The organism is Flavobacterium sp. DG2-3 (genome assembly GCF_030730925.1).
In the GTDB taxonomy this organism is placed as follows: domain Bacteria; phylum Bacteroidota; class Bacteroidia; order Flavobacteriales; family Flavobacteriaceae; genus Flavobacterium.
In genome coordinates this window covers 1-84,117 of record NZ_JAVAMB010000022.1, presented here as the reverse complement: position 1 = coordinate 84,117, position 84,117 = coordinate 1, and the positions used below count along the sequence as shown (strand labels likewise).

Genomic DNA, 84,117 nt, shown 5'->3' with positions numbered 1-84,117 from the left:
AAATCTAAAATCTAAAATCTAAAATCTAAAATCTAAAATCTAAAATCTAAAATCTAAAATCTAAAATCTAAAATCTATCCCGAGGCTTCGGGACTAAAATCTATGTACAAAACTACGTAGTTAACTACATATATGCAACAAAAAAACTGCTGAAGACAGCAGTTTTAAGTGTTTTTTATGATTTCAAACGATTTCTTCGGTAAGAAATTTATTCTTTTACTAATACAATAACAGCTTTGTATCCCGTACCAACATTCCATTCGCTTGACGAAATAACTTGGCCTTTGTCGTCATACACTTTAAATTCGGCAGTGTTTGGAGAAGCAAAACCTTCGTTTAAAGCTTCGATGTCAATTTTATTAATTCCTTTTACTAAATTGATTTTTACGCTTTTAAAGTCGCCGTTTAATAAAACTTCAGGCTCAATTACTTTATCGTTTAAATATACTTTTACTTTATCGCCGTCTACAAAAGCAGCATCGCGATACATAACTGTAGAAGTCGTGGCTGTGGTGTTGATATTTCCTAAAAACTGATTTCTTCTATAGAAAATGCCTTCAACATTGGCCTCTGGTTTATAGAGATTCGTGTCTTTAAATAATTCGTCTGGATTAACCTGAAGCGGTGCTGGTTTTTCTATAGGCGCAGGCGGATTTTCCTTTGGAGCTTCTTCTTTTGGCGGAATAGTTTCTTTTACTGCTGGCTCTTTGGTGGGAATTTTTTTGAATTTATTATCCAATTCCTGAGCAAAACTGTGCAGTGAAAAAGAAGTAAAGGCAAGTATAAAAAATATTTTTTTCATGTTTTCTTTTAAATTAATCTTGAGGGTATTGTTATAAAGATTAGATGCATCATAATCTTTTATATATAAACATTTTATAAAACTAATTATTGTCTTGTAAGGTGTTATTTTTTTCTAAAAATTAACTAGTTGGGTGTAAGTAAGCATGTTGAAACAACAGATAAAGAAGTTTCAAATTTTTTATAAAGTAAAGAATCCGAAGGATTCAAATATTTATAGCATATAATTCCCGCCGCAGCTATGCGACCCCGAAGGGGTCGTACTCAAGATGTGGCATAAAATCTATAAACATTTGAATCCTTCGGATTCTTTGATGAAAATAACTTGGTTATAAAGATGTTTTAAAATAGAGATAAATATTTTTAAAATACTGAAAATCAATATTGTATATTTGTATTTGAACCAAAACAAATAAAATATGACCAAATTGATTTTAGCCTTTCTGTTTTTGGCAATTGGCGTTTTTGGGCAAGAAAATAAAACAGATTTAGGCATTAGAAAACAGATTGAAGAATATAACACTTCTTTTGCTACCGCTTTTACAGAAGAAAATAAAAACGCCTTACTAAAAGCCTATACAGAGCAATCCATTTTGATGCCCGAACACAGCAGACAGCGAACGGGTAAAAAGGAAATCGAAGCATTTTACGAACAATGGCTCTCTCAAGCCGAAATTGCTTCGTACGAAAAAATGATTCTGGAATTACAGGATTTTGGAAATTACGTTCTCGAAATTGGAAATTTTACCGAAAATCTGATCGTTAAAACTTTGGAACCCTTTTCTTATTCTGGAAAATATGCTGTTTTATGGAAAAAGTCGTCGAAAAATAAACTGCTTACTATTGCCGCAGAAATTTGGGGTTCTACAAGTTATTTCGACGATAAAAACATTCCTGAAATAGACGATGCTGGAATTTCGCCAACTAAAGAATATATTTCTTCGGATAAATTAACTTTAGAATTAAAAAAAAGAAATAATACGATTAAAAAACTGGTTCAGAATAGGCAAGGAGCAGAGCATGCAAAATTGTTTATGCCAGACGCGATGTATTTAACCTATTATACTCCAATTCTTTCTGGAAAAAAAGAGATTACAGCATATTTTACCGAACATGAAAAACCAGGATCGCTGGTTATAGAAAAAATTTCGATTCAAACTTCCGGAATTATTAATGCGAATAAAGCCATTATAGAATTTGGATTTTATAATGTTGATTGGCGTGACGGTGACAGTAACGGAAACGTAAAAGGAAAAAGTATAAATGTTTGGAAAAGAGATAAAACAGGTAAATTAATGCTCTTTCGTCAAATCGTAAATCATGATTGATAATTATAATAAGGATATCACAAACTAAGATATTAATGTGAGGGAAGATATGTCTACTAAATACTATATTTGTATAGTAATTCTATAGGATTTGTATATATGGTGTTAAAAGGCATATTGAAAGCGGTTTTCTTTTTGTTTGTAATTATTATAGCTGATAATGCAAATGCACAGGAAAATGGCAGTTTATCGCAGCAGTTTCAAATGAATATAGAAATACGTCCGAGAGCAGAATACACTTCCAATTATATACTTCCGCCAAACGATTCTATTGATCCTTATTTTTATATCACGCAGCGAAACAGAATTTCCATGTTATATGAGCGTGAAAAATGGCTTATGAAATCTGATGTACAAGAAATTCATTTGTGGGACGAAGCAAACTCCAGTTCTAAAGTCGGAAGTGTCAATTTTTACCAGTTGTTTTTAGAAACAAAATTCAAGTCAATCAACTTTCGTTTAGGAAGACAAAACGTTTTATTGGATAATGGCAGATTATTTTCGGATGCGCCGTGGGCTCAGCAAGGAAGAGCACACGAAGGAATTCGAATTATGAAATATGGTAAGCATTTTGCCAACGATTTATTCTTTCTTTTTACCAGAAAATACAATACCAGTTTTGAAAGTGCCTATTCTCCAGTTGCTTCCAATAAATACAAATACATGCTGGTGTATAATTTTAGTTATAATTCGAAAGAAAATTTTTCCTTTAACTCTATAAATACTGTTGATTTTTTAGAAAAGACAAATTCAGAAACACTGTATACTCGCGCAACGACTGGAGGAAGAATTGAATTTAGAAAGAGACAATGGTACTATACTTTAAATAGTTATTTTCAATTTGGTCAAAATCAAAAAGGACAGCATTTGTTTGCCTATTATTTCCAACCAGAAATAAAATGGTCTTTGCAAAAATCTACTTTGCGTTTAGGAGCAGAAATCATTAGCGGAAGCACCCCTAATTTAAGTGTAGAAAATTCGGGAGACTTTGATGTTTTGTATGGAGTTACTTGGAAATTTAATGGTAATATGAATGTTTTTACCCGATTTCCTGCCGATGTTGGCGGTAAAGGTCTTGTAAATCCTTATTTATTTTATTTGTTTCAGATAAATTCAAAATTATCACTTCGTTCCGATTTTCATCTTTTTTATACGCAGTATCCTTTGGAGAACGATTTAAATCAAGAAATGTCAAGATTTTTAGGATTTGAAAATGATATTTCAATGAAATATGTTCCTATTAAAGAGCTGGAAATTAATGTGGCATTTTCATTTTACAAAGCAACAGATTCCATGATAAATCTTCCAAAAATACAAGATGTAAACCAATTATCATATTGGAGCTATTTGATGGTTTCTTACTCCTTTAATGCGGTCAATTTTAGAAGAAACAAAAAAATATAGCCTTTAAAATCTTTCCAATTTACATTTATAAAAGATAATTATATCTTTGCGCCAGATTTTGGTCTGCTTTTTCAATTCAGAAAAAGCAGTTAAAAGGGAATCAGGTGCAAATCCTGAACAGACCCGCTACTGTAAGTTCTATACAAGTCTTTAAATAGTACTAATGCCATTGTTCGCCGCGGCGAATGAGAAGGCCGTTTAAAGATGGAACAAGTCAGGAGACCTGCCACGATCACATAGTTTAAAACTTTCGTGGTATGAAGTTGATGACAAGATAATGACCTGCTATTTAGGATAGTAGTCCTATTTCTATGTTTTTGTAATTACGGCATCACGCAAAGTTTATTTAATAAAATCGTGATGTATAATTTGAAGAAAACTTTACTTTCTATTTTTTTACTAATTGTTCCTTTTTTGCTTCATTCTCAAGCAGTGACTGATAGTTCGCGGGTTTTAAAAGAAGTTATTTTAAAGGGAAAACCGTATCAGGAAGTGATTCCTGTGCAAAGTCTTTCGGGCGTTCTGCTCGAGAATCTGTCAGCTCATAATGTTGCCGATGCACTTCGCTATTTTGCAGGAACTCAAATTAAAGATTATGGCGGTGTCGGCGGACTCAAAACGGTTGATGTCCGTAATATGGGGACGCATCATGTCGGCGTTTTTTATGACGGAATTCAGTTGGGTAATGCGCAAAATGGCGTAACCGATCTAGGAAAATATTCGCTTGACGACATGGAATCGCTGACGATGTATAACGGTCAGAAAAGTGAAATTTTTCAGTCAGCTAAAGACTTTGCGTCGGCTTCTACAATCTATTTACGAACCAAACGTCCTACTTTTTCCAATAATAAGAAAACCAATCTGCTGGTTCGCTACAAAACCATGTCGATCGATTATCATGATCCTTCTTTCAGATGGGAACAAAAACTGAGCGACAAAGTCAGTATGAGTGTCAGTTCAGAATACATCAAATCAAACGGTCAGTATAAATTTCGATACAAAAGAAAAAATCAGGACGGCAGCGTTGCTTACGACACCACAGCAACGCGATGGAATAGCGATATTGAAGCTTTCCGATTGGAATCGGGTGTTTTTGGCAAAATAAATAAAGGCGTTTGGGATGCCAAAGTATATTATTACGATTCTGAAAGAGGTGCTCCCGGCGCTATTGTCGAAAATAAGTTTCGTGATGGTTTTCGCCAATTCGACAAGAATTTTTTCTCTCAGGCATCTTTAATAAAAGACGTTTCGGATAAGTATAAATTGCAGCTAAAAGGAAAATTTGCTTACGACTACACACATTATATCGCTCGAGATACCACCAATGTTTTAGGAGAAACCCTAACCGAAGGTGCGCAATCTGACGATAGTTATTATCAGAAGGAAGCCTATTTTTCGGCAGTGAATATGTACAGCATTTTACCCACTTGGGATGTTTCGCTTTCAACCGATTTTCAATACAATAAATTAAACGCGACGAGAAGAGGAATTCAAACGCAATTTTCTTTCCCTCAACGTTACACTGCTCTTGTTTCTCTTGCGACTTCTTATCGGTACGAAGGTTTTAAAGTTTTAGGAAATGTACTCGCAACCCGTGTTATCGAAGAGGTAAAATACAATGCTAAAGCGCCAAACAAAACTGAATTTACTCCCGCTTTGTTTTTGGGTTATACTCCTTTCAAAAAATACGATTTCAATTTAAGAGCATTCGCCAAACGCATTTTCAGAATGCCAACTTTCAACGATTTGTATTATACCATGATCGGTTCAAGCACTTTAAGGCCAGAATATATGAATCAGTACGATGTTGGTTTTACGTATAATTTCCCCGTAAAGGAAAGCTTTTTCGATAAATTTTCTCTTCAGGCAGATGCTTATTATACCAATACAAAAGACAAAATTGTGGCTGCGCCGACAGGAAATTTGTTTCGCTGGATGATGACGAATATTGGTCAAGTAAAAGGAAAAGGAATTGAAACGGTTTTGAATATGGCTACTCATATTGACAAAGTAAACCTAACCGCAAATCTGACATATACGTATTCTCAAAGTCAGGATTTTACAAAGTTTGTTGGTTTAGAAATGTCGTCTTACGGCGATCAGATTCCGTACACGCCTTGGCACAGCGGATCTGGAATTTTGAATGCTGGTTATGAATCTTGGAACTTCAACTACAGCTTTATTTATGTTGGAAAACGCTATAACGGAAATGTCAATAATATTAAAGTGAATGAAGTCCAGCCTTGGTACACGCACGATTTGGCGGTTCAGAAATCTTTCGCATTCAAAAATTACAAATTGAACGGCGCAGTTGAAGTCAATAATGCTTTTAATCAGCAGTACGAAGTGATTTACAATTATCCGATGCCGGGAAGAACATTCAAATTTATAATCAGTTTTGAGTTATGAAAAAGGCGATTTTAAAAATAGTATTGGGTTTGAGCATAGCCATTTCTTTGGTTTCCTGTCGTGAAGACGAAACAATATTTCTTTCTTCAGATGTTAGCGTTGCGGCACCGAGAAGTGACGGAAAGATTGAAGGATTTTATCTGCTGAACGAAGGAAATATGGGAATGAACCGAGCGAGTCTGGACGTTTTTAATTACAGAACAGGAAATTATACGACAGATGTTTATTCCGAACGAAATCCTTCTGTTGTCAAGGAATTGGGAGATGTTGGAAACGATATTAAAATCTACGGGAATAAAGTATATGCGGTCATTAACTGTTCGAATAAAGTGGAAGTTTTAGAAAAATGGACGGCAAAACGCATCAAAAAAATCGATATTCCGAACTGCCGTTATGTGGCTTTTTACAAAGATAAAGCGTATGTGAGTTCGTATTCTGGACCCGTTGCCATCAATCCAAATGCAGAAATTGGTTTTGTTGCCGAAATTGACACGACTTCTTTAGAAATCAAAAGAAAAGTAACCGTTGGCTATCAGCCAGAGCAAATGGTAATTCATAACGGAAAATTGTATGTTGCCAATTCTGGAGGTTACCGAGTTCCGAATTACGACAGAACGGTTTCGGTAATTGATTTGGAGACTTTTACAGAAATCAAAAAAATAGATGTTGGCATTAATTTGTACAGCATGCAGATTGACAGCCGAGGCGATATTTATGTGAGTTCTCGTGGCGATTACTACAACACGCCGTCTAATCTTTTTGTGATTGATACGCAGACAGATGAAAAGAAAATGCAACTCGATATTCCTGTTTCTGGAACTTGTCTGGTTGATGATTTATTGTATTTCTACAGTGTTTCTTGGAGTTATCTGACGGGTTCCAATAAAGTGAGTTACGGAATTTTGGATACCAAAACCAAAAAGGTAATTACAAACCAGATTATTACCGACGGGACAGACAAAAAAATCATGATTCCGTACGGACTTCAAGTGAATCCAGAAAGCAAAGAAATCTACATTACTGACGCTCAAAACTATGTTGTAACCGGTTATATCTACTGTTTTACGCCCGATGGAAAATTAAAATGGAAAACGACCGCTGGGAATATTCCAGCTCATATTGCTTTTATCACTAAAAAATAAACATTAAAAACAATGAATAAAAACCTTTTAAAAATTGCTTTGTCTCTAATTCTATTTTTAGGATTGGCAGCCTGCAGTAAAGATAACGATGAAGGAGATTTGCTTCCCGCAGAGGTGCTGAAAGAATCGTATACAATTGACCGTTTTAAAGTGCTGAATATTGCGACGGCTCTTCCAAGCACGGCAAAACTGACTTGGAGTATAAAAGATTCGATTATTTCAGATAATGTAGAATTGGATTTTATTAGTCCGTACCAGAAAAATTATCCATTGACTTTAAAAGTAGAAATTAATGGAGAAACTAAAGTGTACAATTCGTCCATTAATGTTGTAAAAGAAACGGGAACGTACAGTAAATATATTTCTAATGTATTTGATTTTCGTCCTGCTGTCGGACAGTTTACCAACGGAATTCCAGAATATAAGGAAGGAAATACCGAGGCCAATATGATTTCTGCAGCTAAAAAAGCGATTGCGGGATCTAATACGACTATGATTTCATTAGGAGGTTTTGGCGGTTATGTAGTTTTTGGTTTTGATCACACGATTCCGAATATGGAAGGTCGTGATTTTAAAATTTTAGGAAATGCTTTTTGGGGAAATGAAGCCAACGAAGCGCGTGCAGGATCTTGCGAAGCAGGAATTATTATGGTCGCGTACGACAAAAACAAAAACGGAAAACCAGACGAAGACGAATGGTACGAAATCGCAGGCAGTGAATATTTTAAAAACACGACTATAAAAAACTACGAAATCACCTATTTCAAGCCTGATGCTAATAAATCTCCAGTCGCTGGAACTGAATTTTGGCAGGTTGATAACGAGTACATTAAATGGCAGGATAATGCTGGAAAATCAGGTTTTAAAGTCCAAAATGTATTTCACGACCAGAATTATTATCCACTTTGGATTGCCAATTCTTCTTATACTTTAAAAGGAACTAGAATAGCTGATAATTTCTACGACCAAAGCGGAGAAGGCTCGTACTGGGTCGGCAAATCGTTTGAATTTGGTTACGCCGATAATGCTCCAAATAATGATGAAGCTTCGAATATTGATATTTCGTGGGCGGTTGATAAAAACGGAAAATATGTGAAACTTCCAGGAATCGACTTTGTAAAAGTTTACACCGCAATTAATCAAGAAGCGGGCTGGTTGGGCGAAGTTTCTACGGAGGTTTCTGGAGCTTATGATTTGCATCTTAATTAATTTTTTAAAACACATAGAAACATAGATTTTGAAACTTAATAAAAGGCGTTTCACTTTGCTTGAAAACACATAGTAGATACACGCTTAAACTTTGTCAAAGTTTGAAACTTTGACAAAGTTGTAGTGAAAACATAAACACTATGTTTCTATGTGTTTAAAAAAAAATAAAAACACATTAACACAACATTTTAAACAAATAAATTATGAAGAAAAACTACTTAATAATACTCATGCTATTTTTTGCGTTTGTAACCAATGCGCAGACAACAGTACAAGGAGTTCCTAGAAACGATCTGAAATTAAAAGCGGTAACGCAAAAACAATTAAAAGCACAAACAGCCAACGCAACCACTTTTGACGATATTCAATATTGGGTTGGAACAGGCGCGAATCAAGCGGCATTTGTAGTGCAATGGAATGACAATAAAACTTCTGATGCTTTGGTTTGGGGATTTAAATGGGATGGAACAGCAACGGGCGAAGATATGATTAAAGCCATTGCAAAAGCAGATCCTCGTTTTTTTACGTTACTTTATCAAGGAACTCAATTCGGATCTGCGATTGGAGGTTTTGGCTTCGATTTGGACGGAGCAGGCACAAACGGACTCTATAAAGGCATTGATAAAACCTTTCCTTTTTATCCTTTTGATGGTATAATTAATACGTCTGCTTACGATTTTGATTCTTATACGGTTATCGATACCAATGATCACTGGCAGTCAGGATGGACCACTGGATATTGGTCGTATTGGGTTAAAGATCCAACTGATAGCGATTTTGGCTATTCTGGTTTAGGAGCTTCTTCTCGCGAATTGCAAAACGGTTCTTGGGATGTCTGGAATTTTAATCCAGAAATGCAACCAGTTGATCTTGCCACAACTTTTACCCCAGTTACTCCTTATTCTAAAACTATAGATTTTACTAAAGGCTACTTTATGGTCAATGAAGATTGGTTCGGACATGTGAATGGATCTGTAAATTTTATTGATGCTAACGGAAACGTTCATTACAGAGTATATAGTGAAGCTAATGACAATCATACTTTTGGTGCGACTACACCATACGGAACTATTTATGGAGATAAATTTTATTTTGTTTCTAAGCAAGAAAAAGATGGCGGAGATACGCAGTACATTCCAGGTGGAAGATTGGTTGTTGCCGATGCAAAAACGATGAAAAAAATCGCTTCATTTGAAACTATTGGAGGAGGAGACGGACGCTCTTTTGTGGGTATAGACGAAAAAACGGGTTATATAGGTGCTTCAAATGGTGTTTATCTTTTTGATATTGAAAACATGAAAGTAGGAAGTCAGATACCAACAACAGGCGGAGGAAGCCAATATGCGGGACAAATTGGAAATATGATTCGTACTTCGCAATATGTTTTTGCTGTAAAACAAAGTGCAGGAATTTTAGTTATTGATCCTAAAACAAATACGGTTATAAAAACCATTTCTGGCGCGTTTCATTCGGTTACACAGGCCAAAGACGGAAGTATTTGGGGAATTCAAGAACAGAAATTGATCAATATTAATCCACTGACTTTTGACACAACAGTTTATGCTATTCCAACAACTAAATATTTAGGTTCTTGGGGCGCTTGGAATGCGGGAAGTTTTACTTACAGCAATACAGAAAATGCTTTGTATTGGAATAATAACGTAAGCAGTTTTGTGGCAGGCACAAAGATTATACGATTTGATATTGCAACAAAAACATTCAACGAAAACTTTGCTACACTTCCTGGACAAACAGGAACTTACAAGCAAATTTTGTATGGTGCAGGATTACGAATTGATCCAGTTTCGGGGAATTTAATTGTAAACACAACAGAAAGCGGATTTAGTTTTCATTATCAGAAAAACTGGATTCATACTTATGATACCACGGGGAAATTAATCGACACAAAAGTCTTAAACGATTATTACTGGTTTCCAGCAATGGCAGTATTTCCAGATAATGCAGCGCCAGTTGTCAATTCAATTTTGCCTTCGCAAGTTTCAACAGGAAGTCCGACCATTATTGATTTAAAAACAGTGGTTTCAGATGAAGACAATTTATCGGCAGCGATCGTAAAAACAATAAAATCAAATAGTGATGCGAATATTGTTTCAGCAGAAATTAATGCGAACGAAGAATTAATTCTAACGCCAAAAAATGGTGGAACTGCAACCGTTGTAATTAGTTTTAATTCGAATGGAAAGATAGTCGAGAAATCTATTTCGGTTGATACTTCTGTTTTAGGCAGAGATGAATTCACGAAAGTGCAATTATCAATTTATCCAAATCCAGTATCAGATTATCTGAACATCAATACAGAAGACGAAATCAAAAATGTTGTGATCTATGATGTGACAGGAAGAACGATCAATACGCAATTAAACAACAGCCAAATCGACGTAAGCAATTTTGCGAAAGGTTTTTATATCATTAACATTGTGACCGATAAAGCGACTTATACTCAGAAGTTTATTAAAAATTAGAAAATTAGAAAATTAGAAAATTAGAAAATTAGAAAATTAGAAAATTAGAAAATTAGAAAATTTTTAAACTAAACCTCTTTGCTTCTGTAGTAAAGAGGTTTTTTTGCTTTTACTTTTCCAATAATATTTAGAATAAAAGATAATCTGCAAGATCTGCAAAATCTGCGGGAGAAAAATTACTCTCGCAGATCTAGCAGATTTTGGAGATCATAACTATCAGCAACTTCTATTAAAAATTATTTCAAACAAAGCCTTATATTTACTATTAATAAATCCTTTATTATGAAAGCATTGGTAATTGGAGCGACAGGCGCAACGGGAAAAGAACTGGTTAATCTGCTTTTAGAAAGCAATGATTACGAGGCGGTTTCCATCTTTGTACGACGTTCAACAGGAAAATCGCATCCAAAACTCACAGAACACGTTGTAGATTTTTCAGATGTGAATTCGTTTCAAGATTTAATTACAGGAGATGTTCTTTTTTCATGTATCGGAACAACTTTAAAAGATGCAGGTTCAAAAGAAAAACAATGGAAAATCGATTTTGATATTCCAGCTGAATTTGCCTCTGCTGCCAAACAAAACAACGTGCATTCTTTGGTTTTGGTTTCTTCTTATGGCGCTTCCGTGAAAAGCAGTGTGTTTTATTCGATGATGAAAGGAAAACTAGAAGATTATCTTCAAGAGCTCCATTTTCCTCAATATATTGTTTTTAGACCAGGTCCGCTTATTCGAGAGAATACAGATCGCTGGGGCGAAAAGATTTCTATAAGCATCATTAAAATACTAAACGCAATCGGACTTTTTAAGAGTCTAAAACCCATTACTACAGCATTTTTAGCAGAAAAATTAGTAAAAGCGCCCAAAGTACTTTCAGATGGAAATACAACGCTAGAACTTAAGAGGATTTTGGAGTTGTGAGTTTTCTAAGTGCTAATTGTTAATATACTGCTGTAAATATTGCGCAATATAGTCTCGGTATTCTTTTTCAACATTTAGCAGGAGAAAAATTTTCTCTTCGTTTTTTGTTTCTACAAAAAGTTCAGTTGTATTAAAAATGCCAGTTGGAATTACTACTTGTTTTAAATCACACTTGTATAAAGTTTCAAACTCTAAAGGTTTGCTGTAAAAATGATACAGATCTAAAGTTTTTAGCTTTCCAAAATGCTTTTGTTTTCTAAAAAGTATTTCATCTTGATATACTATCAATATAGGAAATTTAGAAATGTTTTTGCGTAAATAAACCGATGCATAAATCAAAAAAGCACCTATACCAGCTATTAACGTCAGAAGATCTATTTTTAGCATCAACAGCCAAATTACCGCTTTTATGCTTATTAGCATTATGATGATGCCAAATATCAAAAGCTTTTTAGAAATTTTCCTAATTGTTTCTGGATTAGAACTAAAGATTCTATCAGCATTTCGGTACTTTTCTTTTATTTTAGGATCAATTTCAAATTGAAAAGCGCCATTATAATTTGGATTATAATTCATTTTGTTTTTTTGGTTTAGGTTGAGGCGAATATATAAAAATGCTTTTGAATATATGTACTTTTACCAAACAGCTTTTTTTATCATAAAAACGCGGTCAAGCAAGAGTTTTAGACTAATTTTGCCTTATCTTTATGCACTTTACCGCCTTAAAAATGAATAAGAATTACCCCATTCCAGAAAACGAACTTCAACGTTTAGCTGCCCTGAAACGTTATAACATACTAGACACACTTCCTGATGATGCTTTTGATGATGCCACAAGACTAGTTTCATATATCTGTGGTGTGCCAATTGCCCATATTTCTTTTATTGATGAAGACAGACAGTGGTTTAAATCGGAGATTGGAATAGGCGTTTCTGAAGTACCTCGAGAAATCACTTTTTGCAATTACACTATTTTAGATACCAAAATCGTAGAGATAAACGACACGCATTTAAACGATCGTTTTAAAGACGATCCCAATGTTACTGGTGGTTTCAATGTCCGTTTTTATGCAGGAGTGCCGCTTACAACTCCAGACGGTTATAATATTGGGACTTTATGTGCGATTGATCATGTGGTGAAAGAACTGAATGACAATCAGCGCAATGCACTTTCTATCATCGCTAAACACGTTATTGCACAGCTGGAATTAGGCACAAAAAACAATCAGCTCTATGTTCAGAGAAAAATTGCAGAACGCGCTGTTTTAGCAAGAGACAGTTTTTTGGCCAATATGAGTCACGAAATCAGAACGCCTTTAAATGCGATTACTGGTTTTACAGATTTACTTGCGCAGACAGAACTCGATGATACACAGCGAGATTATATTGAAAGTGTTCAGATTGCAAGCGAAAATTTACTTCTGATTGTAAATGATATCTTGGATCTTTCTAAAATGGAATCAGGAAATTTAGCTATTGAGAGCGAGCGTTTTAATCTGAAGAAAACCCTCAAACACGTTTACAATTTACTGAAAGTAAAAGCACAGAAAGATGTAGAATTTAATCTGTTTTTGGATGCCGAAATGCCCGATATGGTAATTGGCGATCAAGGGAGGTTGAATCAGATATTGGTAAACCTTATTGGCAATTCGCTTAAATTTACAAGTGAAGGCGAAGTAACCGTTTCTGTAAAGAAAATTGATGAAACGGAAGAAGATTATTCGCTTAAATTCTCCGTAAAAGATACTGGAATCGGAATTCCGAAAGACAAACTCGAAACGATTTTTGAACGTTTTACGCAAGGCGAAGAAAGTACAACTCGAAAATTTGGCGGTACAGGACTCGGTCTAAACATTGTAAAACAGCTTGTCGAGCTTCAAAAAGGAGAAGTTCATGTCAAAAGTACTTTAAACCGAGGTTCTGAGTTTTACTTTATTCTTTCGTATAGAAAAACTGATTCTGAAGAAACAGCAGTAAAAATAGTTTCTAAAAATGATCTAGGAAACCTTAAAATTTTGCTTTGCGAAGACAATGTTTTAAACCAAAAGCTCGCAAAAAGCGTAATTAATAATTTTGGGTTTGATCTCGATATTGCGCAAAATGGAGAAGAAGGCATCGAACTTTTATCAAAAAACAAATATGATCTGGTTTTAATGGACTTGCAAATGCCTATTAAAGATGGTTACCAAACCACAGAATACATCAGAAATGAGATGAATTCGAATATTCCGATTATTGCGATGACGGCGCATTCTCTAGTTGGAGAGCAGGAGCGTTGCTACAAAGTTGGAATGAATGCTTATGTGCCAAAACCGTTTAAACAGTCGGTTCTTTTAAAAGCTATAAAAACCGTAATGACGCCAGACAGCGATGCGCACCAGAAAAGAATTTTGGATATGTCATTTTTAGACGAAATGGCTTGCGGAGATCCTGAATTTAAAAAAGATATGATCGATCTTTTTGTTGAAAAAATTCCGAATCAGTCGGCGCATTTAGCTGAAGCTTTTAAAAATACCGATTATGAAAATGTCAAAAAACTGGCGCATAATATGAAATCAAGCATGGATATTTTTATGCTAAATGATTTGAGCGACTGTCTTACCATTATTGAAGAGGAAGCTTTAAAAGGAAAATTTACAGCCGAAACATTAGATAAAATGAATATTTTCAGCTGTGGAATTGATGAAGTCGTTAAAATTTTAAAAGAGCTATGATATAAGGGAAATAAGCAATAGCTTTACAATATATGACGTTATAATTTTAAATGTCCCCAGATAAAAAAATAAAAAATGAGAATTATTGTAGCCGAAGATAATGATATCCTACGCAAATCATTATCTTTTTTCTTAGAGTCGAAAGGATTTAATGTTGACCAGTTTTCTGACGGAAAAGAAGCTCTTGAAGCAATCGAAAAAGAAAACTATGATTTGATCTTAACCGATATAAACATGCCAGGTGTAAGCGGAATGGAAATTACGCAACATGTCAGAGAGAATCTTAAATCTGATATTCCTGTCATTATCCTGACTTCTTCGGGCGTTGAGCAGACCGAGCTGGATTCTTTTGACATTGGAGCAAACGAATTCATTGCCAAGCCTGTGAGTCCGGCCGTACTTTTAGTAAGAATCAATAAACTGCTAAAAACCCGAATCTGATGAAGTTTATCTATTATTCTATTTTTCTGCTATTTGTTTCTTCCGTTGCTATTGGACAAGAAATCAATATTGACGAAACTTTGGCAAACGTAAAACGCGAAGTTGAAAAAGGAAATTACGATAAAGCCTTGTCGCTTATCGAACCTCTGCGTGCCAAATATCCAGAAAATGAAGATATACAAACGTATGCCGGACGCATTTACAGCTGGAAAAAAGATTATAAAACAGCTATAAAAATACTGTCGCCAATGGCAGATCGCAACAATCCGAATCCAGAAGCTTTACAAGCACTTGTAAACATTTATTTTTGGACAGAAGATTATGATAAATGTATCAATTACTGCGACAAATATCTTGCTATTGATCCAAAATCGGTTGATGTTTTAAGGATTAAAGCGACTTGTCTGGAAAAACTAAACCGAGATCAGGAAGCGTTAGATTTAATAGAAAAATCAGCTTATATCGATAATAGCACACAGGCTTTCAGAGGAATCCGCACGCTTATTGGGCGTAAGGCAAAAAATGCTGTTTCAGCTTCTTACCTCAATATTTCGACCTCAGATCCTGGACAATCTCCGTTTCATTATGGTTATGTGGAGTATTCGCATAAATTCAGCAAATCGGCAATTGTCGGAAGGGCAAATATTGGAAATATCAGTAACGAAACCCAAATGTTATTCGAAACCGATTTTTATCAGACCTTTTCAAACAAAAGCTATCTGTATGCCAATGCGGGAGTTTCAACAGGAGAAACCATTTTTCCTGTAGCCAAAGCAGGTTTAGAATACTATTTTGCTCCGCAGAAAAAGTTCGATTTTTCGCTTGGAGGAAGATTCATGCATTTTGAAACTGGCGATATTACCTTGCTTACCGGTCAAGTTGCCTACAACGCCGGCATTTATAGTTTTGCCTACAGACCGTATTACGATATTTCAAACGAATTGTTTTCTCATGTTTTAAGCGTACAACGTGTAAACGAAGAAAAAGAACGCCTTATAAGGCTAGAATTGCAATACGGAAACGTTCCTTATCTGTATCTGTACAATAGCTTTACACAACCTTTAAAAGCCTATCGAGCAGGAATTCAATACCAGCACCGTTTTGGTGATTCATTTTTTGTGCGCCCAATTTTTCTTTATGAATACGAAGAATATATACCTGGGGAATACAGAAATAGATTTAATGTACAGTTTATTGTAACGAAACGTTTTTAAGATGACAGAAATCTGGGAACTATACAAAAGCGGTGGTTGGGAAGTGCCTTTTCTCACTTTCTCCATTTATCTGTTTGTAGCAGCGTCATTCATCCTATATCTTATTATTGTTGCCAGCAGAAACAGCAAAATAAAAAAAGAACGGTTGAGAAAAGAATACAGTGAAATGATTGACAAAGTAATGTCGGCTGTTATTTTTGAAGATGTTTCGTTTTCTAAAATCAAAGAAGATAAAAATTTTCTCGTGCTTTTTGATACTTCTTTTTTTAGAGAAGTTTTAACCGAATCGTTAATCAATTTGCATAAAAATTACGAAGGTGTTTATGCTCAGAAATTAGAACAGTTTTATAAAGATTCTCATTTGATAAAAGTTTCCTTTAGAAAACTTAAAAGCTTGAAATGGGAAGTAAAATGCCAAGGAATTACCGAGTTGGCAGAGTTTAATATTAAAGAAGCATTTGTTCCAATTATAGCCTGTTCTAAAGCCAGAAAAAAGACATTAAAAATTGTTGCACTAAATGCTGCTATAAAACTAGAAGGAACTCGGAGTGTCAGATATTTAGTAGAACATTCCGATCCTATTGACGATTGGATGCAGCTGAATATTATTGGCGCTTTCAAAAAACACGATGTTGGCGATACCGAAGGAATAGAACATTTATTGGAGTCACAAAATACCACTGTAATTACGCTTGGATTAAAGCTTATAAAAGAGCTTAAATTATCGCAGAAAGTGCCTCATGTCGCACAATTGGCAGCTCAGACCACTAATACAGTTATAAAGTACGAAGCGCAGAGCATTTTGCAGACCTTAACAGCTTAAATTTAAGAAAATGACATTTTTTAATCCTGAAATAACATGGTTTTTGGATGTATATATACTCCTAATACTTGGTTACGCCATACTAATCATGTCTTCTTATTTAATTTTGGCTTATCTTTCTACAAAAGAGCTTAGAAGATATCTCAAACGCAACAGTTTTGTTGATTATGAAGTGCTTTTAACGAGCGAATATGCTCCAAAATTGTCACTTATTGCGCCTGCTTACAATGAAGGTTTGACAATCGAAGAAAATGTAAAATCGCTGCTTTCGCTGAATTACAATAACTATCAGGTAATTGTGGTAAATGATGGAAGCAAAGACAATTCGATGGAAATCCTGACCAAAACATACGATCTTGTTTTAACCGATTTGGATTTTCATCCAAAAATTGAAACCAAAAAGATTAGAGGAATTTACACTTCAAAAAACGCTGCATTCAAAAAACTGATTGTTGTTGACAAAGAAAATGGAGGTAAAGCCGATGCGCTAAACGTTGGACTTAATATTGCTCAAAATCCGTATGTGGTTTGCATTGATGTTGATTGTATTTTGGATAAAGATTCGCTTTTAAAACTGGCAAAACCATTTTTAGAATCCTACGGAAACCGCATTATCGCAACTGGCGGAGTGGTTCGAATTGCCAATCAATGTGTAATAAAAAATGGTCGTTTGGTTGAAGTGAATGTTCCAGATGTAATGCTGTCGAGAATTCAGGTTTTAGAATATCTGAGAGCTTTTCTTTTAGGAAGAATGGCTTGGGGAAAATTGGACGGATTATTACTTATAAGTGGTGCTTTTGGTGCTTTTGATAAAGAAATAGCTATACTTTCTGGTGGTTACAGCACTAAAACCGTTGGCGAAGATATGGAACTCATTGTGAGAATGCGCCGTTATATGCTGGACAACAAACTGCCTTATTCGGTAAGTTATATTCCAGATCCGCTTTGTTGGACAGAAGCACCAGAAGATTTCAAGATATTCAAAAAACAGCGCTCCCGCTGGATGCGAGGAACCATAGAAACCTTAAGCATTCATCGCAGAATGTTCCTGAATCCGAAATACAAATTGTTAGGAATGTTGAGTGTGCCGTATTGGACCTTGTTCGAGTTTCTAGCACCTGGAATCGAATTTATTGGCCTTCTCATAACGGTCGTTTTTATCGTTTTCGGATTGCTGAACTGGCATTTTTTCTTTTTACTGTTGTTTTTTGTGTATTCCTTTGCGGTTTTCTTTTCGGTTATTGCGCTTTACAGCGAAGAAAAAACGTACCACAAATACCCCAAACAAGCTGACTTTTTCAAACTTTTAATGGCGGCTTTTATAGAACCTTTCTATTTCCATCCGCTTACGGTTTACGCGGCTATAATTGGCTACAAAGAAAAAATTATGGGAACCAAAGGTTGGGGAGAAATGACTAGAAAGGGGTTTACTAAGAAGGAATAATTAGTCAATTAGAGAATTGGTCAATTAGATAATTTGAAAATTGAAATTCTATAAAATTGGTTTCACGCAGATTTTACAGATTAGAGCAGATTATTTTAAATCTAAAAAATCTAAAAAAATCTTTGTAGATCTGCATAAATCTTTTTTAATCTGCGTGAAACAAACTTTGCGCCCTTCGACTCCGCTCAGGGTGACAAAAAAGGAGAAAATCTTTGCAACTTTGCTTCCGATAGCTATCGGGATTGCGCGACTATATTACAAACGTTAGACGCACTGCAGTACGTCTCTACATCCAATCTATGAGAAAAAACTTTGCGCCTCAGCGTCTTTGCGAGAAACAAAAAACATCTTGCGCTCTTTCTCATCAAGCAAAGCTCTTTAAAAAAACCTTCGCGAACTTTGCGGTAAAAAAACAAACGATAAAATCTTTATTTTCGTAATATGAAAATCGAACTGAAAAAATCTTCTTTTCTTGAAAAGGAAATCAACGAACCTTATTACTACATTATAATGTTTGATGGAGAAGCCGTTTTTTCTGTTGATCTCACGGAATACGAATGCAAAGGAAAATGTCTTTTGTTTTTAACGCCGTATCAGTTATTGCAATGGAAAAGTTCTACAGCACCTTTCATTAATTCTTTAAATTTTCATGGAGATTTTTACTGCATCGAATACCATAAAAAAGAAGTTGCCTGTAACGGAATTTTGTTCAACGATATCTATAGCGAACCTTTTGTAACCGTTTCTGATTTTATTTTCGAAGAAATCACCAGCATTATAGAAAGAATGAAAAGAGTAGAAGACTCTGAACTCGATTATGACAATTCGATATTGAAATCGTATTTGCAAGTTGTTTTGGCATTAAGCAGCAAAGAAAAACAGCTGAAAATGTCGCCACAGGTTCAGGAATCTATTGGAAATGCTGATATTCTGAAGTTTCAGCATTTGTTAGACACGCATTTTCTACAATCCAAAGAAGTTGCTTTTTATGCTTCTAAATACAATTTAAGCGTGAACACTTTCAGCAAAAGAATCAAAAAACATTTCGGAAAATCGCCTTCACAGCTTATTCAAGATCGGATTGTTTTGGAAGCCAAGAAACAGCTGCATTTGACCACTAAGACCATAAAAGAAATCGCAGATGATCTTAATTATGAAGACGAATTCTATTTCAGCAGATATTTCAAGAAAAGCGTTGGCATTTCGCCAAAAGAATTCAGAAAAGAAGTCGGTATTTCTATCGTGGCAAAATAGTCCATGAAAACTCCTTTAAGTCCATTTTTATCCAGACAGTGTTAAAGTAATTTTGGTATGTATTTAAAACATAATCAAAATGGAAAAATTTATAAGATTTATAGCTGGTGGACAAAACAATTTTATTCACTTTTTAAGAATTGCCATATTCGTTGTAATGGCATGGATTGGCGGACTAAAAGCCTTCAAATATGAAGCAGACGGGATTGTTCCGCTTGTCGCGAATAGTCCGTTTATGAGTTTCTTTTATAAAGATGCTAATACGAAAGTCGTTAACGAAGACGGAAAAACAGTAAAAGCATATACACTTTACAAAAATCTAGAAGGCAAAACGGTAGAGAAAAACATCAAATGGCACGAAGCCAACGGGACTTATATTTTTTCTTATGCTTTAGGAACTGCAATTGTAACAATAGGATTATTGGTTCTTTTAGGAATTTGGTTTCCGAAAGCAGGTTTTTTAGGCGGAATTCTAACATTCATAATGGCATTAGTAACCTTATCATTTTTAATTACAACACCAGAAGTTTACGTTCCAAATCTGGGCGGAGATTTCCCAACACCGCAATTTGGTTTTCCTTATCTTTCTGTTGGCGGGCGTTTGGTTCTCAAAGACATAATCATGATGAGCGGCGGATTGATTGTAGCTTCAGACAATGCAAAAGAAATTTTGAAAAGATTTTATGCTTAATTAAAATAAAAAAAAGCTGTGCAAGGGTTCAGACTTGCACAGCTTTTTGCAAAAACTCAAAACTAATTATTCGTATTTTAAATATTTTAAAACATCTACTTTGGTTACTTGGTAAGCCTTTGCTAAAACAATGGTCAGCGTTAGAAATAACAATGACACAAAAGCAACTAAAAAGGGCAGGAGCGGAATATCAATTCGAGAAGCAAAGTTTTCAAGCCATCTTTGCATCAATAAATAAGCAGGAATAATTCCGATTAAGAAACCAATTATGCAAAAAACTACGTACTGTTTAGACAATTCTTTCAGTAAAGTATTTGTTTCTGCTCCAAGCGTTTTTCTGATGGCAATTTCGCGTAATCTTCTTTCCATAGAATAAGAAGCGAGAGCAAACAATCCGAAAACGGCAATTAAGATGACGACAACATTCAGTAAAGCAAATAAGTTTCTTTGATCTTCGTATTTTTTATAAGTGCGAGCAAAGTTTTTATTTACAAAATCAAACTCAAACGGATATTCCTGATCGACTTTGGCTTTCCAGAATTTGTCAATTGCCGCAATAGTTTCGGGCATGTTTTCTGGTGATATTTTGACAGAAATAAATCGCATGTAATTTTCCATCCATGATACCGATTTAATGTGAAAGAAAATCATTGGTGCCACATTATATTCGATTCCGATATAATGGAAATTTTTGACTATTCCCACCACTTTATATTTCTGACCGCCAAAAGTGATTTCCTTATTTACAGGATCTTTTTCCATAAGCGTTTTCGCAGCAGTCTCATTCAATAAAGCGCTCGAAATAGTGTCTGTTGCCAGTTTAGGGTTTAAATCTCTTCCTTTCAATATTTTGATTCCCAATAGATCGAGTTCGCCAAAATCAACTCCCATTTGTTGCGTAATGATTTCTTTATTTGATTTGTAATGAAGTCCTTGCCAAGAGTTTTCATTGCTTCCGATAGAAAATAATCCCGCCGAAACCGCTTCAACACCTTTGATTTTTGAAAGTTCCTGTTTGATGGTTTTATATCTGTCATACTGATTTTTTCCTTTTATAGGCCTGAAAACGATATCCATAACTTGTGAACCATTGAAACCTAAATCTTTGTCAATCATGTAATTTACCTGTTTGTGAACAATAAACGACCCTATTATAAAAAGCGTGGCAATCGAGAATTGTAAAACTAGCATTCCGTTTCTAAGCCAAACCCCGCTTTTGCTTCGCGAGAAATTGCCTTTCAATACTTTAAGCGTTTCGAAATTGGAAATATATACCGCTGGAAAAACTCCTGAAACGACAATTACAAAGAAGAAAATTAAAATGAGCTGCAGGTAAAACTGAGTTCCAATAAGTGTAAGATCTTTGTTTAAAAATGCATTATAAAACGGCAGTGAAAGCTCGACGATAACTAAGGCTAACAATACAGCAAATAAAGTCATCAGAGTAGTTTCAAAAACAAATTGTGCAATAATCTGGTTTTTTGAAGCGCCCACTATTTTACGCACGCCCACTTCTTTTGCTCTTTTTACTGCATTTGCCGTTGCCATATTAATATAGTTGACAATTGACAATAGTAAGATCAGGATTGATAATCCCATTATTATTTTTAAGAACTGTAAATTGGCATTTTTTTCTGGAAAAGCATAATTTCCTTGATAAAGTCTTGACTTTGTTAGTGGCAAAAGTCTCGCTTTTATTGGGTCGCCATATTGTTTGATGAATTCATCCAGCGGAAGTCCAACTTCTTTAGCCTGTACTTTATAATTTTTTTCAAGAAAAATATGATCTAGATTTTTGATTACGGCAGTAGTATCGTTCTGTTTTTTAAGCTTAAACATTAATCCGTAGCTAAAGCCCCAATTATCTTTATCCTTTTCTAATTCATCTTCAATTACGGGAGTAACAAGAGCTGGTTTTACAGACGATCTATCTGGTATTTTATATACTCCGCGAACCACAAAAATCTGATCAGCATATTTTACTTGTTTGCCCATCGGATTTTCATTCTTAAAAATCTTAGCAGCGGTCTCTTCTGAAAGTACCATGCTGTTTCGATCATGAAAAGCTGTTTTAGCATTTCCTTTAATAAATTCAAACGGAAAAAAAGAAAAGAAGCTGCGTTGGGCTGAAAAGATTTTGTCAATTAATTCAATTTTTCCGTTATACTGAATAGTTTCTGTTGTATAATTGGTTCTGAAATAGCAATATTTGTCCAAATAAGAAGTAGACGCATTTAGCGTCGGACCCGTAATAGGAGAGTTTGTTGTCCAGATATTTCCTCCTCCAAAATCATTCATTACAATAAAAACTTTATCTTTCTCAGGATTCCATTTGTCATAAGAATGTTCGTCGTTCCAGTATAGAATCGCAAAAATTAAACCTGCAATTCCGATACTTAAGCCTAATATGTTTAGCACGGTAAAGAATTTGTTATTCTTTATGTGATAAATAAATATGTTTGTCCAGTTTTTAAACATGATTTTAGTACTTAGAATTTACCAAAACATCTACATTTTTATGATTTACTTTTTCAGACAGAATAGCACCGTCTTTCATAAAAATGGTTTTTTGAGAAAAAGACGCATCATAATCGGAGTGCGTTACCATTAGGATCGTCGATCCGCTGGCATGAAGATCGGTTAGTAATTCCATTACTTCATTACCATTTTTGCTGTCCAGATTTCCTGTTGGCTCATCGGCCAAAATAATTTTCGGATTATTGATTAAAGCTCTTGCTACGGCCACACGCTGCTGCTGTCCACCCGAAAGCTGCTGCGGAAAATGTTTCAATCGATGTGCGATTCCTAAAATTTTAGCCATTTCGTTTACACGAGATTTTCTTTCGGCAGAAGGAACATTATTATAAATCAAAGGCAGTTCGATATTATCAAAAACAGATAATTCATCAATTAAATTGAAATTCTGGAAGATGAATCCGATGTTTTCTTTTCTAGCCTGAGATTTTTGTTTCTCTTTCAAACCAACCATTTCTTGGCCAAGAAGTTTGTAACTTCCGTTCGAAGCACTATCAAGAAGTCCGATAATATTCAATAAAGTCGATTTTCCGCTTCCTGATGGTCCCATAATAGAAACAAAATCGCCTTGATTGATAGTTAGTGAAATTTTGCTTAAGGCGCTGGTTTCTAATTCCTCAGTTCTAAATACTTTTGAAAGTTTTGTAATGGTAATCATAATTGACTGTTTTAATTTTTGATTGATTTTCTTTTAAAATTTTTATGCCTTCGGAAAATGCAAGAAACAAGTCTGAAAATTAAGATAAATTATTTTCAATTATTGTTATTTATTTTTGTTATTTGTACTTCCGAAAGCTGTTAATTATTAATGATTTACAAGTTTTAATGTGATTTTCGTGCCAATAAAATTAAACCTTCTAAACGCCTTGTTTTTAAGGGTTTGTTTTTCGAAATAAAATTGAACTGTCCATTAATGGACACCTTTCGTCCAAAACTGAACAATAATGAAAAAGACCAACGCCTCTATTTTAATCATCGACGATCAGGAAGACATACTTTTTGCCTCAAAAGTCTATCTGAAAAAGTATTTTGAAAACATTTATACGCTCAATAATCCGAAAAATATTGTCGAATTATTGTCGAAAAATGCCATCGATGTTGTTTTATTAGACATGAATTATAGACTGGGTTTTGAAGATGGGAGAGAAGGTTTGTATCTGTTAAAAGAAATCAAAACGCTTTCGCCAAAAACAGTTGTGATTTTAATGACGGCTTTTGGAAAAGTAGAAACGGCTGTCGAAGGCTTAAAATCGGGCGCTTTTGATTATATTTTGAAACCTTGGGAAAATAAAAAATTGTTGGAATCGGTTAAGCAAGCCGTGGATAAAGCCAGAAAAGAACAGAAGAAAACCAAAGAAGTCGAAATAAAAGACGAATTTTTTATTGGTAATTCTGAAATAATAAAAAAAGCCTATTCTCTGGCAGATAAAGTAGCAAAAACCGATGCGAATGTTTTGATTTTAGGCGAAAATGGTACAGGAAAATTTGTTCTGGCGCATCATATTCATACACAATCGGAAAGGAAAAATCAGCCTTTTGTTGCGGTGGACTTAGGTTCTTTAAATTCTAATATTTTCGAAAGTGAATTGTTTGGTTACGCCAAAGGTGCTTTTACCGATGCCAAAAGCGATACGGCCGGACGTTTTGAAATGGCGCAGAATGGCACAATTTTCTTAGACGAAATAGGAAATGTTCCGCTTCATCTGCAATCGAAACTGCTTCAAGTTATTCAAACCAAAACGGTGACACGATTGGGAGAAACGAAAGTAAGACCTCTGAATGTGCGCATTATTACGGCAACCAATTTGAATCTTAAACTAGAGGTTGCAGATAAAAACTTCCGCGAAGACTTGTATTATCGCATAAATACGATGGAAATTATTTTGCCTCCGCTAAGGGAAAGACATGGAGATAAAATTCCGCTTGCCGAATATCTTCTAGATAAAATGATTGAAAAATACGGCCGAGAGGAAATCACTTTCGATAAAAAAGTTTTAGAACAAATTGAAAAACATGCTTGGAATGGAAACATTCGAGAAATGGGAAATAAGATCGAACGCGCCGTTATTCTTTGCGAAAACAATACTATCACCGTTTCTGATTTGGATTTGGAAATCATAACGCCTTATGACGAAAACGCAGATGATATTCAGCTTTCTTCTGTTGAAAAAGCTGCGGTGGAAAAAGCACTTCTCAAAAACAATAATAATATTAGTAAAACTGCCGAAGAATTAGGCTTATCAAGAGGTGCGCTGTACAGACGTTTAGAGAAATTTAATATCAATATTGGCTAGTATGTTGAGGACTTTACAAACTTATAAACTTCTTTTTCTGCGATTAATTTTTATCGTTATCGGCATTGAATTGTCGCTTTATTTCTTCCGAATCGGTTTGCTGTTTACGGGAATATTTGGTCTTTGCATGGTTTTTCTGCTCGCGCGCGAAATGTATTTTTATGTTCGCAATCTGGTTTTGGTTTACAATAAAACCATTTCTTCGATTTTGCAGGATGATTTTAGTTCCGATTTTTCCAAACATAAATTTAATAGTACATACAATGATTTGTTCACTTTGTACGAAACAATGAAAAGTAAACAAAATGAACAGGTTACGAGAGATATTATTTACCGTTCGATTTTAAACAATATCGAATCGGGCGTTATTATTTTGCAGAAACAGGAAGCCGATTGGAGTATTTTTTTAATGAATGATTATTTTTCGAGTCATTTTAATGTGTCGAAAGTTTCGAAATGGAAATATTTGAAAAATCAGCTGCCCGCTTTATGCGAAATTATTGAAGAAGATGATTTTCATGAAATAAAAACATCAATTGAAATTAGTATTGATGAACAGAGCAAACAGACTTTTGTTTTGCAAGCATCGCGAACCGAAATTTTTGGACAGGATTATTTTATTGTTCTGTTAGATTCCATTCAGAATGTCGTAGAGAAAAAAGAGAAAGATGCGTGGATTAATTTGATGAAAGTGATTTCGCATGAATTGCTCAATTCTATAACGCCAATTCGTTCTATTTGCCAAAATCTCGAAGATTTAGTAGAACAAGATTCGCTTTCGACAGAAGATTTAGAAGATATCAAACACAGTGTGCAAACCATGCTAAGACGAAGCGATCATTTGCAGAAATTTGTCGAAGGCTATCGAAAATTGGCGATGCTTCCGTCTCCTAAAAAAGAAAAAGCAGATCTACAGCAACTGATTGAAAACGGTATTCAAATTATGAGTCCGCTGTTTAAGAAAAATAATATTGAAGTAAGCAATACGGTTGCTCAAAATTATTGGATAAATGTCGACTCGCAGCAGACAGAACAAGTGCTGATTAATTTATTGACGAATTCGATTTATGCGGTAGAAAACAATGCTTTAAAGCAAATTTTGATTTCGGCGGAAGCCAAAAACAATCGCATTTTTATTCGAATTACCGACAACGGAAAAGGGATTGAAAAAGAAATTGAAGATAAAATTTTCCTTCCTTTTTTCACCACGCGAACAGAAGGCGCGGGAATTGGCCTGACTTTATCTAAAAATATCATAGAAGCGCACGGCGGATATATTTCGCATAAAAATGAAAATGGAAAAACAACTTTTGAGATTTGTTTGATTGAGGATTGATAGAAATTCTATTAAAAAAACGTTTTTATGGACAGCTATTATTTTTTTTTTAAATTTGTGAAGAGGAGCTGCCAATTAAACGCTCCTAAAATAACGATATTACAACCATGATTACAGATTCAACTTCTACAATAGCTTCTACTTTTCTTCAAGATTTAAAAACACAAACGGCTGATTCTCATAAGAAATTAGAAGAACTTCCAGTATCTAAATCGATTATGTCGCCAGAGATGAAGATCGAAGATTACACTTATTATTTGAGTTTAATGCACGATGTTCACAACGATACAGAAGGACTTATTTTTCCTTTCTTTTCTAACCGTTTAGAAGATTTAGAGCAACGAAGAAAGAAACATCTTATAGAAGAAGATCTTATTTTTCTGAATGCACAAAAAACGAATTCTGAGAAAGTTTTTCAAAAAGAAATAACTTCAGTGCCTTTTGCTTTAGGCGTTTTATATGTAGTTGAAGGTTCTACGCTAGGCGGAAGATTTATTTTAAAGAATGTATCTAAATTTCCTGAATTGTCTGGAGAACAAGGAGTTTCTTATTTTAATGGCTATGGCGACAAAACGGGAAGCTTCTGGAAATCTTTCTTGAGTTTCTTGGCAGATTATGAGCAAGAACACAATTGTGGAGAAGAAATTATCGAAGGAGCAATTTTTGCATTTGACAGCATTTATAATCATTTTGCAGCGAAGTAATACAATGAAGATTAAAGATATAGTTAACAGGGATCTTGTTACTTTAGACAATTGTGAAAACGAGCCCATACATATACCTGGAAAAATTCAGCCTCATGGCTTTTTGTTGGGAATTACCTCAGGATGGATTATTGATTTTTGTACAGAAAATATTTCCTCCTTTTTTGATTTGGTTCACACGCAGGTTTTAGGCAAGCCTTTTGCAGCCATTTTTAGTACAACTTGTCAGGAAGAAATCTCAGACTATATCAATGGCGATGAAATTAAAGATGCTTTTCCTCTTGAAATAGATTTGCTCGGAAAGCTATTTCAAATCAACATACATAAAAGCGGCGAAACGTACATTTTAGAAGCCGAAGCTCTTTTTCCCGATAAAGAAAAACTAGCCGATGTGTACAAACAGACGATTCAGTTTGTTAGCCAAATGAACAAAACTGAATCGCTAAAAGAGTTGTGCGCACTTGTAGCACAGGGAACACGAGAAATAACGGGTTATGACCGTGTAATGATTTATCGTTTTGACGAACAATATAACGGAGAAGTTTTTGCAGAAGATTGCAGAGAAGATTTAGAGCCGTTTTTAGGACTTCATTACCCACATACCGATATTCCGGCGCAGGCCAGAGAATTATATATCAAAAACGAGCTTAGGCTTATTGTAGATATCAATTATGAGCCAGTACCGATTTTTACTGTAGATGATAAAGAAGGGAAAAATTTAGATTTAAGTCTTTCTATCCTCAGAAGTACATCACCAATTCATGTGGAGTATTTAAAAAATATGGGCGTTGGTGCCACACTTACAATCTCGCTAATCCATCACGGAAAATTGTGGGGATTGATAGCCTGTCATCATTATTCTGAAAAAAATATTTCGCCAGAAATTCGATTAGCTGCAAAATTGCAGGGTCAGTTTATCACTTCTCAAATTGATATTAGACAATCGAATGATGAGAATGTTAGTGCCCAAAAAACAATTCTGGCACTGGAACATATAACGGCAAAAGATTTTGAAATTTCGCAACAGGCATTAGAAACCATTGTTAAAGTACCCCAACTATTGGAGCTATGTAATGCGGCGGGTGTATCTATTGTTTCCAGAGACAAAATTTATAAAAATGGATTAGTGCCTTCAGATGAGCAGATTATCAATCTGTTAGAAGAGATTCAGGCTCTTAATAATGAGACTTTTTCTACCAATAAACTCATTGATTTTTTTCCTGAAATAGCTAATAATTCGTCGGTTGCAGGGATAATTTATCATTCTGTTGGAAATAATGATCATATTATCTGGTACAGACCCGAAACCATTTCAGAAATTAATTGGGGAGGCGATCCTGAAAAAAGTATTATTAAAGATGCTAATGGACTTCATCCAAGAAATTCTTTTGACATTTGGAAACAGATTGTAAAAAATCAAAGCAGTCCGTGGAAACCGTACGAAATTAATGCTGCGGTTCAATATGCCCATACTTTACACAATCAGCTTATTTTGATTATGTTGAGTGAAGAAGAGGAAAAATACCGCAACCAGAGCGAAATATTAAAAGAAACAAATTCTGAACTCGAAAACATTAACTGGATTAGTACGCACGATTTGCAGGAACCATTGCGCAAAATACAGCTGATTACATCAAAAATGCTGACAGAACTGGATGTGATTTCTACAGAATCAATTTCGAATTCTTTGCAGCGCGTTTCTAAATCTGCCAGCAGAATGAGCGGTTTATTAGAAGATATTTTAAAATATACGCGCATAAAAAATACGAGAGACACATTGCAGCCAGTAGATTTAAATAAAATCTTGAAATCTACTGTTAAAGAGATGCATGAAAACATTTCTGAGAGCAATGTTTTAATTGAACATGAAAACCTTCCAGAAGTTCATGCTATTGGTTTTTTAATGCGTCAGCTTTTTATTAACATTCTGCAGAATTCCATAAAATATGCTTCTGCCGAAAGACAGTTAAAAATTCAAATTACAGCTTCTCAAGAACCAGTTATAATACACGATAGATATAAAGTGTATTGCCACTGGGTTTGTTTTTCTGATAACGGAATCGGTTTTGAACAGCAATATGCAGAATCTATTTTTAAAGTTTTTACCAGACTTCACACACAGGAGCATTACACTGGTTCAGGTATTGGTTTGGCACTTTGCAAAAAAATTATGCAGACTATTGGAGGAGATATTCGCGCAGAAGGAAAACCAGATCAAGGTACCAATATCATAATTTATTTTCCTTGTGATTCTGAGGATACACTTTTGCCAATTTAAAGATTTTAAAGAAACTCTATCAAGACAAACATTGATGGGGTTTTTTATTTTATGAAAATAGAGAATAGATTTTTTAAACACATAGAAACATAGATTTTTTCTCTCTCAGAAAGGGAATTGAAAGAAACTAGTTTCTAACACATAGCTGTAGTTGGCGATACGTTAGAACTTTGTCAAAGTTTCAACCTTTGACAAAGTTTACACATACCGCATAGAATATAGCCCAAAGTTAACTTTGGGAGACTTTAGTAGGTCCAGTAAACTATGTTTCTATGTGTTTAAAAATGATTAAAAATCTAATTTTATCTGCTGAAATCTTTTTAATCCCGATAGCTATCGGGAGCGTGAAACAATTTCTAAACAAATCAATTTTTTACTCAACAGTTTTAATCTTTCGGTTTTTAAAATTCACTTCTGAAATAATAGTTGCCGAAAAAATCAAAGTTCCGCCCAAAAGCAAGCGCCACGAAAGATTTTCTCCCAAAATAAAAAAAGCCCCAATTGCACCAAAAACAGGCTCAAACAAATAGATAACCGCTACACGTTCTGCTGATAAATAACGTTGCGAAATATTGGAAACCGTATACATAAAAGCCGTAGAAAACAAAGCGCAATAAACGGCACCAAGCCAAAACGTATCGTTTTTAGGGAACCAAACAGCTTGCGAATCAGTCAGCGCGATACAAAAAGTAAATAAAGCGCAAAACGCAAACATAGGAACAATAGAATACAACAGATTCTTGGCAGCCGAGTGTTTTTCTACCGAAATTAAATAAACGGCAAAAGCAAAAGCGCCAGAGATTGTAAATAAATCGCCAATATTGATGGTAAATTTATCTGTTATAGCAATAATAAATAATCCTGTTAAAGCAGTCAGAGCTGCAATCCAGATTTTTAAAGGCGTATTAGTTCTGTAAACCGCTAATTTCAGCATCGGAATAATAATTACCGTCAATCCCGCGATGAAAGAACATTGTGAAGCATCAGTGTATTTGAGTGCCGTAGTCTGTAACTGAATCCCTAAAAACATAGGAACAGCAAGCACAAAACCTGTCTTAATCGCTTCTCGATTGATGTCTTTAACGTATTTCCAAAAAACAATGCTTAATACCACTACAGCTAGAAGGAAACGGTAAAATAAAAAAATGTTAAGCGAATAATCGCCTATAGCCATTTTGGTAACCGAGTAAGAAACTCCCCAAAATGCTGTGCCAAGAATTAGTAAAAACAATAAAAGCTGTCTTCTTTCCATTTTAAATCAATACTTTTTTCATCATTAAATCGGTTTGCTCGTCGTCTCCTAATCTAAAAATATGCGTGTCAAATTGCACAAAACCATTTTTAGTATAAAAACTAACCGCTCTGAAATTCTTTTCCCAAACGCCTAGCCACATGTATGAAGCTTTTATTTCTGTAGCGATTTTTTCTGCTTTTGCATACAAAGCCTGCGCGACTTTTTTGCCGTGAAATTCTTTGGCTACATAAATACGTTCAATTTCTAAGGCGTTTAAATCTTCCTTTTCTGTTTGTGCGTTTCCAGTATTCAATTTCAAATATCCCACTACTTTTTCGTCTAAAATAGCAAGATAAAAGTAGGAAGATGTATTCTTCAATTCAGCAGTTAGTTTTGCTGTAGCGAAGCTTTCATCCAAATATTTATTCATGTTTTCTTCGCTGTTTACATCAGCAAAGGTTTCAGAAAAAGTTTGTTTGCCAATTGATTGAAGTTTTAAAACGTCATCAATTGTTGCTTTGGTTATTTTTAGAGTATTCATCGTTTTATTTTTAGTTACGAAAGCTGACAGGTTTTTAAAACCTGTCAGCTTTAATAGATTGCTATGTTTTTTAAAATAAGTGAAACGCCTTTCTGCATCTTCAATATCCTATGATTCTATGTGTTAAAACAATTAAGTTTTAATGCATTAAAAGCTATTTTTTATTCTCAATAAATGCGTAAATTGCATCAATGGATTTACAGCAGATAAAATATTTTTTGGCGTTGTCGCGAGAACTTCATTTCTGGAATACAGCCGGAAAAATGAATATTACACAATCAGCACTCAGCCGTCAGATTCAGTCTTTGGAGAATCAGCTTGGTGTGCAACTTTTTGAACGCAATAAACGCAATGTCAAACTTACGGCAGCTGGTCAATTCTTAAAAGAAAAATGGGAGGTAGAATTGAGTAAATTAGAATTTATTCATCAATCTGCCCGCCAGATTCAGTTAGGGGAGAGCGGTACCATTACCATTTCTCATCCCGATTCGATTTCGGCTTCGCTTATGCCTGATATTATATCTCGTATTTCTGATGCTTTTCCAAAACTTAAAATCAAATTGGTTCAAGTGCTTTACGAAAACCAGCAGGATTTCCTTCGCAATTATAAAATAGATCTGGCCATAACCAGAGATATTAATAATGCCAAAGATATTCAGTCTCAAAAAATCTATACCGATCATTTGGCCATTGTGGTTCCCGAAAATCATTCGTATCAAACTCCAGAAGATCTGACGAAAGAAACGCTTGGTTCTCAAAAGTTTATTTTGCCAACAAATGATGAAGGAAGCAGTTACAGCGATCTCATCAGAAGATTGTTCCATTCTCTAGAAAATGCTCCAGAAGTATATCTTCATTCTGAATTTGGCTCTTCTATTATTGCTTTAGTTCGAAAAGGGCTCGGAATAGCGATTTTACCCGATTCGTATCTTTTTCATGAAATTCCCGGAATCCGATTTATCAAACTGCCTTTAGAAACCGATTTATATATTAATTGGAGAACCGAAGATCATAATCCTGTATTGGCCAATGTTTTGAAACTGATTATTCCGTAAACTTATGCCCGCAGCATTTCGATATGCGGAATTCCGTCTTCATCGTAAACATCGCCTTGTTCAGCAAAGCCAAGCGATTGGTAAAATGAAGACAAATGATATTGCGCACTGATTCTAATTGGCGCTTTTCCAAATTTTTCTTCGCAGCCAGCAATAGAAGCTTCCATTAGCTTTTTGCCTAAACCCAGTCCGCGATGTGTTTTTTCAATTGTAACTCTTCCGATCGAAATTTCATCATATGAAATTCCAACAGGAAGCAAACGTGTTACGCCTGCCAATTCGTTATCGACGTAATATAATAAGTGAAAACTTTTCTGGTCTTTATTGTCTAAGTCAAGATAGGGACAGTTTTGTTCTACAACAAAAACATCGCATCTTAAACGAAGCATATTGTACAATTCGTGATTGGTTAATTCGTCAAAAGATTTAATGGAATGGCTGAATGTCATTTTTTAATGTATGCTTTAATTTTTGACAAAGATAAAGCAGAGAATAATGTGGTAAAATGCTATTTTTTTATCAGGTGATGCTGAAAATGCATTAGTTTTTTAATTAGATAATTGGGGTAATTAGGAAATTAGATAATTTGAAAATTGTGTAATTTGAAAATAGAAAATAGAAAATAGAAATGTAATTATACTCCCAATTTTTAAACATAGCCCAAGGTTTCAACCTTGGGTACACAATGTATTAACCCACAATATTTTATAATCGTAACGTAACCAAGGTTGGAACGTTGGGCTATGTTCTATATGAGGTGCGTAAACTTTGTCAAAGTTCGTCAATCTTTGTCGAATCGCGCGTGAGATTCCTCGTTCCTCGGAATGACAAGATTGGGATGTTGAGCGTGTATACCTATGTGTTAGAAACTAGTTTCTTTCAATTTCCTTTTTTTGGAGAGAATAATCTATGTTTCTATGTGTTTAAAAACAAAAAAACTTTGTCAAAGTTCGAAACTTTGACAAAGTTGAATGTAACGATTTTAAAAGTTTCAAGTTAAGTTGAGTAACGTGAAACTTGAAACCTGAAACAAAAATATATTTTTAGTGCGAAACTGCTTTTAAACCAACAATTGAACCAACTAGTGTCGCTAAGAAGAACAATCTCCAGAAAGCAGCAGGTTCTTTAAAAACAAAGATTCCGACCAATACAGTTCCGACTGCTCCAATTCCGGTCCAGACCGCGTAGGCAGTTCCAAGCGGAAGCGTTTCTGTAGCTTTCATTAACAGTAGCATACTTACCGTTAATGAGATGAAGAAACCAATATACCAATAGTACATTTCGGTTCCTGTAGTTGCTTTTGCTTTTCCGAGACATGAGGCGAAGGCTACTTCAAACAAGCCTGCAATGATTAAGATAATCCAGTTCATATAGTTAAATTTTATGCTGCAAAGTTCTTTTATGGAAAGCAGAAATAATTTAACAAATGATAAAAAATGAAATTATTTTAATCAGTTTCGATCAATAGCAAAATCCAATTAAATCTGCTAAAATCTTTTATTCCCGATAGCTATCTGGAGCGTGAAATATTTTTTGCATATAGATGTTTCACGCAGATTTACACAGATTAAAGCAGATTTGCTAAGATTTAAATAAATTTGTAAGGTAGATTGAAGGAAGATTTCTTAATTGGTTATTTTAACTCTGCCCGAATTCTGCTCAAGCTGACTTGTGTAATGCCTAAATAAGAAGCGATATGTCCCAATTGTACTCTTTGGAGCAGTACAGGATGGTCTTTCATTAATTCTAAATAGCGTTCGGAGGCATTTTTGAATTGTTTGGAGATCAAACGTTCTTCGGTTTTGATTAATTCTTTTTCTGCAAATTTTCTTCCCCAATTGGCAATATGAACATCTTCCTTAAAGAGCTTTCTTAGGTTTTCGGTTTTGAGTTCGTACAATTCGCAATCTTCCAAAAGTTCAATGTTTTCATAACCAGGCTGGTCTTCGACGTAACTTTTCATCGAAATAATAGTTTCTCCTTCTTTTCCAAACCAAAAAGTGACTTCATTGTCTCGTTCTACATACGCTCTTACCAATCCTTTTTTTATAAAATAAATATTCGATTCTATTTTGTTGGCTTTTAGTAAAATATGCCCTTTCGGGAAAGCAATTTCGGAGACATTGTTTTGCAGCGCCAATTTGGACTCTTCAGGAAGTTCGTAAATGAGATCAAGAATTTTGGAAATATCCATTTTCAGTTTTTTTAATAAAGATAATAGTTGTTAAGTGTAACCGAAAAAAATCGATAAAAAAACAATAGCTTTTCTGTTGAATGGCATAAAAATTAACGCAAAGTTCGCAAAGATATTTTTGTTCTGAGACTAATCCTAATCGATATTTTAAGTTCGCAAAGCTTTGTGCAGACAGAGCCTTGCGAACTTTTTCATTGTTATGATTAAAAAAAACTTTGCGTACTTTGCGGTAAAATATTAGGCTTTTATTTATTTGTTAAAAATAATTTAATCCTAGGGGTTATTATTTATATAAAAAAATCCCATTTCGATTAAGAAATGGGATATAAAACAGCCTCTGCGATGAGCTATTATAAACAGAAGCAATTTTTGACCAACATATAAACTAATTTATTCCTCCGCCTAAAGCTTTGTAAAGCAATACTTGAGAGTTTGCATTTCGAAGCTGGATATCGACAAAGTCCAATTCAGCCTGCAATTTATTTTTTTGTGCATTAATGATTTCCAGATAATTGGCATAACCGCTCAAATAGAGGTCATTTGAGACATTTACGGCAATTTCGAGATGGTCAATTTCATTCAATTTATATTTTAAAACATCTTCATACGCTTGATTTCTATGCAGTAAAGCACTTAACTCGTTGAAAGCTGTTGTAACGGTATTTTGATATTGTAGAAATGAAATTTCCTGTCTTCTATTCGAAACATAAAATTCCTGTTTAATCTGACCTTTATTGAAAACAGGAGCTGTCAGTCCGCCCAATAATTGCCAAGCAAAAGAACCCGCATCAAAGAAAGTACTGAATGAAAACGAATTAAAACCTGCATATCCGCCCAAATTCACAGTAGGAAAGAATGCCGCACGAGCCGATTTAGCGTCAGCATTACTAGCCAGTAATTCGAAATAAGCTTCAGATACGTCTGGCCTTTTGTGAATGATAGAATCTACGCTTATTTTTTGGTTTAAAACCTCCAAATGTCCAGACAAGAAATCGCTGCTTCTATCAATTTTTCCGCCATATTCACCTAAAAGGGTCAATAAAGCTTTTTCAGTCTGATCGATGCTTAATTTTAATTCTGAAGCTTCTGCGTGAATATTACTGTTTTGCGCATTAAATTGCTGAACAGCCAATTCAGTTGCTTTTCCAACCGATCTTTGCGCCGAAACGATATCTAATGCTCTTTCTTGTGTTTTTAAGTTGTCATCATAAATGGCAGCTTGTTTGTCTAATGCGATAAGTTTGAAGTACAAATCGGCAACATCTCCTAAAAGTCGTGTTTGCAGCAAACGCATTCCTTGCTGTGAGGCGAAAAATCGCTGTTGTGCCGCTTTTTTACGATTGCTCAGTTTTCCCCAAATATCAGCTTCCCAAGAAACTTTAGCTCCTAAAAATAGGTTTGGCGTAAGATCTTCGTTGATTCTTTGTTTTTCGGTAATATTCTGAGAAAAGTTAGTATCGTAGTTACCAACTCCATCCATCGTATATTTTCCGTAATGCGTTCCAGAAGCATCTGCTACAAGATCTAAAGAGGGAAGAAGCGCCAGTTTAGCGACTTTTAAATGCGAATTGGCAATTAAAATTCGCTCCTGCATGATTAAATAATCAGGATTTTTAGCAACCGCTTTTTTTAGTAATTCGTCTAATTTCGGATCTTTAAAAAAGGTTCCTGTTTTTAACGGAATAAAAGGCGTCTCGCTTGAAGCTTCTTTTGTTTTTGTATCAAAATTCTCTGGAAGCTTTGCAGCGTCTAGTTTGTTACTGACTTTTGGCGCAGAACAAGCGGTCAAAAGTAAAATTCCGGTTATTATAACGGCACTTTTGGTTGTCCTTATCACATCAGTATTTTTATATTGATTTAATATGTTTTTCATTTTTTCGATTTATTTGTTTTGTCTGCTAAATTTTTTTGAAACACATAGAAACATAGATTTTTTCATCTCAAAAAGAGTTTAGAAAGAAACTCGTTTCTAACACATAGCTTTGTGTGGATACCAACTTTGTCAAAGTTTTAAACTTTGACAAAGTTTAGCTATGTTTATTTAAACTAAGTGAAACGCCTTTCTGCGGTTCGCATGTCTATGTTTCTATGTGTTTAAATAAAAAAATTAAGATTTACTCATTCGTTTTTCCAATTTTGCAAACAGTATATAAAGTCCAGGAATAATCAAAAGACCAAATACTGTCCCGATTAACATTCCGCCTGCAGCAGCTGTTCCGATAGAACGGTTACCAATTGCACCCGCACCAGAAGCAATACACAGCGGAATCAATCCTGAAATAAAAGCGAATGAAGTCATCAAAATTGGACGGAAACGAAGTCTGGCTCCTTCAATCGCAGCTTCGACGATATCGCGTCCGAGTTTGTTCTGCGCCATGGCAAATTCGACAATCAGAATGGCGTTCTTGGCGAGCAGACCAATCAACATGACGAGTGCTACTTGGGCGTAAATATTATTGTCTAATCCAACCATTACAAGTGCGATATAAGAACCGAAAACTCCAACAGGAAGACTTAATAATACTGGGAACGGAAGCAATAAACTTTCGTATTGCGCGGCCAATAATAAGTATACGAAAAGTATACACAGTCCAAAAATGTATATCGTTTGGTTACCCGAAAGAATTTCTTCACGCGTCATACCAGACCATTCCAATTCAAAACGGCTTGGCAATTTTTCTGCAGCGATTCTTTCCACGGCAGCAATGGCATCTCCAGAACTGTAACCTTCAGCAGGTTCACCGTTAATCATTGCCGACATATACATGTTGTAACGCGTCAAAACCTCTGGACCATACACTCTTTCTAATTTGATGAAAGTAGAAAACGGAACCATTTCGCCAGCCTCATTTTTCAAATACATATCCAAAATGCTTTCTGGATTTTGACGAAACTGCGGACTTGCCTGAACCATTACTTTATACATCTGAGAGAAACGGATAAAATTGGTTGCATAAAATGAGCCTAACATGGTCTGTAAAGTACTCATGGCATTGTCAACAGAAATTCCTTTTTTAGCCGCCAAATCATAATCAATATGAATTAAATATTGCGGGAAAGTAGCGTCAAAACTCGAAAATGAGTTCTGAATTTCTGGCGAAGCATTTAATTCTTTGATAAATTCTTTCGTTACTTTATCAGTATTGGTAATGCTTCCTCCGGATTTATCAAGCAAACGAAGCTCAAAACCACTGGTGTTACCAAAACCAGGAACTGTTGGCGGTGCAAAAATCTCGATTTGAGCATCAGTAATGTTTTTAGTTTTTTCGGTAAGTTCCGCCATAAAATCGGTAACCGAGATATCACGTTCGCTCCAGTCTTTCAAGTTGATCATTCCCATTCCGTACGAAGCTCCAGCGATTTCAGTTACAATACTATAACCAGCAAGAGTTGTAACATTATCAACGCCTTTAATTCCTTGCGCAATTTTAGTTACTTCATCCAACGCTTTTTCGGTACGTTCTACCGTTGCTCCTTGCGGAGTAGTAACACTCACGTAAACCATTCCCTGATCTTCCGTCGGGATAAATCCTGATGCTAAAAATCTTGTAGTTCCCCAAGTTAAGATGCAGAAAAGCACTAATAAACCAACGGTGACCGTATTACGATCAGCAAATTTCACTAATACTTTGATGTATTTTGAAGTAATATTGTCAAACCAGTGATTGAATCTGTTGAAGAAACGATCTAAAAGTGATTTTTTCTCTTTATTCGGATCGTGCGCTTTCAACATAATAGCACAAAGGGCAGGGGTAAGCGTAAGTGCGTTAATACCCGAAATCACAATACTAATCGCCATTGTTAAAGAGAACTGTCGGTAGAAAACTCCAACGGGACCACTCAAGAAAGCAACCGGAATAAATACCGCAGCCATTACAATCGTAATCGCAATAACGGCACCTGTAATTTCTTTCATCGCACTAATGGTCGCTTCCATAGGCGCCATATGTTCTTCCGATATTTTTACGTGAACAGCTTCGACAACAACAATCGCGTTATCTACTACAATTCCGATCGAAAGTACCAAGGCGAAAAGCGTCAGTAAGTTGATCGAGAATCCCATCATCGACATAAAGGTAAACGCACCAATAAGCGCGACAGGAACAGCCAGTACCGGAATCAACGTCGATCTCCAATCTTGAAGGAAAAGGAAAACGACAAATGCCACTAAAATAAAGGCTTCGACCAATGTTCTTAATACTTCATGAATCGAAGCGTCTAGGAAACGAGAGACGTCATACGCAATGTTGAATTCCATTCCAGGAGGGAAAGAAGACCCTTTCAGCTCTTCCATTTTTTCTTTTACGCTCGCAATTACTTCAGAAGCGTTCGAACCTGGTCGCTGTTTTAGCATGATCGATGCAGAAGGCTTTCCGTCAGTTTTAGAAACCATTCCGTAGCTCATCGCGCCGAATTCAATTTTCGAAATGTCTTTTAATCGTAAAATAGTTCCGTCTGAATTGGCTCTTAACGGAATTTCTTCATATTGCTTCGGTTCAAAGAATTTTCCGCCATACTTAATTACATATTGCAACTGATTGTTCATTTGACCTGAACCTTCACCCACTTTACCTGGCGCAGCAGAAATGTTTTGTTTTTGAAGCGAATTAATCACTTCATTGGCTGATATATTATACGAAAGCATCTTTTCTGGATCTAGCCAGACACGCATCGAATATTCTTTCTGACCCATGATTTCGGCACGTCCGACACCATCAATACGTTTTAATTCCTGAAGAATATTAATATCCGTAAAGTTGAAGATAAACTGCTCATCCTGAGTTTTGTCGGTACTTGTAATATTCAAGTACATCAGCATACTGTTTACCTCTTTTTCGGTTGTAACTCCGGCGCGAATTACCTCTTCTGGAAGTTCATCCAAAATTGTCGTAACCCTATTCTGCACGTTTACTGCGGCAAGATCGGGATCGGTTCCTACTTCAAAGAAAACCTGAATTAAAGTCAGACCATCATTGGAAGTTACGGTCGACATATACGTCATTCCCGGAACTCCATTTATGGCTCTCTCTAGCGGAAGGGCGACAGCATTGGCCGAAACCTCTGCATTTGCTCCTGTATATTTTGCTGTAACGGTTACAGACGGTGGTACAATATCTGGGAATTGGGTAATGGGAAGCTGAAACAACGCCAGCAATCCCAGAAGGACTATCATAACCGAGATGATTAATGACAATATTTTCCTTCTGATAAATAGCTCTATCATTTTGAATTTTTTAGATAAATAATTAAATAACTGTTTTACAAGTCGATAAACCTATATTTGTTTCATATTGATTTTATCGCCGTCTCTTAATGATTGTGTTCCTTCTTGTACAATCAGGTCGTCGCTTTTTAGACCGTCATTTAAGATATACACATCATCTAGAGTGGTTTCAATTGTAACATTCGTCATTTTAACTACTCCATCTTTGTTCACGCGAAAAACGTATTGTTTGTCCTGAATAGAAAAAACAGCTTTCTGCGGAATTAAAATTGCATTGGTTTTCGGCTCTGAAATAATCAGTTTTCCAGAAGTTCCGTGTTTAATAAACCCTTGCGGATTGTGAAATTTTGCTTTGTATTGAATAGAACCTGTCTGTCTATCTATTTCTCCGTCAGCAGTTCTTAATTCTCCTTTTTGGTCGTAAACTTGTCCGTTTGGCAATACCAATTTAATATCGCCTTGTGTGTTTAAGGTTTTATCCTCCATCATTTGGAAATACGTGTTCTCAGGGATAGAGAAATAGGCGTACACATCATCCAATTGAGAAACGGTTGTCAATAAAGAACCATTTTCAACCAAACTTCCTTCTTTAAACGGAATTCTATCTACAGTTCCGTCAAATGGCGCGCGGATAGTCGTAAAACTAATCTGCTGGTTGATCGCTTTCCTTTCTGCGGCTGCGTGAGCTAATTTCGCGGAAGCGGCATCATTTTTTGCTTTAGACAATTCTAATTCTTTATCTGCAATTACTTTTTTATTGAAAAGCGTCTGTGCCTGTTCTAGTTCAACAGTTGCAATTCTTAAGTCGGCTTTAGCACTTTTGTAAACCGCTTCGGCTTTCAACAATTGAATCTGAAGCTCCACATCGCTTATTTTGAAAAGAAGTTGTCCTTTTTTTACTTTTTGTCCTTCGCTAACGTATACTTTGTCTAATAAACCCGGAATACGAACGTGAATTTCTACATTGTTTTTAGCATGTACATCGGCAACAAATTTGCTCGAAACTATAGTGTCTTTTAAAGTAACCTTGTAAACAGGTACCGTTTTTATGTTGTTAGAATCTTTTTTTGATTTATCTCCGCACGAGACTAAAACGAATAAAGCCAAAGTGCATAAAAGAAATGGATTTTTATAAATGCTCATCATTAGGTGTATTTTTTGAATAAATAGATTTTCTCCCTTGCTAAGTGAATACAGGGAGTACGAATTTGGATTTAGAAATAAATGGATTACGAATACTTGTTTTTGGAAAAAGTACCGCAATAAAAATGTTTTTATAGCAATAATAGCCCAATTGCATAAGCAAATGAGGTATTGTTTCTGAACTTAGAAATATAAAAACGACTAAATCCTACAGCCTAGAAAAGCTGATACAAATGAAGATGAGGATGTCTTTCGATATGGTATATTGAAGCTATACCATAAATTAAGCTCTTTTTATAAAGCTTGAAGTTGACTAAATTGCTAAAATACGGAGCCTTGATCGTACTTTGTTCTAAAGTAGTGGCTCTTGATTTGATTTTCTTTTTGAGTTTGTAATGAACTTCTAAATTTTTAGAAGAAGAAAAGTCAGAAGAAAAAATCTGCGTATCGTCTGCAGTAACGCTATCTAAGGTAATACAGTTGTTCGTATGATAAATCGGATGATACGTTTCGGTGCCTCTAAAAAAGCAGAGCAGCGAAAGTAAAACGATATATATGAACTTTGTGGGTTTCATTTACGTACGGCTTATAAAATTTGTCCTTAGAAAAAGAGATTAATATTGTTTAAAGTGCGCCAAATATAGTAATTTGAAAAGTAAGGTTTCTTAAAATTATTTTAAAAACCATTAAAATTAAAAATTTGATAATAATTGAAGTTGGTTTTTACTGTTTTGATTTTTTACCGACTTTGTAATTAATAAGTTAGTATTGCTATCTTAGTAGAATAATTAAAAAACTACAAAATGGCAGACCAATTTCAAGAAGTAATAAAAAAAGCGTACAATGCTTTTAACGAAAGAAATATCGATAATTGTTTAGCTACAATGCAGGAAGATGTGCAATGGTCTAAAGCTTGGGAAGGCGGTTATATTGTCGGACATGACGAAATCAGACAATATTGGACAAGGCAATGGTCGGAGATTAATCCGAAAGTGGAGCCAGTTGGTTTTGGCGAAAGAGAAAATGGCAGCCTTGAAGTTAAAGTCCACCAAAATGTAAAAGACTTGCAAGGCAATTTGATGTTTGACGGATTGGTAAAACATGTTTATACTTTTCAAGAAGGCTTGATAAAAACCATGGATATTGAGTTGGTTGAGAATTAAATTGATACATAATAATATTAGAAATAGTTTTTTGTTAAAGCCTTATCTTTGCGTTTTAAGAATGCAAGGAAACGAACTTTGTTTCCTGTAATAAAAGAATACCACGTGAATTATTTAAAGCTTTTCGGAACAAAACTACTGCTAATGATATCTATTATTAGTTATGGACAAAATCTAGACAAAATCATAAAAGAAAATATCGGAAAAAGGGCGGATACTTTGGTGCAGTTCAAAACAAACTCGCCTTATAATTATATGCCCGTAACGATTATTTCAGGAAAAGAAAAAGGGCCTGTTTTTACCATTATTGCTGGCATACATGGTTATGAATATCCGCCAATTTCAGCCGTGCAGGAATTACTTAAAGAAATTGATCCGAAAAAATTAAAAGGAACTTTGGTTGTAGTTCCAATTGCCAATATAGGTTCGTTTTATAAAAGAACACCATTTGTAAATCCGCTTGACGGGAAAAACTTAAATAATACTTTTCCAGGTTCAGAAACAGGAACAATTACAGAACAGATTGCCAATTATATTGCGAAAGAGATTATTCCGCAATCGGATGTTTTTCTAGACATTCATGGAGGCGATGCCAATGAAGATTTGCTTCCGTTTGTCTGTTATTACAATAATACAGCAGAAGAAAAGAAAACGCTTTTAAGCGCTAAACTTTCAGAGATTTCGGGAATCAATCATATCGTTTCTTACCCATACACGATTACCAAAACTGAGCCTGCCAAATATGCTTTTAAACAAGCTTCTCAAAATGGAAAAACTGCTTTAAGCATCGAAGCTGGAAAACTAGGCAATGTGCAGACAGAATCGGTTCATTTAATAAAAAAAGCAGTTTATAATATGCTCAATTATATGGAAATGTACAGCAACGGAACAGCTTCTGTAAAAAATCCGTCAGCTGTTTATTTAAACAATCAGGAATATGTAAAAGCTGAAGTTGCTGGAATTTTTCATAGTACTTTAAAAAGCGGTGATTACATTAAAAAAGGCGATAAAATTGGTTTTGTTTCTAACGAATTTGGAAAGGTTTTAATGGAAGTAAAATCACCAGCAACTGGTCTTATTTTGTACAAAATTGGCACACCGCCTGTGAATATGGGGGAGACTGTTTTTTGTATTGGGTATTGAGATAATAATTTTTAAACTAAACAAAAAGCGCGAGATTGTCTCGCGCTTTTTTGTTTACAAGCTTTTTTTACCAACAACACTTAAATTTAGTGGCTTTTTATTATATCCACTACATTAACAACATATTAAAATTAAAAAAAAATAGTTAAAATGTGGAAAGCCGTAAAAAATATCTCTATAAAATTTATTTATTTGCTTTAACTAAAATTTAACAATGGTTTAATCTTAGAGTTTTAATTGCTTAATTTGAAAATGCGTAACAAATTGAAGGACTGACCCTTTATTTGATTGAAAAAGGTAAACAAATCATTTCTCCCTTAAAATAAAATAAAGCATCAAACAAGATAATGAAAACTTTAAAAAAGCCTTTTTTTAATTATATCAACAATCTAGAAACAAAAAATAAATAACTAATGCGCGCTTTCATCAAAATAATATATGTTGCAATAGCAGTTAAGAGTTTTTCTCTTTCTGCTCAAACGAATTTTCCTTACGGAGTTAATTTGGAGAATGGTACAAATTTAAACTTTATAGCTCCAGCTAGTTTGCAGGTAGATGCTGGAGACATTGTTTTTTCAAAATATAACAATGTTGAAATGGCTCGAATAAGATCTGAATATAATTATGCCAACGATGCTGCATCAATTGTTTTTTCAACGACATCAGCAATTAAAGACACGTTTATTTTTACTTCATTAGGAAATCTAGGAATTGGCACAACAAATCCAATGGCAAAGCTACAAGTTGACAACGGAAATATACTAGTAAGAAATTATGCAAATGTTGATAATGAATCAGCTATTATGATTGCGCATTCTATTAATATAACTAATTATGATACTTACGGGACTTCAATTCGAACGATTACCCAAAGTGCTGGAAATAACACTTATGGTTTACAGTTTTTTACTCAAGAATCGTATTTAAAGCCTCAGACGGAAAAGTTAAGAATCCTTGGGAATGGAAATGTAGGTATTGGAATTGCAAACCCCAATAACAAATTAGACGTAAACGGCACAATCCATTCCAAAGAAGTAAAAGTCGATATGACAGGCTGGTCCGATTTTGTGTTTAAAAAGGAGTATAATTTGCCAACACTTCAAGAAGTTGAAAAACACATTGCTGAAAAAGGACATTTAGAGAATATTCCAAGTGAGGAAGAGGTTTTAAAAAATGGAATAAATCTGGGAGAAATGAATTCAAAACTGCTTCAGAAAATAGAAGAACTGACTTTGTATATGATTGAAATGAAAAAGGAAAATGCTGAGATGAAAAAAGAAAATGAGAAACAAAATGAAGAAATAAAAAAGCTTAAAAGCGAAAGATGTTCTAAAAAGTAAAATTAGTAACTATCAAAACAATAGATATGAAAATAATATTTGCAATGTTTTTTCTTTTATTTGGAAAATGGGCAGTTTTAGCCCAAAATGATTTGTCACCCTCAGATAATGTAACGATAGGTATCAAAAGTGGGTATGTAGGTAATTCGTTAATATTTAATGGATGGGGGGAAAATCATTTGATTAGGACTGAATCTATAGGTAATATAGCGAATGGACATTCGCGTCTTAGGGTATATTTAGCTGATGATTGGACCTATGATCAGGGGTTTGAAATTATAGCACAAAGATATGACGGACCTTTACGCACCCTGCTTTATATACCGGGAGATGGTAGTCAAACCAATTTTTTTAGTGGTGCTTCATTTGGAGGTAATGTTGGCATTGGTACTATAAACCCAACCAACAAACTAGACGTCAACGGTACCATCCATTCCAAAGAAGTAAAAGTAGATATGACAGGCTGGTCCGATTTTGTGTTTAAAAAGGAATATAATCTGCCGACACTTGAAGAAGTTGAAAAGCATATTGTAGAAAACGGTCATTTAGAAAACATTCCGAATGAAGAAGAAGTTTTGAAAAATGGAATTAATCTAGGAGAAATGAATTCAAAACTGCTTCAGAAAATTGAAGAATTGACTCTTTATATGATTGAAATGAAAAAGGAAAATATTCAGATGAAAAAAGAAAATTTGAGTATAAAAACAAATCAGATAGAACTAGAAAAACAAATCAAAACTTTAAAAAACAAGTAAATTATGACAAAATGCTTTTTACTCTTGTTGCTTTTTACCTTCCATTTAAATTTTGCTCAAAATACATTTCCTTCGACAGGTAATGTGGGTATAGGAACTTTAAGTCCTGTCAATAGTTTAGATGTTAATGGAAGTATCCAGATATCAAATTCTTTAATTCCAATGGGGTTAATCACAGAGTTGGGAGGAACTGTTTCTCCATTACTCAATTTGAGCTTAAATTTTAGAGAATATAATAAAAATATACTTTATATAGGAGGGGGGTTTAGGATTGATTCAAGAGAAGATATGCCACTTTTTCAATGGTTAAGAAGAAAACCTAATATGGATAGTGAAGATGTGTTAATGGCTATTATGAGAGACGGAAATGTTGGCATTGGAATTTTGCAACCCAATAACAAATTAGACGTAAACGGCACAATCCATTCCAAAGAAGTAAAAGTAGATATGACAGGCTGGTCCGATTTTGTTTTCAAAAAGGAATATGATCTGCCAACACTTCAAGAAGTTGAACAGCATATTGCCGAGAAAGGCCATTTAGAAAACATTCCGAATGAAGAAGAAGTTTTGAAAAATGGAATTGATCTGGGAGAAATGAACTCAAAACTGCTTCAGAAAATTGAGGAGCTAACACTTTATATAATCGAACAGGATAAGAAAACAGAAAGATTAGGAGACATGATATCTCAACAGAATAAAATTATTTCAGAGCAGAACAAACGTTTAGACAAACTTGAAAATAAACCATGAAAAAATTAATCACACTTTTATTGTTTGGATTCTGCGCTTTTTCGAATGCCCAGCAGAAAATCACTTTCAGCTATGATTCGGCAGGAAACCAGATAGTCAGGAATTTATGCCTTTCCGGCTGCAATCCTACAGGGAAATCTACAGAAGAAGTTAAAGAGATTGAAGCTGTTACCGATGAAGATCTGCTTAAATTCTCAAAAGAAGATGTCATTTCCTATTACCCCAATCCGGTAAAAGAGCAACTTTATATAAAATGGGAGCTGATAAACGACAACAAGGTTTCTTCCATTACAGTTTATGGAATATCAGGCCAGGTGCTGCAGAATTTCTCCAGAACAGAAAATGCAGACAGCCAGATTATTTCCTTTGGGGAATATTCCAGAGGGGTTTATCTGGTAGTGCTTAATTATAAAGACGGAGACCAGAAAACAATCAAAATCATCAAGCAATAAATTTGAATATGAAGCAAATATACTATTTCATTATTTTTTTATTTTCAGTTTCTTCCTTTTCGCAGAATTTTGCCGATACAAAAGGGGAACTTCAGATTTCATCATCAGGAACGGCAGTCTATACGCTTCCTATTGCCGTGCCGCCAAGCATTAAAAGCGTTGCTCCGGCAATAAACCTGGTCTACAGCAGCGGAGTAAGAGGCGGGATAGCCGGACAGGGATGGAGCATCAACAGCATTTCTGCGATAAGCCGAATTGCCACAAGACGCGATATAGACGGATTTGTTGACGGTGTTGATTTTGACGACAACGACAAATTGGCTCTTGACGGACAGCGCCTTCTGATAAAATCAGGCACATACTGGGCGCCCGGCTCCACATATGAAACGGAATACAAAAGCAATACCAGAATAGAGCTTAAAGTTGAAGGAACAACAACTTATTTTGTAGTTACGGCTCCAGACGGCTCCAGAAGCTGGTATGGCTCTAAGGGATCAGGAAGCCTGCAGAATTCGGTTTCTCTTAGTTCTTGGTATATTGTCCATTATGAGGATACAAACGGGAACTTTATAGACTACAATTATAAAACTATAACTTATAACAGCACAAACCAGCTGTACATAGACACAATCACATTCAGCGGAAACACAGCTGCGGGAATAGCAGCTCAGAATAAAATTTCATTTTTTTACGATAATGCCAAACGCATTGAAAGAGATTATATGAAAGGTCAGGCGGTTTATGCCACACAGATACTAAAAAGTATTCAGGTGCATGCAAATAATAACCTTTTTAGAACTTATCAGATTCAGCATGATGTGGATAATGGATTAGGCTATGAGAGAATAAAAAGCATTCAGGAAATCAACGGACAGATGGAAGCATCTAATCCCGTAACATTTACTTATGCTTCAAGCCCTTCAAATCAGGAAAGAACAGAAAAGACTTACACTAACACCTTGGCTTTCGATAAAACAGATCTGGCAGGCGATTTTGACGGTGACGGAAGATTGGATTTTGTTTCGGATAATAAGATGTTTACAAAACTGTTTGATGGCACTTCAGGGAATGCACCGATTAGTTTTCCTTACACACTTCCCAAACCTTTGATATTTTCTGCTACTTTAATTAAGAATTATAGTAAACTAAGCCAATATCAGTCAGTTGTAGCTCCTCAAGAAACCAATGCAAACGTAAAGTTTAATGCATTTGAATTATCAGGAGGAACTTTAACGAGTGTTCTTGTTAAAAATGTTCCTTTTAATAATAATGTATATATTGATCCATCTTATATGGATGAAGATGAAAGTTATGTGCCTACAATTCCCTTTCCGCAACAAACAAGAAACAATACTTATCTTGAAGGTGATTTTAATGGCGATGGAATTTCAGAAGTATTGGTCTTGTCGACAGATCAAAGATATATTTGGACTGAATATATAAATCCAAGTGGCTATTCTGAAGGTTTTTATTGGAAATATAGCGAGAATACTGGGAATTATAGAGAAGCGAGATTAATTGATCTTAATCCTAATGCTTCTAGTTCAGATAATTCGAAAGGAAACGTTGTATTAGATAACAATTCTTATTACATGCTTTTAAAAGGGCAAAGATTTGTTGCAGATATGAATGGTGATGGAAAGGCAGATATAATTCATATTGGGCCAACAGGAAATTATTCGATAATAGAAATTCAAGGAGTAAATTCAGCTCCATGGTATAATGTAGCAAGAATAGGATATGGGACTCTGACGAATTATAATGACACAAAACAAGTTTTGTTTGGTGATTTTAATGGTGATGGAAAAACAGATATGATGCTTGCGAGTGGTTCTGGCGGACCAGGACAAACAGGGTGGGATATTTATTATAGTAATCCTAATCCTGCTGGAGGATCATTTTTTGTAAAGGAATCTCATAATAATGTTGTAGAATACTGGCCAGATACTGGCTCAACATATAATACACAGAGACATTTTAGCAATTATTATGCGATAGACATCAATAAAGATGGAAAGTCAGATCTGGTGCGTGTCTGGAGAAAATATTTTAAAGACAGCTGGACAATCAATAACCATGATACAGAATGGCAGGTAACCGGTTTTGTAAATAATATAGGAAAAGTGGGGACTGCAGGCTTTACACCAGGGTATGATTCTGGGGTTCAGTTTTCAAATTCGCCTGATATTCCAATTCCGATTACATCCAATTATAGATATAATGGAGGTGATACCGATTTAGTTGTGGTAAGAGGGCATTACAATAAGATTGAATATTATCAGTTCAACAAGAATGTCAATACTGAAAACAGGCTGATAACTGTCACCGAAGCTAATGGGAATATTAAACAGACAATTGATTATAAACCAATGGAAGCTGCTGATGGTGGTTTAGGTGTAAGATCTGTAGATTTCTATTCTTCAAACAATGAAGAAAATTACCCTAATATCGAAATCATTAGAAATTCTGACAATTATCTGGTTTCAAAATTGACAGCAACCATCAATGGAATTTCTAAATACCAGGATTTTAGGTATAGAGGATTTGTGTCGAACTTTAATTATGGAACTGTAGGATTCAAAAAAACAACAAGAAGCAGCTGGTATTTGTCAGATTCCGATCAAAAGATATGGACCACTCAATACAATAATCCTTATTATAGAGGTGCAAATGCCGTTACTTGGACAAACACTATAGCATCTACCGTATTTGATGATGTTCCAAGTAATTTATTGACTACTAAAATAAATTTTTTTGATACATTTAAATACGCAGAAGTTGACCAAGTTTATTCGGCGCCTATTCAAGATGAGCTTGATATTTATGAAGATGTTATAACAGGTCAGACTTTTAAAGCAGGCAGTTTAATAACGGCGTCTTCTATAATAGGAGAAGGCTTAGCAGTAAATTATACCGCGCCACAGATTATTCTGCAGCCAGGTTTTACAGCCAGTGCAAGTAACGACAATGCTAAATTTATTGCATCTCCTACATCTGCATCTACGCCAAATGCGGGAGCGCCAGATTCAAATAAAGGTATTTTTAATCTGCTTTTGAGCAGACAGTCAATTCAAGACCATCTTTCAGGAGTAAGGACAGAAACTATTTACTCTTACGATGGCGGAGTGGACAGCGGCAACTATTATGGGCTGCAGGTGAGAAGCGTAACAAACCATTACACGGGCTCTTCACTTCAGGGCAGCACTGCCGTTGATACCGAGTACGACAACAACCCGACAGGTGCAGGGGCGTCCTACTATATCGGAAGGCCGAAGAGAGTGGTCTCTACAGCCCGCAATATGGCTTCGGGTGATACCAGAACCTCAGAGGAAACCTATGCCTATTCAGGCTCCAATTTAGTGCGAACAGAGAAGAAAGGGCATAACACCTATGCGATTGCAGAAGACATGGCCTACGATGCTCTGGGTAACCTTCTGACCAAAACCGTTTCGGCTCCGACGGCTTCTCCAGTGCCGGCACCGCGAACGATCAAAGACGAGTACGATTCGACCAAGCGTTTTGTAATCAAGAAGACAGACCATCAGGGATTTGTTACTAATTTTGCCTACAATAATCTGGGGCAGATGACCCAGTCCACAGATTATATGGGGGTAACCAGCGATTTTACTTATGACGGCTGGGGCAAGCTGACCTATTCGACCGTGACAGGCTCGTCAGCCATTCCGATCACAACCACAAATGTGTACGCCAAACTGAGTTCAGGAGGCTACACCGTAACCACAACGAACAGTCTGGATGCGAAAACAGTAACGGAATATGATGTTCTGGGCAGGGTGGTTAAAAACTCGGCTAAAGGATTTGCTGTCAATACCATGGTAACCATGCAGATTGTTTATGATAATTTAGGAAGAAAAGAAAAGGAAAGCGAACCGTATTTTTCTACACCGAGCCTTTGGACGAGCTATGAATACGATTTTCTGATGAGGCCGACCAAAATAACCTCTCCGACAGGAAAGATACAGACTTTTTCGTACTCTGGAGTGACCACGACAAGCAGCGATGACGGCAAAATAACCACTGCCACGGCAGATGCTATGGGCAACAAGATCCAGACCACAGATCCGGGAGGAACAATCAACTTCACCTATTTTGCAGGCGGACAGCTGAAAGAATCCGACTATCAGGGCAATAAGGTCCAGATCGTAATTGACGGCTGGGGCAATAAAATAAAGCTGACCGATCCAAGCGCTGGAGTGTATACCTACAGCTATGATGCTTTTGGGCAGCTGCTGACAGAATCCACACCGAACGGCACCACTTCGTTTGTATATGATGCTGCAGGAAAGCCGACTGAAAAGACAATCTCAGGCACCAATACAAACAGCAAGACGACTTATGCCTATAATTCGTTAAACCAGATTACAGGCACCACTTTTGTGGACAATGCAGAGGGTAAAACAACGTCAAACGTTTACGAATACGACAGCCTGAAAAGGCTGTACAAAACAACAGAAACCACGCCTTATGCGGTTTTTGTGAAAGAGATGTCATTTGATACGCAGGGAAGAGTTCTGAAGGAGGCATCAACAGCCACCGCATCAGGAAAAACAAGCTCAAAAACGGTAAAAAACATCTACCAGAACGGTTTTCCGTGGCAGATTGTGGACGATGCCACCCAGCAGGTCTTATGGCAGACCAGTTCATTAAATGAAAGGGCGCAGCTTACGGAAGGGACATTCGGTAACGGCATTGCCGTTACCAACACCTATGACCAGTACGGCTATGTGAGGCAGATGAGGCACGCTAAGACAAGCCCGTCAGTAGTGAACATAATGACGCTCAACACTGATTTTGAGATTAAGAGAGGCAATCTGAACAGCAGAAGCAACAGTCTGTTCGGCAGAAGCGAAACCTTCAAATACGACGGACTGGACCGCCTGACCGAATACACCAATGCAGCAGGAATCCAGGAAGCGCAGGTTTATGACGATAAGGGAAGAATCACCCAGAACAGCGTGGGGACTTACGAGTATGACGGAGCCAAAACCTACCAGAACAAAGCCATAGTGCCGACCGCGGAGGCGCTGAGCTACTATACGGCTAAACCGAATCTGACGGTAAGCTACAATGTATTCAAAAGCCCAGTGCAGATAGAAGAGGCTGGAGTGGACAAAATAAGCTTCACTTATAATGAAGGAAACGACAGAAGCTCGATGTTTTACGGCAGTCTGGCTAACGACAAGCTGCAGAGGACTTACCGCAAGCACTACTCTGCAGACGGGACTATGGAGGTCAAGCATAATATTGCGACTGGTGAAATCGAATTTGTGACCTACATAGGCGGTGACGGCTACAGTGCGCCTGTCGTGCTGAAAAGCAATGGAACTGCGCAGAATTACCTATATTTGCACAGGGACTATCAGGGAACCATTGTTGCCATAAGCGATCAGAACGGTGCTGTTGTAGAGAAACGATTATTTGATGCTTGGGGCAGCATTGTAAAGGTTCAGGACGGGGCAGGCAATGCTCTTGCCGGATTGACGGTTTTAGACCGAGGCTATACAGGACACGAGCATCTGCAGAGCGTGGGCATCATCCATATGAACGGGCGTCTGTACGACCCGAAGCTGCACCGATTCCTACAGCCTGACAATTACGTTCAGGAGCCTTACAATACTCAGAATTACAACAAATATGCTTATGTTCTGAATAATCCGCTGAAGTATACGGATCCTAGCGGAGAAGAAATAGTCTTTGGAGTAGCAGTAGCTATTGGAGCAGCTATAGCGGCATTGACTTATACCATTACAGCATTGGTTGCAGATGTTCCTTTCACAGTTGGAGGACTGGTTAAGGCAACCTTTATCGGAGCAGCAAGCTCTGCGGTGACTTTTGGAATAGGTAGTGCGGCCACTAACCTGTTCACTAATTTTTATTCGCAGGCAGCATTCAGTGCAGCGGCGCATGGAACTTTCCAAGGAGGAATGACTGCAATTTCTGGCGGGAAATTCTGGAGCGGTTTTGCAGCAGGAGCGTTAAGCAGCATTGCTTCCAGCGTTTGGAGCGGTGGCTCGAGTATGGATGGCTATGGTAAAAATGCACACGCTATTGCCGGAACAGGAATGAAAGGTATAGGTGCAGGCACAGGCAGTTTAGGCATGATTGCTTTTGGTACTGTTTCTGGAGGTGCAGGAGCAGCTATGACTGGGGGTAATTTTTGGCAGGGAGCTGTTACTGGACTTGTTGTTAGTGGTTTGAATCATTTTGCTCACAGACTTTTTCAGGAAGAACCTAATGCAAGGGATGCAAGAGAAATAGCACGTAGATATGGGTATGATTACAAAGAAGTTAAAGAATTTTTAGACAAACATCCTTTTGTGCAAACTCATAAGGGAATAACAATGGAAGGAACAGGGGTGGAAATTTTAAGTTCAAAAAAAATAGATGATCCACAGACAATAGGGCAATATGCTCAAAGTAATTTAGAATCTACTATGTTGGATAAAGTAAAGGAGTATTATTTTCCTAGAACTATGAAAATTGTGGGTCATGCAACCAATTTATTGTCCACAACTGATTTTAAAATGCAAGATACTGAAGCAGCTCGTAATATGAGATTGCAAGAAGCAAAACAAAAAATAATTAGATACTTTTTTGAAAAACCTATGTCATTAAGTCCTCTTAAATTTGGTGGTTTTGAATATCATTCTAGTAGATTTGATATTATGAAGTTTAGATATTATTAAATTTAATAAATATGTTGATATATATATTATATATAGTGCTATGTGCGTTATTTGGTTTTCTTGACTTTTACTTTAAATCAAGAGGAATGATATCTATAATATTTGATATTATAATTTCAGTTTGTATTTTTTTCTTTTCAATTAAGGACAGAAAAATTTTCAAGTTTGGATTTCAAGGTTATTATATATTTTTTAGCTTACTGATTGTAGTTTCATTTCTAATTTGTCAGATTTTAATAACTGATTTTTTTTATGGTTATTATGAGAAAAGTATGGAAATTGATGGTTTGTTTATGATTTCTATTTTAATAAAATCATTGACTGAAGAAGTAGTTTTTAGAGGTTTTTTTCTAGATAAATTTTTAAAAAAATATAAAGAGACAATATCAATCATTATTGTTTCAATTGGATTTGCTTTACTGCATGTTTTTTCACGGAGTAATGTTTTATTAGCATTTATCAGTAGCATCATAATATCGGTCATTTTTATTAAAAGAAGATCTATTATTGATTGTTTTGTAATTCATTTATCAATCAATTTATTCAGTATTTTTTTATTGCCTGAGATATCTAATTACTTTCAAACAGTAAACAGAATTTATTTACCGACTTATTTTTTTATAATTTTTGTTGTTTTTCTTGTGTCTTTATTTTTTTTCATAAAAAAATTGAGAATTAAAACTTTTGAATAATTATTTAGGAAGTAATAAAAGAGAAAAATGATATAAATTAAAGTTAGGTGATTCATTGTTTTAAATATCATAAAAACTAAAATTACCCCAAACACTAGACGTAGACTGACTTTGTAACGAGTTTCATACTCCACGCTTTACAAAGAGTTCTAGATTTGAATTGAAAATTTGCGCAAATGTCTCTGACTTTGCGCAAATTTTTTGCTCATTTTGAATCTTAAAATATTTCGAAAAGTATCTGACTGTATGGATTAGTTTTTTTAATCATATTTTTGAAGTTTTATTTTAAGTCAGAGACTTTTATAATTTTCGAATTATATTTATTTAAAAAGCACAAGGCTAGAGACATAATCGTAACGACTTTGACTTAACACTTTATAGAGTAGAGGGAGATAATTTTTAAAACTTCGTTTTTTTCTAGTTATTCGAAGAAATTATAAGTTTATTAATGTTGAGCTATTTTGGAAAATCTTGCCTATAAATTTTTCTTCTTAGATATATTTCAAGCCTACTAACTTTTTTCTATTTTAAATATTAAACAAAAGTTAATATTTTTTACGGGAAACCGTAAAAAATATTGCTACTATTAATTTACTTTTGCCACATTATAGTAAATAATTTTAATTTTTAAGTGCTTATGCCGAAAACTTTACCTATTGCTTCTTTTATGTTTTTATCATTTACAGTTATTTTTTATTGAGTAAATACCGTAAAATAATACACAATGTTGTTTTAAAAGAAAGAAAAATCTTATTTTCGTTTGTTTTATACCTGTTCCTTTATGTTTTAATACACTTTTGCAAGGCGGAAGAGCATTTCTTTGTTTTTACATTCTCAATCCGAATTTTAATTTGATATAAACTAAAAAATATGAAAATGAAATTAGTTATAATATTGTTTCTATTTGTAACAACTATCAATGCTCAAATATATACGCCAGCAGGAAGTATTCAGGGAGCGTCTGGAACTGGTTATGTTGGAATTGTTATTAATTAAAGATATAAAAAATGAAAAAAAATAATATTTGCCATCGTGGGTGTATTTGTTGGACTTAATGCACATTGTCAAACTTTAAACCCAACTTCCAGTATTTCTTCTCCAGGAAGTGCTGATAATTTTAAAGGAGGCTACACTTTTGCCTACACTGCATCTGGTACGCCTTGGAATGGCTCATTAATCAGTTATGGTGGATTCGAAAATTCTTATGATACACAAATTAGCTCTGACTATATAAGAAATCGCATTTCTTTTAGAACTAAAAATGGAGATTACACTTATTGGAATCCATGGATTGAATTGGCAACCCGATCAGGCAACGATTTTTATGGAGATCAAAAGATTTCTGGTTCTGTAGGCATTGCCACTACTGCATTAACGTCTCCATTGACAGTTGGTGAGTTTCACGGAGTGAAATTATCCGTAGGAGGGACGGGATGGGCAAATAAATATATTCTTCAAACCAGCTGGATATCGGGAATTGGCGATTTTACAGAATTAAATGTTATTGGTAAAATACCAAATAACGCTTTTATAAGGCTAATAGAAAATGGAAATGTTGGCATAGGTGCTCCCAACCCAGACTCAAAGCTTACTGTGGCGGGAAACATCCATGCTAGGGAAGTAAAATTCACTGTTAATGCTGGAGCAGTTCCTGACTATGTTTTTACCAATGATTATAAATTGAAATCGCTATATGAAGTAGAAGACTACATAAAAAAATTAATCATTTGCCTGAAATCGCTTCTGCAAAAGAAATAGAAAAGAATGGATTAATGATGGCAGAAATGAATATGGCGCTACTAAAGAAAATAGAAGAATTGACTCTTTACATGATTGAAATGAAGAAAGAAAATGAGGAGATGAAAAAGAGAATCGAAAAAATCGAAAAAAAATAATGTTATGAAAAATATTTTTTTACTATCGTTAGTATTTACCGCACAAATAGCTATTTCTCAAGAGAAGACCTATTCTGTTGGCGAATTTGACATTATTAATGATGGAGTTCATAATACAACTTTTAACAGTAATGGAGTATCACAAATGCATATGGGATTTGATGGTACAACAGGATATGTAAAATTTGGAGCCCATACAGGAAATGGTTTTCGAAACGATATACTTTATATGAGGGGAAGTGACGGAAATGTAGGTATTGGTACAGCAGATCCTATCAGTAAACTAACAGCCAATGGCTCTTTTACTATAAATGGAGGACTAAGCAATATTTCTTCTAGACCGCCTATTTCAGCAGGTACTCTTACAAATGGAGAAATAAGGGCTTACAGCAATGCTTGGAATGCTGCTGATGATGGATTTTTAAGGTTATCTGCTGGTGGAGGTACAAATCCTATCAAAACTTTTATTGATTTGTCTGGTTATTCAACTATACCTGACATGGCTGGAAATATTGTTTTTGGAACCTATGGTTATGAGAGAATGCGCTTGAATTTAACAGGGAATTTGGGAATTGGAACAAATAATCCACAACAAAAGTTAGTGGTTTCTAATAACAATGCTGAAGGATTTGAAGTTTATTTAGACCCTGCGGTCAGCGTTGTCGGGTTACAGTCTTATAATAGAACTTTAAGTGCTTACTCTAAAATGCAATTAGACGCTAGTCAATTTGCATTTATGTATGGTAAAGTAGGTATAGGAAAGTTAAACCCTAGTAACGATTTAGATGTAAACGGAACAATCCACTCCAAAGAAGTAAAAATAGACTTAAATTTCCCAGCTCCTGATTATGTTTTTAAAGATGATTACAATTTGAGACCCCTTCAAGAGGTTGAAAACTACATTAAGGAAAACAGTCACTTACCTGAAATTCCTTCTGCAAAAGAGTTTGAGGAAAATGGAATAAATGTTTCTGAAATGAATATGGCTCTGCTTAAAAAAATTGAAGAATTGACTCTTTATATGATTGAAATGAAAAAGGAAAATGAAAAGCAAAACAGAGAAATAAACGATCTTAAAACAGTTATCAGGTTACAAAACAAATGATTATGAAAAAAAACAGTGACTACATTTCTCTTTTTTTTTTTTACAGTTTTTTCAGTAGGACAACAAATTGCAGATGGTTTTGCATCAGGGTTAAGTATTAATGATTTTAATCAGCCCTTAAAATCAGGAGTATATGAAGTTAATTCTTTAAGCATCATTCCTGATATTAGTTATTCTTGGCAACATGTTTTTGTGATGAGGCACTCTAATTACTCTAATAATTTTCAATTACAATTTTCATCTTCATTTAATCAAAATGACAGAGTGTTTTTTAGAAAAATTGCTAATTCCCCAGATTCTCCTTGGATTGAACTGGCTACTAGAGCCCAAAATACTTTTTCAGGAAACCAAATAATTAATGGAAATATTGGAATAGGAACTAATGCTCCAGAAACATTATTGAATGTGAATGTTGGTTCAGGTGGTTCAAACGGAATTGCGGGAATAAGAGTTGGAGGATTAAATAATTATTCAAGTCTAGAATTAGGAATTGATGGGGACTATGACGGAATGATTAGGAGTTATGGTAATAATATAAATTATTATGCTGGACATTGGAAAACAAAAGGTTCTGTTGCTTCTGAAAATCATAGTCATAATTGGTATACTTCAAAAAATGGATCTTCTGATTGGTCTAATGTTAAAATGATTTTAAACGAAAATGGCAATTTGGGTATTGGAGTCGTAAATCCAACAAGCAAATTAGATGTCAACGGCACAATCCACTCCAAAGAAGTAAAAGTAGACTTAAATTTTCCAGCTCCTGACTATGTTTTCAAAAATAATTACAATTTGAGGCCTCTTCAAGAGGTTGAAAACTACATTAAAGAAAACAGTCACTTACCGGAAATTCCTTCAGCAAAAGAGCTTGAGAAAAATGGAATAAATGTTTCTGAAATGAACATGGCTCTACTTAAGAAAATAGAGGAATTGACTCTTTATATGATTGAAATGAAAAAGGAAATAGAAAGGGTTAAAAGTGAGAATTTGAAAATGAAGAAAGATATTTTAAGATTGAACTAGTAAAATAGTAAAAAAAAATGAAAACATTTAATCTAATAGGTTTATTATTTGTGTTTAGTACTGCATTTTCACATAATAATGTACCAAGTACAGGCACGGTAAATTTTGATACGAATTTAAAAATCGGTAATCAAGTATCTACTGTTGGTGAAGGTGAGATTAATCGTCTGTCATTACAACCCTACAAGCATACTGGAGGGCCTTGGAATTTTAAATCTAGAGATAATATTAGTACGGCTTTTTTAGACATAGATTATGGAGCCACAGGTACAGTTTTTACGATTACAAGTCAAAAAAATGTAGGCATTGGTACAACAATTCCAACTCAAAAGCTTGACGTAGTAGGTAATGGAATGTTTCAAGGTATTATTATGAGTTCTATTTCAGATGTTATAGGAGGCCAAATTCAATTAAGAAATCCGTCTAAAACTTCTAATGAAGCAGCAAGTGTCTGGACAATCTATAACATGTCTGGTGGGTATGGAAATAGTTTGCAATTCTGGGCTTATGATAATTTGAGTTGTGGGAAAGGTCTTTGTGCTAATCGTTTCACTATTATGGATAATGGGAATGTAGGTATAGGAATGCTTAATCCGCAAAATAAACTAGACGTAAACGGCACAATCCATTCCAAAGAAGTAAAAGTAGATATGACAGGCTGGTCCGATTTTGTGTTTAAAAAAGAATATAATTTGCCAACGCTTCAAGAAGTTGAAAAACACATTGCAGAAAAAGGCCATTTGGAAAACATTCCAAGTGAGGAAGAAGTTTTGAAAAATGGAATCAATTTAGGAGAAATGAATGCTAAGCTTTTGCAAAAAATTGAGGAAATGACTTTATACATGATTGAAATGAAAAAAGAAATTGAGATGCAAAATAAAGAGATTGAACTTTTGAAAGCTAAGTAATAATTTTATACATAATAAACTATGAAACTAAAAGTAACTCTTATTCTAATTTTTATAAATATACTTTTAACGTATTCTCAGCAAATAGGAAATGGATATGCAACGCATTTAGTAGATTTTACGACTCCTTTATTTTCAGGAGTATATGGAGGTCCTAATGCTGTAGGGAAGGCACCAGATAATAGCCATGATTGGCAACATTTATTTGTTATAAGACATGCAAATTCTGAAAACAATTATCAATTGCAATTATCTTCTACTTATAGTGAAAATGATAAATTGTTTTTTAGAAAAGTAGATAATTCAACAAACTCAAAATGGTATGAGTTAGCAACTAGAGGAGCAAATACTTTTGCAGGAAATCAAACTGTTGTTGGAGTTATGCAATTATGGGATACCAATGAAAGCCGACCGAATGGACAAAATGTAGAAAGTAAATCAGTTTTAAAGTTTTCGCGATCTGGAAGTAATGGTTATAGTTGGAATGAACAGGCAGAATTTAGAATTGGTCACGGAGGAGGAGGCACTACAGGAAGTAAGTTAGATCTATATATAAATGGGAGTGAAAATACCACATCAACGCCTGATCAACAAGTAATGACTTGGAATTATAATGGAAATGTTGGAATTGGGACAACAAATCCCCAAAACAAACTAGAAGTAAACGGCACAATCCATTCCAAAGAAGTAAAAGTCGATATGACAGGCTGGTCTGATTTTGTTTTTAAAAAAGAATACAATCTTCCGACACTTGAAGAAGTTGAAAAACACATTGCAGAAAAAGGACATTTGGAAAATATTCCAAGTGAAGAAGAAGTTTTGAAAAATGCAATCAATTTAGGAGAAATGAATGCTAAACTTTTGCAGAAAATTGAAGAGTTGACTCTGTATGTAATCGAAATAAAGAAAGAGAATAAGGTGATGAAAAACAAACAAAAGGAACTAGAAAACGTAATTTTAAAGCTTTCACATAATGAGGATTAGTAACATAAAGTTTATTGCTATAATAACTATTAGCATTTTTTGTGTAACAAGTATTAATGCACAATCTATAGGAGAAATACAGGCACAAAATGCAAGAGCAACAGGCTATGCAATTGTTGCGGCAAGAAATCCAGGCAGGAGCTTCTCGATTTATATGATAAAATGGGATGGTGTAAATAGTTTAGAATATAATGCAAATACTCAAATTAATCCTGGATGGCATCCTCAAGCAGCGATTAAAGGTAACTATTTTGATCAAACATTTGTTAATAGTAGCTTTACTGGTTACAGTTCTGTAGTAATTAGCCAATCTGAATTTGATGCTTACAAGTCTACTGGTTCAGATTGGTGGATTGTTTGTTCCACCTTACCATCTTTTAGTAATTCTAGTGCAGAGCCTCTTAAAAATCTAAAAGTAGAAAGTCCAATAGATACTTTTTCAGCTCATTTTAGCGGTAATGGTTTAACGAATGGAGTTGCGATAGGCACGTCTGCTGATAATGTTGGTATTGTTCAAGGATATTCTAAGAATTTTAACACTTTAACCAATATGGCTTTTCAACCTTACGGAGGAAATGTGGGAATAGGAATTACAAAACCAACGAATAAATTAGACGTAAACGGCACAATTCATTCCAAAGAAGTAAAAGTAGATATGACAGGCTGGTCCGATTTTGTTTTTAAAAAGGACTATAATTTGCCAACACTTCAAGAAGTTGAAAAGCACATTGCTGAGAAAGGTCATTTACAAAATATTCCAAGTGAGGAAGAGGTGCTAAAAAATGGAATCAATTTGGGAGAAATGGATTCTAAGCTTCTGCGAAAAATTGAAGAACTGACTTTGTATATAATTGAACAGAATAAATCAATTGAAGACTTGAAACAGGAAATAAAAAATATTAAATCAAAAGACAAGTAATTTATTATGAAGAAATTTTACACACTAGGTTTTCTTTTATTTACAATTATTTCAATTTCCCAAATTAATTCACCTAATGGAAATAACATTTTTTACTACAATGGATTGGCCGATGTTATTTTTAAATTCCCTGAAAGAGGTTCAGGAGGAAGAGCCATGGTGCATGATACGTGGAATGTTTTATCTTTAAATTATGGAGGGGATTTTACAGGAGGTACTCGAATCGGTACTGACGTTTTTTTTAAGGATGGCGGAAATTCATTTATTTATTCTGGGAATTTTGGAATTGGAACTAACAATCCGCTAGCAAAATTCGAAATAAATCGTGGCGATATTTTAGTGAAAAATTTGATCAATGTTGATAATAGTTCAGCAATTATGATTGGACATTCGATTGTAGATGGAAATCTTACAACTTTTGGAACTTCTATTCGAACGATTACTCAAAATGGTGGTGCGAATGTATATGGAATGCAATTTTTTACTCAGGAATCTCATGTGACAAATCAAACTGAAAAAGTGCGAATTCAAGGTAATGGTAATGTAGGTATTGGAACAATAAATCCACAGAACAAGTTAGACGTAAATGGTACAATCCACTCCAAAGAAGTAAAAGTAGATATGACAGGCTGGTCTGATTTTGTATTTAAAAAGAATTATAATCTGCCTACTCTTGAAGAAGTTGAAAAGCACATAGCAGAAAAAGGACATTTGGAAAATATTCCAAATGAAAAAGAGGTTTTAAAAAACGGGATTAATTTGGGAGAAATGAATTCAAAGCTACTTCAAAAAATTGAAGAGATGACATTGTACATTATTGAACAAAATAAAATAAATAACAAACAGCTTGACCAGATAAGTAATCTTAAAGATCAAGTTGATTCACTAAAAAAGCAAAATGAAGCTTTGGATTTGATTTTAGAAAGGCTATCTCAATTGGAACAAAGATTAAATTAATTTGAAATGAAAAAAATAATATTTCTAATAACATCGATTGTATTTCAGTCCTTTATTTATAGCCAGACATTTGATGGGAACCTAGGTTCAAATAGTCTGAAATGGTCTACAGAGCAAAAAGATTTTAATAGCACTCCTAGATCTAATATTACGCCAATGTCTTTAAAACTTTGGGACAATTATGGGGGACTAAATGCTCCGTCTGACTATGGTTCTGTGCTAGAGATCTACGGAAAATATGCACATCTTGTTTCTCAGCTTTATTTTAACAATAACTGGCAAGGTGGACAAATTATGTACAGGAGCGCATTTTACAATGAAAATACATGGGGAGAATGGAGAACATTGCTAGATTCAAAAAGCGATGTAATTTCATCTGGAAACTTAAAAATAAGCGGAGTCAACGATAATTACATTTTGAAAAGTAATTTAGGTATCGGAACAGCTAATCCCTCCAATGTACAAGGTTGGCAGAGAGTTTTGGATGTTTGCGGTTTGGATAACTCAAAAATTATAGCAACTTCCTCTAATTCTTCTAATCGTGTTGGTGTCTTTTCTCATACTACCTGGAATGGTGGAGGAGGTTTTGTTGGCACAGAAACAAACCATCCCCTCCATTTTATCACTAATTATAGTCCGAGAATGACTATTTCAAATACTGGAAATGTTGGAATCGACATTGTTAATCCTAAAAATAAACTAGACGTAAACGGTACAATCCATTCCAAAGAAGTAAAAGTAGATTTGACAGGCTGGTCCGATTTTGTGTTTAAAAAGGAATATAATCTGCCGACACTTGAAGAAGTTGAAAAGCATATTGTAGAAAAAGGTCATTTAGAAAATATTCCGAATGAAGAAGAAGTTTTGAAAAATGGAATTAATCTGGGAGAAATGAACTCAAAATTGCTTCAGAAAATCGAGGAGATGACCCTTTATATGATTGAGATGAAAAAAGATATTTCAGCTCTTAAGTGCGAAAATGAAGCACTGAGATCATTGCTAGTTACTAAATAAAGGTAAATCTAAATTTAAAAATGATGAATTTCAAACTAATTTTTTTCGTTTTAATTACCGGTAGTTTTTGTCATTCCCAACAACTAGGGAGTGGATATGCGCCTTATATAAATGATTTTTCCGTTCCTCTTTTATCCGGTTTTTATGGCGGACCTAATCCAACTGGTAAGACGCCTGACAGTAGCGCCGAATGGCAGCATTTATTAACAGTACGACACGGAAATCCGGAAAACAATAACCAGCTTCAGATCGGTTCTTCCTTTTCTTCCAATGACAGATTGTTTTTCAGGAAAATATCGGCAGCACTGACACCTCATAACCCCGACTGGATAGAACTGGCAACCCGTGGCAGTAATTCTTTCACAGGGAATCAGTTTGTAAACGGGGCGATTCTGAGTTCTATTTCAAATGATACCGGTGGCCATATACAGCTGATTAATCCTACGAAAAACGGTAATGGGATTGCAAGTACCTGGATGATATACAATATGACGGGGGGATATGGAAACAGCCTGCAATTTTGGGCTTACGATAATTTAAGTTGCGGAGGGGGTATGTGTACGAACCGCTTCACCATTATGGACAATGGGAATGTTGGGATTGGAACGCTGAACCCTGATGCAAAATTAGCTGTAAATGGCCAAATTCATACTAAAGAAGTAAAAGTAGATATGACAGGCTGGTCCGATTTTGTCTTCAAAAAAGAATATAATCTGCCAACGCTAGAAGAAGTTGAAAAGCATATTGCAGAAAAAGGGTATTTAGAAAATATTCCAAGTGAAGAAGAGGTTTTAAAAAATGGGATTAATTTGGGAGAAATGGATTCTAAGCTTTTACAAAAGATTGAAGAACTGACTTTGTATGTGATTGAGATCAAAAAGGAAAACGCAGACTTGAAAAAAAGAGTTGAGAAAATTGAAAAAAAATAATGAAATGAAAAATATTTATCTATTAATTATTGTATTTATCACACAAACAAGTTTTGCGCAAAATACTTATCCCTTCCCTGCTAGTGGTAATGTTGGTATTGGAACCAATAATCCTGCTTTTAATTTAGATGTTAATGGAAGTATAGGGGTCGGAAGTCACAGTGTTAATGCAAACTCAACAAAAATTTTTCTTAGAAATCCTGCTGGAAGAACTTGGGCTATAAGCTCTGGAGCTAATATGGTAACTGAATCAAGCTTTTCAATATATAATTGGTCTGTGAATCAAACTGTTCCTGTTTTTAATATTGGTGATAATGGGAATGTCAGTATTGGTACCTACGCTGAAGGATTCCAAAGTAAATTGATGGTAAAAGAAAATGGAAGCTCAGATAACATTTGGCGCGGAAGAATTGTTGCATCAGGTGATTTAAATGCCATTGTTATGGGAGAGTATGGAGGAAAAGCATGGTTGGGAGCGCATAATTCCTATTTAAGTGCGTGGAGCGATTTAATTATTCAGGGAGGTGGCGGTAATGTTGGTATAGGTATGACCAACCCTACAAACAAACTAGATGTTAACGGTACCATACATTCAAAAGAAGTAAAAGTGGATATGACAGGCTGGTCTGATTTTGTGTTTAAAAAGGAATATAATCTGCCAACACTTGACCAAGTTGAAAAACACATTTCAGAAAATGGACATTTAGAGAACATTCCAAGTGAGGAAGAAGTTTTAAAAAACGGAATTAATCTCGGAGAAATGAATTCAAAACTGCTTCAGAAAATTGAGGAGCTTACTTTGTACATTATCGAGCAAAACAAGAAAATTTCTTCTCAAGAAATTAAAATTGAAGAGTTAGAAAAAGAAAAAACTGCTTTTAAATCTTTGTCTGAAAGGCTTGCAAAAATTGAACAACAATTAAAATAAATAGCATATTTATGAAAAAAAATATTGTTTTGCCACTTTTAACGTTCTGTATTTCTAATTTATTTTATTCCCAAAATTCAACATCATTAATAATAAATGATACAAGAGCAGTTAATGATGCTCCTAATTTTAGTGAACATTCTGTTAGGGCTGATTTTAAAGAGAGAAACACAATAGGTGTGCCTGGGAGTGGAATATATTCAACTAATTTAACTATTGCTCAATGGGAAGACACAGACAACTCTGGAGGTGCTAACCATCAATTAAACTTTAATAATGCAGGTGTTTTTTATAGAAATGCATACCCCTTAGATCCTCAATGGGGAGGATGGAAACAATTATTAATGACAGATGAAAGCGGGAATGTTGGAATAGGAACTATTTATTCTACAAGTAGCTTAACTATTAGAAAAATTCCTGAAATGAAAAATTCTCATATTTATTTTGGGGATCCTGAGGCCGTTTCAGGACAGCCTTCTTCAAAACTTTGCTTTGGAGGATTTGGAATTCAAAATGCTGGATTTACATGGATTCCTAATAGCTCAATAGATCAAGGAAAGTTATTATTAAGTTTTGGAGGTTCAGATAATACAATGGAGAATGAAGTAAAAATGACTTTTAAATCTAATGGGAACGTAGGTATTGGCACAACAAATCCAAATAACAAATTAGACGTAAACGGTACAATCCATTCCAAAGAAGTAAAAGTAGATATGACAGGCTGGTCAGATTTTGTTTTCAAAAAGAATTATAATCTGCCTACTCTTGAAAAGGTTGAAAAACACATTGCAGAAAAAGGTCATTTAGAAAACATTCCAAGTGAAGAAGAGGTTTTGAAAAATGGAATCAATCTTGGCGAAATGAATTCAAAACTGCTTCAAAAAATAGAAGAATTGACACTTTATATAATTGAACAAGATAAAAAAACAGAAAAATTAAAAACTATTATATCAGAACAAAACAAACGTTTAGACAAACTCGAAAATAAACCATGAAAAAACTAATCACACTTTTATTATTTGGCTTCTGTGCTTTTTCGAATGCCCAGCAGAAAATCACCTTCAGCTATGATTCTGCCGGAAACCAGATAGTCAGGAATTTATGCCTTTCCGGCTGCAATCCTACAGGGAAATCTACAGAAGAAGTTAAAGAGATTGAAGCTGTTACCGATGAAGATCTGCTTAAATTCTCAAAAGAAGATGTCATTTCCTATTACCCCAATCCGGTAAAAGAGCAGCTTTATATAAAATGGGAGCTGATAAACGACAACAAGGTTTCTTCCATTACAGTTTATGGAATATCAGGCCAGGTGCTGCAGAATTTCTCCAGAACAGAAAATACAGACAATCAGATTATTTCTTTTGGGGAATATTCCAGAGGGGTTTATCTGGTAGTACTTAATTATAAAGACGGAGACCAGAAAACCATTAAAATCATCAAGCAATAAATTTGAATATGAAGCAATTATACTATTTCATTATTTTTTTATTTTCAGTTTCTTCCTTTTCGCAGAATTTTGCCGATACAAAAGGGGAACTTCAGATTTCATCATCAGGAACGGCAGTCTATACGCTTCCTATTGCCGTGCCGCCAAGCATTAAAAGCGTTGCTCCGGCAATAAACCTGGTCTACAGCAGCGGAGTGAGAGGCGGGATAGCCGGACAGGGATGGAGCATCAACAGCATTTCAGCGATAAGCCGAATTGCCACAAGACGCGATATAGACGGATTTGTTGACGGTGTTGATTTTGACGACAACGACAAATTGGCTCTTGACGGACAGCGCCTTCTGATAAAATCAGGCACATACTGGGCGCCCGGCTCCACATATGAAACGGAATACAAAAGCAATACCAAAATAGAGCTTAAAGTTGAAGGAACAACAACTTATTTTGTAGTTACTGCTCCAGACGGCTCCAGAAGCTGGTATGGCTCTAAGGGATCAGGAAGCCTGCAGAATTCGGTTTCTCTTAGTTCTTGGTACATTGTACATTATGAGGATACGAACGGGAACTTTATAGACTACAATTATAAAACTATAACTTATAACGGCACAAACCAGCTGTACATAGACACAATCACATTCAGCGGAAACACAGCTGCGGGAATTGCTGCTCAGAATAAGATTGCATTCCTTTATAGTGCGTCAAAGCGTGTCGAAAGGGATTACATGAAAGGGCAGGCAGTCTATTCTACCCAAATATTAAACAGCATTCAGGTATATGCAAATAATGTTTTCTTCAGGAACTACCAGATTCAGCATGATTTTGACTCAGCACTAGGCTATGAAAGAATAAAAAGCATTCAGGAAATCAACGGACAGATGGAAGCATCTAATCCCGTAACATTTACTTATGCTTCAAGTCCTTCAAATCAGGAAAGGACAGAAAAGAGCTATACCAATAATCTGGCATTTGATAAAACAGATTTGGCAGGCGATTTTGATGGTGATGGAAGATTGGATTTTGTTTCGGATAATAAGATGTTTACAAAACTGTTTGATGGCACTTCAGGGAATGCACCGATTGCTCTGCCATTTGTTGCTGACAAAAGACAGATTATAGCAGCTACTACTTTATCAAATAATAAGCTAAACCAATTTCAATCTATTGTTTTTGCTGATGAAAAAAACAATAGCATTGACTTTAAAGCTTATAACTCGACATCATTAAATTATACAAAATCAATTGCTTTTAATAACAATATTCCTATAGATGGAAGTTTATGTGTAACCAATATGCAGTATGATACATTTTCTTATATTGTAGATAACTGCTATGTGCCATCAATTAAAAAATCTAATGAATATTTAGAAGGAGACTTTAATGGAGACGGAATAAGCGAAGTTCTTATAATAAGCAAAAAGAATGAAAGATATTATAATGTAGAAACTATATCACAAAACTGGGCAGGTGGAGGAGACGGGTATGAATGCCAAACATATTTGACTTCAGATGGATGGGATTATAGTTTAGTTAATCTAGATCCCAATGCATCAACTTCTTTGGGAACTAGCGGATTTGCAAGTCTTCAGAATAGCACAGTTTTAAATGGAGATAAAAGATACATAGCAGATTTTAATTCAGATGGAAAATCTGATGTATTGGTTTTAAAGAAAGATAAAACCTATAAAATTGTTAGTTTTAAACAGCTTACAGCTGCCCCTTGGGTAGAATTGGAGGTAATAGGAGAAGGATCATTAGATCAATATTCAGATACCAAGCAGATGCTTTTCGGAGATTTTAACGGTGATGGGAAAACGGATATTATGCTTCCAACTAGTGAGGGAGCATCAGGACAGACCCAATGGAATATTTACTACAGCAATCCAAATCCTGCTGGAGGAAGCTATTTTATAAAAGAAAGCCATAATATTGTAGAATACTGGCCAGATACTGGATCAACATATAATACACAGAGGCATTTTAGCAATTATTATGCGATAGACATCAATAAAGATGGAAAGTCAGATTTGGTACGCGTATGGAGAAAATACTTTAAAGACAGCTGGACAATCAATAACCACGATACAGAATGGCAGGTAACCGGTTTTGTAAATAATATAGGAAGAGTGGGAGCAGTTGGTTTTACAGCAACTTATAACTCGGGGGTGCAGTTTTCAAATTCGCCTGATATTCCTATCCCCATAACATCCAATTACAGACATAACGGAAATAATACTGATCTTGTTGTGATAAGAGGACATTACAATAAGATTGAGTATTACCAATTCAATAAAAGTGTTGATGCTGAGAACAGATTGATAACTGTTTCAGAATCCAATGGGAACATTAAACAGATTATCGATTACAAGCCGATGATGGCTGCTGATGGAGGTTTGGGCAATTCATCTGCAGATTTTTATTCGTCTGAGAACGGAGTTAACTATCCTGGTATAGAAATTGGAAGAAACTCTGATAGTTATCTTGTATCGAAACTTACAGCAGTAATAAATGGAGCTTATAAATATCAGGATTTCAGATACAGAGGATTTGTGTCGAATTTTAATTATGGAACAGTAGGCTTTAAAAAGACTACAAGAAGCAGCTGGTACCTTAACGAGGCAAATCCTAAAATCTGGACAACAACCTATAATGACCCAAATCTTAGAGGAGCAAATACGATAACTTGGACAAGCACTACAGGGACTACTGTATTTGATAATGTGCCGAGCAATTTAATAACAACGAAGACTAATGTTTTTGCAACCTATGCAAAAGGTGGTGGAGATGCGACAAGTCCGGAATCAATTCCAGCTAATCTGAATATCAACGCTCCAGTTACAAGCGGGAAGACCTTTAAAGCAGGAAATCAGATTACAGCATCTTCAGCAATAAGCAACGATTTGGCAGTAAATTATACTGCGCCACAGATTATCCTGCAGCCAGGCTTTACAGCGAGTGGCAATACTAAATTTGTAGCAACACCAGTGGCTTCATCGGCACCAAATGCGGGAGCGCCAGATTCAAATAATGGCGTTTTCAATGTTTTGCTTAATAGACAGGTTATTGAAGACCATCTTACAGGCATAAAGAAAGAGACCGTGTATTCTTATGATGGAGGAGCGGACAGCGGCAACTATTACGGCCTTGAGGTAAGAAGCGTAACAAACCATTATACAGGCTCTTCACTTCAGGGCAGCACTGCCGTTGATACCGAATACGACAACAATCCGACTGGCGCAGGGGCATCCTACTATATCGGAAGGCCAAAGCGAGTGGTCTCAACACTCCGCAATACGGCTTCGGGTGATACCAGAACTTCAGAGGAAACCTATGCCTATTCAGGCTCCAATCTAGTGCGAACAGAGAAGAAAGGGCATAACACCTATGCGATTGCAGAGGATATGGCCTACGATGCCCTGGGTAACCTTCTGACCAAAACCGTTTCGGCTCCGACGGCTACCCCGGTTCCGGCACCGCGAACGATCAAAGACGAGTACGATTCGACAAAGCGTTTTGTTGTCAAGAAGACAGACCATCAGGGATTTGTGACTAATTACGCTTATAATAATTTGGGACAGATGAGCCAGTCAATAGACTACCTAGGGGTGACAAATAATTATAATTATGATAACTGGGGAAAACTGGTTAGTACTACTGTTCTAAATACATCAGCAATCCCAATCACTACTACAAATACCTATGCCAAATTAGGTTCTGGCGGATACACCGTAACTACAACAAGCAGTCTTGACACGAAAACGGTAACAGAATATGATGTGCTAGGTAGAATTGTTAAAAAATCGGCTAAAGGATTTGCTGCCAATAGTATGATAACTAAGCAGATTGTGTACGACGATCTAGGAAGGAAGGAAAAAGAAAGCGAACCTTATTTTTCTGCACCAAGCCTTTGGACAAGCTATGAGTATGATTTTCTGATGAGGCCGACCAAAATCACTTCTCCGACAGGAAAGATACAGACTTTTTCGTATTCGGGAGTGACCACGACAAGCAGCGATGACGGCAAAATAACCACTGCCACAGCAGATGCTATGGGCAACAAGATCCAGACGACAGATCCGGGAGGGACAATCAATTTCACCTATTTTGCCGGCGGACAGCTGAAAGAATCCGACTATCAGGGCAACAAGGTCCAGATCGTGATTGACGGCTGGGGCAATAAGGTAAAGCTGACCGACCCTAGTGCGGGAGTGTACACTTACAGCTATGATGCTTTCGGGCAGATGATGACGGAATCCACACCAAATGGAACCACATCTTATATATATAATAACGCCGGTAAACCAACGCAAAAAACAATTTCAGGAACCCTTACCAATAGCAAGACAACTTATGCCTATAACTCGTTGAACCAAATAGCAGGTACCACTTTTGTGGATAACACAGAGAGCAAAACCATAACAAACATTTATGAATATGACAGCCTGAAAAGACTCTATAAAACTACAGAAACGACGCCATATGCGGTTTTTGTAAAAGAGATGTCATTTGACACCCAAGGAAGAGTTGAGAAGGAAACATCCATGGCATCCGCTTCAGGAAAGGCAAGTTCAAAGACGGTGAAAAATATCTACCAGAACGGCTTTCCTTGGCAGATTGTAGACGATGCGACCCAGCAGGTTTTATGGCAGACCAACTCTTTAAATGAAAGAGGACAGCTCACAGGTGGGGCATTCGGAAACGGAATAGTGACAATTAACACTTATGACCAGTATGGCTATGTAAGGCAGATCAGACACGATAAGACAAGTCCGTCCGTAGTCAACATAATGACCCTGAATGCTGATTTTGAAATCAAAAGAGGCAACCTGAATAGCCGCAGCAACAGTCTGTTCGGCAGAAGCGAGACATTCAAATACGACGGACTGGACCGTCTGACGGAATACACCAACGGAGCGGGCATCCAAGAAGCGCAGGTTTATGACGATAAGGGAAGAATCACGCAGAATAGCGTGGGGACTTACGAGTATGACGGAGCCAAAACCTATCAGAACAAAGCCATAGTTCCGACCGCGGAGGCGCTAAGCCATTATACAGCAAAACCAAATCTGGCAGTAAGCTACAATGTATTTAAAAGCCCAGTGCAGATTGAAGAGGCTGGAGTGGACAAAATAAGCTTCACCTACAATGACGGAAATGACAGAAGCTCGATGTTTTACGGTAGTCTGGCCGATGACAAAATGCTAAGGACTTACCGCAAGCATTACTCCGAAGATGGTAGTATGGAAGTCAAACATAATACCGTTACTGGAGAAATCGAGTTTGTGACCTATATAGGCGGTGACGGCTACAGTGCGCCTGTCGTGCTGAAAAGCAACGGAACTGCCCAGAATTACCTATATTTGCACAGGGACTATCAGGGAACCATTGTTGCCATAAGCGACCAGAACGGAGCTGTTGTAGAGAAACGATTATTTGATGCTTGGGGCAGCATTGTAAAGGTTCAGGACGGAGCAGGAAATGTTCTTGCGGGATTGACGGTTTTAGACCGAGGCTATACAGGACACGAGCATCTGCAGAGCGTGGGCATCATCCACATGAACGGGCGTCTTTATGACCCGAAGCTGCACCGATTCCTGCAGCCTGACAATTATGTGCAGGAGCCTTTCAATACGCAGAATTACAATAAGTATGCTTACGTTCTGAATAATCCGCTGAAGTATACGGATTCGTCAGGTGAATTTGCAGAAATAGGCTTTTTTGCTGCAGTAGGTATTGGAGCAGCTATTGCAGCGCTGACCTATACCATTACGGCCTTGGTTGCTGATGTTCCTTTCACCGTTGGAGGCCTGGTTAAAGCTACATTTATTGGCGCAGCAAGTTCGGCAGTGACTTTTGGAATTGGTAGTGCAGCCAGTACAATAGGCAATTTTTTTGTAAGATCAGCAGTGAGCGCAGTTGCTCATGGGACATTTCAAGGAGGAATGACTGCAATTTCAGGTGGAAAATTTTGGAGCGGGTTTGCAGCAGGAGCCTTGAGCAGTATAGCTGCCAGTGCTTATGGAACTGGCTTTAACCATGAAGGATTAAATGCAAGTGGGAAAATGATTAACCCAACAAAAGTTTGGAGTGGCGCCGGTAGTTTAGCAAGTTCGAACATTGGAATGATAGCTTTTGGAACGGTTTCAGGAGGAGTTGGAGCGTCATTAACGGGAGGTAATTTTTGGAAAGGTGCAATAACAGGACTTATTGTAAGTGGATTGAATCACTTTGTTCACCGAATTATTGAAACGCAGGATTTAATAGGGCGACTGAAGGATGCTGGATATGCAAACCCTCGAGAGGCTGCGAGTTTTGAGGGATTAAACCTTGAAGAGTTTGCTTTAAAAATTTTCCCTGAGATGTATAATGATGTAAGTAGTCCTTGTTTAGAAAAAGTGGAAAGTTTAGCTTCAGGTGAAGAAGGAGAGACACCAATACAAAGTGTTGCATATAAAAATAGATCAGTTTTTAGCTTAAATGGCTCAGTTAAGATTGCAAAGATTGCATTTTCAAGCTACCTTAGACTAGCAAGTGCGTTAGGGCATGAACTTGTACATGTCGAAAACGTACTTAACGGTAATATGTCTTCTTGGTTTAATAAATACAGAAGTGAAGAATATAGAGAGGCAATGAGTGAATATAGTTCGATTAGTTGGGAAATAATTAATCAGGGGCTTCCAAATTATGAATTGTTTAAAAGTTATGGTTCAATTATTGATTGTTATGATGCTAAATAATATAAATATGAAAAGTACGGCCATTATCTTTTGTTTGTTTTATATACTAATTTTAAATGCACAAAATAATAAAGATTTAACAATTAAAATTTTAAGCAAGAAAATTGTAGAAAATCAAAATATTGATTTTGTTATAAAAAATAATTCAAAAGAAAATTATTATATTTTAATTGACACGCTTTTTTTAGCTGATGCAAAATATGATAACAGCTATTTTATGAATCCTTATTTTATTTTAGTGGACAAAAAAAACAATGAGGTTCTTAAAATTTCTAATATTTTAGAAAGGAGTAACAACGTAGATCTAAAAATGAGTAATCAAAATTTTACTTTATTAGAAATAAAATCTAACGAAGATTTGTACTTCAAGTTGCAATTTAAGATAGAGAGAAATATTAGCGCAAAACAAACAAGCTATTTTTTAGTTGATAGAAAGAAAAAATATTATGCATCACTAAAGTATACTGTTTCTGAAATGTTTGTGGATATGGGATATGTAAAAAAAAGAATTGAGGCTATCATTAAAAAGGACTATAAGGTTTTTACAGGTACAATCGAATCAAATAAACTTCCAGTAGTTTTCATTGAGTAATTGTGTAAAATTCTTATTTTGAGATATATTAAGAATTTACAATTTTAGATAATTTCACTCCAAAATACTAGAAGACCCCACAATCTTCACATCGGCATATTGCCAAGAATCATCAAAAGAGGTTTTAATTTTTAAAGCCTCTTTTTCTTTTTTCTGCAGTGTTAGAGCATTATAAAGTCCGATTAGGGCGAAGCCGTTTTTTGGGAGCGTTTGCAAATCTTGTCTGTAGATTTTTTCGGCTTCGGCATATTTTCCAAATTTAAGTAAAACTGCTCCTAAATAATGTCTTACGGAGAAAAACCAATCTGGGGGTTCGTTGTAGTTTAAACGATCTTCAATTTCTACTGCTTTATTCAATAGTGCAATTGCTTTATCTAAGTTATTCTTTTTCGCTTTAATTCCTGCTGAAAGAACGTTATTGGCAATTTGAACCAAATCATAAGTGGTATTAATATTCCAAATTGTTATGTCTTTTAAAGTTTGGTCTTTAGCTAATTCGTTGAGAGAAGCAAGCTGTTTTTCGGCATTTGCAATATCATTTTTTCCAAGATACGCCATTCCTTTGGCATAATGCCAAATTGCGTTTGGATAAACGAGATCTTTATCGGGTTGCGGAATTTCCATAATCTTGTCCCACATTGAGAATTTTACGGCAATGTAATACGGAATACTATAATAATGCTGTAAAGTTCCCCAACCAGCTTCGCGCATAATTTTAGGCGAAATATGCTCTTGCAAAGTCAGCGCCGATTTCCAAGCCAATTTTGAATTTCCTTCTAAAGCTGCCGTTGCCGTTAAAAAATGATAATTGTGCGGATAATAGGCGAGAGGATAAGCGCCTTGTGCATTACAAGTAGTGGAGTAAAGGCTATCAATTCTCACGGCTTCAATATTAGAAAGTGTGCCTTCGTGATAATCACCAGTGCGAATGTAAATATGAGAAGGCATGTGAACCAAATGCCCCGAGCCTGGAACTAAAGTTTCTAGTAATTTGGCACTTTTGAGTCCGTTTTCTGGATGTGAAGAGGCTTCTACAGCGTGGACTAAAAAATGATGCGCACCGGGATGTTTCGGATTCTTTTTAATTAATTCGTTTAAAATAGCTAATATTTGTGGTGTCCATTTTTTCGGAATCTCCGTATCTTTTTCATACAAATCCCAAGGATGAAGATTCATAAGAGATTCGCCGTAAAGCGCTCCAATATCAGGATCTGAAGGGAATTTGAGATATACCTTTTTCATTGCAACGGCATAAGCTGTATCTAAAGGTTTTCTGTCTGCAGGGGGATTTTTTGCGTAACGTACAGACAAAGCATCAATCATAGCAATTTCTTTCGGCGTGCATTTTGCAGCAAGTTTTTTGGCTTTTTGAGCCGCATCATAAGCACGCTGAAAATTATCTTCTTCCATTCCGCCATTATAATTCGGACCTAAAACATACGCAAAACCCCAATACGCCATAGCACAATTCGGATCTAAACGGCTGGCTTCATAAAATGATCTCGCAGCCTCGGCATGATTAAATCCGTAAGCCAACATCAATCCCTGATTAAAATATTCCTGAGCTTCTGGACTATTCGTAGAAATTTGAAAAGAAATGCCATCAAGGCCTTTAAATTTTGGTGCTTTTTTATTTTGCGTATACCAATCTTTGTCATTCGTTTTCGGAATGTAGCAGCCTTGTGTGGCGCTAACTTTAACAGATTTGGGTTCTGAATTTTTTTCTTTGCAGCAAACAAAAAGAAGAAAAACAGCGATTAAGAAGTAATTATATTTCATTGCAAAACGAGATTTGAAATTATATAATTCGTATAAAAGTCTGTTAAGGGAGAATAGTCAATAGATTGAATAGGAGAGTATTATACAAATTTAGATAAAAAAGAAATATATTCTTTGTAAATATTTGTTTTTCAGGGCTGTGTGTTTTTTGTTTCACGCTCCCGATAGCTATCGGGATTAAAAAGATTTAAGCTGATTAGCACAGATTTTTTATTTAATCTGCCAAATCTGCCAAATCTGCTAAATCTGCGGGAGAAAAAATAAGATAAAAATGCTTATACTTTTCGCATAAACTTTGTCTATAGAATTTTCCCGCAGATTTAGCAGATTTAGCAGATTTTTAAAAGTTATCTGCCAGATCCGCTAAATCTGCGAGAGAAAAAAATAAAAAAGTTATGCTTTGGCTAAAAAAGTTTTCCCGCAGATCTCACAGATTCAGCAGATTTATCTAATTTAATCTGCTTCAATCTTTTTAAATCTGCGTGAAACTATAATCGCAGTAATAAAAAAGGTTTACACTTTTCAGCATAAACCTTAATTTTATATTTGTAAAACAATTTCTAATTTGTTCCAGCAGCAGCTTTGTCTACTAAAAACAATAATTCACCAGAAACCGGTTTAATCAATTGCATAGGGTAAAGAGTCGGATTGTATTCTCCTTTTGTAACTTCTTTTAAAGCATGTGTTTTCTTTTCTCCGAAAGCCACAACCACAATTTTTTCTGCTTTGTTGATTAATGGAGCAGTCAATGTAATACGATACATTTTCTGTGGAGCTAAATAATAAGCGTCAACCCATTTGGTTTGTTCTTCTAAAACCGCTTCACCTGGAAAAAGAGAAGCCGTGTGTCCATCGTCTCCCATACCTAAAAGAATCAGGTCAAATTTTCCTTCTTCGCCTAAAATCTTTCTGATAGTCTGTTCGTATGTGGCAGCATATTCTTCTGGAGTAACACCATCTATGTACATTTCGAAGATATTCTCTTGCGGAATCGGAACGTGGCTCAATAATGTTGAATACGACATTTTAGCATTGCTTAAATCATCGTTTAGCGGAACCCATCTTTCGTCTCCCCAAAAAATATAAACTTTGCTCCAGTCAATCTTGTTTTTGTAAGCATCAGAAGCTAATAATCTGTAAATTCCCGCAGGAGAAGAACCTCCTGTAAGAACAGCTGTAAATTTGCCTTTTGCAGCAATAGCTTTTTCTGCAGCTGTTACAAAAAGATCTGCAGCTGTAGTGTTAATTTCTTCTGTGTTATTATAAATCTGTATCATTTAAAACTTCTTCTTTTGTTTGTGTATTCGGAATCCATTTGTGGCCTTGGCGCGCTAACAATTCGTCAGCTTCTTCAGGCCCCCAGCTTCCTGCTTTGTAATTTGGAAAATTGGTTGGAGCAGTTGTCTTCCAAACTTGTTGAATCGTATCAATTGCATCCCAAGCTTCTTCTACCTGATCCCAACGCATAAATAGAGTAGGATCTCCCAATAAAGCGTCTGCAATCAAGGTTTCATAAGCTTCTGGAGACATTGTTGAACAAGCGAAATAATCAAAAACCATTTCTGCTGGTCTTAGAGACATGGACAAACCTGGTTTTTTGGTCATAAACTGCAGTTTAATGTCCATTGAAGGCTGAATATTGATAATTAATCGGTTTGGAGTACTGCCTTCTTTTCCGTAAGAAAACGAAGAATGCGGAACTGGCTTAAACTGAATAATGATCGAAGACTGTTTTTCTTCCATTCTTTTTCCTGAACGCAAATAGAACGGAATGCCCTGCCATCTCCAATTGTCCAGATAAATTTTCATCGCAACATAAGTCTCTGTATTAGAATCTGGTGCAATGCCTTTATCTTGTCGGTAACCCGGAACTGGAACGCCTTTTATTGCTCCAGCATCGTACTGGCCTCTCACTATATAATGATCCACTTCTTCTGGCTTGATACGGCGAATTGATTTCAGAACATCTGCTTTTCTGTTACGAATATCATCAGCGTTTAAAGAAGCAGGCGCTTCCATAGCTGTCATACATAAAATCTGAAGCAAGTGGTTCTGAATCATGTCTTTCAAAGCTCCGACACCTTCGTAGAATCCGCCTCGTTCTTCAACGCCGACTTCTTCTGCAACGGTAATTTGTACGAAATCAATAAAATTACGGCTCCATAAAGGCTCAAACATTGAATTTCCAAAACGGAAAGCCAAAATATTCTGAACCGTTTCTTTTCCTAAATAATGGTCAATTCTGTAAATCTGCTCTTCTTTGAAAGTTTGCGAAAGCATTTCATTCAATTCAATTGCAGAAGCTTTATCGTAACCAAATGGTTTTTCGATAATAATACGATCTTGTTTCGGATTTGCCGCAAGACCAATTTTTTTGATATTGCTCGAAATTGTCGAAATAAAAGAAGGCGTAATCGAAAGATAGAAAAGACGGTTGGCACGTTCGCCAAAAGCCAGATCAAAATTGTTGATTTTTTCGTTCAATCCGATATACGATTCTTCTTTGTCAATATCAAGACTGTGATACGTGATATGAGAAAGGAATTTTTCTGTTTCTGGGTCCGCAATTCCTTTTTTTCTTGAAAATAGATTAAGATTTTCTAAAACATAACTGCGAAAATCTTCATTGGTTTTTTCTGCTCTTCCAAGCGCAATAATCTGGAACTTTTCAGACATACGTCCGTCAAGGTACAGATTTTGAAAAGCGGGAAAGAGTTTTCTCTTTGCCAAATCTCCGGTTCCTCCAAAAATAACAATGATTGTTGGATTCTTTAGTTTATTTTTAGTCATTGTGTGTGGTTGTGTTGTTCTTTTTTGGTTATTCAGCCCATTGTGTATGGAAAACGCCTTCTTTGTCTATTCTTTCGTAAGTATGCGCTCCAAAGTAATCACGTTGTGCCTGAATTATATTGGTTGGTAACTGAGCAGATCGGTAAGCATCAAAATAAGCTAGCGAATTCATTAATCCTGCCACTGGTAATCCTTTCAAAACAGCAAACTGAATTACAGCTCTCATTCCGCCTTGGTTTTCGGTTAATTTTGAAGCAATTCCGCTGTCTAAAAGTAAGTTTGGCAAATCTGCTTTGGCTACATAAGCTTTTCTGAAATCTTCTAAAATTGTCGCACGAATGATACATCCGCCACGCCAGATTTTAGCCACCGTTTCTAGATTTAATCCGTAGTTGTATTCTTTAGAAGCGGTATGAAGCTGAGCCAATCCTTGAGCGTAAGTCACTACAATAGAAAAGTATAAAGCCGACTTCAAAGCTGCAATCGCTTCGCTTTCGTTTACACTGCTTTCATTAGCGTTCCAAACCAATTTCTTAGCAGCTTCAATTCTTTCTGGTTTCGTTTTAGACATATCGCGCATGTTTACAGCCGCGTCGATCGTTGGAACCGGAACCTGTAAGTCCATCGCGTTTTGCGAAGTCCATTTTCCTGTACCTTTAGATCTTGCCCAATCTGAAATTTTATTGATTAAAAGACTTCCGTCTTCGTCTTTTTGTTTTAAGATATTTCCGGTGATTTCAATCAAATACGATCTCAAATCATCGGTTTCGTTCCATTCAGCAAAAGTTTTCTGAATCGTTTCATCACTTAAATTGTAACCTCTTTTCATAAGGTCATAAACCTCAGAGATCAATTGCATGATACCGTATTCGATTCCGTTGTGAACCATTTTTACGTAGTTACCAGCAGAACCATTTCCAAGATATTCTACGCAAGGTTCGCCGTCAACTTTTGCTGCAATCGCTTCAAAAATAGGACGAAGTCTTTCGTATGCCTTCTGGTCACCTCCTGGCATCATAGCAGGTCCGCGTCTTGCACCTTTTTCACCGCCTGAAATACCCATTCCGAAGAAATGAATTCCTTTTTCAGATAATTCTAAAAATCTTCTGTCCGTATCCGTAAAATAAGTGTTTCCACCGTCAATAATAATGTCTCCTTTATCTAAATGAGGCAATAAACTTGCAATAGCGCTATCAACAGGTTTTCCCGCAGGAACCAATAACATAATGGCTCTTGGCTGCTGAATAAGTTCAACGAAATGTTTTACATCTGTAGTCGCTTCGATAGTGTGGTTGGCATCGGCTTCTTGTTGAAGAGAGTTAACTTTTTCGGTATCTAAGTCTAAACCTGCAGCCGCGAAGTTATGGCTGGCGATATTTAAAAGTAGGTTGCGGCCCATTACACCAAGTCCTACAATTCCAAAATCAAATTTGCTCATAGTTTTTAATTAACTAAATTATTAGAAAGCTGTTTTTTGCAGAAAAAGACACGAAAAAGAACAGTAATGTTTTTTAGTTCAATGTTTTGCAGAAAAACAATGGTTATTTTAATTTTTTTACATTCAAAATGCAGACCGCTAAGTTAGGCAAAAATGCTGAAAAAGGAGGAGTAAAATAGTTCACTTTTGGTCTTTATTGTGATACTTTTTATGTGTTAAAAACACACTTATTACAGTTGTTTTTAGTGCTTTATGGAACTATATCGTTGTAATACTGGTAATGGCAATTAACGACTTTATATATGATTTGTTTTTATATAATTTGCTCCACTTTGTCAAAGTTTCAAACTTTGACAAAGTTTTTTATTTCAAGCTATCGGGGTAATAGATCCATCAGATTGATTAAAAGATTTGGCGTTTTTATTATAAAGAATAATTTGCAGCATCAGAATCCGAAGGATTCAAATATTTATAGAAATTTTTTCTAGCGTTTAAAGTGCGACCCCGATGGGATCGTATAACTATCAATGATTAATTTGCTATAAATATTCGAACCTTTCAGGTTCATTTGTTGGTATTTATTTATTGCAAAAATCCTACAGTAAATAATCTAACTCGTTTTTATTGTTGATCTGCTTCAATCTCTTTATATCTGCGTGAAGCAAATCGACGCTCCAACCTTTTATATTGGAGCTATGGGTTAGAAACTAGTTTCTTTTTTTATTCTTTTTTGAGGTGAATAAAATCTATGTTTCTATGTGTTAAAAAGAATTAAGGATAAATCATCAAAAACATAAACGCAAACAGATTCACCAAAAGCACCACACCGTATACAATATTCGATTTGCCTTTGCTTAAAGACAGCATAACCGTAAAAACAGACAAAGCCAGCAATACAATAGATTTAATGTCAAGACCTAAAACAATTGGCATTTTCATGACGATGCAGACAGCGGCGACACTCGGAATCGTTAATCCGATACTGGCTAAGGCAGATCCTAGAGCCAAATTTAGGCTCGTTTGCAGTCTGTTTTTTCTCGCTGCAATGATGGCGGCAATAGCTTCGGGCAATAAAATAATAATGGCAATAATTACTCCGACCAAAGATTTCGGAAGATTATATCCAACAATAATACTTTCGATAGTAGGCGATAGCGTTTTGGCCAATAAAACTACAATTCCCAGACTTATTAGAAGAAATGTTAAACTGGTATAAAATGTTTTATTGTTGATTTCTATCGGATGCGTTTTAGCTTCTTCATCGGTTCCATTGCTGAGAAAATATTGTCGATAGCCTTTAGTTTGGGCAAAAAGAAAAGAAGAATAAATAACAATACAGGCAATAGAAGCAAAGATTAGCTGTGGTGTTGAATAAAAAGAACCGTGAACGCTTTCGGTAAAAGTCGGGAATACCAAAGTGAAAACGATAATAGAAATTAGGGAAACCAGACCAATTGTTACTGACGAAGTAGAAAAATTCTGTTCGTAATGTTTAATGCTTCCAATAAGAAGACACAAACCTATAATTCCGTTCAGAATAAGCATTGTTGCAGCGTAAACGGTATCTCTAGCCAGAGAAACAGCGTTTGTACCTTCAGAAAGCATTAAAGAAACAATAATAGAAACTTCAATTACGGTAATTGAAATAGCCAAAATAATCGTTCCGTAAGGTTCTCCAACACGTTCTGCAATAATTTCAGAATGATGCACAGCCGACATAACGCTCAAAATAAGCAGTATACTTGCCAAAATTTGAAAAACTGCGCTGTTTTCTATCAACCCGCTGAAGAGCAATATCCAAGAGAGAATCGGAATTATGATGGTCCATTGTAATAAGTGTTTCATTTTTCTAGCTTTAAAATTAGTTACAGATTCCGATAAGGCCAACAGAACCGAATTTAGTCATCTGTAAGATAAGATTTTTATAGCTGAAAATCTCGAAACAAGGATATTTTTAAGTACTTTTTAAGTTTGTTTGCCTATTGTATTTAGAGAAATCAATTACATAAAATGAATCTGTTTTTAAGAATTTCTGATGATTGCTTTTCGGTGCGATTTTCCCCATTTGATCATTTCTTCGATCACTGGAGCAAAAGATTTGCAATACGGTGTCGATTCGTATTTTACCTGAATTTCAGCATCGCGGTCTTCTGTTCTTTTAATCAGCATATTGATTTCCATTTCTTTCAGTTCGCGCGAAAGCATGCGCGTCGTTATTCCCGGAATACTGCGCTCAATTTCTCTAAAGCGATGATTTCCGTTGCAAATAGAATTGATAATTGGTAAACGCCATTTACCGCCCAAAACATGTAAAGTGTCTTGCAAAGCCTGTACTTCTTCTTTCTGATTTCTTTCCATTATTCAATTTTTTTTTTTCCGCCACGAATTCACGAATTTTTTTTCTAAAGCTTTCCCACGAATTATATTGATTGATATTCAATCAATATAATTCGTGCAATTAATCACATTTTTTTCGCACAGATTATAAAAATAAATTCGTGAATTCGTGGCTATAACCCCATCGTCGCGGATTGAATTATTTAGTTTGGTATACTCCATGTAACTGGTTACAAAGTTATACCAATTTGAATTTAAATTTGCTAAATAATTTTAAAATATTAAAAAAATGGAAAATCTAAAAAATAAAACAGCCGTTATAACAGGCGGAAATAGCGGAATAGGATATGCAACAGCCAAACAATTAAAAGAGCAAGGCGCGAATGTGATTATTACCGGAAGAAGAAAAGAAGCGATTGAAAAAGCGGCTTCAGAATTGGGCGTTACGGCGATCACAGCCGATCAGTCGAATGTTGCGGATATCGAAAAATTGGCTGCTCAAGTAAAAGCCGATTTTGGCTCGGTTGATATTTTGTTTATCAATGCCGGAATCGCAGGTTTGGGAACAATCGAACAAACCACAGAAGAATTGTACGACAGTATTATGAATGTTAATTTAAGAGGCGCTTTTTTCACCTTAAGCAAATTTATTCCGATTTTGAAAGACGGAGCTTCTGTAGTATTTCTTTCTTCAAATACGGCGAGTATGGCAGGGCCAGGATCTTCGGTTTATTCGGCGAGTAAAACAGCTTTGAATTCGTTTATGAAATCGGCAGCGTTAGAATTAGCGCCAAGAAAAATCAGAGTAAATTCTGTTAGTCCAGGGCCAACCGAAACCGAAGTCATGAAAAAAGTAGGATTAGACGAAGCTACCATAAACGGCATTATGGATGTTGTTGTAGAAAAAGTGCCGCTAAAACAAATGGGAAGAGCAGAAGATGTCGCTAAAATGGTATCGCATTTAAGTAGTGAAGCCGCAGCGTTTATGACTGGAGCAAATGTTATTATGGATGGAGGGATGAGTCTGGCTTAAGATCCTGAGCTGCTAAGTTCTTTTCTTATTGTATATAAAAACAAAAGCGATCGTGAAGATCGCTTTTTTGATTTCAAATAAGTTTATTTTGAAAAAACATCATTTAAGAATGATAAACACAATATGCTCCAAAAACTACTCCATCTGCATTTACTCCATTCCGTTACGCTGTTCATAAATATGTACGATAAGTAAGATGCTTTGGATTTTGTTTTTTATGAAAAAGATGATTTTTATTTTCATTCTAAATAATTTGGCACTCATCAAGTAACTTTGACAAAGTTTTCATCAGAAACTAAAAATAAACTTAGAACCTTAGTACCTTAGCATCTCAGTACCTTAGAAACTATAAAAACATGACCATCCAGCAGTTAAAATATATTGTAGCCTTAGACGAAGAACGCCATTTTGCAAGAGCTGCCGAAGTTTGTATGGTAACGCAGCCTGGATTGACCATTCAGTTAAAAAATCTGGAAGAAGAAATCGGAATTAAGATTTTTGATCGAAATAAAGTGCCGTTGACACCAACTGTTTTGGGAATTGAAATTATTAATAAAGCCAAAAAGATACTTCGTGAAGTCGATGAAATTCGAGATTTTGTAATCAACGAAAAAAATCTGCTAGAAGGGGAGTTGAAGCTTGGTATTATTTCTACTTTATCGCCTTATCTGATTCCGCTATTTATTCAGGCCATGAAAGAAGCGGCGCCAAACGTACATTTTATTATTAAAGAAGGCTATACGGGGCACTTGATGCGCGATTTAGAAACAGGTGCAATTGACGTTGCCATTATGGCGACACCAACCGGAAACCCAAATTTAATTGAGCATGTTGTTTTTAAAGAGCCATTTGTGGCGTATTTAAATCAGACGCATCCAATGGCGAATGAGGAATTTTACGAAATGCAGCGCGGCGACAAAACAGAATTGTTATTGCTGCACCATGAATATTGCTATAATGCACAATTGCTAGACATTTGCGGACTAAAAACATCTGATAAAATTAAGGAACAATTTACATATGACATCAATTCGATCGAAACCTTAAAAAATCTAGTTCGCGCCCATTTAGGATTTGCAATAATTCCTAAACTTTCCACCTTAAACGAATCAGGCGGACTTTTTAAACCTTTCAAAGAACCCGTTCCCGTAAGAGAAATAAGTCTAGTAGTTTCCGATTCTTTCTCCAAGAAATTATTGCTAGAGAAAATGAATGAAGCCATCTGGAACTGCCTTCCCGAATCACTCAAAAAAGATTTCAATTATAAAAAAATCCGCTGGAACGATTCGCCTTATTTTATAAAAGCAATCAGTAAGATATCTTAAAATTCCAATACTGAATAAATCCCAATATAAAAAATCCAAATTCCAAGCTATACTGTAACTTGGAATTTGGAATTTTTTGCGTCCAGTTTGTCATTTCTGTAAAAGTCATTTATTTCGGTAACAGATTTTTCATATCAATTGGTGTTTTTCCATCAATTCCCT

63 protein-coding genes and 1 riboswitch are annotated in these 84,117 nt (G+C 35.5%); of the genes, 44 read left to right on the top strand and 19 right to left on the bottom strand.

Annotation, left to right across the window (positions count from 1 at the left end):
* Window positions 1–208 precede the first annotated feature (208 nt).
* The gene (locus Q9Q97_RS20930) at window positions 209–802 is read right to left on the bottom strand and encodes a hypothetical protein (protein ID WP_306160697.1); all 594 of its coding nucleotides are present in this window, start codon (window positions 800–802) and stop codon (window positions 209–211) included.
* A 418-nt stretch (window positions 803–1,220) separates the two neighbouring features.
* Between Q9Q97_RS20930 and Q9Q97_RS20925 the strand changes: the two genes are divergently transcribed.
* The 7 genes from Q9Q97_RS20925 to Q9Q97_RS20895 all read left to right on the top strand — a co-directional run bounded on the left by Q9Q97_RS20925 (window position 1,221) and on the right by Q9Q97_RS20895 (window position 11,697).
* Window positions 1,221–2,129 carry a DUF4440 domain-containing protein gene (locus tag Q9Q97_RS20925; protein WP_306160695.1) on the top strand — a complete coding sequence of 303 codons (909 nt, stop codon included), beginning with the start codon at window positions 1,221–1,223 and terminating at the stop codon, window positions 2,127–2,129.
* A 69-nt stretch (window positions 2,130–2,198) separates the two neighbouring features.
* Complete coding sequence (locus Q9Q97_RS20920) at window positions 2,199–3,533, top strand: alginate export family protein (protein WP_306160693.1); 1,335 nt, start codon at window positions 2,199–2,201, stop codon at window positions 3,531–3,533.
* 42 nt (window positions 3,534–3,575) lie between these two features.
* Window positions 3,576–3,779, top strand: a riboswitch (cobalamin riboswitch).
* Between the two features lie 114 nt (window positions 3,780–3,893).
* Window positions 3,894–5,942 carry a TonB-dependent receptor gene (locus tag Q9Q97_RS20915; RefSeq protein ID WP_371878228.1) on the top strand — a complete coding sequence of 683 codons (2,049 nt, stop codon included), beginning with the start codon at window positions 3,894–3,896 and terminating at the stop codon, window positions 5,940–5,942.
* On the top strand, window positions 5,939–7,084 hold the full coding sequence (locus tag Q9Q97_RS20910) for a DUF5074 domain-containing protein (RefSeq protein ID WP_306160688.1): 1,146 nt from the start codon (window positions 5,939–5,941) through the stop codon (window positions 7,082–7,084). Before Q9Q97_RS20915 ends, Q9Q97_RS20910 begins: the two co-directional genes overlap by 4 nt.
* Before the next feature lie 12 nt (window positions 7,085–7,096).
* On the top strand, window positions 7,097–8,293 hold the full coding sequence (locus tag Q9Q97_RS20905) for a cell surface protein (RefSeq protein ID WP_306160687.1): 1,197 nt from the start codon (window positions 7,097–7,099) through the stop codon (window positions 8,291–8,293).
* 203 nt (window positions 8,294–8,496) lie between these two features.
* Window positions 8,497–10,776, top strand: coding sequence for a DUF5074 domain-containing protein (locus Q9Q97_RS20900; protein WP_306160685.1), 2,280 nt, complete (start codon window positions 8,497–8,499; stop codon window positions 10,774–10,776).
* Between the two features lie 282 nt (window positions 10,777–11,058).
* On the top strand, window positions 11,059–11,697 hold the full coding sequence (locus Q9Q97_RS20895; RefSeq protein WP_306160683.1) for an NAD(P)H-binding protein: 639 nt from the start codon (window positions 11,059–11,061) through the stop codon (window positions 11,695–11,697).
* A 12-nt stretch (window positions 11,698–11,709) separates the two neighbouring features.
* On the opposite strand, the gene Q9Q97_RS20890 is transcribed toward Q9Q97_RS20895, so the two are convergent.
* Complete coding sequence (locus Q9Q97_RS20890; RefSeq protein WP_306160681.1) at window positions 11,710–12,273, bottom strand: hypothetical protein; 564 nt, start codon at window positions 12,271–12,273, stop codon at window positions 11,710–11,712.
* A 152-nt stretch (window positions 12,274–12,425) separates the two neighbouring features.
* Here Q9Q97_RS20890 and Q9Q97_RS20885 point away from each other — a divergent pair, with 152 nt between their 5' ends.
* From Q9Q97_RS20885 to Q9Q97_RS20855, 7 genes are all read left to right on the top strand, one after another.
* Window positions 12,426–14,411: a GAF domain-containing hybrid sensor histidine kinase/response regulator gene (locus tag Q9Q97_RS20885; protein WP_306160679.1), complete on the top strand. Its 1,986-nt coding sequence runs from the start codon at window positions 12,426–12,428 to the stop codon at window positions 14,409–14,411.
* 75 nt (window positions 14,412–14,486) lie between these two features.
* Window positions 14,487–14,852, top strand: a complete 366-nt coding sequence (locus Q9Q97_RS20880) for a response regulator transcription factor (protein ID WP_111369569.1) — start codon at window positions 14,487–14,489, stop codon at window positions 14,850–14,852.
* Window positions 14,852–16,066 (top strand): tetratricopeptide repeat protein, encoded by a 1,215-nt coding sequence (locus Q9Q97_RS20875; protein WP_306160675.1) that lies wholly within the window; start codon window positions 14,852–14,854, stop codon window positions 16,064–16,066. Before Q9Q97_RS20880 ends, Q9Q97_RS20875 begins: the two co-directional genes overlap by 1 nt.
* A 1-nt stretch (window position 16,067) precedes the next feature.
* Window positions 16,068–16,889: a hypothetical protein gene (locus Q9Q97_RS20870; RefSeq protein ID WP_306160673.1), complete on the top strand. Its 822-nt coding sequence runs from the start codon at window positions 16,068–16,070 to the stop codon at window positions 16,887–16,889.
* Window positions 16,890–16,899: 10 nt separating this feature from the next.
* Window positions 16,900–18,333, top strand: a complete 1,434-nt coding sequence (locus Q9Q97_RS20865; RefSeq protein ID WP_306160671.1) for a glycosyltransferase family 2 protein — start codon at window positions 16,900–16,902, stop codon at window positions 18,331–18,333.
* 441 nt (window positions 18,334–18,774) lie between these two features.
* Entirely contained in the window at window positions 18,775–19,587 is an 813-nt protein-coding gene (locus Q9Q97_RS20860; RefSeq protein ID WP_306160669.1) for an AraC family transcriptional regulator, read from the top strand.
* A gap of 79 nt (window positions 19,588–19,666) precedes the next feature.
* On the top strand, window positions 19,667–20,278 hold the full coding sequence (locus Q9Q97_RS20855; RefSeq protein ID WP_306160667.1) for a DUF417 family protein: 612 nt from the start codon (window positions 19,667–19,669) through the stop codon (window positions 20,276–20,278).
* A 66-nt stretch (window positions 20,279–20,344) separates the two neighbouring features.
* On the opposite strand, the gene Q9Q97_RS20850 is transcribed toward Q9Q97_RS20855, so the two are convergent.
* Complete coding sequence (locus Q9Q97_RS20850; RefSeq protein WP_371878227.1) at window positions 20,345–22,696, bottom strand: ABC transporter permease; 2,352 nt, start codon at window positions 22,694–22,696, stop codon at window positions 20,345–20,347.
* Window positions 22,697–22,760: 64 nt separating this feature from the next.
* A complete protein-coding gene (locus tag Q9Q97_RS20845; protein WP_306160663.1) occupies window positions 22,761–23,471 on the bottom strand; it encodes an ABC transporter ATP-binding protein in 711 nt (236 codons plus the stop codon).
* 286 nt (window positions 23,472–23,757) lie between these two features.
* Between Q9Q97_RS20845 and Q9Q97_RS20840 the strand changes: the two genes are divergently transcribed.
* The 4 genes from Q9Q97_RS20840 to Q9Q97_RS20825 all read left to right on the top strand — a co-directional run bounded on the left by Q9Q97_RS20840 (window position 23,758) and on the right by Q9Q97_RS20825 (window position 29,425).
* Complete coding sequence (locus tag Q9Q97_RS20840) at window positions 23,758–25,107, top strand: sigma-54 dependent transcriptional regulator (protein WP_306160661.1); 1,350 nt, start codon at window positions 23,758–23,760, stop codon at window positions 25,105–25,107.
* A gap of 1 nt (window position 25,108) precedes the next feature.
* The gene (locus Q9Q97_RS20835; protein ID WP_306160659.1) at window positions 25,109–26,443 is read left to right on the top strand and encodes a PAS domain-containing sensor histidine kinase; all 1,335 of its coding nucleotides are present in this window, start codon (window positions 25,109–25,111) and stop codon (window positions 26,441–26,443) included.
* A gap of 107 nt (window positions 26,444–26,550) precedes the next feature.
* Window positions 26,551–27,147: a biliverdin-producing heme oxygenase gene (locus Q9Q97_RS20830; RefSeq protein WP_306160657.1), complete on the top strand. Its 597-nt coding sequence runs from the start codon at window positions 26,551–26,553 to the stop codon at window positions 27,145–27,147.
* A gap of 4 nt (window positions 27,148–27,151) precedes the next feature.
* Window positions 27,152–29,425, top strand: a complete 2,274-nt coding sequence (locus tag Q9Q97_RS20825) for an ATP-binding protein (protein ID WP_306160655.1) — start codon at window positions 27,152–27,154, stop codon at window positions 29,423–29,425.
* Window positions 29,426–29,798: 373 nt separating this feature from the next.
* Here the strand turns inward: Q9Q97_RS20825 and Q9Q97_RS20820 are convergent, their stop codons facing one another.
* Both Q9Q97_RS20820 and Q9Q97_RS20815 read right to left on the bottom strand, forming a co-directional pair.
* Window positions 29,799–30,677 carry a DMT family transporter gene (locus tag Q9Q97_RS20820; RefSeq protein ID WP_306160653.1) on the bottom strand — a complete coding sequence of 293 codons (879 nt, stop codon included), beginning with the start codon at window positions 30,675–30,677 and terminating at the stop codon, window positions 29,799–29,801.
* Between the two features lies 1 nt (window position 30,678).
* The gene (locus Q9Q97_RS20815; RefSeq protein ID WP_306160652.1) at window positions 30,679–31,200 is read right to left on the bottom strand and encodes a GNAT family N-acetyltransferase; all 522 of its coding nucleotides are present in this window, start codon (window positions 31,198–31,200) and stop codon (window positions 30,679–30,681) included.
* A gap of 191 nt (window positions 31,201–31,391) precedes the next feature.
* Between Q9Q97_RS20815 and Q9Q97_RS20810 the strand changes: the two genes are divergently transcribed.
* Window positions 31,392–32,255: a LysR family transcriptional regulator gene (locus Q9Q97_RS20810; RefSeq protein ID WP_306160650.1), complete on the top strand. Its 864-nt coding sequence runs from the start codon at window positions 31,392–31,394 to the stop codon at window positions 32,253–32,255.
* Window positions 32,256–32,257: 2 nt separating this feature from the next.
* Here the strand turns inward: Q9Q97_RS20810 and Q9Q97_RS20805 are convergent, their stop codons facing one another.
* The 7 genes from Q9Q97_RS20805 to Q9Q97_RS20775 all read right to left on the bottom strand — a co-directional run bounded on the left by Q9Q97_RS20805 (window position 32,258) and on the right by Q9Q97_RS20775 (window position 41,391).
* Window positions 32,258–32,704, bottom strand: a complete 447-nt coding sequence (locus Q9Q97_RS20805) for a GNAT family N-acetyltransferase (protein WP_306160648.1) — start codon at window positions 32,702–32,704, stop codon at window positions 32,258–32,260.
* 594 nt (window positions 32,705–33,298) lie between these two features.
* Complete coding sequence (locus Q9Q97_RS20800; RefSeq protein WP_026728926.1) at window positions 33,299–33,625, bottom strand: multidrug efflux SMR transporter; 327 nt, start codon at window positions 33,623–33,625, stop codon at window positions 33,299–33,301.
* 263 nt (window positions 33,626–33,888) lie between these two features.
* Entirely contained in the window at window positions 33,889–34,449 is a 561-nt protein-coding gene (locus Q9Q97_RS20795; RefSeq protein ID WP_306160646.1) for a Crp/Fnr family transcriptional regulator, read from the bottom strand.
* A gap of 385 nt (window positions 34,450–34,834) precedes the next feature.
* A complete protein-coding gene (locus Q9Q97_RS20790) occupies window positions 34,835–36,322 on the bottom strand; it encodes an efflux transporter outer membrane subunit (protein WP_306160644.1) in 1,488 nt (495 codons plus the stop codon).
* Window positions 36,323–36,556: 234 nt separating this feature from the next.
* Window positions 36,557–39,673, bottom strand: a complete 3,117-nt coding sequence (locus Q9Q97_RS20785; protein WP_306160643.1) for an efflux RND transporter permease subunit — start codon at window positions 39,671–39,673, stop codon at window positions 36,557–36,559.
* 51 nt (window positions 39,674–39,724) lie between these two features.
* The gene (locus Q9Q97_RS20780) at window positions 39,725–40,819 is read right to left on the bottom strand and encodes an efflux RND transporter periplasmic adaptor subunit (RefSeq protein ID WP_306160640.1); all 1,095 of its coding nucleotides are present in this window, start codon (window positions 40,817–40,819) and stop codon (window positions 39,725–39,727) included.
* Window positions 40,820–41,031: 212 nt separating this feature from the next.
* Window positions 41,032–41,391: a hypothetical protein gene (locus tag Q9Q97_RS20775; protein ID WP_306160638.1), complete on the bottom strand. Its 360-nt coding sequence runs from the start codon at window positions 41,389–41,391 to the stop codon at window positions 41,032–41,034.
* A 228-nt stretch (window positions 41,392–41,619) separates the two neighbouring features.
* Between Q9Q97_RS20775 and Q9Q97_RS20770 the strand changes: the two genes are divergently transcribed.
* The 23 genes from Q9Q97_RS20770 (at window position 41,620) to Q9Q97_RS20660 (ending at window position 73,253) form a co-directional block, all read left to right on the top strand.
* Window positions 41,620–41,979: a nuclear transport factor 2 family protein gene (locus Q9Q97_RS20770; RefSeq protein ID WP_306160635.1), complete on the top strand. Its 360-nt coding sequence runs from the start codon at window positions 41,620–41,622 to the stop codon at window positions 41,977–41,979.
* 144 nt (window positions 41,980–42,123) lie between these two features.
* The gene (locus Q9Q97_RS20765; protein WP_306160632.1) at window positions 42,124–43,122 is read left to right on the top strand and encodes a succinylglutamate desuccinylase/aspartoacylase family protein; all 999 of its coding nucleotides are present in this window, start codon (window positions 42,124–42,126) and stop codon (window positions 43,120–43,122) included.
* A gap of 413 nt (window positions 43,123–43,535) precedes the next feature.
* Window positions 43,536–44,462, top strand: a complete 927-nt coding sequence (locus Q9Q97_RS20760) for a hypothetical protein (protein ID WP_306160631.1) — start codon at window positions 43,536–43,538, stop codon at window positions 44,460–44,462.
* Window positions 44,463–44,488: 26 nt separating this feature from the next.
* Complete coding sequence (locus Q9Q97_RS20755; protein WP_306160629.1) at window positions 44,489–45,217, top strand: hypothetical protein; 729 nt, start codon at window positions 44,489–44,491, stop codon at window positions 45,215–45,217.
* A gap of 3 nt (window positions 45,218–45,220) precedes the next feature.
* A complete protein-coding gene (locus Q9Q97_RS20750; RefSeq protein ID WP_306160627.1) occupies window positions 45,221–45,967 on the top strand; it encodes a hypothetical protein in 747 nt (248 codons plus the stop codon).
* On the top strand, window positions 45,964–46,419 hold the full coding sequence (locus tag Q9Q97_RS20745; protein WP_306160625.1) for a T9SS type A sorting domain-containing protein: 456 nt from the start codon (window positions 45,964–45,966) through the stop codon (window positions 46,417–46,419). Before Q9Q97_RS20750 ends, Q9Q97_RS20745 begins: the two co-directional genes overlap by 4 nt.
* 8 nt (window positions 46,420–46,427) lie before the next feature.
* Window positions 46,428–53,126, top strand: coding sequence for an RHS repeat-associated core domain-containing protein (locus Q9Q97_RS20740; RefSeq protein ID WP_306160623.1), 6,699 nt, complete (start codon window positions 46,428–46,430; stop codon window positions 53,124–53,126).
* A gap of 86 nt (window positions 53,127–53,212) precedes the next feature.
* Complete coding sequence (locus Q9Q97_RS20735; RefSeq protein WP_306160621.1) at window positions 53,213–53,818, top strand: CPBP family intramembrane glutamic endopeptidase; 606 nt, start codon at window positions 53,213–53,215, stop codon at window positions 53,816–53,818.
* Window positions 53,819–54,850: 1,032 nt separating this feature from the next.
* Window positions 54,851–55,576, top strand: coding sequence for a tail fiber protein (locus Q9Q97_RS20730; protein ID WP_306160619.1), 726 nt, complete (start codon window positions 54,851–54,853; stop codon window positions 55,574–55,576).
* Complete coding sequence (locus tag Q9Q97_RS20725; protein WP_306160617.1) at window positions 55,546–55,713, top strand: hypothetical protein; 168 nt, start codon at window positions 55,546–55,548, stop codon at window positions 55,711–55,713. The genes Q9Q97_RS20730 and Q9Q97_RS20725 overlap by 31 nt, the downstream gene beginning before the upstream one ends.
* A 4-nt stretch (window positions 55,714–55,717) precedes the next feature.
* Window positions 55,718–56,818: a hypothetical protein gene (locus tag Q9Q97_RS20720; protein ID WP_306160615.1), complete on the top strand. Its 1,101-nt coding sequence runs from the start codon at window positions 55,718–55,720 to the stop codon at window positions 56,816–56,818.
* Between the two features lie 15 nt (window positions 56,819–56,833).
* Complete coding sequence (locus tag Q9Q97_RS20715; RefSeq protein WP_306160613.1) at window positions 56,834–57,841, top strand: hypothetical protein; 1,008 nt, start codon at window positions 56,834–56,836, stop codon at window positions 57,839–57,841.
* Window positions 57,842–57,858: 17 nt separating this feature from the next.
* Window positions 57,859–58,749: a hypothetical protein gene (locus Q9Q97_RS20710; RefSeq protein WP_306160611.1), complete on the top strand. Its 891-nt coding sequence runs from the start codon at window positions 57,859–57,861 to the stop codon at window positions 58,747–58,749.
* Between the two features lie 21 nt (window positions 58,750–58,770).
* Window positions 58,771–59,733, top strand: a complete 963-nt coding sequence (locus tag Q9Q97_RS20705; protein ID WP_306160609.1) for a hypothetical protein — start codon at window positions 58,771–58,773, stop codon at window positions 59,731–59,733.
* Window positions 59,723–60,652, top strand: coding sequence for a hypothetical protein (locus Q9Q97_RS20700; RefSeq protein WP_306160608.1), 930 nt, complete (start codon window positions 59,723–59,725; stop codon window positions 60,650–60,652). Before Q9Q97_RS20705 ends, Q9Q97_RS20700 begins: the two co-directional genes overlap by 11 nt.
* Window positions 60,653–60,658: 6 nt before the next feature.
* A complete protein-coding gene (locus tag Q9Q97_RS20695) occupies window positions 60,659–61,609 on the top strand; it encodes a hypothetical protein (protein ID WP_306160606.1) in 951 nt (316 codons plus the stop codon).
* Window positions 61,610–61,615: 6 nt separating this feature from the next.
* On the top strand, window positions 61,616–62,623 hold the full coding sequence (locus Q9Q97_RS20690; protein WP_306160604.1) for a hypothetical protein: 1,008 nt from the start codon (window positions 61,616–61,618) through the stop codon (window positions 62,621–62,623).
* A gap of 20 nt (window positions 62,624–62,643) precedes the next feature.
* On the top strand, window positions 62,644–63,552 hold the full coding sequence (locus tag Q9Q97_RS20685; protein ID WP_306160602.1) for a hypothetical protein: 909 nt from the start codon (window positions 62,644–62,646) through the stop codon (window positions 63,550–63,552).
* A 4-nt stretch (window positions 63,553–63,556) separates the two neighbouring features.
* A complete protein-coding gene (locus Q9Q97_RS20680; RefSeq protein ID WP_306160600.1) occupies window positions 63,557–64,480 on the top strand; it encodes a hypothetical protein in 924 nt (307 codons plus the stop codon).
* A gap of 11 nt (window positions 64,481–64,491) precedes the next feature.
* A complete protein-coding gene (locus Q9Q97_RS20675; protein ID WP_306160598.1) occupies window positions 64,492–65,475 on the top strand; it encodes a hypothetical protein in 984 nt (327 codons plus the stop codon).
* Window positions 65,472–65,927 carry a T9SS type A sorting domain-containing protein gene (locus Q9Q97_RS20670; RefSeq protein WP_306160596.1) on the top strand — a complete coding sequence of 152 codons (456 nt, stop codon included), beginning with the start codon at window positions 65,472–65,474 and terminating at the stop codon, window positions 65,925–65,927. Before Q9Q97_RS20675 ends, Q9Q97_RS20670 begins: the two co-directional genes overlap by 4 nt.
* Before the next feature lie 8 nt (window positions 65,928–65,935).
* Entirely contained in the window at window positions 65,936–72,661 is a 6,726-nt protein-coding gene (locus Q9Q97_RS20665; RefSeq protein ID WP_306160594.1) for an RHS repeat-associated core domain-containing protein, read from the top strand.
* A 7-nt stretch (window positions 72,662–72,668) separates the two neighbouring features.
* Window positions 72,669–73,253: a hypothetical protein gene (locus Q9Q97_RS20660; RefSeq protein ID WP_306160592.1), complete on the top strand. Its 585-nt coding sequence runs from the start codon at window positions 72,669–72,671 to the stop codon at window positions 73,251–73,253.
* A gap of 54 nt (window positions 73,254–73,307) precedes the next feature.
* On the opposite strand, the gene Q9Q97_RS20655 is transcribed toward Q9Q97_RS20660, so the two are convergent.
* From Q9Q97_RS20655 to Q9Q97_RS20630, 6 genes are all read right to left on the bottom strand, one after another.
* Window positions 73,308–75,032 (bottom strand): hypothetical protein, encoded by a 1,725-nt coding sequence (locus tag Q9Q97_RS20655; RefSeq protein ID WP_306160590.1) that lies wholly within the window; start codon window positions 75,030–75,032, stop codon window positions 73,308–73,310.
* A 560-nt stretch (window positions 75,033–75,592) separates the two neighbouring features.
* Window positions 75,593–76,309: a 6-phosphogluconolactonase gene (gene pgl, locus Q9Q97_RS20650; protein WP_306160588.1), complete on the bottom strand. Its 717-nt coding sequence runs from the start codon at window positions 76,307–76,309 to the stop codon at window positions 75,593–75,595.
* Window positions 76,293–77,822, bottom strand: a complete 1,530-nt coding sequence (zwf, locus tag Q9Q97_RS20645) for a glucose-6-phosphate dehydrogenase (protein WP_306160586.1) — start codon at window positions 77,820–77,822, stop codon at window positions 76,293–76,295. Before zwf ends, pgl begins: the two co-directional genes overlap by 17 nt.
* Before the next feature lie 28 nt (window positions 77,823–77,850).
* Window positions 77,851–79,260: an NADP-dependent phosphogluconate dehydrogenase gene (gene gndA, locus Q9Q97_RS20640; RefSeq protein WP_306160585.1), complete on the bottom strand. Its 1,410-nt coding sequence runs from the start codon at window positions 79,258–79,260 to the stop codon at window positions 77,851–77,853.
* Between the two features lie 771 nt (window positions 79,261–80,031).
* A complete protein-coding gene (locus tag Q9Q97_RS20635) occupies window positions 80,032–81,105 on the bottom strand; it encodes a calcium:proton antiporter (protein ID WP_306160583.1) in 1,074 nt (357 codons plus the stop codon).
* A gap of 177 nt (window positions 81,106–81,282) precedes the next feature.
* A complete protein-coding gene (locus tag Q9Q97_RS20630; protein ID WP_306160581.1) occupies window positions 81,283–81,618 on the bottom strand; it encodes a helix-turn-helix domain-containing protein in 336 nt (111 codons plus the stop codon).
* A 268-nt stretch (window positions 81,619–81,886) separates the two neighbouring features.
* On the opposite strand from Q9Q97_RS20630, the gene Q9Q97_RS20625 reads away from it, so the two are divergent.
* Together Q9Q97_RS20625 and Q9Q97_RS20620 are read left to right on the top strand one after the other, a co-directional pair.
* Complete coding sequence (locus Q9Q97_RS20625; protein WP_306160579.1) at window positions 81,887–82,630, top strand: SDR family oxidoreductase; 744 nt, start codon at window positions 81,887–81,889, stop codon at window positions 82,628–82,630.
* 356 nt (window positions 82,631–82,986) lie between these two features.
* Window positions 82,987–83,955: a hydrogen peroxide-inducible genes activator gene (locus Q9Q97_RS20620; protein ID WP_306160578.1), complete on the top strand. Its 969-nt coding sequence runs from the start codon at window positions 82,987–82,989 to the stop codon at window positions 83,953–83,955.
* Window positions 83,956–84,117 lie beyond the last annotated feature (162 nt).

Bases quoted from the DNA above. Each gene is read 5' to 3' on its own strand.
- Q9Q97_RS20930 (WP_306160697.1), bottom strand. From the start codon at position 802: ATGAAAAAAATATTTTTTATACTTGCCTTTACTTCTTTTTCACTGCAC.
- Q9Q97_RS20925 (WP_306160695.1), top strand. From the start codon at position 1,221: ATGACCAAATTGATTTTAGCCTTTCTGTTTTTGGCAATTGGCGTTTTT.
- Q9Q97_RS20915 (WP_371878228.1), top strand. From the start codon at position 3,894: ATGTATAATTTGAAGAAAACTTTACTTTCTATTTTTTTACTAATTGTT.
- Q9Q97_RS20910 (WP_306160688.1), top strand. From the start codon at position 5,939: ATGAAAAAGGCGATTTTAAAAATAGTATTGGGTTTGAGCATAGCCATT.
- Q9Q97_RS20905 (WP_306160687.1), top strand. From the start codon at position 7,097: ATGAATAAAAACCTTTTAAAAATTGCTTTGTCTCTAATTCTATTTTTA.
- Q9Q97_RS20900 (WP_306160685.1), top strand. From the start codon at position 8,497: ATGAAGAAAAACTACTTAATAATACTCATGCTATTTTTTGCGTTTGTA.
- Q9Q97_RS20895 (WP_306160683.1), top strand. From the start codon at position 11,059: ATGAAAGCATTGGTAATTGGAGCGACAGGCGCAACGGGAAAAGAACTG.
- Q9Q97_RS20890 (WP_306160681.1), bottom strand. From the start codon at position 12,273: ATGAATTATAATCCAAATTATAATGGCGCTTTTCAATTTGAAATTGAT.
- Q9Q97_RS20885 (WP_306160679.1), top strand. From the start codon at position 12,426: ATGAATAAGAATTACCCCATTCCAGAAAACGAACTTCAACGTTTAGCT.
- Q9Q97_RS20880 (WP_111369569.1), top strand. From the start codon at position 14,487: ATGAGAATTATTGTAGCCGAAGATAATGATATCCTACGCAAATCATTA.
- Q9Q97_RS20875 (WP_306160675.1), top strand. From the start codon at position 14,852: ATGAAGTTTATCTATTATTCTATTTTTCTGCTATTTGTTTCTTCCGTT.
- Q9Q97_RS20870 (WP_306160673.1), top strand. From the start codon at position 16,068: ATGACAGAAATCTGGGAACTATACAAAAGCGGTGGTTGGGAAGTGCCT.
- Q9Q97_RS20865 (WP_306160671.1), top strand. From the start codon at position 16,900: ATGACATTTTTTAATCCTGAAATAACATGGTTTTTGGATGTATATATA.
- Q9Q97_RS20860 (WP_306160669.1), top strand. From the start codon at position 18,775: ATGAAAATCGAACTGAAAAAATCTTCTTTTCTTGAAAAGGAAATCAAC.
- Q9Q97_RS20855 (WP_306160667.1), top strand. From the start codon at position 19,667: ATGGAAAAATTTATAAGATTTATAGCTGGTGGACAAAACAATTTTATT.
- Q9Q97_RS20845 (WP_306160663.1), bottom strand. From the start codon at position 23,471: ATGATTACCATTACAAAACTTTCAAAAGTATTTAGAACTGAGGAATTA.
- Q9Q97_RS20840 (WP_306160661.1), top strand. From the start codon at position 23,758: ATGAAAAAGACCAACGCCTCTATTTTAATCATCGACGATCAGGAAGAC.
- Q9Q97_RS20835 (WP_306160659.1), top strand. From the start codon at position 25,109: ATGTTGAGGACTTTACAAACTTATAAACTTCTTTTTCTGCGATTAATT.
- Q9Q97_RS20830 (WP_306160657.1), top strand. From the start codon at position 26,551: ATGATTACAGATTCAACTTCTACAATAGCTTCTACTTTTCTTCAAGAT.
- Q9Q97_RS20825 (WP_306160655.1), top strand. From the start codon at position 27,152: ATGAAGATTAAAGATATAGTTAACAGGGATCTTGTTACTTTAGACAAT.
- Q9Q97_RS20820 (WP_306160653.1), bottom strand. From the start codon at position 30,677: ATGGAAAGAAGACAGCTTTTATTGTTTTTACTAATTCTTGGCACAGCA.
- Q9Q97_RS20815 (WP_306160652.1), bottom strand. From the start codon at position 31,200: ATGAATACTCTAAAAATAACCAAAGCAACAATTGATGACGTTTTAAAA.
- Q9Q97_RS20810 (WP_306160650.1), top strand. From the start codon at position 31,392: ATGGATTTACAGCAGATAAAATATTTTTTGGCGTTGTCGCGAGAACTT.
- Q9Q97_RS20805 (WP_306160648.1), bottom strand. From the start codon at position 32,704: ATGACATTCAGCCATTCCATTAAATCTTTTGACGAATTAACCAATCAC.
- Q9Q97_RS20800 (WP_026728926.1), bottom strand. From the start codon at position 33,625: ATGAACTGGATTATCTTAATCATTGCAGGCTTGTTTGAAGTAGCCTTC.
- Q9Q97_RS20795 (WP_306160646.1), bottom strand. From the start codon at position 34,449: ATGGATATTTCCAAAATTCTTGATCTCATTTACGAACTTCCTGAAGAG.
- Q9Q97_RS20790 (WP_306160644.1), bottom strand. From the start codon at position 36,322: ATGAAAAACATATTAAATCAATATAAAAATACTGATGTGATAAGGACA.
- Q9Q97_RS20785 (WP_306160643.1), bottom strand. From the start codon at position 39,673: ATGATAGAGCTATTTATCAGAAGGAAAATATTGTCATTAATCATCTCG.
- Q9Q97_RS20780 (WP_306160640.1), bottom strand. From the start codon at position 40,819: ATGATGAGCATTTATAAAAATCCATTTCTTTTATGCACTTTGGCTTTA.
- Q9Q97_RS20775 (WP_306160638.1), bottom strand. From the start codon at position 41,391: ATGAAACCCACAAAGTTCATATATATCGTTTTACTTTCGCTGCTCTGC.
- Q9Q97_RS20770 (WP_306160635.1), top strand. From the start codon at position 41,620: ATGGCAGACCAATTTCAAGAAGTAATAAAAAAAGCGTACAATGCTTTT.
- Q9Q97_RS20765 (WP_306160632.1), top strand. From the start codon at position 42,124: ATGATATCTATTATTAGTTATGGACAAAATCTAGACAAAATCATAAAA.
- Q9Q97_RS20760 (WP_306160631.1), top strand. From the start codon at position 43,536: ATGCGCGCTTTCATCAAAATAATATATGTTGCAATAGCAGTTAAGAGT.
- Q9Q97_RS20755 (WP_306160629.1), top strand. From the start codon at position 44,489: ATGAAAATAATATTTGCAATGTTTTTTCTTTTATTTGGAAAATGGGCA.
- Q9Q97_RS20750 (WP_306160627.1), top strand. From the start codon at position 45,221: ATGACAAAATGCTTTTTACTCTTGTTGCTTTTTACCTTCCATTTAAAT.
- Q9Q97_RS20745 (WP_306160625.1), top strand. From the start codon at position 45,964: ATGAAAAAATTAATCACACTTTTATTGTTTGGATTCTGCGCTTTTTCG.
- Q9Q97_RS20740 (WP_306160623.1), top strand. From the start codon at position 46,428: ATGAAGCAAATATACTATTTCATTATTTTTTTATTTTCAGTTTCTTCC.
- Q9Q97_RS20735 (WP_306160621.1), top strand. From the start codon at position 53,213: ATGATATCTATAATATTTGATATTATAATTTCAGTTTGTATTTTTTTC.
- Q9Q97_RS20720 (WP_306160615.1), top strand. From the start codon at position 55,718: ATGAAAAATATTTTTTTACTATCGTTAGTATTTACCGCACAAATAGCT.
- Q9Q97_RS20710 (WP_306160611.1), top strand. From the start codon at position 57,859: ATGAAAACATTTAATCTAATAGGTTTATTATTTGTGTTTAGTACTGCA.
- Q9Q97_RS20705 (WP_306160609.1), top strand. From the start codon at position 58,771: ATGAAACTAAAAGTAACTCTTATTCTAATTTTTATAAATATACTTTTA.
- Q9Q97_RS20700 (WP_306160608.1), top strand. From the start codon at position 59,723: ATGAGGATTAGTAACATAAAGTTTATTGCTATAATAACTATTAGCATT.
- Q9Q97_RS20695 (WP_306160606.1), top strand. From the start codon at position 60,659: ATGAAGAAATTTTACACACTAGGTTTTCTTTTATTTACAATTATTTCA.
- Q9Q97_RS20690 (WP_306160604.1), top strand. From the start codon at position 61,616: ATGAAAAAAATAATATTTCTAATAACATCGATTGTATTTCAGTCCTTT.
- Q9Q97_RS20685 (WP_306160602.1), top strand. From the start codon at position 62,644: ATGATGAATTTCAAACTAATTTTTTTCGTTTTAATTACCGGTAGTTTT.
- Q9Q97_RS20680 (WP_306160600.1), top strand. From the start codon at position 63,557: ATGAAAAATATTTATCTATTAATTATTGTATTTATCACACAAACAAGT.
- Q9Q97_RS20675 (WP_306160598.1), top strand. From the start codon at position 64,492: ATGAAAAAAAATATTGTTTTGCCACTTTTAACGTTCTGTATTTCTAAT.
- Q9Q97_RS20670 (WP_306160596.1), top strand. From the start codon at position 65,472: ATGAAAAAACTAATCACACTTTTATTATTTGGCTTCTGTGCTTTTTCG.
- Q9Q97_RS20665 (WP_306160594.1), top strand. From the start codon at position 65,936: ATGAAGCAATTATACTATTTCATTATTTTTTTATTTTCAGTTTCTTCC.
- Q9Q97_RS20660 (WP_306160592.1), top strand. From the start codon at position 72,669: ATGAAAAGTACGGCCATTATCTTTTGTTTGTTTTATATACTAATTTTA.
- Q9Q97_RS20655 (WP_306160590.1), bottom strand. From the start codon at position 75,032: ATGAAATATAATTACTTCTTAATCGCTGTTTTTCTTCTTTTTGTTTGC.
- pgl (WP_306160588.1), bottom strand. From the start codon at position 76,309: ATGATACAGATTTATAATAACACAGAAGAAATTAACACTACAGCTGCA.
- zwf (WP_306160586.1), bottom strand. From the start codon at position 77,822: ATGACTAAAAATAAACTAAAGAATCCAACAATCATTGTTATTTTTGGA.
- gndA (WP_306160585.1), bottom strand. From the start codon at position 79,260: ATGAGCAAATTTGATTTTGGAATTGTAGGACTTGGTGTAATGGGCCGC.
- Q9Q97_RS20635 (WP_306160583.1), bottom strand. From the start codon at position 81,105: ATGAAACACTTATTACAATGGACCATCATAATTCCGATTCTCTCTTGG.
- Q9Q97_RS20630 (WP_306160581.1), bottom strand. From the start codon at position 81,618: ATGGAAAGAAATCAGAAAGAAGAAGTACAGGCTTTGCAAGACACTTTA.
- Q9Q97_RS20625 (WP_306160579.1), top strand. From the start codon at position 81,887: ATGGAAAATCTAAAAAATAAAACAGCCGTTATAACAGGCGGAAATAGC.
- Q9Q97_RS20620 (WP_306160578.1), top strand. From the start codon at position 82,987: ATGACCATCCAGCAGTTAAAATATATTGTAGCCTTAGACGAAGAACGC.